Annotated in this window: 105 protein-coding genes, 7 tRNA genes and 2 pseudogenes (1 of these 114 cut by a window edge); 36 read left to right on the plus strand and 78 right to left on the minus strand. The window is 60.5% G+C overall.

Features of this window, described 5'->3' with window-relative positions:
• A pseudogene (locus tag ACWKWE_RS05995) lies at positions 1–126 on the plus strand (threonine dehydratase); the annotation flags it as partial.
• 279 nt (positions 127–405) lie between these two features.
• On the opposite strand, the gene ACWKWE_RS06000 reads toward ACWKWE_RS05995, so the two are convergent.
• The gene (locus ACWKWE_RS06000) at positions 406–1,251 is read right to left on the minus strand and encodes a DUF2242 domain-containing protein (RefSeq protein ID WP_483849994.1); all 846 of its coding nucleotides are present in this window, start codon (positions 1,249–1,251) and stop codon (positions 406–408) included.
• A gap of 375 nt (positions 1,252–1,626) precedes the next feature.
• Here ACWKWE_RS06000 and kdoO point away from each other — a divergent pair, with 375 nt between their 5' ends.
• Positions 1,627–2,502 carry a Kdo hydroxylase KdoO gene (kdoO, locus tag ACWKWE_RS06005; RefSeq protein ID WP_483849995.1) on the plus strand — a complete coding sequence of 292 codons (876 nt, stop codon included), beginning with the start codon at positions 1,627–1,629 and terminating at the stop codon, positions 2,500–2,502.
• A 31-nt stretch (positions 2,503–2,533) separates the two neighbouring features.
• Here the strand turns inward: kdoO and ACWKWE_RS06010 are convergent, their stop codons facing one another.
• The 33 genes and pseudogenes from ACWKWE_RS06010 to ACWKWE_RS06170 all read right to left on the minus strand — a co-directional run bounded on the left by ACWKWE_RS06010 (position 2,534) and on the right by ACWKWE_RS06170 (position 32,665).
• Positions 2,534–3,799: a 3-phosphoshikimate 1-carboxyvinyltransferase gene (locus tag ACWKWE_RS06010; RefSeq protein WP_166596787.1), complete on the minus strand. Its 1,266-nt coding sequence runs from the start codon at positions 3,797–3,799 to the stop codon at positions 2,534–2,536.
• Between the two features lie 116 nt (positions 3,800–3,915).
• The gene (locus ACWKWE_RS06015; RefSeq protein WP_483849996.1) at positions 3,916–4,869 is read right to left on the minus strand and encodes an NAD-dependent epimerase/dehydratase family protein; all 954 of its coding nucleotides are present in this window, start codon (positions 4,867–4,869) and stop codon (positions 3,916–3,918) included.
• A 133-nt stretch (positions 4,870–5,002) separates the two neighbouring features.
• Positions 5,003–5,079: transfer RNA gene (locus ACWKWE_RS06020), tRNA-Asp, on the minus strand.
• 155 nt (positions 5,080–5,234) lie between these two features.
• Positions 5,235–5,311 (minus strand) — tRNA-Asp (locus ACWKWE_RS06025).
• Between the two features lie 66 nt (positions 5,312–5,377).
• Positions 5,378–5,453, minus strand: a tRNA-Val gene (locus ACWKWE_RS06030).
• Between the two features lie 212 nt (positions 5,454–5,665).
• Positions 5,666–6,430, minus strand: coding sequence for an SDR family oxidoreductase (locus ACWKWE_RS06035; protein WP_371928576.1), 765 nt, complete (start codon positions 6,428–6,430; stop codon positions 5,666–5,668).
• Positions 6,431–6,454: 24 nt separating this feature from the next.
• Positions 6,455–7,666 carry an O-succinylhomoserine sulfhydrylase gene (locus tag ACWKWE_RS06040; RefSeq protein ID WP_166596784.1) on the minus strand — a complete coding sequence of 404 codons (1,212 nt, stop codon included), beginning with the start codon at positions 7,664–7,666 and terminating at the stop codon, positions 6,455–6,457.
• A gap of 21 nt (positions 7,667–7,687) precedes the next feature.
• Positions 7,688–9,196, minus strand: coding sequence for an amidophosphoribosyltransferase (purF, locus tag ACWKWE_RS06045; RefSeq protein WP_166596783.1), 1,509 nt, complete (start codon positions 9,194–9,196; stop codon positions 7,688–7,690).
• 12 nt (positions 9,197–9,208) lie between these two features.
• The gene (locus ACWKWE_RS06050) at positions 9,209–9,796 is read right to left on the minus strand and encodes a CvpA family protein (RefSeq protein WP_166596782.1); all 588 of its coding nucleotides are present in this window, start codon (positions 9,794–9,796) and stop codon (positions 9,209–9,211) included.
• A gap of 141 nt (positions 9,797–9,937) precedes the next feature.
• A complete protein-coding gene (locus ACWKWE_RS06055; RefSeq protein ID WP_483849997.1) occupies positions 9,938–10,621 on the minus strand; it encodes an SPOR domain-containing protein in 684 nt (227 codons plus the stop codon).
• A pseudogene (folC, locus tag ACWKWE_RS06060) lies at positions 10,605–11,911 on the minus strand (bifunctional tetrahydrofolate synthase/dihydrofolate synthase). The gene ACWKWE_RS06055 and the pseudogene folC overlap by 17 nt, the downstream one beginning before the upstream one ends.
• Positions 11,908–12,828 carry an acetyl-CoA carboxylase, carboxyltransferase subunit beta gene (accD, locus tag ACWKWE_RS06065; RefSeq protein WP_166596779.1) on the minus strand — a complete coding sequence of 307 codons (921 nt, stop codon included), beginning with the start codon at positions 12,826–12,828 and terminating at the stop codon, positions 11,908–11,910. Before accD ends, folC begins: the two are co-directional and overlap by 4 nt.
• 290 nt (positions 12,829–13,118) lie before the next feature.
• Complete coding sequence (locus tag ACWKWE_RS06070; protein ID WP_483849998.1) at positions 13,119–13,739, minus strand: phosphoribosylanthranilate isomerase; 621 nt, start codon at positions 13,737–13,739, stop codon at positions 13,119–13,121.
• Between the two features lie 59 nt (positions 13,740–13,798).
• Positions 13,799–14,623, minus strand: a complete 825-nt coding sequence (gene truA / locus ACWKWE_RS06075) for a tRNA pseudouridine(38-40) synthase TruA (RefSeq protein ID WP_483850459.1) — start codon at positions 14,621–14,623, stop codon at positions 13,799–13,801.
• A 303-nt stretch (positions 14,624–14,926) separates the two neighbouring features.
• Positions 14,927–17,725, minus strand: a complete 2,799-nt coding sequence (locus ACWKWE_RS06080) for a motility hub landmark protein FimV (protein ID WP_483849999.1) — start codon at positions 17,723–17,725, stop codon at positions 14,927–14,929.
• Positions 17,726–17,842: 117 nt separating this feature from the next.
• The gene (locus tag ACWKWE_RS06085; RefSeq protein WP_483850000.1) at positions 17,843–18,853 is read right to left on the minus strand and encodes an aspartate-semialdehyde dehydrogenase; all 1,011 of its coding nucleotides are present in this window, start codon (positions 18,851–18,853) and stop codon (positions 17,843–17,845) included.
• A gap of 87 nt (positions 18,854–18,940) precedes the next feature.
• Positions 18,941–19,504, minus strand: coding sequence for a DUF1285 domain-containing protein (locus ACWKWE_RS06090; protein WP_483850001.1), 564 nt, complete (start codon positions 19,502–19,504; stop codon positions 18,941–18,943).
• Positions 19,505–19,514: 10 nt separating this feature from the next.
• Positions 19,515–20,120 (minus strand): DUF4823 domain-containing protein, encoded by a 606-nt coding sequence (locus ACWKWE_RS06095; RefSeq protein ID WP_166596774.1) that lies wholly within the window; start codon positions 20,118–20,120, stop codon positions 19,515–19,517.
• 88 nt (positions 20,121–20,208) lie between these two features.
• Complete coding sequence (locus ACWKWE_RS06100; RefSeq protein WP_483850002.1) at positions 20,209–21,177, minus strand: GTP 3',8-cyclase MoaA; 969 nt, start codon at positions 21,175–21,177, stop codon at positions 20,209–20,211.
• Positions 21,178–21,319: 142 nt separating this feature from the next.
• Entirely contained in the window at positions 21,320–21,982 is a 663-nt protein-coding gene (locus tag ACWKWE_RS06105) for a TetR/AcrR family transcriptional regulator (RefSeq protein WP_341963330.1), read from the minus strand.
• Positions 21,983–22,386: 404 nt separating this feature from the next.
• Positions 22,387–23,175: a TatD family hydrolase gene (locus ACWKWE_RS06110; protein ID WP_483850003.1), complete on the minus strand. Its 789-nt coding sequence runs from the start codon at positions 23,173–23,175 to the stop codon at positions 22,387–22,389.
• Positions 23,176–23,190: 15 nt separating this feature from the next.
• Positions 23,191–23,547, minus strand: a complete 357-nt coding sequence (locus ACWKWE_RS06115) for a PilZ domain-containing protein (RefSeq protein WP_037011754.1) — start codon at positions 23,545–23,547, stop codon at positions 23,191–23,193.
• Between the two features lie 42 nt (positions 23,548–23,589).
• The gene (locus ACWKWE_RS06120; protein WP_483850004.1) at positions 23,590–24,576 is read right to left on the minus strand and encodes a DNA polymerase III subunit delta'; all 987 of its coding nucleotides are present in this window, start codon (positions 24,574–24,576) and stop codon (positions 23,590–23,592) included.
• Positions 24,569–25,213: a dTMP kinase gene (gene tmk, locus ACWKWE_RS06125; protein ID WP_401145169.1), complete on the minus strand. Its 645-nt coding sequence runs from the start codon at positions 25,211–25,213 to the stop codon at positions 24,569–24,571. Before tmk ends, ACWKWE_RS06120 begins: the two co-directional genes overlap by 8 nt.
• Before the next feature lie 19 nt (positions 25,214–25,232).
• Entirely contained in the window at positions 25,233–26,528 is a 1,296-nt protein-coding gene (gene mltG, locus ACWKWE_RS06130; protein ID WP_483850005.1) for an endolytic transglycosylase MltG, read from the minus strand.
• A 3-nt stretch (positions 26,529–26,531) separates the two neighbouring features.
• Positions 26,532–27,347: an aminodeoxychorismate lyase gene (gene pabC / locus ACWKWE_RS06135; protein WP_483850460.1), complete on the minus strand. Its 816-nt coding sequence runs from the start codon at positions 27,345–27,347 to the stop codon at positions 26,532–26,534.
• The gene (fabF, locus tag ACWKWE_RS06140; RefSeq protein WP_166596767.1) at positions 27,347–28,591 is read right to left on the minus strand and encodes a beta-ketoacyl-ACP synthase II; all 1,245 of its coding nucleotides are present in this window, start codon (positions 28,589–28,591) and stop codon (positions 27,347–27,349) included. The genes pabC and fabF overlap by 1 nt, the downstream gene beginning before the upstream one ends.
• A 107-nt stretch (positions 28,592–28,698) precedes the next feature.
• Positions 28,699–28,935 carry an acyl carrier protein gene (gene acpP, locus ACWKWE_RS06145; protein WP_483850006.1) on the minus strand — a complete coding sequence of 79 codons (237 nt, stop codon included), beginning with the start codon at positions 28,933–28,935 and terminating at the stop codon, positions 28,699–28,701.
• A gap of 186 nt (positions 28,936–29,121) precedes the next feature.
• Complete coding sequence (fabG, locus tag ACWKWE_RS06150; protein ID WP_166596766.1) at positions 29,122–29,859, minus strand: 3-oxoacyl-ACP reductase FabG; 738 nt, start codon at positions 29,857–29,859, stop codon at positions 29,122–29,124.
• Between the two features lie 13 nt (positions 29,860–29,872).
• The gene (fabD, locus tag ACWKWE_RS06155; RefSeq protein WP_483850007.1) at positions 29,873–30,811 is read right to left on the minus strand and encodes an ACP S-malonyltransferase; all 939 of its coding nucleotides are present in this window, start codon (positions 30,809–30,811) and stop codon (positions 29,873–29,875) included.
• Between the two features lie 118 nt (positions 30,812–30,929).
• The gene (plsX, locus tag ACWKWE_RS06160) at positions 30,930–31,937 is read right to left on the minus strand and encodes a phosphate acyltransferase PlsX (RefSeq protein WP_166596764.1); all 1,008 of its coding nucleotides are present in this window, start codon (positions 31,935–31,937) and stop codon (positions 30,930–30,932) included.
• Positions 31,938–31,941: 4 nt separating this feature from the next.
• Complete coding sequence (rpmF, locus tag ACWKWE_RS06165; protein WP_003179396.1) at positions 31,942–32,124, minus strand: 50S ribosomal protein L32; 183 nt, start codon at positions 32,122–32,124, stop codon at positions 31,942–31,944.
• Between the two features lie 13 nt (positions 32,125–32,137).
• On the minus strand, positions 32,138–32,665 hold the full coding sequence (locus tag ACWKWE_RS06170; RefSeq protein ID WP_166596763.1) for a YceD family protein: 528 nt from the start codon (positions 32,663–32,665) through the stop codon (positions 32,138–32,140).
• Between the two features lie 106 nt (positions 32,666–32,771).
• Between ACWKWE_RS06170 and ACWKWE_RS06175 the strand changes: the two genes are divergently transcribed.
• Positions 32,772–33,350, plus strand: coding sequence for a Maf family protein (locus tag ACWKWE_RS06175; protein WP_483850008.1), 579 nt, complete (start codon positions 32,772–32,774; stop codon positions 33,348–33,350).
• A gap of 61 nt (positions 33,351–33,411) precedes the next feature.
• On the opposite strand, the gene sppA is transcribed toward ACWKWE_RS06175, so the two are convergent.
• From sppA to rluC, 3 genes are read right to left on the minus strand one after another with little or no spacing between them, the layout of a single operon-like run.
• Positions 33,412–34,404 carry a signal peptide peptidase SppA gene (gene sppA, locus ACWKWE_RS06180; RefSeq protein ID WP_483850009.1) on the minus strand — a complete coding sequence of 331 codons (993 nt, stop codon included), beginning with the start codon at positions 34,402–34,404 and terminating at the stop codon, positions 33,412–33,414.
• Positions 34,405–34,410: 6 nt separating this feature from the next.
• The gene (locus ACWKWE_RS06185; RefSeq protein ID WP_483850010.1) at positions 34,411–35,088 is read right to left on the minus strand and encodes an HAD-IA family hydrolase; all 678 of its coding nucleotides are present in this window, start codon (positions 35,086–35,088) and stop codon (positions 34,411–34,413) included.
• The gene (gene rluC / locus ACWKWE_RS06190) at positions 35,078–36,037 is read right to left on the minus strand and encodes a 23S rRNA pseudouridine(955/2504/2580) synthase RluC (protein ID WP_341963203.1); all 960 of its coding nucleotides are present in this window, start codon (positions 36,035–36,037) and stop codon (positions 35,078–35,080) included. The genes ACWKWE_RS06185 and rluC overlap by 11 nt, the downstream gene beginning before the upstream one ends.
• Positions 36,038–36,752: 715 nt before the next feature.
• Here rluC and rne point away from each other — a divergent pair.
• Positions 36,753–39,998 (plus strand): ribonuclease E, encoded by a 3,246-nt coding sequence (rne, locus tag ACWKWE_RS06195; RefSeq protein WP_483850011.1) that lies wholly within the window; start codon positions 36,753–36,755, stop codon positions 39,996–39,998.
• A gap of 115 nt (positions 39,999–40,113) precedes the next feature.
• Here rne and ACWKWE_RS06200 read toward each other — a convergent pair whose 3' ends face one another.
• From ACWKWE_RS06200 to ACWKWE_RS06235, 8 genes are all read right to left on the minus strand, one after another.
• Positions 40,114–40,707: a nucleotidyltransferase family protein gene (locus ACWKWE_RS06200; protein WP_483850012.1), complete on the minus strand. Its 594-nt coding sequence runs from the start codon at positions 40,705–40,707 to the stop codon at positions 40,114–40,116.
• Between the two features lie 84 nt (positions 40,708–40,791).
• Positions 40,792–41,811 (minus strand): UDP-N-acetylmuramate dehydrogenase, encoded by a 1,020-nt coding sequence (gene murB, locus ACWKWE_RS06205; protein WP_483850013.1) that lies wholly within the window; start codon positions 41,809–41,811, stop codon positions 40,792–40,794.
• Between the two features lie 37 nt (positions 41,812–41,848).
• Positions 41,849–42,613 carry a 3-deoxy-manno-octulosonate cytidylyltransferase gene (gene kdsB, locus ACWKWE_RS06210; protein ID WP_483850014.1) on the minus strand — a complete coding sequence of 255 codons (765 nt, stop codon included), beginning with the start codon at positions 42,611–42,613 and terminating at the stop codon, positions 41,849–41,851.
• A complete protein-coding gene (locus ACWKWE_RS06215) occupies positions 42,610–42,795 on the minus strand; it encodes a Trm112 family protein (RefSeq protein ID WP_003174668.1) in 186 nt (61 codons plus the stop codon). Before ACWKWE_RS06215 ends, kdsB begins: the two co-directional genes overlap by 4 nt.
• Positions 42,796–42,812: 17 nt before the next feature.
• Positions 42,813–43,808, minus strand: a complete 996-nt coding sequence (lpxK, locus tag ACWKWE_RS06220; RefSeq protein ID WP_483850015.1) for a tetraacyldisaccharide 4'-kinase — start codon at positions 43,806–43,808, stop codon at positions 42,813–42,815.
• Positions 43,808–44,239, minus strand: a complete 432-nt coding sequence (locus ACWKWE_RS06225) for a biopolymer transporter ExbD (RefSeq protein WP_166596753.1) — start codon at positions 44,237–44,239, stop codon at positions 43,808–43,810. The genes lpxK and ACWKWE_RS06225 overlap by 1 nt, the downstream gene beginning before the upstream one ends.
• Positions 44,236–44,910 carry a MotA/TolQ/ExbB proton channel family protein gene (locus ACWKWE_RS06230; protein WP_483850016.1) on the minus strand — a complete coding sequence of 225 codons (675 nt, stop codon included), beginning with the start codon at positions 44,908–44,910 and terminating at the stop codon, positions 44,236–44,238. Before ACWKWE_RS06230 ends, ACWKWE_RS06225 begins: the two co-directional genes overlap by 4 nt.
• A gap of 93 nt (positions 44,911–45,003) precedes the next feature.
• Positions 45,004–47,220: a DNA internalization-related competence protein ComEC/Rec2 gene (locus ACWKWE_RS06235; RefSeq protein WP_483850017.1), complete on the minus strand. Its 2,217-nt coding sequence runs from the start codon at positions 47,218–47,220 to the stop codon at positions 45,004–45,006.
• Between the two features lie 155 nt (positions 47,221–47,375).
• Between ACWKWE_RS06235 and ACWKWE_RS06240 the strand changes: the two genes are divergently transcribed.
• Positions 47,376–47,891, plus strand: coding sequence for a DUF2062 domain-containing protein (locus ACWKWE_RS06240; RefSeq protein WP_483850018.1), 516 nt, complete (start codon positions 47,376–47,378; stop codon positions 47,889–47,891).
• A gap of 142 nt (positions 47,892–48,033) precedes the next feature.
• On the opposite strand, the gene ACWKWE_RS06245 is transcribed toward ACWKWE_RS06240, so the two are convergent.
• From ACWKWE_RS06245 to ACWKWE_RS06255, 3 genes are all read right to left on the minus strand, one after another.
• Complete coding sequence (locus tag ACWKWE_RS06245; RefSeq protein ID WP_166596749.1) at positions 48,034–48,813, minus strand: ABC transporter permease; 780 nt, start codon at positions 48,811–48,813, stop codon at positions 48,034–48,036.
• Complete coding sequence (locus ACWKWE_RS06250; protein ID WP_166596748.1) at positions 48,810–49,742, minus strand: ABC transporter ATP-binding protein; 933 nt, start codon at positions 49,740–49,742, stop codon at positions 48,810–48,812. The genes ACWKWE_RS06245 and ACWKWE_RS06250 overlap by 4 nt, the downstream gene beginning before the upstream one ends.
• Positions 49,743–49,941: 199 nt before the next feature.
• Positions 49,942–50,565: a glutathione S-transferase family protein gene (locus ACWKWE_RS06255; RefSeq protein ID WP_483850019.1), complete on the minus strand. Its 624-nt coding sequence runs from the start codon at positions 50,563–50,565 to the stop codon at positions 49,942–49,944.
• Positions 50,566–50,861: 296 nt separating this feature from the next.
• Between ACWKWE_RS06255 and ACWKWE_RS06260 the strand changes: the two genes are divergently transcribed.
• The 3 genes from ACWKWE_RS06260 (at position 50,862) to ACWKWE_RS06270 (ending at position 54,258) form a co-directional block, all read left to right on the plus strand.
• Positions 50,862–53,306 (plus strand): acyl-CoA dehydrogenase, encoded by a 2,445-nt coding sequence (locus ACWKWE_RS06260; protein ID WP_483850020.1) that lies wholly within the window; start codon positions 50,862–50,864, stop codon positions 53,304–53,306.
• A gap of 227 nt (positions 53,307–53,533) precedes the next feature.
• Positions 53,534–53,737 (plus strand): hypothetical protein, encoded by a 204-nt coding sequence (locus tag ACWKWE_RS06265; protein WP_166596745.1) that lies wholly within the window; start codon positions 53,534–53,536, stop codon positions 53,735–53,737.
• Positions 53,738–53,847: 110 nt separating this feature from the next.
• Positions 53,848–54,258 carry a PA2817 family protein gene (locus ACWKWE_RS06270; RefSeq protein WP_166596744.1) on the plus strand — a complete coding sequence of 137 codons (411 nt, stop codon included), beginning with the start codon at positions 53,848–53,850 and terminating at the stop codon, positions 54,256–54,258.
• A 154-nt stretch (positions 54,259–54,412) separates the two neighbouring features.
• On the opposite strand, the gene ACWKWE_RS06275 is transcribed toward ACWKWE_RS06270, so the two are convergent.
• Positions 54,413–55,429 carry an ABC transporter substrate-binding protein gene (locus ACWKWE_RS06275; protein WP_483850021.1) on the minus strand — a complete coding sequence of 339 codons (1,017 nt, stop codon included), beginning with the start codon at positions 55,427–55,429 and terminating at the stop codon, positions 54,413–54,415.
• A gap of 280 nt (positions 55,430–55,709) precedes the next feature.
• Here ACWKWE_RS06275 and ACWKWE_RS06280 point away from each other — a divergent pair, with 280 nt between their 5' ends.
• Positions 55,710–56,798 (plus strand): LLM class flavin-dependent oxidoreductase, encoded by a 1,089-nt coding sequence (locus ACWKWE_RS06280; RefSeq protein WP_483850022.1) that lies wholly within the window; start codon positions 55,710–55,712, stop codon positions 56,796–56,798.
• 137 nt (positions 56,799–56,935) lie between these two features.
• Here the strand turns inward: ACWKWE_RS06280 and ACWKWE_RS06285 are convergent, their stop codons facing one another.
• Both ACWKWE_RS06285 and ACWKWE_RS06290 read right to left on the minus strand, forming a co-directional pair.
• On the minus strand, positions 56,936–57,736 hold the full coding sequence (locus ACWKWE_RS06285) for a class II aldolase/adducin family protein (protein WP_166596741.1): 801 nt from the start codon (positions 57,734–57,736) through the stop codon (positions 56,936–56,938).
• A 124-nt stretch (positions 57,737–57,860) separates the two neighbouring features.
• A complete protein-coding gene (locus tag ACWKWE_RS06290; RefSeq protein ID WP_166596740.1) occupies positions 57,861–58,766 on the minus strand; it encodes a LysR family transcriptional regulator in 906 nt (301 codons plus the stop codon).
• 190 nt (positions 58,767–58,956) lie between these two features.
• On the opposite strand from ACWKWE_RS06290, the gene ACWKWE_RS06295 reads away from it, so the two are divergent.
• The 5 genes from ACWKWE_RS06295 (at position 58,957) to ACWKWE_RS06315 (ending at position 64,989) form a co-directional block, all read left to right on the plus strand.
• A complete protein-coding gene (locus tag ACWKWE_RS06295; RefSeq protein WP_166596739.1) occupies positions 58,957–59,565 on the plus strand; it encodes a cysteine dioxygenase family protein in 609 nt (202 codons plus the stop codon).
• Positions 59,562–61,142 (plus strand): rhodanese-related sulfurtransferase, encoded by a 1,581-nt coding sequence (locus tag ACWKWE_RS06300; protein ID WP_483850023.1) that lies wholly within the window; start codon positions 59,562–59,564, stop codon positions 61,140–61,142. Before ACWKWE_RS06295 ends, ACWKWE_RS06300 begins: the two co-directional genes overlap by 4 nt.
• A 259-nt stretch (positions 61,143–61,401) precedes the next feature.
• A complete protein-coding gene (locus ACWKWE_RS06305) occupies positions 61,402–62,412 on the plus strand; it encodes an ABC transporter substrate-binding protein (RefSeq protein ID WP_483850024.1) in 1,011 nt (336 codons plus the stop codon).
• 25 nt (positions 62,413–62,437) lie between these two features.
• Complete coding sequence (locus ACWKWE_RS06310; protein WP_483850025.1) at positions 62,438–63,805, plus strand: LLM class flavin-dependent oxidoreductase; 1,368 nt, start codon at positions 62,438–62,440, stop codon at positions 63,803–63,805.
• A complete protein-coding gene (locus tag ACWKWE_RS06315) occupies positions 63,802–64,989 on the plus strand; it encodes an acyl-CoA dehydrogenase family protein (RefSeq protein WP_483850026.1) in 1,188 nt (395 codons plus the stop codon). The genes ACWKWE_RS06310 and ACWKWE_RS06315 overlap by 4 nt, the downstream gene beginning before the upstream one ends.
• A gap of 85 nt (positions 64,990–65,074) precedes the next feature.
• Here ACWKWE_RS06315 and ACWKWE_RS06320 read toward each other — a convergent pair whose 3' ends face one another.
• Positions 65,075–67,363 carry a molybdopterin guanine dinucleotide-containing S/N-oxide reductase gene (locus ACWKWE_RS06320; RefSeq protein ID WP_483850027.1) on the minus strand — a complete coding sequence of 763 codons (2,289 nt, stop codon included), beginning with the start codon at positions 67,361–67,363 and terminating at the stop codon, positions 65,075–65,077.
• A gap of 49 nt (positions 67,364–67,412) precedes the next feature.
• Positions 67,413–68,390: an ABC transporter substrate-binding protein gene (locus ACWKWE_RS06325; RefSeq protein WP_483850028.1), complete on the minus strand. Its 978-nt coding sequence runs from the start codon at positions 68,388–68,390 to the stop codon at positions 67,413–67,415.
• Between the two features lie 329 nt (positions 68,391–68,719).
• On the opposite strand from ACWKWE_RS06325, the gene ACWKWE_RS06330 reads away from it, so the two are divergent.
• Positions 68,720–72,808, plus strand: a complete 4,089-nt coding sequence (locus ACWKWE_RS06330) for a DEAD/DEAH box helicase (RefSeq protein ID WP_483850029.1) — start codon at positions 68,720–68,722, stop codon at positions 72,806–72,808.
• Positions 72,809–72,927: 119 nt separating this feature from the next.
• Here ACWKWE_RS06330 and ACWKWE_RS06335 read toward each other — a convergent pair.
• The 4 genes from ACWKWE_RS06335 to ACWKWE_RS06350 form a co-directional block, all read right to left on the minus strand.
• Positions 72,928–73,003: transfer RNA gene (locus ACWKWE_RS06335), tRNA-Gly, on the minus strand.
• A gap of 2 nt (positions 73,004–73,005) precedes the next feature.
• Positions 73,006–73,081: transfer RNA gene (locus tag ACWKWE_RS06340), tRNA-Glu, on the minus strand.
• A gap of 102 nt (positions 73,082–73,183) precedes the next feature.
• Positions 73,184–73,259 (minus strand) — tRNA-Gly (locus ACWKWE_RS06345).
• Between the two features lie 2 nt (positions 73,260–73,261).
• Positions 73,262–73,337 (minus strand) — tRNA-Glu (locus ACWKWE_RS06350).
• A gap of 265 nt (positions 73,338–73,602) precedes the next feature.
• On the opposite strand from ACWKWE_RS06350, the gene ACWKWE_RS06355 reads away from it, so the two are divergent.
• Complete coding sequence (locus ACWKWE_RS06355; protein WP_166596731.1) at positions 73,603–74,376, plus strand: hypothetical protein; 774 nt, start codon at positions 73,603–73,605, stop codon at positions 74,374–74,376.
• Positions 74,377–74,598: 222 nt separating this feature from the next.
• Here ACWKWE_RS06355 and ACWKWE_RS06360 read toward each other — a convergent pair whose 3' ends face one another.
• Positions 74,599–75,081: a GAF domain-containing protein gene (locus tag ACWKWE_RS06360; protein ID WP_483850030.1), complete on the minus strand. Its 483-nt coding sequence runs from the start codon at positions 75,079–75,081 to the stop codon at positions 74,599–74,601.
• Entirely contained in the window at positions 75,078–75,971 is an 894-nt protein-coding gene (locus ACWKWE_RS06365; protein WP_166596729.1) for an ATP-binding protein, read from the minus strand. Before ACWKWE_RS06365 ends, ACWKWE_RS06360 begins: the two co-directional genes overlap by 4 nt.
• Positions 75,972–76,073: 102 nt before the next feature.
• Between ACWKWE_RS06365 and ACWKWE_RS06370 the strand changes: the two genes are divergently transcribed.
• Positions 76,074–78,398, plus strand: coding sequence for a hybrid sensor histidine kinase/response regulator (locus ACWKWE_RS06370; RefSeq protein WP_483850031.1), 2,325 nt, complete (start codon positions 76,074–76,076; stop codon positions 78,396–78,398).
• Positions 78,399–78,454: 56 nt separating this feature from the next.
• Here the strand turns inward: ACWKWE_RS06370 and ACWKWE_RS06375 are convergent, their stop codons facing one another.
• Positions 78,455–78,940, minus strand: a complete 486-nt coding sequence (locus ACWKWE_RS06375) for a glutathione peroxidase (protein ID WP_341963136.1) — start codon at positions 78,938–78,940, stop codon at positions 78,455–78,457.
• Positions 78,941–79,025: 85 nt separating this feature from the next.
• The gene (msrB, locus tag ACWKWE_RS06380) at positions 79,026–79,424 is read right to left on the minus strand and encodes a peptide-methionine (R)-S-oxide reductase MsrB (RefSeq protein WP_166596726.1); all 399 of its coding nucleotides are present in this window, start codon (positions 79,422–79,424) and stop codon (positions 79,026–79,028) included.
• 193 nt (positions 79,425–79,617) lie between these two features.
• Here msrB and ACWKWE_RS06385 point away from each other — a divergent pair, with 193 nt between their 5' ends.
• Both ACWKWE_RS06385 and htpX read left to right on the plus strand, forming a co-directional pair.
• The gene (locus ACWKWE_RS06385; protein ID WP_166596725.1) at positions 79,618–80,829 is read left to right on the plus strand and encodes a pyridoxal phosphate-dependent aminotransferase; all 1,212 of its coding nucleotides are present in this window, start codon (positions 79,618–79,620) and stop codon (positions 80,827–80,829) included.
• Positions 80,830–81,146: 317 nt separating this feature from the next.
• Positions 81,147–82,034 (plus strand): protease HtpX, encoded by an 888-nt coding sequence (htpX, locus tag ACWKWE_RS06390; protein WP_166596724.1) that lies wholly within the window; start codon positions 81,147–81,149, stop codon positions 82,032–82,034.
• A 92-nt stretch (positions 82,035–82,126) separates the two neighbouring features.
• On the opposite strand, the gene ACWKWE_RS06395 is transcribed toward htpX, so the two are convergent.
• A complete protein-coding gene (locus ACWKWE_RS06395) occupies positions 82,127–82,783 on the minus strand; it encodes a thiopurine S-methyltransferase (protein ID WP_166596723.1) in 657 nt (218 codons plus the stop codon).
• 106 nt (positions 82,784–82,889) lie between these two features.
• Here ACWKWE_RS06395 and ACWKWE_RS06400 point away from each other — a divergent pair, with 106 nt between their 5' ends.
• On the plus strand, positions 82,890–83,657 hold the full coding sequence (locus ACWKWE_RS06400) for a DODA-type extradiol aromatic ring-opening family dioxygenase (RefSeq protein ID WP_483850032.1): 768 nt from the start codon (positions 82,890–82,892) through the stop codon (positions 83,655–83,657).
• A gap of 103 nt (positions 83,658–83,760) precedes the next feature.
• On the opposite strand, the gene ACWKWE_RS06405 is transcribed toward ACWKWE_RS06400, so the two are convergent.
• Entirely contained in the window at positions 83,761–85,437 is a 1,677-nt protein-coding gene (locus ACWKWE_RS06405) for a DEAD/DEAH box helicase (RefSeq protein ID WP_166596721.1), read from the minus strand.
• A 416-nt stretch (positions 85,438–85,853) separates the two neighbouring features.
• Between ACWKWE_RS06405 and ACWKWE_RS06410 the strand changes: the two genes are divergently transcribed.
• Positions 85,854–86,645 (plus strand): crotonase/enoyl-CoA hydratase family protein, encoded by a 792-nt coding sequence (locus tag ACWKWE_RS06410; protein WP_483850033.1) that lies wholly within the window; start codon positions 85,854–85,856, stop codon positions 86,643–86,645.
• 9 nt (positions 86,646–86,654) lie between these two features.
• Here ACWKWE_RS06410 and ACWKWE_RS06415 read toward each other — a convergent pair whose 3' ends face one another.
• Entirely contained in the window at positions 86,655–87,410 is a 756-nt protein-coding gene (locus ACWKWE_RS06415) for a spermidine synthase (protein WP_483850034.1), read from the minus strand.
• A gap of 125 nt (positions 87,411–87,535) precedes the next feature.
• Between ACWKWE_RS06415 and ACWKWE_RS06420 the strand changes: the two genes are divergently transcribed.
• Entirely contained in the window at positions 87,536–88,882 is a 1,347-nt protein-coding gene (locus ACWKWE_RS06420) for a class II 3-deoxy-7-phosphoheptulonate synthase (protein ID WP_483850035.1), read from the plus strand.
• 87 nt (positions 88,883–88,969) lie between these two features.
• Here the strand turns inward: ACWKWE_RS06420 and ACWKWE_RS06425 are convergent, their stop codons facing one another.
• Entirely contained in the window at positions 88,970–90,217 is a 1,248-nt protein-coding gene (locus ACWKWE_RS06425) for a winged helix-turn-helix domain-containing protein (RefSeq protein ID WP_483850036.1), read from the minus strand.
• A gap of 50 nt (positions 90,218–90,267) precedes the next feature.
• On the minus strand, positions 90,268–90,501 hold the full coding sequence (locus ACWKWE_RS06430) for a DUF1127 domain-containing protein (protein WP_341963123.1): 234 nt from the start codon (positions 90,499–90,501) through the stop codon (positions 90,268–90,270).
• A 98-nt stretch (positions 90,502–90,599) separates the two neighbouring features.
• Between ACWKWE_RS06430 and ACWKWE_RS06435 the strand changes: the two genes are divergently transcribed.
• Positions 90,600–91,454: a LysR substrate-binding domain-containing protein gene (locus tag ACWKWE_RS06435; protein WP_401145325.1), complete on the plus strand. Its 855-nt coding sequence runs from the start codon at positions 90,600–90,602 to the stop codon at positions 91,452–91,454.
• A 9-nt stretch (positions 91,455–91,463) separates the two neighbouring features.
• On the opposite strand, the gene ACWKWE_RS06440 is transcribed toward ACWKWE_RS06435, so the two are convergent.
• Positions 91,464–92,210, minus strand: a complete 747-nt coding sequence (locus tag ACWKWE_RS06440) for a sulfite exporter TauE/SafE family protein (protein WP_483850461.1) — start codon at positions 92,208–92,210, stop codon at positions 91,464–91,466.
• Between the two features lie 240 nt (positions 92,211–92,450).
• Between ACWKWE_RS06440 and ACWKWE_RS06445 the strand changes: the two genes are divergently transcribed.
• The 3 genes from ACWKWE_RS06445 to ACWKWE_RS06455 all read left to right on the plus strand — a co-directional run bounded on the left by ACWKWE_RS06445 (position 92,451) and on the right by ACWKWE_RS06455 (position 94,735).
• Positions 92,451–92,924, plus strand: a complete 474-nt coding sequence (locus ACWKWE_RS06445) for a MarR family winged helix-turn-helix transcriptional regulator (RefSeq protein ID WP_166596714.1) — start codon at positions 92,451–92,453, stop codon at positions 92,922–92,924.
• A gap of 345 nt (positions 92,925–93,269) precedes the next feature.
• Positions 93,270–93,689 (plus strand): organic hydroperoxide resistance protein, encoded by a 420-nt coding sequence (locus tag ACWKWE_RS06450; protein WP_483850037.1) that lies wholly within the window; start codon positions 93,270–93,272, stop codon positions 93,687–93,689.
• A gap of 26 nt (positions 93,690–93,715) precedes the next feature.
• Positions 93,716–94,735, plus strand: a complete 1,020-nt coding sequence (locus ACWKWE_RS06455) for an alpha/beta hydrolase (RefSeq protein ID WP_483850038.1) — start codon at positions 93,716–93,718, stop codon at positions 94,733–94,735.
• Between the two features lie 230 nt (positions 94,736–94,965).
• Here the strand turns inward: ACWKWE_RS06455 and ACWKWE_RS06460 are convergent, their stop codons facing one another.
• Entirely contained in the window at positions 94,966–95,535 is a 570-nt protein-coding gene (locus ACWKWE_RS06460; protein WP_166596711.1) for an elongation factor P, read from the minus strand.
• A gap of 87 nt (positions 95,536–95,622) precedes the next feature.
• Positions 95,623–96,756, minus strand: a complete 1,134-nt coding sequence (earP, locus tag ACWKWE_RS06465) for an elongation factor P maturation arginine rhamnosyltransferase EarP (RefSeq protein ID WP_483850039.1) — start codon at positions 96,754–96,756, stop codon at positions 95,623–95,625.
• A 117-nt stretch (positions 96,757–96,873) separates the two neighbouring features.
• Here earP and ACWKWE_RS06470 point away from each other — a divergent pair, with 117 nt between their 5' ends.
• The 6 genes from ACWKWE_RS06470 to dkgB all read left to right on the plus strand — a co-directional run bounded on the left by ACWKWE_RS06470 (position 96,874) and on the right by dkgB (position 100,503).
• The gene (locus tag ACWKWE_RS06470; protein WP_483850040.1) at positions 96,874–97,269 is read left to right on the plus strand and encodes a hypothetical protein; all 396 of its coding nucleotides are present in this window, start codon (positions 96,874–96,876) and stop codon (positions 97,267–97,269) included.
• Positions 97,270–97,293: 24 nt separating this feature from the next.
• Positions 97,294–97,776, plus strand: a complete 483-nt coding sequence (locus tag ACWKWE_RS06475) for a GreA/GreB family elongation factor (RefSeq protein WP_483850041.1) — start codon at positions 97,294–97,296, stop codon at positions 97,774–97,776.
• Between the two features lie 122 nt (positions 97,777–97,898).
• Positions 97,899–98,105, plus strand: a complete 207-nt coding sequence (locus tag ACWKWE_RS06480) for a hypothetical protein (RefSeq protein ID WP_110950801.1) — start codon at positions 97,899–97,901, stop codon at positions 98,103–98,105.
• Between the two features lie 89 nt (positions 98,106–98,194).
• Positions 98,195–98,755: a DUF1003 domain-containing protein gene (locus ACWKWE_RS06485; protein ID WP_166596706.1), complete on the plus strand. Its 561-nt coding sequence runs from the start codon at positions 98,195–98,197 to the stop codon at positions 98,753–98,755.
• A 121-nt stretch (positions 98,756–98,876) separates the two neighbouring features.
• Complete coding sequence (locus ACWKWE_RS06490; protein ID WP_483850042.1) at positions 98,877–99,416, plus strand: PaaI family thioesterase; 540 nt, start codon at positions 98,877–98,879, stop codon at positions 99,414–99,416.
• Positions 99,417–99,699: 283 nt separating this feature from the next.
• Positions 99,700–100,503 (plus strand): 2,5-didehydrogluconate reductase DkgB, encoded by an 804-nt coding sequence (dkgB, locus tag ACWKWE_RS06495; protein ID WP_483850043.1) that lies wholly within the window; start codon positions 99,700–99,702, stop codon positions 100,501–100,503.
• A 57-nt stretch (positions 100,504–100,560) separates the two neighbouring features.
• Here the strand turns inward: dkgB and ACWKWE_RS06500 are convergent, their stop codons facing one another.
• Entirely contained in the window at positions 100,561–101,766 is a 1,206-nt protein-coding gene (locus ACWKWE_RS06500) for an NAD(P)/FAD-dependent oxidoreductase (protein WP_483850044.1), read from the minus strand.
• 364 nt (positions 101,767–102,130) lie between these two features.
• On the opposite strand from ACWKWE_RS06500, the gene ACWKWE_RS06505 reads away from it, so the two are divergent.
• Positions 102,131–102,688 carry an RrF2 family transcriptional regulator gene (locus tag ACWKWE_RS06505; protein ID WP_341963103.1) on the plus strand — a complete coding sequence of 186 codons (558 nt, stop codon included), beginning with the start codon at positions 102,131–102,133 and terminating at the stop codon, positions 102,686–102,688.
• Positions 102,689–102,703: 15 nt separating this feature from the next.
• Here ACWKWE_RS06505 and ACWKWE_RS06510 read toward each other — a convergent pair whose 3' ends face one another.
• Both ACWKWE_RS06510 and ACWKWE_RS06515 read right to left on the minus strand, forming a co-directional pair.
• Complete coding sequence (locus ACWKWE_RS06510) at positions 102,704–103,042, minus strand: DUF202 domain-containing protein (protein ID WP_483850045.1); 339 nt, start codon at positions 103,040–103,042, stop codon at positions 102,704–102,706.
• Entirely contained in the window at positions 103,039–103,443 is a 405-nt protein-coding gene (locus ACWKWE_RS06515; RefSeq protein ID WP_166596700.1) for a YidH family protein, read from the minus strand. Before ACWKWE_RS06515 ends, ACWKWE_RS06510 begins: the two co-directional genes overlap by 4 nt.
• Before the next feature lie 380 nt (positions 103,444–103,823).
• Here ACWKWE_RS06515 and ACWKWE_RS06520 point away from each other — a divergent pair, with 380 nt between their 5' ends.
• Positions 103,824–105,353 carry a sensor domain-containing diguanylate cyclase gene (locus tag ACWKWE_RS06520; protein ID WP_483850046.1) on the plus strand — a complete coding sequence of 510 codons (1,530 nt, stop codon included), beginning with the start codon at positions 103,824–103,826 and terminating at the stop codon, positions 105,351–105,353.
• 33 nt (positions 105,354–105,386) lie between these two features.
• Here the strand turns inward: ACWKWE_RS06520 and ACWKWE_RS06525 are convergent, their stop codons facing one another.
• Positions 105,387–106,166, minus strand: a complete 780-nt coding sequence (locus ACWKWE_RS06525; RefSeq protein ID WP_483850047.1) for a DeoR/GlpR family DNA-binding transcription regulator — start codon at positions 106,164–106,166, stop codon at positions 105,387–105,389.
• Between the two features lie 201 nt (positions 106,167–106,367).
• Here ACWKWE_RS06525 and ACWKWE_RS06530 point away from each other — a divergent pair, with 201 nt between their 5' ends.
• Positions 106,368–107,162, plus strand: coding sequence for an SDR family NAD(P)-dependent oxidoreductase (locus ACWKWE_RS06530; protein WP_483850048.1), 795 nt, complete (start codon positions 106,368–106,370; stop codon positions 107,160–107,162).
• A 73-nt stretch (positions 107,163–107,235) separates the two neighbouring features.
• Here ACWKWE_RS06530 and ACWKWE_RS06535 read toward each other — a convergent pair whose 3' ends face one another.
• The 3 genes from ACWKWE_RS06535 to ACWKWE_RS06545 form a co-directional block, all read right to left on the minus strand.
• Positions 107,236–107,412, minus strand: coding sequence for a hypothetical protein (locus tag ACWKWE_RS06535; RefSeq protein ID WP_483850049.1), 177 nt, complete (start codon positions 107,410–107,412; stop codon positions 107,236–107,238).
• 113 nt (positions 107,413–107,525) lie between these two features.
• A complete protein-coding gene (locus ACWKWE_RS06540; RefSeq protein ID WP_166596695.1) occupies positions 107,526–108,467 on the minus strand; it encodes a sensor domain-containing diguanylate cyclase in 942 nt (313 codons plus the stop codon).
• Positions 108,468–108,632: 165 nt separating this feature from the next.
• On the minus strand, positions 108,633–109,922 hold the full coding sequence (locus ACWKWE_RS06545) for a serine/threonine transporter (RefSeq protein ID WP_483850050.1): 1,290 nt from the start codon (positions 109,920–109,922) through the stop codon (positions 108,633–108,635).
• Positions 109,923–110,292: 370 nt separating this feature from the next.
• Between ACWKWE_RS06545 and ACWKWE_RS06550 the strand changes: the two genes are divergently transcribed.
• Positions 110,293–110,745 carry an SgcJ/EcaC family oxidoreductase gene (locus ACWKWE_RS06550; protein WP_166596693.1) on the plus strand — a complete coding sequence of 151 codons (453 nt, stop codon included), beginning with the start codon at positions 110,293–110,295 and terminating at the stop codon, positions 110,743–110,745.
• Between the two features lie 64 nt (positions 110,746–110,809).
• On the opposite strand, the gene ACWKWE_RS06555 is transcribed toward ACWKWE_RS06550, so the two are convergent.
• The gene (locus ACWKWE_RS06555) at positions 110,810–112,144 is read right to left on the minus strand and encodes an ATP-binding protein (RefSeq protein WP_483850051.1); all 1,335 of its coding nucleotides are present in this window, start codon (positions 112,142–112,144) and stop codon (positions 110,810–110,812) included.
• Positions 112,141–112,189: the 3' end of a response regulator gene (locus ACWKWE_RS06560; protein WP_166596691.1), read on the minus strand. 635 nt of this gene lie beyond the right edge of the window; the window shows 49 of its 684 coding nt (coding positions 636–684); its start codon lies beyond the right edge, outside the window — the gene reads right to left on this strand; it ends in the stop codon at positions 112,141–112,143. Before ACWKWE_RS06560 ends, ACWKWE_RS06555 begins: the two co-directional genes overlap by 4 nt.

Here is a 112,189-nt window from a genome sequence, read left to right on the forward strand (position 1 = left end):
CGGGTCGTGGCGGGGTTGGTGGTGCCGGAAGATGAGCGGCATCTGGTGCCGAAGGCGCTGGCGGAGATTGGGTATCCATATTGGGATGAGTCAAATAACCCGGCGTATCGGTTATTTCTCGGCTGATGGGATCGCCTGAAACGGGGGGTGTCGGATATGGACGTACCCTCTTGATTCTGCCCGAAGGGCGTAGGAGTGCCGGGGTGGCGCTCCACCTTGCCTGCGATCCATTGCGCAGCAATGGCAAATCCAGCACACACGGTGGGTCTGAAATACCGCGTCAGCCGGGTTTACGACTGCTGCGCAGCCGATCGCGAGCAAGCTCCTACGCCTTCGGCAGAAGCGGACCGATGCCAAGCACCAAACCGCCTTCGGCAGAACCAGAGGGGTGGCCGCCTCAGGCACTCACTGCGCTGGCGTAGCCTCTGGCGCGGTTGTCGGCGCGGCTTCTTCGGCTGGCGTCGGGGCTGGCTCTGCTGGCGCAACGGCTTCAGCCTTCACCGGCTCAGGCTCGGCAGGCGCAGGCATCGGCTCGCTGCTTTGCTCGGCGGCGGCTGCCGGTTGCGTCGTTGGCGTGGCCAATGGCGCAGGGGTGGCAGCCGGGGCCGTGGCGGGCGCTTCGGCCGGTTTCTGCTCGGTCAACGCAGCCGCCTTGGCAGGTGCAGGCTCTGGCATGCCCAGATCGGTCTTGGGCTTTTCTTCGATGTGCGCCGCTTTCTTCACCTCAGGCGGCAGGAAATTTTCCACCAACCCAAAGAAGCGGTCATAAAACTTGGAAGACGCCACCGTTTCACTGGCGACCTTGACCATCGAATCATCGGTCGAGCCAATCGGCATCGACACCGAACCCAACACGCCCACACCCAGGCTCGCCGAGTTGTTCACCTTTTTCAACGCATAGCGGTCTTGCAAGGCGTTGGCGAACATCGTGGCCTTGCCATCGGCGCCACCGTCAGCGGCACAGACCACGTTGAAGCTGATTTCCATGTGGGTTTCGCCGGTCTGCTGGAAGCTCTTGTGACCGGCAATCATCTTAGGATCACTGCTGGTAATGATGTACCCCTGACTCAACAGGGCGCGGCGGCCCGCTTCGCAGGTGGCGGCATCGGAAACGGGATAGGTGCGTGAGAACGTCCCGGCGTCATCGAAGTTTTCGTGCTCGTAAATGGCCTGTTTCTTGGACGAGCAGCCTGCGGCGGCCAGCAGGGCGAGCGCCCAGCATGCAGTACGAAAGCTCAGTAATTTAGACATCAAACATCCCGGGGAAAAAGGTCGACAGAACAGTGGACCGGAGAAAACGCGGGTAAGTCTGCAACAAGCACCGCGCAGGATCAACGCAGAGTTTGCACAGATGTCGATACATACCGGGTTTTCACCGGTAATCCAGACGTCCCGGCCCCATCGCACGGCGCTATGGGGCAAATCGCAGACGCCATTACTCCACACATTAAATTCGCTGGACGGTCCGGACAATCGACCGACGGCTGATTTTACCCGCCCTAGAACCCTCACCAGACGGTCCATTTGCGAAAGCGTCGAACCCGGCATATTGTCTTTGTAACATTTGGTAATAACTTGCGAGTCGAGCACAGGGCATGCCCCTGCGGCGTCCGAGGACCATGAACTATGTCGCACGTTGTAAACTTCGCCGTGTCGGAGTGGGCTCCCCGGCTGGACGCTGAAACCCAGGCAAGCATCATCGACGCACTTGAATCCGGTGATGTGGTGTTTCTGCCACAACTCGAATTCGTCCTCGAAGAAAAAGAACGCACCCTCTTTCAATCAGCCCTGCTGGGCCGCAGCAAAAACATCAGTTTCTTGCCCGCCAAAGGCGAACTCAAGGGCACAGACAGCATCGGCTCCGAACGGCAGGTGCTGCAGGCCATGATGGCCCGTTTCGCCCGCGCTACAGCAGACCTCACCTCTCACCTGCTCGGTCTCTATGCCGGCGAATTAAAGCAAGCACGTACCAGCTTTCGTCCCGTGGAAATCGTTGGTCGCCAGACGTCCTGGCGCAAGGACGACTCGCGCCTGCATGTGGATAACTTTCCCTCATCACCCTGCGGCACGCAGCGCATTCTTCGGGTGTTCAGCAATGTCGACCCTGGCAACCACCCGAGACACTGGCGAGTGGGCGAACCGTTCGAATCGGTGGCCCGGCATTACCTCAAGACGCTCAAGGCGCCGCTGCCTGGCTCAAGCCGCGTCTTGCAAACCTTGGGCATCACGAAAACCCGCCGCAGCGAATACGACCACTACATGCTGCAACTGCATGACCGGATGAAGGCTGACACCGCTTATCAACAACGTGCAGGCTACACGGACGTCTCGTTCCCGTCCGGCAGCAGCTGGATGGTCTTTACCGACCACGTCTCTCATGCCGCCATGGCCGGGCAATTCGCGCTGGAGCAGACCTTCATGCTGCCGGTGGACGCGATGCATACCCCGAGCCAGGCCCCACTCCGAATTCTGGAAGGGTTGATGCAGCGACGGCTGGCCTGATACGCCAGCCGGGAAACGCCTCAGCGCTGACTCAGATCTCACCGTGTTCCAGACGCACGCCGAGAAACTCCAGCGCGCGCCAGTAGCCCGGGTACGTCTTTGCGACGCAATCCGGGTCCTGGATACGCACGCCGGACACTTTCAGCCCTGCCAAGGCAAAGCACATGGCAATGCGGTGGTCGGAGTGGGTGTTGATCAGCGCGGTGCTGCTGGTACCCGCGAGACCCGGATCGGACGCCACCAACAGATCGTCACCTTCGACCGTCGCCAGCCCCGGACGTACCTGGTTGAGGCCGTCATACAGCGCCTGAACGCGGTCGCATTCCTTGACCCGAAGATTGGCCAGATCGACAAAACGCACGGGGGTATTGTTGAACGCCGCCAATACCGCCAGCGTCGGGATCGCGTCCTGCATCTGCGAGCCGTTGATCACCGGCTGCATGTTCGGGAACTGCGCAATCATTTCCATCGCTTTCGCGTCTGGCTGAGTGAACGCCTCGGCCGCCACACCCAGATCGATCTTGCCGCTGGTGAGGGCTTCGGCCGCCCACAGGTAAGTCGCCGCCGACGCGTCTGGCTCAATGTGGTAATCGCAGGCGGTGTAGCCGGTCGGCGACACGCGCCACAGGGCTTCATCCACCACCTCGACCTCAGCCCCGAAGGCGCGCATGCAGGCCAGGGTCAGATCGATGTAGCCACGAGCGCCAATCTCCTTGCCGGTCAGCGCCACTTCAATAGGGGCCTCACCGCAGGCCGCGACCATCAACAGGGCCGACACGTACTGGCTCGACAAACCGCCGTCGATTTCGAAGCGTGTGGCCTTGATCGCGCCCGTGCCATGGATCACGACCGGTGGGCAGCCCGTGGCACTTTCGGCGCTCAGGCCGCCTTTGCGCAACGACTCCAGCAAAGGGCCGATCGGGCGCTTCTGCATGTAATGGTCACCGTCGAGGGTGACGACCCCGTTGACGGTCGCGACGGCGGCCGTCAGGAAACGCACGGCGGTGCCTGCGTTCCCCAGAAACAGAGCAGCGTCAGGAACGTTCAGACGGCCACTGCTGGTGACCACAAAGCTGGTGTCGTCCGGCTCATCGATGGTCACGCCCATCTGCCGCAACGCGTTGGACATGTGCCGGGTGTCATCGCTCTTGAGCGCGCCGCGCAGGTGGCTGGTGCCCCTGGCCAAGGCCGCCAGCAGCAACGCACGGTTGGTAATCGACTTGGAGCCGGGGGGCGCGACATGTCCCGTCAACGGTACACCGGGTGGAATCACAGTGATGGTTTGGTTCATGCCCATGGTCCAGCTCTCCAAGTTCGAAATCAGCGCCGCTTTAAACAAGCCGCCAATCATGGCATTTATCGTGGTGATCTGCAGCAGCCCTATGCCACGAGCGCTGCAGGAAAAGTCTGCCGCTAGCGCGGGCTCTGTCGGTTGGCACGGTATTCACGCCCCACCTGCGCCAGCGAGGCTAGGGTGTCGTTGTGGGGCCGATACCCCAACACATCGCGGGCTTTGCTAGAGTCCACCGTCAGCGAACCGCACAGCTTCGTGTAGGTGTCTTCCTTGCCGATCAGCCTGAACAGAAACGCCAAGAGCGAGGGCGGTACGGGAATGGACCACAGCCGCTTTTGCATACCCTGCGCCAGCGCGACGAGGATCTGATGGGTGGACACGTCGGAGCCGTCGCTGGCGAGGAACAATTGGCCAGCGGCGTCAGGATGCTGAATAGCGAGCGCGATCAGATTCGCGAGGTTATCCACGGAGATCAGGCTACGGGCATTGCGCACCTGCGCAAGCGGGCTGGGAAGGCCTTTTTCGACCACTTTGAGCAGGGTTCGAAAATTGCCCAGCGCTTCAGCGCCGTAAACCAGCGGCGGGCGAATGATCACCCACTCCGTGGGCGTTCCGTCGAGCAGCGCACGCAAACCGTTCTCGGCATCGAGCTTGGAGCGGTCATAGGCCACCACCGGTTGCGGCGCCGACGCTTCGGTAAAACGCTGCTGCTCGGAGGCATTGCCATTGACCCGGATCGTACTGACGAAGATGAAGCGTTTAACCCCGGCTTCCAGAGCCAGCCGTGCAAGCCGAGCAGTGGCTTCGTGATTGACCTCCCGGTAGAGCTCCGGCGCGTCATTGCGTGGGTCCATCACATGCGCCCTGCCCGCCAGATGCACGATGCAGTCCGTGCCTTCGATGCAGTCCCGCAGCGACGACGTATCGATGAAATCCTTCGCACGATAATCGACACCGGCAACGGTCCCACTGCCTCGACGGGACAGTCCGATGACCGTGTGCCCTTGTTCGATCAACACCTGGCAAAGCCGCGTGCCAATGAACCCGGTGGCGCCTGTGACGAGAATCCGCATGATTCGCTCTCCATGGACTGGGCGGGATGATAAGCGCTGAAATGAGGGGCTGCTTTTCGCAGGCACAAAAAAAGCGACCCTGAGGTCGCTTTCTTTGTCGCTTCAAGGAGTTCAAGGGCCTTGAAGCTATGTATGGCGCAGCGGACGGGACTCGAACCCGCGACCCCCGGCGTGACAGGCCGGTATTCTAACCGACTGAACTACCGCTGCGTGTCGCACAGACTTTCATCTGTTTAACTCTTTTCACAGACTTTCGTCTGTTTAACACTTTCGAAACAAGTCTCGTGTACGTGTTTCGTATAACACTGATCGAAGGCCTTTGCTTTCAATCTCAAACCAGACTCGGAAGTCTGATCTGGAAAATATGGCGCAGCGGACGGGACTCGAACCCGCGACCCCCGGCGTGACAGGCCGGTATTCTAACCGACTGAACTACCGCTGCGCAGTGGTGGACTTTCGTCCTGCTGAATCTCAGTAGCCTTCAGCGTGCTTTAAAACTTCTCAACGATGGTGGGTGATGACGGGATCGAACCGCCGACCCTCTGCTTGTAAGGCAGATGCTCTCCCGGCTGAGCTAATCACCCTTTGCTTCGCTGAGGCCGCGAAATTTACGCAGGTGCCGAACCTAAGTCAATAGCCTGATTGAAGTTTTTTTAAAAAGCAGCAATTTCAGCTTCAAGCTTCGAGCCGCAAGCTTCAAGCAAAGAAGTCCTGCGCTCCCACAAAAAAGCGAGCCATCAGCTCGCTCTCGTTTCGGCTTTTACTTGCAGCTCGACGCTCAAAGCTCGCAGCTGCCTCACTCAACGTAGATCATCTTCTTGCTCATGCCACCGTCGACCACGAACTCCTGCCCTGTGACGAAACCGGCGTTCTTCGACAACAACCACGCCACGGTCGCGGCCACGTCTTCCACCGTCCCTACCCTGCCCGCCGGATGCTGCGCATGATCGGCGTCGGATAGCGGCTCGGCACGGCGCCTGGAAGGGTCACGGGCGTCGATCCAGCCGGGGCTCACGGCATTGACCCGTACCTGTGGGCCAAGACTCATCGCCAGCGCATGAGTCAGCGCCAGCAGACCGCCCTTGCTCGCGGCGTACGCCTCGGTGTCCGGCTCGGATTGTCGCGCCCGCGTTGAACTGAGGTTGACGATGCTGCCACCGTGGGCACGCAAGTAGGGCGCACAGTGCTTGGCGAGCAGCATAGGGCCGGTCAGGTTCACCGCCAGCACACGGTTCCAGTGGGCCAGATCGAGGCTTTCCAGCACCGTATTGCGAGGGTCGGCCACGGCCGCGTTGCAGACCAGCGCGTCCAGGCGACCAAACATGCCCAGTATTTCAGCGACGCCACTGGCGACCTGATCTTCACTGGACACATCCATGCCGATGAACGACGCGTTTTCACCCAGCACACCCGCCACCGCGTCGCCGCGCTGCCGATCAACATCCGTCAGCACGACCTGCCAACCCTCAGTGATCAGCCAGGCGGCGATGCCCAACCCGATTCCCCGCGCGGCGCCTGTCACCAAGGCAACGCGGCCGTTGTGCACACCGGCGGCTTCCACCACTAACTCATTCACAGGGATCACTCACAAGGCGGCCAGGCCACGCGCCAGATCGGCCTTGAGGTCGGCCACATCTTCCAGACCCACCGCCACGCGGATCAGGCTGTCGCGAATGCCCGCTGCTTCACGCTCCGCTGGCGACAAACGGCCGTGGGACGTGGTGCTCGGGTGAGTGATCGTGGTCTTGGTGTCGCCCAGGTTGGCCGTGATCGAAATCAGGCGTGTGGCATCAATGAAGCGCCAGGCGCCCTCTTTGCCGCCTTTGACTTCGAAGCTGACCACGGCGCCAAACGCCTTCTGCTGACGCTTGGCCAAGTCATGCTGCGGATGGCTTTCGAGACCGGCGTAATGCACCTTCTCGATACCGTCCTGCTGCTCCAGCCATTGCGCCAGCTCAAGGGCGCTCTGGCAGTGGGCACGCATGCGGATGTTCAGGGTTTCGAGACCCTTGAGAAACAGCCAGGCGTTGAACGGGCTCAGGCTCGGGCCGGCAGTGCGCAGAAAGCCGACGACTTCTTTCATCTGCTCGCTGCGACCGACGACCACGCCCCCCATCGCACGGCCCTGGCCGTCGATGAATTTAGTGGCCGAATGCACCACCACGTCCGCGCCCATGCGCAGCGGCTGCTGCAAGGCCGGGGTGCAGAAACAGTTGTCGACCACCAGCATCGCGCCTTTGGCATGCGCGATTTCAGCCAGTGCCGCGATGTCCACCAGCTCGGCAAGCGGGTTGGACGGCGACTCGACGAACAGCAATTTGGTGTTGGGCTTGATCGCCGCGTCCCAGCCGGACAATTCGGCCAGCGGGACGTAATCGACCTGAACACCAAAGCGTTTGAAATACTTCTCGAACAGGCTGATGGTCGAACCGAACACGCTCTTCGACACCAGCACGTGATCGCCTGCGCTGCACAGACTCATCACGGTCGCGAGGATCGCCGACATGCCAGTGGACGTCGCCACCGCCTGTTCCCCCCCTTCGAGCGCCGCGATGCGCTCTTCGAAGGAGTGCACCGTTGGGTTGGTGTAGCGCGAATAGACGTTACCCGGCTGCTCGCCCGCAAACGTCGCGGCCGCATCGGCTGCCGTGCGGAACACGTAGCTGGAAGTGAAAAACAGTGGATCGCTGTGTTCGCTCTCCGGCGTACGGTGCTGACCAGCGCGTACGGCGAGGGTGTCGAAACCCACGCCTTCCAGATCGCTGTCCAGTCGACCGGCATCCCATTGCTGAGTCATGCCGCCTACTCCTTGTCTGAATTAGTTGTTGTACAGATCGATGATCGCACTCACAGCCTGAGTCTTGACCTTCGAGGCGTCGTTACGCGCCTGTTCGATCTTGTTCAGGTAATGCTCGTCGATGTCACCGGTCACGTACTTGCCGTCAAAGACCGAGCAATCGAAGTTGTCGATCTTGATCTTTTTGCTGCCACTCACCGCCTCTATCAGGTCCGTCAGGTCCTGATAGACCAGCCAGTCGGCACCGATGAGGTCGGCCACGTCCTGGGTGGAACGGTTGTGAGCGATCAGCTCGTGGGCACTCGGCATGTCGATGCCGTAGACGTTAGGGAAGCGCACGGCCGGGGCTGCTGAACAGAAATACACGTTCTTGGCGCCGGCTTCACGGGCCATCTGGATGATCTGTTTGCAGGTAGTCCCGCGTACGATCGAGTCGTCGACCAGCATCACGTTCTTGCCCCGGAACTCCAGCTCGATGGCGTTGAGCTTCTGGCGTACGGATTTTTTCCGCGCCGCCTGACCCGGCATGATGAAGGTACGGCCGATGTAACGGTTCTTGACGAAGCCTTCGCGGAATTTCACGCCCAGGTGGTTCGCCAACTCCAGCGCGGCGGTGCGGCTGGTGTCCGGAATCGGGATGACCACGTCGATGTCGTGCTCGGGGCGCTCGCGCAGGATCTTGTCAGCCAGCTTCTCGCCCATGCGCAGACGCGCCTTGTAGACCGAGATGCCGTCGATGATCGAGTCCGGACGCGCCAGATAGACATGTTCGAAAATGCACGGCGCGTATTTCGGATTGGTCGCGCACTGACGGGTGTGCAGCTTGCCGTCTTCGGTGATGTACACGGCTTCGCCCGGAGCCAGATCACGGATCAGGGTGAAACCCAGCACGTCCAGCGCAACGCTTTCCGAGGCGATCATGTACTCGACGCCTTCATCGGTGTGACGCTGGCCGAACACGATCGGGCGGATGGCGTCCGGGTCGCGGAAACCGACGATGCCGTAACCGGTGATCATGGCCACGACCGCGTAGCCACCGCGGCAACGGTTATGCACGTCGGTGACGGCGGCGAAGATGTCTTCTTCGGTCGGCTGCAGCTTGCCGCGCACGGCCAGCTCGTGAGCGAAGACGTTGAGCAACACTTCCGAGTCGGAGTTGGTGTTGACGTGGCGCAGGTCGGATTCGTAAATCTCCTTGGCCAGTTGCTCGACGTTGGTCAGGTTACCGTTGTGCGCCAGGGTGATGCCGTACGGCGAGTTGACGTAGAACGGCTGGGCTTCGGCCGACGTCGAACTGCCCGCGGTTGGATAACGTACGTGACCAATGCCCATGTGCCCGACCAGGCGCTGCATATGGCGCTGATGGAACACATCACGAACCAGACCGTTGTCCTTGCGCAGGAACAACCGGCCATCATGGCTGGTCACGATACCGGCAGCGTCCTGGCCGCGGTGCTGGAGGACGGTGAGCGCGTCATACAGCGCCTGATTGACGTTCGACTTGCCGACGATACCGACGATGCCACACATGCGACACAACCCCTACTTAGTGGAACTGGATTTACCGATCACATCCTGCGGCGTTACCGACGGCAGGAGCTGATCCTTGAACGGGATATCAACAGGTACGCTGATCCCGCTGGCGAGCCACTTGCTGGACATCCCGAGAATCAGGTTTTTCGACCAGTCAGCGACCATTACGAACTGCGGCAGCAATCTGGACTGCTGCCACCATTGATCCTGTTGCACCGGGCCAAGGCTCAACAGCCCGACCGCAACCACAACCAGCAGGCCTCCGCGCGCGGCGCCGAAGACCATGCCCAGAAAACGATCGGTCCCGGACAGGCCGGTGACGCGAATCAGTTCCCCGATAAGAAAGTTGACCATGGCGCCGACCAAGAGTGTGGCGACGAAAAGAATGGTGCAGCCCGCAATCACGCGCGCCGAAGGTGTTTCGATGTAATTGACCAGATACTGGGCCAGCGAACCGCCAAACATCCAGGCTACGGCACCTGCGATGATCCAGGTCAGCAACGACAGTGCTTCTTTGACGAAGCCGCGCTTGAGACTGATCAAAGCGGAGATGGCGACAATCGCAATGATCGCCCAGTCAACCGGAGTAAATGACACGTTGCAGCCTACAGACTGATGAGGCGGCGCATTTTAGCAGAGCGCTCGCCCGGCGGTAAGCAGGGATTGTGGGTGGGCGGCAATTAAGACAAACGATGGGGTCTGAGCGCGAAGTCTGAGGCTTCGCGCGAAACCTGCCTCTTATTTATGCTCGGGCTGAAAGCGCACCACGATACCCTTGAGCTTCTGCTGCTTGTCGAGCTGGTCGCGCAGGCGGTCGGCTTCGGCGCGCTCGATCAACGGCCCGACGAAGACACGATTCACGCCATCCGACGTCCGGATGTACGCGTTGTAGCCTTGGGTGCGCAACGTTTTCTGCAATGCGTCGGCGTTCGCCCGGTTCGACAGGCTGGCCACTTGGACAGCCCAGGTGATGGAAAGACCGTTCGCGTCGACACGGTTCGTGTCCTGAGCCAGTGCAGGTGGCGCGGCAGGTGCTGGAGCAGTTGCTTTTGCGGGGGCTGGTGCAGGCGCCGGAGCAGCCGGTTTCGCAGCAGGCGCAGGCTTGGATTGCGGCGCAGGCTTGGTGGGCGCCGGAGCAATCGGCATCGAAGGCGGCTGCTGATTGACCGGTTGCGTGGGCTGAGCCAATTCTTCGTCGCTCGGCACCGGCTCCTGCGGCAGCGGCTGCTGCTCGGGCACCGCCACCGGGTCAACCTTAATCTGCGCAGCGGCAGGCGCTTGAGGTGCCGCCGGGGCGTCCACCTGTACATGGCGTGCTTCATCCTGACGCGAAAACAGCATCGGCAGAAAAATCACCGCAATGGCAATCAATACCAAGGCACCGACCATCCGCTGCTTGTACGCCTTATCCAGCAAAGCCATGTGTCACTTCCTCCGTGACGCGCCAGCAAGCCATTCCAGGGCCTCGGCTACGCAATAAAAAGACCCGAACAGAACGATTTCGTCGTCAGCCGTGGCGTGAGCGCACTGCGCTTCAAGCGCCTGCGCGACACTGGGGTAGGACGTCACGACCGCGCCAAGGTTCTGTAATGCCTCGGCAATCTCTTGTGCCGAGCGACTGCGCGGGGTTGGCAACGGCGCCACGGCCCAGCTTTCGAAACAGGCGGTCAGCTCGCTCAACACGCCGTCCAGGTCCTTGTCGCTGAGCAGGCCGAATACCGCCAGACGCTTGCCTTTGACCGGACGTTGATTCAAACGCTGGGCGAGGAACACCGCCGCGTGCGGGTTGTGACCCACATCAAGCAGGACGTGCAACGGCTTGCCTTGCCATTCGAATGAACGGCGATCCAGACGCCCGGTCACTTGCGTATTTGATAGCGCCTGGCGGATCGACGCCTCCTGCCACGGCAAGCCCAGCAGCAGGTAAGCCTGCAACGCCAGTGCCGCGTTCTGCATCGGCAGATCGAGCAGCGGCAGATCGCGCAATTCAACACGCTGGCCATCGGCACCCGTGCCGAACCAGTGCCAGCTCGATGCACCGAGAGTCAGATCGAAATCAGTGCCGCGCAGCGACAGCGGGCATTTCAAGGCGCTGGCTTGATCCAGCAATGGCTGAGGCGGGTCAATATCACCGCACAGCGCAGGACGACCTTCACGGAAAATGCCGGCCTTTTCGAACGCCACTGATTCACGGGTGTTACCGAGCCATTCGGCGTGATCGACGCCAATGCTGGTCACCAACGCCATGTCGGCGTCGATCAGGTTCACCGCATCCAGACGCCCGCCCAGGCCGACTTCCAGTACAACAGCGTCCAGCGCCGCCTGCTCGAACAGCCAGAACGCGGCGAGAGTGCCCATTTCGAAGTAAGTCAGGGATATATCGCCCCGCGCCTTCTCGATGACGTCGAATGCTTCGCACAGCTGTTCGTCGGTGGCTTCGACGCCCTGCACCTGGACCCGCTCGTTGTAACGAACCAGGTGTGGCGAGCTGTAGACGCCCACCTTGAGGCCTTGCGCCTGAAGCAACGATGCCACGAACGCGCACGTCGAGCCTTTGCCGTTGGTGCCTGTCACCGTGATGACACGCGGAGCGGGATGACGCAGGCCAATGTGCAGCGCCACCTGTCGCGACCGCTCCAGACCCATGTCGATGGCCGACGGATGCAGTTGCTCCAGGTAGCTGAGCCAGTCGCTCAGAGAGCGTGCGGTCATATGTTGGCCGGTGCAGGGGGCACCACGATCGGCTCAAGTTTCGGCGCCACGAATTTAGGCGTCGGCAAACCCATCATTTGCGCCAGCAAGTTACCCAGACGCTGACGCAGCTCCTGACGGTGAACAATCATGTCGATCGCACCGTGATCCAGGAGGAATTCGCTGCGCTGGAAGCCTTCCGGCAGTTTTTCACGCACGGTCTGCTCAATGACGCGTGGACCGGCAAAACCGATCAGGGCTTTCGGCTCGGCCACGATCACGTCGCCCAGCATCGCCAGACTAGCGGAAACGCCGCCGTAGACCGGGTCGGTCAGCACGGAAATGAACGGCAAGCCTTCTTCGCGCAGACGGGCCAGCACAGCAGAGGTCTTGGCCATCTGCATCAGGGAGATCAGCGCTTCCTGCATGCGGGCGCCACCGGACGCCGCGAAGCAGATCATCGGGCAGCGTTTTTCCAATGCGTAGTTGGCGGCCTGCACGAAGCGCTCACCGACGATGGCGCCCATGGAGCCACCCATGAATGAGAATTCGAAGGCACTGCACACGACCGGCATGCCCAACAGGGTGCCGCTCATGGAAATCAGCGCGTCTTTTTCACCGGTCTGCTTTTGTGCAGCGGTCAGGCGGTCTTTGTACTTCTTGCTGTCGCGAAACTTCAGGCGGTCGACCGGCTCCAGGTCGGCACCGATCTCCTGACGGCCTTCGACGTCGAGGAAGATGTTCAGGCGCGCGCGGGCGTCGATACGCATGTGGTGGTTGCATTTCGGACAGACGTCAAGGGTCTTTTCCAGCTCTGGACGATAAAGCACCGCCTCGCAAGACGGACACTTGTGCCAGAGGCCCTCAGGTACCGAGCTTTTCTTGACCTCGGAACGCATGATCGAAGGGATCAGTTTGTCTACCAACCAGTTGCTCATGCTTTCTTTCTCCAGTACCGGTGGCCAGAACGCAGTGGCATCGAAGCCACGCGCATGCCTTTAAACTAAATTCGTGTGCTGTGTCGCGAAGTGTCCTGCAACGATCGGCGCCAACGCCTGACCTGCTGCCACGACACATTCGTCGACACTGCCCTCAACTGCTTACAGCGAAACGCTTGCACGTCTTCGCCCGTTCAATTTTGGCGACCCGCGAACCGTGGTCGCAGGGTAGTGGACGGCGACCGCCTGCCTGCCGTCACATCGGTGGCCATCACCACCGGAAAAAACGTTCAGGCCCCGTGGACCGCACTCATGAAGGCCCGGATCTTGTCGTGATCCTTGAGCCCCTTGGACTTTTCTACCCCGCCGCTGACGTCTACCGCGTAGGGATGAACCTGAGCAATCGCCTGCGACACGTTGGCCGACGTCAATCCACCCGCCAGAATGATCGGTTTGCTCAACTGTTTTGGAATCAATGCCCAGTCGAAAGTTTCGCCCGTGCCACCCGGCACGCCAGCCACAAACGTGTCGAGGAGGATACCGCTCGCCTTGTCGTACAGCGCGCAACTGGCGGCGATGTCGTCGCCAGCCTGGACCCGCAGGGCCTTGATCCACGGACGGTGGTAGCCCTCGCATTGTTCGGGGGTTTCATCGCCATGGAATTGAATCAGGTCAAGCGGGACGGTATCGAGCAGCGCCTTAAGCGCCTCGCGTTCGGCATTGACGACCAGCCCGACGGTACTCACGAAGGGTGGCAATTGGGCGATGATCGCCTGCGCCTGCTCGGCCGTGACGGCCCGTGGACTCTTGGGGTAGAACACGAAGCCGATGGCATCGGCTCCCGCATCGACAGCGGCCAGCGCATCTTCTATGCAGGTAATCCCGCAGATCTTGCTGCGAACGGCTGACATGTAGTGAATACCTCAAGCCTTGCGAAAGTCACGGATGGTAGCAAATGCTGTTCCGGGCGTCAGCCGCCAAGTTCCGAGAAGCCTGTAAGAAAGTGCGGCCCGATGTAGCGTTCCGGCAACGGGAACTCGTCGCGGTATTCGACCTGAACCAGATAGAGGCCGAATGGGTGCGCCGTGACACCCCCCGTACGCCGAATGCGACTTTCCAGCACTTCGTTCGCCCACTCGATGGGCCGCTCCCCTGCCCCGATGGTCATCAGCACGCCCGCGATATTGCGCACCATGTGGTGCAAAAACGCGTTTGCTCGAATGTCGATGACAATCATCTTGCCGTGACGCGTGACGCGCAGGTGGTGGAGCTGCTTGATCGGCGATTTGGCCTGGCATTGGCCGGCACGAAACGCGCTGAAATCGTGGGCTCCCACGAGGTATTCCGCTGCCAGCGCCATGCGCTCGACGTCCAGCGGACGGTGGTTCCAGGTGATTTCCTGCCCCAGATGCGCGGGGCGAATCTGGTCGTTGTAGATCACGTAGCGATAGCGTCGGGCGATGGCTTTGAAGCGCGCGTGAAAGTGTGCAGGCATTTCCTTGGCCCACGTCACGCTGATGTCGTGGGGCAGGTTGATGTTCGCGCCCATGGTCCAGGCTTTCATCGTGCGCACCGCCTGGGTGTCGAAGTGCACGACCTGACCACAGGCGTGAACCCCGGCGTCGGTACGTCCGGCGCACATCAGGGAGACTGGCGAATCAGCGACTTTCGACAAGGCGTTTTCCAGGGTTTCCTGAACGGTCAGCACGCCGGTGGACTGGCGCTGCCAGCCGCTGTAGCGCGAACCTTTGTATTCCACGCCCAGTGCGATTCTGGAGAAACCTTCGTCGGCCATTTCGGAGGCCGCTGTTCCTGCCTCGGTGTCTGTAGTTGCCAAGTGCTTAAAGCCTGTCGATGTGCGCAAGGGCGGCCATTATACGGATGAAGGCAAAAGACGCCATTGGTGACCGACAAAGGCTGGGCAATCGCAGTCGTTGTAGGAGCGAATTCATTCGCGAGAGGCCCGTCTGGTCGACACATCTCTTTCGCCTGATAGATTTATCGCGAATGAATTCGCTCCCACAGGTTTCCTCTCCTTGTTTGGCCATAAACGAAAACGACCGCCGAAGCGGTCGTTGTCGATGCAGCGTGAAGGTTGTCAGACCAATCGCGACAGCATCTCGCGAGCTTCGGTCTTCTGGCCGTCGTCACCTTCAGCCACGACTTCATCGAGGATGTCACGAGCGCCATCAGCGTCGCCCATTTCGATGTAGGCGCGGGCCAGGTCCAGCTTGGTCGCCGCTTCATCGGTGCCTGACAGGAAATCGAACTCCGGCTCGTCGTCCGCCAGCAGCGCGTCATCCTCGGTAAAGGTCGGCGCATCGTCGAACGGCTTGGCGATTGGCGGCTGTTCGAGACTGCTGGAAAGACGCTCAAGTTCGGCGTTGACGTCGTCGATCTCGGAGGCAAACGCTTCAGAAGCCTGATCGGTTTCGATCTCGTCCGCCAACGACAGGTCGAAGTCCGCGGGCAATTCGAGTTCGTCATCATGGCCCGGCTTGCTGGCGCCCAGATCGGCGGTGTCCTCGAACGGCGGCAAGTCGCTCAGTTCGTTGTCGAGACCCAACAGATAATCATCTTCGGCTTTGAGGGCGGGTTGGTCTTCCGACAGGTTAAGGTCGAAATCCGCCAGGTCATCCGGCTCTGCCGCTTTCGCTTCAGTCTGTTCGCGAAGGATCGCGTCGAAATCCAGATCGTCCGCTGCCGCCCCACCAAACGGTGCGTCCAGGTCCAGATCATCAAGCCCGTTATCGGCATGAGGCGCGCCGTAATCTTTCACTTCGGTCGGAGAAGCGGCCTCCAAATCATCCAGACTGAGGTCGAACGCCGTGTCGAAATCGTCAGGCGGCTCAACGACAGGTGCAGGAGTAGGTTCAGGTGCAGGTGCAGGTGCAGGTGCAGGTGCAGGCTCCGCCTTATCGGTCAGCAAATCCTCAACATACTTGGCGTCCATTTCCGCTGCCAAAGCCGCCGCTGCTGCAACGCCTGCGGCCGCCGCAGCAGCCGCTGCCATGGCGGGGTAGCGGGTCTTGAGTTGCTCGACTTCAGCGTGGTTCTTTCCCGTGGCCACCAGCTGCCGCTCTTGAGCGACGAAACCGGCCTGATTGTCCTGCTGGGCGTAGATTTCCATCAGTTTAAGACGCAGTTCGCTGCGCTGGGGCTCTTCTTTTATAGCCTCTTCCAGCAGTGCGGCGGCCTGGTTCGTACGGCCATAAGCGATGTGGATTTCCGCCTGGACCAGCACATCAGCCGGGCGCTCACGGGTCGGCTCGATGATGACGGCCGACAGAGGTGCCGGCTTTACCGCAGGAGGAGGCACCTCCAGACCCTCAAAACTGCTTTCAGGCATGTTCATGTCAGACGCGAAGTCGGACTCTTCGGCCAGCGCACGCGCCATTTGACGGTGTCTTTCAGCCTCAAGGATGGCGTTACGACGACGCACCAGCAGCAGGACCAGCAGCAACAAGACCAGAATGGCAGCACCACCGATCAACCCCATCAGCATCGGACTGGCGAGAATCTTGTCCAGCGAACTCTGGTTGTCGGGATTGACGGCATCGGGCGGCACCACCAACGGCTGATCAGGCGTCGCGCCAGTGACCTTGGCGCCTTCGACCGGCAGCGCGTCTTCCGGCGCGATTTCATTCGGCGGCTTGCCAGCAGAATCCGGAGCAGCCGGTGGCGGCACGATCTGCGCAGGCATGGCCGGGTTCGCGGCGTTGTTCGGGTTGGTCACGCTGTTCGGGCTGACGGTGCCATTGGCATCGCTGGCCGCTGGCGGCGGAGGCACCGCAGCACCCGCCGCCTGCATCTTGGCCAGTTGATCGTTTTTCAGTTCGATCAAGCGCTGAAGCTTGTCGACCTGACTTTGCAGATCACCCATCCGGCTTTTCAGCTCGGCGTTGTCGCGACGGGTGCTGTCCAGATTCTCCTGGGTCACCGCGAGTTTGTTGCTCAGTTCGGCGTCGCCTGCCGCCCCTTTCGCGCCCGGTTTGTTGCCCGAGACCAGGCTGAGGTTGTCCTTGGCGTCGATCTGCGCAGGGGCTGCACCGGCGCGGTCGCGACGGGTCGCATCCACCTGGCGGGCGCCAGTCGGTAAACGACGGCCTTCGCGCCAGGCGCGGTTCTGTTCCGCGACTTCGGCCACGGCACGCGGTTGCGGCGTCGCGGTGGCTTCCTGCGGCGACGGCAGGCGCAAGACCTGACCTTTCTTCAGCCGGTTGATGTTACCCGCGATGAACGCATCGGGGTTCAACGCCTGAATCGCCAGCATGGTCTGTTGAACGGTGCCGCCATTACGCACGCGCTCGGCGATCTCCCACAACGTGTCGTTGTTGGCGGTGGTGTATTGGGTGTATTTCGGTTCTGGGGGCGCTGCCGGGGTCGGCGCTGGCGTCGGTGCAGGCGGCGTCTGGGCAACAGGGGTTTGAGCGGGGGCCGTCGCCGGAGCCGTAGACGGCAACTGAGCCGTGGCAGCGGCCGCCGCTTGCGGGGAGACCTTCGGCGGATCGAGCAACAAACTGTACTCGCGCAGCGCCCGGCCATTCGGCCAAAGCACTTGCACCAGGAATTTCACATAAGGGTCGCGGATAGGCTTGCTGGACGTGATGCGCAGAACGCTTTTGCCGCCAGGCGTCACGACGGGGGTGAACGTCAGGTCATCAAGCACTGCGGTTTTACCGACCCCCGCCTGGGCGAACTCGGCAGAGCTGGCCAGACTGGGCACCACCTGCGCGGAAGTGAGGTCCTGCACTTGCGTGAGTTCGATCTCGGCAAGCAGTGGCTGGTTCAGGCTCGACTTCACGGTCAAACCACCAAGGCCCAGCGCCTGCGCCATTCCGGATGACAACGCCGAGGCTGCAGCGATTGCTAAAACCAGTTTACGAACCTGAACCATAGCCCATCCCTTGTTTAAAATTTCCCCGGCGACCGAGAAGATAAAGCCTGCTAGGGCGTAGGGCGTTTCTACAACGCCACAGCTAGAATGATTCTTTGAATTGTTGGCAAGTATCTTTTACACAAGCTCTTTTATCAACAATTCAGCGACCTGCACAGCGTTCAGCGCTGCCCCCTTGCGCACATTGTCGGATGTAACCCAGAAGCTCAGCTCGCACGCATCGTCGATACCCGCCCGCAAACGTCCTACATAGACAGCGTCCTGCCCCACCGCATCGCCCACTGGCGTCGGGTAATCGCCCGCATCCACGAGATCGATTCCGTCCGCAGCATCCAGCGCAGCCGCGACCGCAGCCAGATCGAACGGGGAAGCGGTCTGCACCGACACACTCAGGCTGTCGCCAAAAAATACCGGCACTTGAATGCAGCTCGCGCCGACCTTGATTAAAGGCAGCGACAGCAGCTCACGCAACTCGTCGACCATACGTTTTTCCAGCGGGACGTGGCCTTGCGCATCCGGCACGCCGACCTGAGCGAGGACGTTGAAGGCCATTTGCCGGTCAAACACGCGGGGTTCCAACGGGCGCACATTGAGCAGCTCGGCGGTCTGTCGGGCCAGTTCGGTCACCCCTTCCCGCCCCAGACTGGACACTGCCATGCAGGCCGTCACGTTCACGCGACGGATGTCCAGGAGGTCCCGCAACGGCCCGAGCACCATCGCCAGCGCTGTTGCGCCGGGGCTTGGGCACGCCACTTGAAAGGGTTTGGCCAGCCCGCTCAGCAACGCCCCGTTCACCTCGGGAATGAGATTCGGTGCTTGATCGACGGACAGGCCGGCCGACAGGTCGATCACCGAACAACCCGCTGCGGTCGCCCGGGGAGCATAACTGCGAGTCACCGCAGGGCCCGCCGCAAAAAACACAAGATTCACTTTGCTGAAATCGAACGTGTCGACTTCGCGTACACGCACGTTCTTGCCTCGATACGCGACCGAACTGCCTGCCGACTCGACGCTGGCCAGCAAATGCAGATCGCCCACAGGAAAATCACGCTCTTCGAGAATCTGGACGATGGTTTCGCCGACAGTACCGGTGGCGCCGATCACGGCGATATCAAAGGACTGGCTCATGCAAAAACCTCAGAAAAATCGGGGGGCGGCACTTTAACCGCGAGAGGGACGCCAGGCAATTCGCCTGGCAAATACAACGCTGAACCGTCAGGGCTCCAGGCCGATCGTGAAGAACTCGCCATGGCTCCAGACACCCAACCAACGCTGTCCGTCAATGACGCGGGTAACCGCCAGGTCCACCAGTTGATAGAAGACATTGCGATGGATCAGCGCCTCAAGATTGCTACGCACATGCACATAAGGCGCAGGTTCTTGAGTGCCGGGGTCGATGCTGACCCGCAACGGGTGCTCGGCACTGGCGTCAATCACGTCATCGACCTGGGTGGTGAAACGCAAGATCTGTGACTCGCCCTCGCCTTCCACTTCCAGCAGGACAGCCACGAAGGGCGCATCGTCAACGGTGATACCGACTTTCTCTACGGGCGTGATCAGAAAGTAATCATCGCCGTCTCGCCGGATAATGGTGGAAAACAGCTTCACCATCGGCTTGCGGCCGATGGGCGTTCCCAGATAAAACCACGTGCCATCGCGGGCGATGCGCATGTCGATATCACCGCAAAAATCCGGGTTCCACAGGTGTACAGGTGGCAAGCCTTTGCCGGTCTTGGGCAATTGCGCCAACAGGTCGTTGGCTTTTCCCGAACCACTCATACGCGACTCCTCAGCGGGCTTCGACGCCCAATAAGCTGCGAGCGTAATCCTCCATGGGTGGGCCTAGCAAATCTTCGGGCTTGGTGTCGTGCAGGGTGAGCAGGCCGCCACGGCTGTGAATGCGGGCGCTGTCGATCAGGTAACGGGTGTTGGTTTCAATCAGCATCAGTTGAATGACGCCGCTGTCGATGCCCAGACGGTCGAGGGCTTCCTGGTCGGACCACTCGTCAAAATTGCCGATACGGTCGTCTGCCTTGGCGAAACGGGTGTAGAGCAGATAATGCGCGCCTGCCGCACGCGCTTCGTTCATGGCCTCGTCCAGCCCTTCAGGTGCGCGAGCGCGGCGGACCATCGGGAAGTATTCGATGAAGCCGTTGAACGCCTCTTCGGCGACGACGTTCGGGCGCGGGTACGCTCCACCCGGCGGGGCAAACGCACCTTGAGCGATATAGATGAAGGAGTCCGGTTGCAGGCGGAAATTGTTGATCCGCCGCGTCGAGCTGTGGTCCAGCAGACCCGCGTCGCTGAGCTCGTCATGGGCGCCCTGTGCCAGATCGCTGACGTGCATGCAGCCACTCAAGGCCAGGACGGCCAGCAGTAAAACCAGACTACGCATTGTTTCCTCCAAAGTCCGACGACGGAAAACCGGCGAATGGCCGGGTAATGCAGCTTTTGCGCCATGTCGAACAATTGGGAAGGGCCCGTCAGCCGCCAATAATCTTCATCACCGTCGCGCCACCCGAAAACGCCACGGCCTGCTTGTCATCCAGCGCCTTGATCAACAGACGTTGCAGCGCAGGCAAGGCTTGATGGCGCGGCTTGTCCAGCAGATCACCCACGTAGTGCCGATTGCTGGAAGACAAGCAGCCATGCAGCCAGCCCGTCGACGAGAGGCGCAAGCGCGAACACGTCCGACAGAACGGCAAGCTTTCGTTGGCGATCACGCCAAAATACCCCTTGCCCGGAATCCGATAGCGCACGGCGGTCGCATCCACCGGCGCGTCGGCCTGCTGGTAGTCGTGATGCGCGCCAATCAGCGACAGCAGCCGGTCCAGGCTGACGAATTGCCGATGGAAACCGTTGGCGTCGTTCGCCAGATGCCCCATGCGCATCAGTTCGATGAAGCGCAACTCGTAGCCGCGCTCAAGGCAGTAATCGAGCAGCGGGACGACCTGATCCAGATTACGGTCGAGCAAAGGGACCATGTTGACCTTGATCTGCAGCCCGGCCGCCCTCGCCTGCTCCATGCCCTCCAGCACGGTGGCCAGATCGCCGCCACGGGCAATGGCTCTGAACGCTGACGGATCTAGCGTATCAAGGGACACGTTGATCCGGCGGATGCCCGCATCCAGCAGGATCGGCAGTTTGCGGGACAGCAACTGCGCATTGGTGGTCAGGCTGATGTCGGCCAGCCCCATGCGCCCCACCTGGCTCATGAAACGTTCAAAGCGAGGACTCACCAGCGGCTCACCCCCGGTGATCCGCAACCGCTCGATGCCCGCCGCTTCGATCAGGTACTCCACGCCTCGGATCATCGCCTCGGCAGACAGCTCATTGCGCGCAGCCACCAACCGCTTACCGTCGGGCACACAGTAGGTGCAGGCGTAATTGCACGCAGACGTCAGACTGATTCGCAAATTGCGGAAACGTCGGCCTTGGCGATCAACAATCATGAAAGCTCCGGGAGGTTAGGCAGCGCGCAAAAGCTGACTCATAAATCAGCTTTTAGCAAGCGTCATTCCGGACAGAGACGGTCATGAAGCGAGCGAGCAACCGCACGATGCCCTCTGACCCGCTTCATCAAGGAAACATCGCTCAGTTGCCGGGGACTTCCGGCTTGGGGTCGTGGCCGATTTCAGGGTCACGCTTGCGCTTGTTGCCCATGCGCACACCAATGTCCATCAGGAACTGGAAGAAGCCTTCCTGATCTTCCAGCACATTGCTCCAGAACGGCGAGTGATACAGCGCCACAGCGCCGTGCACCAAAGCCCAAGCGGCGCAGTAGTGGAAATACGGCGGAACGTCTTCCAGTTTGCCTTCGGAAATCCGGCCTTTGATCAACAGCGTCAAACGTTCGAAGTTCGAGGCACGGATCTTGTGCAGCTGCTCGACCATCTCAGGCACTTGATTGCCCTTGACCACTTTCTCTTCCAGACGGTCGAACAGGCGATAGCGCTGCGGATCACGCATGCGAAATTCGAAATACGCGCGGGACAACGCTTCCTTGTCCTTGTCGACGTCGGCGGAGTGCAGCAGCTCGTTCAAATCGCGCTCGTAGTCGAGCATCAGGCGCAGGTAAATTTCCGCCTTCGATTTGAAATGCTTGTAGATGGTGCCTTTGCCGATACCCACGGCATCCGCGATCATCTCGACGGTAACGCTGTCTTCACCCTGTTCAAGAAACAGCTTTAACGCGATGTCGAGAATTTCCTGCTCACGGCGGCGAAACTCACGGACTTTACGAGGTTCTTTCTGCATAGGAAGAGACTGTCGGTTCAAAATCGAAGCCGCACATTATGCCTAATCAGTTTCAAATTGCACGGCTCATCCGACGATGTTCATGTTCAGGACCGATTAAGCCGCAATAGCTGCGTTTTTGACCCGCTACGCCGTGTCGGTCCACATTGCGAACGCCGGATGACGTGCTTTGCGGTATCAACAAACGCGTGGGTATTCCAAAACTGTTTAAAAAACGTACAGCCTTGCGCTGGACGCCTGCGGAATATGACCAATACTTAACACGTCGGTGCGGCATCTCCCCCAAGTGCTGGCACCGGTAAAGACACCAATGGATAGCGTGTCTTTGTTTACTCCTAATGGTCTTAACCCGGATTCACCCCCCAGAACCCGGGTTTTTTTTGCCCGTCATTTAACGCCGCGTCTCAGGCCGACTTCACCCGGGCCAGCGGGAACAGGCGCTTGAAATTGTCAGTGGTCTGCTCGGCGAAACGCTCGAAGCTCTCCCCTCTGAGCATCGCCAGGAACTCGGCCACTTCACGCACGTATTGCGGCAGGTTGGGCTTGCCACGGTAGGGAATCGGCGCCAGATACGGCGAATCCGTTTCCACCAGCAGGCGATCGGCCGGGACTTTGCTCGCCACATCCCGCAGCGCATCGGCATTGCGGAAGGTTACGATGCCTGACAGCGAAATGTAGAACCCCAGGTCCAGCGCGGCCTTCGCCATGTCCCAGTCTTCGGTGAAGCAATGCAGCACGCCCGCCTGAGGCAACGCGGCTTCACGCAACAGTTCAAGCGTGTCCGCCCGAGCGCCACGGGTGTGAACGATCACCGGTTTGCCTGTCCGGTTCGCAGCCTCTAAGTGCAAGCCGAAGGATGCTTGCTGCAGTTCGGCCGCTTCTGGCTCGTAGTGATAATCCAGGCCGGTTTCGCCAATCGCCACCACCCGGGGGTGATTCAACTCGCCGAGCAGCCACTCCAGCGCAGGGGCTTCGCCCGGTTTGACGTCCAGCGGGTGAATGCCCACCGAGCAGTCCACATCGTCGTAACGATCAGCCAGGGCTTTGACGTCGCTGGCGTTGTCGGCGCTGACACCGATACACAGAAAATGCCCGACACCCCGTCCGCGCGCCGCTTCCAGCGCATTATCGAGAGAGCCTGCGTGTTGGGTGAGATCGAGACGATCGAGGTGACAATGGGAATCTACGAGCATGGGAACCGGAACAATTTACATCGTGTGAGTGGGACGGTCGGATTTGAGGGCACCGGCCAAGTAGTTTTCGATCATGTTGCGGGCGGTGTTGTCGCCGTCGTTGAACTGCACGCCAACGCCCGCCGCGCGGTTGCCCTGGGCACCTTTGGGCGTGATCCAGGTAACCTTGCCCGCGACCGGGATTTTTTCAGGCTCGTCCATCAGGTTGAGCAGCATGAACACCTCATCTCCCAGCTTGTAGCTCTTGCTGGTGGGGATGAACAGGCCGCCATTCTTGATGAACGGCATGTAGGCGGCGTACAGGACCGACTTGTCCTTGATGGTCAGGGACAGGATGCCGTTACGTGGACCCGGGCTCAAGGGGACGCTCATCTCAACTTCCTCATGGGTACTGATGTCATGCAGATGGCCAGTCTACCCCTGTCCGGTCAGAGATGCCCACTGCACCAATAACGCTTCGAGCAACAAAACACGGTTGAGGTTCGCTTTCGACAACACTTTCTGGCGCTGAAGCAGCACCCAGTCCTGCATCGCGAGGACTTTACCCTGTGGGGACTTCTGCGCCAGGTACTGCAACACCTTGCGCATGTCGGCCAGTCCCAGCCCGGTTTCGTCTTCGGTGAGCTGATAGCGCAGGATCAGGTTCGACCAGTCGCAGAACCAGTCGAAGAGCAGCAACAGCGGGACGTCTTTCCAGCCCTCAGCCAATTGCGTCGGCGATTGCTGGCCTTTAAGAAGCTTCTTGACCCCATCGACCACCAGCGCACGCTGTTCACGCACGCCTTGGGCCTGAAGACTGACGGCAGCCAGCGGCGAACCTGCGGCCAGGGTCAGCAGTTCGACCCGTTCTTCGTCGGTGCAGTCCGGCAACGCATCAGCCAGCCACGCGACACTCATCGCTTCGCTCGGCAACGGACAGGCCTGTTGCACGCAGCGGCTCTTGATCGTCGGCAACAGACGGCTCGGTTGATGACTGACGAGCAACAGCACGGTATCGCCGGACGGCTCTTCAAGGCTTTTCAGCAACGCGTTGGCGGCGTTGATGTTCATCGACTCGACCGGCTCGATCAGCACCACCTTGCGCCCGCCCATCTGCGCGGTTTGCACCACGAAGCTGACCAGATCGCGCACCTGATCGACCTTGATCGCCTTGTCCGCTTCTTCCGGCTCCAATACGTAATTGTCCGGGTGGCTGCCGGCCGCGAGCAGCGAACAGGACTTACACTGCCCGCAGGCTTCAAGCCCCGAGGGACGCTGACACAACAACAGACGCATCAGGCGCTCAGCCAGCGCCCGCTTGCCGATTCCGGCTGGCCCATGCAGCAAATAGGCGTGGGCGTGTTGAGTGCGTCCGGCCAGTTGCTGCCAGAGGTTTTGTTGCCAGGGATAGGCATCAGCCATGCTGACGATCCGCCAGCCGCTTGAGCAGGTCCGGCACCAGTTCGTCGAGAGACGCCTGCACCTGATCCAGCGGCAGCGCGGCGTTCACCAGACGATAACGGTCAGGCGCTGCGGCAGCACGGTTCAGGTAGGTGCTGCGCACCGCGTCGAAAAACGCACGGCCTTCCTGCTCGAAACGATCCAGGCGACCACGGGCGGTGGCGCGGGCCAGACCGATTTCCACGGGCAGGTCGAACACCAGCGTCAGGTCCGGGCGCAACGCTCCCTGAACGAACGCTTCCAGCACAGCGATGCGTTCGACCGACAGGCCACGGCCGCCACCCTGATAGGCGTAGGTGGCATCGGTGAAACGATCGCACAGGACCACCGCGCCTCGGGCCAGCGCCGGACGAATCACGCCTGCCAGGTGCTGCGCACGAGCGGCAAAGACCAACAGCAGCTCAGTGTCGGCGTCCATGGTTTCATCGCTGGGGGCCAGCAACAGTTCCCGGATACGCTCGGCCAGCGGCGTGCCGCCGGGTTCACGGGTCAACACCACGTCAATACCGTGGCTGCGCAGGCGTTCGGCGAGGTGTTCACGGTTGGTGCTTTTGCCAGCACCCTCCGGGCCTTCCAGCGTAATAAACAAACCAGTCACAGGCAGTCCTTAATCAAAGTCATTGCGGGCGCGACTCGGCTTTATCGGCCTTGTCACTGGCCTCAGTCGGCGGCTGCGGTTTTTCAGCATTCGACGGTTCAGTCGTGGAAGGCTCAGCCCTCGACGACTCAGGCGTCGTGGTCTTTGAAGCGTCCTGCTCGGAAGGCTTCTCATCCGGAGCGGGCACCTGAGGCAAGGGAGCGGGCGCCGATTCCGCCGCAGGCTTTTCTGTGGTCGGCACAGGATCGACGTCCGACGTTGGCACAATAGCCGGTGGCGACGCAGGCGCCGGGCTGGAACGGTAGTCCGCCCGACGTTTGATCTGGTACTCCTTGACCGCCGCGTTATGGGCGTCGAGATCAGCCGAGAACACGTGACTGCCATCCCCTTTCGCAACGAAATACAGGCTGTTGCCAGCCACCGGGTTCATCGCGGCGTGAATGGCTTCACGCCCCACCATCGAAATAGGCGTCGGCGGCAGCCCGGACACCACGTAGGTGTTGTAAGGCGTCGCCTCTTTCAAGAACGCCCGCGTGATCTTGCCGTTGTAGCGTTCGCCCAGGCCGTAGATCACCGTAGGATCGGTCTGCAACAACATGCCCTGTTGCAAGCGACGCACGAACACCCCGGCGATCTGCCCGCGTTCCTGTGGCACGCCCGTTTCTTTTTCCACCAACGACGCCATGATCAACGCCTGATAAGGGTCGACATAAGGAACGTCGGCAGCGCGCTTGTCCCATTCCTCTTGCAGCACATCGTCGAGGCGGTTGTAGGCCTGCTTGAGCAACTCGACGTCGGTCATGCCGCGCACGTAGCGATAGGTATCAGGAAAAAACCGGCCTTCCGGGAAGACGTTCGGATGGCCGATCTTGGTCATCAGTTCGCTGTCGCTCAGGTTAACGAGGGTTTGTTCCAGCTTGGGCTGCTTGGCCAATGCCGCGCGCACCTGACGGAAATTCCAGCCCTCGACCAGCGTCAGGCTGTATTGCACCACTTCGCCCTTCTGCCACAGCCCCAGCAGCGACTTGGCGTTCATGCCCGGTGTCATGCGGTATTCGCCACTGTGCAGCGACTGGCTCGCGAGGTTGAAGCGCCAGTAAAGACGCAGCCAGAGCGCATCCTTGAGAATGCCTTCGCTTTCCAGACGGTTGAGCACGCCGGTGGGCGACGCACCCGATGGCACGTCGAGCAGGCGCTCTTGCGTCAAATTCAACGGTTGTTGCAGCGCGTTGTTCTGCTGCCAGAAGGCCAGACCCAACAACAGCCCTGCCAGAACCACACCCGTTTCCAGCAAGACGAATAATTTTCGGATCACGAATCAGATATCCAGAAGCCCGCGGACAAGGTTTTGCAGTTTACGGGTGACAGGGCCAACGGGCCAGTTCAGTTGCTCGAAGGCGCGCACTGGCCAGATGCCGTACACGCTGTTGCACACGAACACCTCATCAGCTTTTTGCAGGTCCGACAGGCTCAGGTCCAGGGCACGTGCAGGCAGGTTGTTCTGCTCAGCCAAGGCCAGCAACTCTGCTCGCATGACCCCGGCCACGCCGCAGCGGGTCAGATCCGGCGTCAGCAGCACGCCGCCCTTGATCATGAACAGGTTGCTGTAAACGGCCTCGACAACACGGCCGGAGGTATCACGCATCAGGCCTTCGGCGTGTTCGGCATCGTTCCACTCGGCGCGCGCCAGCACCTGCTCCAGACGATTGAGGTGCTTGAGCCCTGCCAACAGCGGTTGCTCAGCGAGGCGCGTGCGACAGGGAAATAACCGAATGCCGTGTTCTGCATGAGCCGCAGGGTAGGCAGGCAACGCGTTGGATTGAAGCAGCCGCCGAGGTTGGGCCCCCGAGGTCGGCGCATAGCCACGCAGACCGTCGCCACGGGTGACGATCAGCTTCATGACCCCTTCGTTCATCTGCGCCGCGAACGCCAGGCACTCGCGTTCGATCGGTGGAAGATCGAGCGTCATGGCCAGGCGTTTGCCACCCCGCGCAAGACGCTCCAGATGCCGTTCGAAGAGCAATGGCTGGCCCGCCTTGACCAGAATGGTCTCGAACAGGCCGTCGCCGTAGGCCAGGCCCCGATCCTTGACGGACAGGGCGTCGGCCGGTACGCCATCGATCCAGCTCGGGATCATTCCGCGAACCGACGGAACACCAGCGAGCCGTTGGTGCCGCCAAACCCGAAGGAGTTGGACACCACGACATCGATCGGCATGTTGCGGGGCTCGTGAGGCACGAAGTCCAGATCGCAACCTTCGCCCGGCTCATCGAGGTTGATGGTCGGAGGAGCCACCTGACCATTGATCGCCAGCACGCTGAAGATCGCTTCGATGGCACCGGCCGCGCCTAGCAGGTGACCCGTCATGGACTTGGTCGAACTGACGGCCAGCTTATAGGCATGCTCACCGAACACCGATTTGATCGCGTGAACTTCGGCCAGGTCGCCTGCCGGGGTCGAGGTGCCGTGGGCGTTGATGTACTGCACTTCGTCCGGACGCACTTTGGCATCGCGCAACGCATTGGTGATGCAGCGGGCCGCACCAGCACCGTCTTCCGGTGGCGACGTCATGTGAAACGCGTCGCCGCTCATGCCGAAACCGATTAGCTCGGCATAGATGGTCGCGCCGCGCGCCTTGGCGTGCTCCAGCTCTTCGAGCACCAGCGCACCGGCACCGTCGGACAGCACGAAACCGTCACGGCCCTTGTCCCACGGACGGCTGGCACGGGTTGGTTCATCATTGCGGGTCGACAGCGCGCGGGACGCGCCAAAACCGCCCATGCCCAGACCGCAGGCCGCCATTTCTGCGCCGCCGGCGATCATCACGTCGGCTTCGTCGTACGCAATGTTGCGCGCCGCCATGCCGATGCAATGGGTGCTGGTGGTGCACGCCGTGGCGATGGCGTAGTTCGGCCCCTGCGCGCCCAAGTGGATCGACAGGAAACCGGAAATCATGTTGATGATCGAGCCCGGCACGAAGAACGGGGAAATCTTGCCCGGCCCCTGGTCATGCAGCAAACGGCTGGTGTTCTCGATGTTGGTCAGGCCGCCGATACCGGAGCCCATGGCCACACCGATACGCTCGCGATTGGCGTCGGTGATTTCGATACCCGCGTTACGCACGGCCTGAAAGCTGGCCGCCAGACCGTATTGAATGAAGAGATCGAGACGCCGCGCTTCTTTGGGCGACAGGTAATCCTCGACCTTGAATCCTTTGACCGAACCGCCGAAGCGAGTCGTGTAAGCCGAAAGGTCCGTGTGTTCGATAAGGCCAATGCCACTCTGGCCAGCCAGAATGCCTTGCCAGGTACTGGGCACATCGTTGCCCAATGGCGTCAGCATACCCATACCGGTGACCACGACGCGTCTACGCGACACAGGACTCTCCTTTTTTCTATTGACGAAACGCTGCGCTGTTTAAAGAAAAAACCGCACGCCAAAGGCAGTGCGGTTTTTCCCTGACAGCGAGCAACGATTACAAAGTCTTAAGCCTGGTGGGCAGTGACGTAATCGATAGCAGCTTGAACAGTGGTGATCTTTTCGGCTTCTTCGTCAGGGATTTCGGTCTCGAATTCCTCTTCCAGAGCCATGACCAGCTCAACGGTGTCAAGGGAGTCGGCACCCAGGTCTTCAACGAAAGAAGCGTTGTTGGTGACTTCTTCTGCCTTGACGCCAAGTTGTTCGGCAACGATTTTCTTGACGCGCTCTTCGATGGTGCTCATACCGTGTGTTAACTCCTAGTGGACAAATTCGGGCAGCTGGCCGGTGGGTAAGTGTATAGAAGAGGTTTTGCGCATTTCAAGCTAAACGCAATTCCCGCTACGCCCATCGACCCTCTGCCCATTAATAGATTTCAGCTTTATAACGGATTTTAGACAGCCCGTATGACATTTTTTCGATACGGGAAGTCACATGTACATGCCGCCGTTAACGGGGATTGTAGCCCCGGTAACGTAGCCTGCACCTTCCGAGGCAAGAAAAGCGACCACGTGCGCGATCTCTTCGGCCTGCCCCAATCGACCCAGTGGAATCTGGGTCGTCAGGGAATCACGTTGTGCTTCCGGCAACTCACGGGTCATGTCGGTATCGATGAAACCCGGCGTCACCGAGTTCACGGTCACTGCCCGCGAACCGACTTCACGCGCCAATGCGCGGCTGAAACCTTCCAGACCCGCCTTCGCGGCGGCGTAGTTTACTTGACCGGCGTTGCCCATGGCACCTACAACCGAACCAATGCTGATGATACGCCCCCAACGCGCCTTGGTCATACCACGCAGGACGCCCTTGGTCAGGCGGTACAGGCTGGTCAGGTTGGTGTTGATGACGTCATGCCACTCGTCATCTTTCATCCGCATCATCAGGTTGTCACGGGTGATACCGGCGTTATTGACCAGGATCAACGGTGCGCCAACGCGCTCGGTGATCTGTGCCAGAACGGCGCTGACCGACTCATCGCTACCGACGTCCAGTGCCAGGCCGAAACCTTCGATACCGTTTTCCTTGAAGTAGGCGGTAATTTTCTCGGCACCGGCTTCGGACGTCGCAGTACCGACCACGATGGCACCATTACGGCCCAGTTCCAGAGCGATAGCCCGGCCAATGCCACGGCTCGCGCCGGTGACCAGTGCAACTTTACCCTGACTCATGCAATTCTCCTTATCAGGCCAGCGCCGCACGGGTGGCGGCGAAAGCATCGGGGGTATTGAGGTTGGAAGTGTTGACGCCCTCGGCGCAACGCTTGTTCAGACCGGCCAGCACTTTGCCCGGACCGCATTCCACCAGTTGCAGCGCGCCATTGGCGGCCAGGGCCTGGATCGACTCGACCCAGCGAACCGGTTTGTACAACTGTTGCAGCAAATCGGTTTTCAGCGTTTCAAGGTCCGAAACCACGCTGGCGCTGACGTTTTGCACGAGCGGGATCTGCGGCGCCTGCCAGTCGATGGCGGCGATGGACTCTGCGAAACGCTCAGCCGCTGGACGCATCAGTTCACAGTGCGAAGGGACGCTGACGGGCAACGGCAGTGCGCGCTTGGCGCCTTTGGCCTTGCACACGTCAATGGCGCGATCGACCGCAGCCTTGGCACCCGCGATCACCACCTGGCCCGGCGAGTTGAAATTCACGGCGCTGACCACATCCCCCTGGGCCGCTTCGGCACAGGCAGCGATGACGTCGGCGTCTTCAAGACCGAGAATGGCCGCCATGCCGCCCTGCCCCGCAGGCACGGCTTCCTGCATCAACTGACCACGACGTTCCACCAGCTTGACCGCGTCAGCCAACGACAGGCTGCCTGCAGCGACCAGGGCGCTGTATTCACCCAGGCTGTGACCGGCGACGAACACAGGACGCACGCCACCTTCGGCCAGCCACAGACGCCACAGGGCGATCGATGCGGTCAGGATGGCAGGCTGGGTTTTGTCGGTCTGATTGAGGCTTTCATCCGGACCTTGTTGGGTCAGTGCCCAGAGGTCATAGCCCAATGCGTCGGAGGCTTCTTTGAACGTGTCCAGCACCAACGGGTACTGCGCGCCCAGTTCGGCGAGCATGCCGAGGGACTGCGAGCCCTGGCCCGGAAAGACGAATGCGACGGAAGCAGACATTGAAAAGCCCCTGATTATTGTCGTCTGAAAAAACGCTCGACCTGGCCGAACGCGAGAAAATTCAAAGTGTTACGACTGGCCAGTAGGATGACCCGCCAGTCACGAGGGTCACATTCTACTACAGCAATTCTTCCAGGCGCCCATGGAGACGCTCCGGCAAATTCTCCTGAATTTCGATCAAGGCCCGCTGAATGGCGCTCTGGAAGCCCTGAACCCCTGCCGAGCCATGACTCTTCACCACAATGCCCTGCAAGCCAAGAAAACTGGCGCCGTTGTGCCGCGCTGGTGCCAGATCAGCCTTGAGCCGCTTGAGCAACGGCATCGCCAACGCACCCACGGCCTTCGACAGCACATTCTGTCGGAACAAGGTTTCAATTCGCTCACCGATCATGGTCGCCAGACCCTCGCTGGATTTCAGCAGGATATTGCCGACGAACCCGTCACAGACCACCACGTCCGCCTCCCCGCGATACAGGCCGTCGCCCTCAATGAAACCGATGTAATTGAGGCCCGGCGCGGCCTGTAACAGGCTCGACGCCAGCTTGACCTGCTGATTGCCCTTGATGTCTTCGGTGCCGACGTTGAGGAGTGCGACCTTTGGCCGCGCCACGCCCAACGCTTCAGCGGCCACCGAGCCCATCACGGCGAACTGATACAGATTCTCTGCGCTGCAATCGACGTTGGCGCCCAGATCGAGCAGTTGGCAGTAACCACGCTGCGTTGGAATGGCAGCGACCATGGCGGGACGATCGATGCCCGGCAGGGTCTTGAGGACAAAACGCGACAGCGCCATCAGGGCCCCGGTGTTGCCTGCGCTCACGCAGGCCTGCACCTTGTCCTCGGCCAACAGACGCAATGCGACACGCATGGAAGAATCAGGCTTGCCCCGCAACGCCAGAGACGGGCGATCATCCATGGTGATGACTTCGCTGGCGTTCACGACGAGCAGGCGAGACCGATCGACACCAGAGTGGCGGGCGATGAGTTCTTCAAGAAGGGATTCTTGACCGACGAGGGTCAGGTGAAGCGAGGGTGTAGCGAGCAGGCAGGCAATACTGGCCTGAACAATGCTGCGGGGACCGAAGTCCCCGCCCATTGCGTCGATCGCGATGACCGGAGCGGACAAGAAATTACTCGTCAGCGCCCTTGTCGATCACTTTACGGCCACGGTATACGCCTTCTGGCGATACGTGGTGACGCAGGTGAACTTCACCGGTGGTTTTTTCTACAGACAGGGTGCTAGCCTCGAGAGCGTCGTGCGAACGGCGCATGTCACGGGCAGAGCGGGATTTTTTGTTCTGCTGAACAGCCATAATTGATTAACTCCTAAACGTTTGGGTCACGCTTTAACTGCGCCAATACACTGAACGGGTTGGACCGCGTTACCTCGTCCACGCTCGGTTCGGGCTCATCGGCGCCCGCCGGCTGCTGGCATTCTTTCGGATCATGAAGAGGCACGATGGGCAAGGCGAGCAGAAGCTCCTCCTCGATCAAGGCCTTCAGATCCAATGGATCTTCGCCGAGTTCCAGCACGTCATAGCCTTGCGGCAACGACTGGGTGTTTGCACCCTCCTTCACCACGGCGTAACTGCATTCGCTGTGGATCGGCAAGGTGACCAGCTCAAGACAACGCTGGCAAACCATTTTGACTTCAACGTCGATTTCGCTGTGGATAACCACGGCGCGTCGCTCGTCTTTTTCAAAAACGAATTTCGCCTGCACTGTACCGAGATTGTCAGCAAGCGGGTCGCAGAGTCTCTCCAAATCAGCCAGCAGCACTTCGCCCTGAAGGGTAGTGCCACGATCAGCTAATTTGCGTGGGTCAACGTGAGGTGGAATCGGGTCATTCAACATAGGCGCAGCATTCTAGGGATGACCCCGACGACTGTCAAAGGAAATTCAGGGCTGTTCGCAACCTGACCTGCTGATTACACTCGACTTTCACGTTTCGGAGAACCCCATGCTGCCTCTGCTCCTTGCCTCCAGCTCGCCTTATCGCCGGGAAATGCTCGAACGCCTGCGCCTGCCGTTCGTCTGGGCGTCGCCAGACATTGATGAAAGCCACCGCCCGCTGGAGCCGGCCTCCGAACTGGTGAAGCGCCTGGCCGGGGAAAAAGCCATGGCCTTGGCCGCACAGTATCCGGATCACCTCATCATCGGCTCCGACCAGGTGGCCGTGCTGGACGAGCAGATACTGGGCAAACCTCACACCTTCGAACGCGCCCTGCAGCAGCTCAGCGACAGCAGCGGCAAAAGCGTGAGCTTTCTGACAGGCCTTGCGCTGTACAACAGCCAGACAGGCCAGTGCCAAGTCGATTGCGTACCGTTCACCGTGCACATGCGCGACCTTGATCACGACCGCATCAGCCGCTACCTCCACGCCGAGCAACCCTACGATTGCGCGGGCAGCTTCAAGGCCGAAGGACTGGGCGTGAGCCTGTTCCGCAGCACCGAAGGCCCCGACGCCACCAGCCTGATCGGCCTTCCTTTAATAAGGCTGGTGGACATGTTGATGGCCGAGGGCGTGGCGATCCCGTAATTCTTTTTTGATTGCCACAAAAAAACCCGACCAATGGCCGGGTTTCTCACACACAGCGAAATCAGCGCAGCGACGGGCCTGTGAAGCCTGCCCACATTGCTATCTGCTCGGCAACGCTGGAGCCCAGCTTCTTGGAGAAGCGGTCGAACGGTGATTCTTGAACGGTGTAATCCACCAGGTTTTTCTCGCCGATCACGTCGCGAGCGACTGAGCTGGCACTGCCCAGCCCATCGACCAACCCAAGACCCACCGCTTGTTCGCCAGTCCATACCAGGCCGGAAAACAGCTCGGGATGGTCTTTGTCTTTCAAGCGGTCACCCCGCCCTGCTTTCACGCTGGCAATGAACTGCTTGTGAGTGGTGTCCAGAACGGTCTGCCAGAACGCGGTTTCATCAGGCTTCGGCGCCTGGAACGGGTCGAGGAACGCCTTGTGCTCACCCGACGTGTACGTACGGCGGTCCACACCCAATTTCTCCATGGTGCCTACGAAACCGAAACCGGCCGCCGTCACACCAATGGAGCCCACGAGACTGGCCTTGTCCGCGTAAATCTGATCCGCCGCACTGGCGATGTAGTAAGCGCCCGAGGCGCCAAGGTCAGTGATCACCGCGTACACCTTGATGTCTGGCTTCTTGGCGCGCAGGCGGCGGATTTCGTCGTAAATGTAACCCGACTGCACCGGGCTACCGCCGGGACTGTTGATGCGCAGGATCACACCCTTGGTCTTCTCGTCGTCGAACGCGGAGCGCAGGCTGCCGACAATGTTGTCAGCACTGGCCGCTTCGGTGTCGGCGATCATGCCTTTCACTTCGATCAGCGCCGTGTGATTGCTACTGCGCGACGCGCTTTTGCCGAAGTCCATCAGCGGCGAGAACATGGCGAGCGCCACGAACAGATAAATAAAGGTCAGGGATTTGAAGAAGATCCCCCAGCGACGAGTGCGCCGATGCTCTTGAACATTCGCCAGCAGCGTCTTTTCCAGCAGTTTCCAGCTCTTTGCATCACCTGCCTCGTCCCGCTCTTGCGAAGACGGTGATTTCCATTCATCCGACATACAGCTTTACCCCAACGAAGACTCAACAACGCGCGCACCCAGCCAGGTACGCAACTCGGAAAAATGATTGATGGCCAGTCGCGGCTCGTATTGCAGCAGGGAATCCAGCGCCTGAGCGCCATACCCGACGGCGACCGAATCCATCCCGGCGTTGCGGGCCATCTGCAGGTCGAACGACGCATCGCCGACCATCAGCGCTTTTTCGGGCGCGACGCCACAGTGTTGCAGGATTTCGTTGAGCATCAGCGGGTCTGGCTTGCTGGCCGTTTCATCCGCCGCACGGGTGGCGTCGAAGTAGTCGAGCCAGCCATGGGCCTTGAGCACACGATCCAGCCCGCGTCGGGCCTTGCCGGTCGCGACTGCCATCCGGTAGCCCTCGGCCCGGAAGGCCTCAAGGGACTCACGCACACCCTCAAACAGCGTCGAAGGCTCAACGTCCATGGCCATGTAACAGTCGGCGTAGTGCTGACGAAAATCGATCAGATCGTTGCCGGAAATGTCCGGGTACAACGTACGAATCGCTTCCGGCAAGCCCAGGCCGATGATTCCCTTGACAGCCAGATCGTCCCGCACCGGGCGCCCTGCCCGCAATGCGGCTTCGCGCATGGCGTCGACGATACGGCCAACGGAGTCGGACAGCGTGCCGTCCCAGTCAAAAATCAGCAGTTCGTAATCACGGCGCACTCAACAATCGCTCCACGGTCTTGGCCCACATTTCATCGACGGGCGCTTGCAGCTCCAACTTGCCCCCATCGGGCAATGGCACGACCAACGCATAAGCATGCAAGAACAGACGCTTGCCGCCAAGGTCGCGAATCTCGCGGGTAAAATCCTCGTCGCCGTACTTACTGTCCCCAGCGATGCTATGTCCGGCGTGCAGCGTGTGCACACGAATCTGGTGGGTACGCCCGGTGATCGGACGCGCCTCGACCATGGTCGCAAAGTCGCCGAAACGGCGCAGCACCTTGAACAGCGTCAGAGCCTCTTTGCCCTCTTCGTTCACTTCGACCATACGCTCGCCGGAGCGCAGGTTGCTTTTAAGCAGCGGTGCACGCACCTGCTTCTGGGCCGTTGGCCAGTTGCCACGGACCAGCGCCATGTAGCGCTTATCCACACCATCCCCACGCAATTGCTCGTGCAAATGCCGCAACATGCTGCGTTTCTTCGCGATCATCAGCAAACCGGACGTGTCACGGTCCAGGCGGTGCACCAGCTCCAGCTCCTTGGCATCGGGACGCAACTGACGAAAGGCTTCGATGACCCCGAAACTCAGGCCACTGCCGCCATGGACCGCGATGCCAGCGGGCTTGTTGAGGACGATCAGGCCTTTGTCTTCATAAACGATGGCCGCTTCCAGGCGCTGTAACAGACCTTGCGCCACCGGCACAGGTTCGTCGCGCTCAGGCACCCGAACGGGTGGAACGCGCACAATGTCGCCCGCCTGAAGCTTGTACTCGGGCTTGATCCGCCCCTTGTTCACCCGCACTTCGCCTTTGCGCAATATGCGGTAAATCAAGGTCTTGGGAACGCCCTTGAGGTACGTGATCAGAAAATTGTCGATGCGTTGACCGGCGTATTCCGGCGCAACCTCTACCAGCTGGACGCCGGGGGTTGGGGGGGTGATATTCGTCATGGCGCAAATCATAACAATTTTTTATGGATTTGAAGCACTTAATGATTGCTGCTATAGTCGCGAACGCCGCCAAAAGCGGCCTGGACAGCGGACAAACGGTATGACAACCGGCCCTGACCAACGCAATTCACGAGGGCGCGAGGCCGTCCTACGAGGCTTTCGGTGACAACGGAAGATCAGTGAGCGTAACGAGCGCAGGTGACATGAGGCCTGAAACAAGCCGGATCGCAGAGTGAAACACTCGCCATCGAGGCCCACGTTCAAGGCCAGTTCACAAAGTGCAGTCGCTGGCGATCGCTCCGGGCGAATGTGTCGGAAACCACGCCTTAATTTGAGCCATGAGGCGCGGACTTCCCATCGAAGTCCGCGTAAATGCAAACCCGCTGCGGATTCAGCGCGCGGCAGCACCCGAATTATCAGGGATACGTGTGGGGTGGAGACGCACAACCGTCGGACTGTGTAGCAAAAGGCTTTATAAAGACGCTTCATATCGTCCGCTACCGATGGTTGATTCCTCCTCCTGACAAAGCTTTTGCTGACAGGGTGTCATTTGTCACCACAGCAAGCAGGAAACGTCGTCGCGACGATGGCCCCTTTGGCCGGACATCGCTAGACACTGGAGTGTCCAAGCACTCCTGACGCGCCCTGACACCGACCGTGAGAAGTCGTGTGTGCCGAACGCCGTTTCCGGCAGCCCGGAAACCGACGGTACTACATGAAAAGAATGCTGATTAACGCGACTCAACCTGAAGAGTTGCGTGTTGCGCTGGTAGACGGCCAGCGCCTATACGACCTGGACATCGAATCCGGGGCCCGCGAACAGAAGAAGGCCAACATCTATAAAGGCCGGATCACGCGTATCGAACCGAGCCTGGAAGCGGCCTTCGTCGACTTCGGCTCCGAGCGTCACGGCTTCCTGCCGCTGAAAGAAATCTCCCGCGAATACTTCAAGAAGTCCCCGGAAGGTCGCGTCAACATCAAGGACGTCCTGAGCGAAGGCCAGGAAGTCATCGTTCAGGTCGAGAAAGAAGAGCGTGGCAACAAGGGCGCAGCCCTGACCACCTTCATCAGCCTGGCCGGTCGCTACCTGGTACTGATGCCGAATAACCCGCGCGCCGGTGGCATCTCCCGCCGCATCGAAGGCGAAGAGCGCAACGAACTGCGTGAAGCGCTGAACGGCCTGGTCGCCCCTGCCGACATGGGCCTGATCGTTCGTACTGCCGGCCTGGGCCGCAGCAGCGAAGAAATGCAGTGGGACCTCGATTACCTGCTGCAACTGTGGACCGCCATCAAGGAAGCGTCCCTGGATCGCGCCGCGCCGTTCCTGATCTATCAGGAAAGCAACGTCATCATCCGCGCCATCCGCGACTACCTGCGCCAGGACATCGGTGAAGTCCTGATCGACAGCGTCGAAGCCCAGGAAGAGGCCCTGACCTTCATCCGCCAGGTGATGCCGCAGTACGCCAGCAAGATCAAGCTCTACGAAGACAGCGTCCCGCTGTTCAACCGTTTCCAGATCGAAAGCCAGATCGAGACCGCCTTCCAGCGCGTGGTCGAGCTGCCTTCCGGTGGCTCCATCGTCATCGATCCGACCGAAGCCCTGGTGTCCATCGACATCAACTCGGCGCGCGCCACCAAAGGCAGCGACATCGAAGAAACCGCCCTGCAGACCAACCTTGAAGCGGCTGAGGAAATCGCCCGTCAACTGCGTCTGCGCGACATCGGCGGCCTGATCGTCATCGACTTCATCGACATGACCCCGGCCAAGAACCAGCGCGCCGTGGAAGAGAAAGTCCGCGAAAGCCTGGAAGCCGACCGCGCCCGCGTTCAAGTGGGCCGTATCTCGCGCTTCGGCCTGCTGGAAATGTCCCGTCAACGCCTGCGTCCATCTCTGGGCGAAAGCAGCGGCATCGTTTGCCCGCGCTGCAACGGCACCGGCATCATCCGTGATGTTGAGTCCCTGTCGCTGGCGATTCTGCGCCTGATCGAAGAAGAAGCCCTGAAAGACCGCACTGCCGAAGTGCGCGCTCAGGTACCGATCCCGGTCGCCGCATTCCTGCTCAACGAAAAACGCAACTCGATCACCAAGATCGAACTGCGCACCCGCGCCCGCATCATCATTCTGCCGAACGATCATCTCGAAACGCCGCACTTCGAAGTGCAACGTCTGCGTGATGACAGCCCGGAAGCCCACAGCCTGCAATCCAGCTACGAGATCGCCGCGGCCGCTGCTGAAGTGGAAGAAGTGCAGCCTACCGCCGCGACCCGCACCCTGGTTCGCCAGGAAGCTGCGGTCAAGACCGCACCGGCTCGCGCCAACGCGCCTGTGCCCACCGAAGTCGCCGCACCGGTCGCGCCAGCACCGGTCGCTCACGAGCCAAGCCTGTTCAAAGGTCTGGTGAAATCCCTGGTCAGCCTGTTCGCGACCAAGGAAGAGCCTGCTGCGCCCGCCGCCGTGGTTGAAAAGCCTGCTGCCGAACGCCCTGCCCGCAACGAAGAGCGCCGCAACGGTCGTCAGCAGAGCCGCAGCCGTAACGGTCGTCGCGACGAAGAACGCAAGCCACGTGAAGAACGTGCACCGCGTGCCGAGCGTGAAGAACGTGCGCCGCGCGAAGAACGTGCCCCACGTGAAGAGCGTGCACCGCGTGAAGAACGCGCCCCTCGTGAAGCCCGTGAAGACAGCGCTCCACGTGAAGAACGCGCACCGCGTGCTCCGCGCGAAGAACGTCAGCCACGTGCCCCGCGTGAAGACCGCAAGCCTCGTGAAGAGCGCGTGCGTGAACTGCGCGAGCCTCTGGATGCTGCCCCGGCCGTCAACGTGCCTCGCGAAGAACGTCCTGAGCGCGCACCGCGTGAAGAGCGTCAGCCGCGCCCGCCGCGTGAAGAACGCAAGCCGCGTGAAGAGCAGACCGCTGCTGCCGAAGACGAAACCTTGCTGAACAATGAAGAGCAGCAGGACGACAACCAGGAACACGCCGAAGGCGATCGTCCTCGTCGTCGCTCCCGTGGCCAGCGTCGTCGCAGCAACCGTCGTGAGCGCCAACGTGATGCCAACGGCGATGTGATCGAAGGTTCGGAAGGCAACGAAGGCGAAGAAAATGCTGACGAAGCCTCGAACGAAGGCGTTCGTCACGAAGGTAACCGTGCAGAAATCGCTGCAGGTCTGGCAGTGACTGCGGCCGTCGCCGAAACCGCGATCAGCGCGCACGCCGAAGCCGACGCACACCGCCAGGCTGAGCGTGCAACCGCTGCCGTTGAAGCCCCGGCTGTTGAAGCAGCTCCGGTCGAGAAAGCCGACGTCGTCGAAGCACCTGCCGTTGAAGCGCCCGCCGTTGAAACACAGGCGTCGACCGCCAAGCGTTCGATCATGCCGGAAGTGGAAGTGGCTCAGTTCGATGCGTCCCTCAGCCCATTCGAGCGTCAGGTCAAAGCGGCAGCCGAACAGGTTGATGCACCTGTCGTAGCCGAAGCGCCTGCGGTCATTGAAGCGCCGACGCCTGCGCCTGTCGCAGAAGTGCAGGCACCGGTTGAAACGCCGAAGGCTGTTGAGCCGGTCGTAGAGAAGCCTGCTGTTGAAGCGCCCGTTGTCGAGGCTCCCGTAGCCGCGGCGCCTGTCGCGCCAGCACCGGTCGTCGAAGCACCCGCCGAAACGGCCGCGCCGGAAATCGTTGCCGCCCCTGTTGCTGCCGAGCCAGCGCCAGTTGCAGCCGAGAAGCCAGCACTGCCGCAAGCCAGCACGGGGCGCGCACCGAACGATCCTCGCGAAGTTCGCCGTCGTCGTCTGGAAGCCGAGCGTCTGCAAAAGGAAGCCGAGGCTAACGCCGCTGCTGCCCCGCAAGTCGCAGAACCCGCACCTGTCGAAGCGGCTGCTCCGACCGTCGAGCACGTTGCCTCCACTCAGGAAGCCGTGACCGAGCACGCTGAAGCCGACGAAAGCAAAGAGCCTAAACCGCTCTCGTAATCTTCACGAAACGAAAAAGCCCCACCTGTGAAAGCAGGTGGGGCTTTTTCATGCCTGCGGAATGCACAGGAACACGTTTGTCCGCGATGGCGAGCCGTGCCGCCACAGGGCGGTATTACCCTTTGAAAACCAGTGCCGAGGGTACGTCGATATCCCACAACACGCCGGGATCATCGACCGCAACCTCATTCACCTTCGCGGCTTTGAACAACCGCTTCGCCCCCTTCTCCCCCGCCAACCCCGTCAGCGATGACGCAAACCCGCGGCCGAACCCCACCGGGTGCCCGTATTGCCCTTGATAGACAGGCACACTGATCATGTCGGGTTGCAACGAGGCAGCCACACGTTTGAGGGTATCCGGATGGATGAACGGCATGTCACCGAGCACGATAAGCCAGCCGCGATGATCGGGTTCCGCTGACACCGCAGCCGCGATGCTGTCGCCCATGCCGGGGGATTCCAGCACCACGACTTCGCCGCCGTGGCGCAAACCCAACTCCGCCACGCAGGAATACTGAGGCCGGGTCAGCAGGACAATCTTGTCGACCACCCCGCTCAAATTTGAGAGCACATGCTCGACCACGCAACGCTCAACACCGTCGCGCCCCATGCACTGCGCCAGAAGCTTATTGCGATGGGCACCCGCCACCTCCCGATAGCGGGAGCCCTGACCGGCGGCAAGAACGATGGCGCACAGGGTTTCACTCATGCTCAGCCTCTGATCAGGGACGGTTCTGTGATCCGGGGTGCAAGGGCCACGCCAGAACGGCCAGCCCTTTTTACAACGGTTGGTTCAGTACAGGTTGGGTTCCATTTCCAGCGACACCCCAAACCGTTCAAGAATATCGGCTTGAATGCGTTGCGCCAGGTGCAGAATATCCAGACCCGTCGCCGCACCATGATTGACCAGCACCAGCGATTGCAGGGCATGCACGCCCGCGTCGCCCTCGCGAAACCCTTTCCACCCAGCCTGTTCAATCAGCCACCCTGCCGCCAGTTTGACCTGACCGTCAGCCTGTGGATAAGCCACCAGGCCAGGGTGCGTTTCGCGAATGCGTGCCGCCAGTTCGGCGGACACCAAAGGGTTCTTGAAGAAGCTGCCCGCGTTGCCGAGGGTTGCAGGGTCTGGCAGCTTCTCGCTGCGAATCGCGCTGATGGCTCGGCTGACGTGGATCGGCGTCGGGTTGGCGATGCCCTGCTCTTGCAAGCGCTGGCGCACCGGGCCGTAGTCCAGGTGCAGGCGAGCGGCGAAGCTGAGGCGGAAGCGCACCCGCAGGATCAGCCAACGGCCGACCTGATGCTTGAAAACGCTGTCGCGGTAGCCAAACGCACACTCCGACAGAGAAAACTCGCGGGTTTCGCCGGTTTCGCGATCCATGGCCACGAGGCTGTCGAAGACGTCTTTGAGCTCAACGCCATAGGCGCCGATGTTCTGCATGGGGGCTGCGCCGACGGTGCCAGGGATCAGACTGAGGTTTTCCAGCCCCGCCAGCCCTTGGGCCAGAGTCTCTTGCACGAAGGGGTGCCAAGGCTCCCCCGCCTCAGCCTCGACCGTCGCTCCGTCGCAATTTTCATGGGTGATGCGAATACCCCGAGTGGCCACGCGCAAGACCAGTGCATTGATATCGCCGGTCAGCAGCAGGTTGCTGCCGCCACCGATGACCAACAGTTCGACCTTGTGTTCTTTCGCATACGCCAGCGCTTCACGGATGTCAGCGTCGGAGTGGGCCTCGACGAACAGCCGGGCCTTGACGTCAACGCCGAAGGTGTTGAACGGCTTGAGCGACACATCGGATTGAATCAGCAAACCCATGAACGCACCTGCTCCTCATGACGGCGACTCATCACCCTCAACCCTCCAGCAAGCGCCGTACGCGCTCCAGATCTTCGGCGGTGTCAACGCCGGCTGGCGGTGCTTCCAGCGCATCGGCCACATGAATCCGCACGCCATGCCACAAGGCACGCAGTTGTTCGAGGTTTTCGGTGTTTTCCAGCCAGCACGGGCCCCAGCTCACGAAGTCGTGAAGGAAACCGGCGCGATAAGCGTAGATGCCGATATGACGGCGGAACGGCACGCCCTCGGGCAGCGCGTCGCGGGTTTTGGCCAGTGCGTCCCGGGCCCAGGGCAGCGGTGCGCGGCTGAACGTCAGGGCCAGGCCGTTGATGTCCGAACTGACCTTGACCACGTTGGTGTTGAACAAGGCAGTCACGTCGTCGATGGGTTCTGCAAGCGTCGACATGCGGGCTTCGGGGTGCGACGCCAGATTGTCCGCGACCTGGTCGATCACCGCTGGGGGGATCATCGGTTCGTCGCCCTGCACGTTCACCACGATCGCGTCATTGGCCAACCCCAACAGCGAGGCGACCTCGGCCAGACGGTCGGTGCCGGAATTGTGGTCATCGCGGGTCATCAGCACTTCAGCGCCGAACGCTTCACAGGCTTCGACGATGCGCTGATCGTCCGTGGCCACCACGACACGCTGGGCATTGCTTTTGCGCGCCTGTTCCCAGACGTGCTGGATCATCGGCTTGCCCGCGATGGTCTTCAGCGGCTTGCCGGGAAAACGGCTGGAGCTGTAACGCGCAGGGATGACAACGGTGAACGCTGCAGTCATTTGTCCAGACGCTCGTCAGTGGTCAGGGTGCGCGCTTCGCTTTCCAGCATCACCGGGATGCCGTCGCGGATCGGGTAGGCCAGACCGGCGCCTTTGCTGATCAGCTCGGTTTTGTCGGCGCTGAGCTTGAGCGGACCCTTGCAGATCGGGCAAGCGAGGATGTCGAGCAATTTGGTGTCCATAAGAAATCCTGAGCGAGTCATGGCAAAAGCCGGGTTAACTGCGTATCGAACCAACTGACGAAGGCCGGGGAAGGCACGGCTTCCACGGCCAGGTACCACCAGTCGGGCGCCGCGAAGGAAGCACACTTCACGGCGTCTTTCTCGGTCATGACCAGTGGCAGGGCTGGCGTGAATGCCAAGGTCTCTGCGCTGAACTCGGCATGATCGGCGAATGCATGGGGAACCGGCCGCCAGTGTAGTCCTTCGAGGGTGTTGAAGAAACGTTGCGGGTTGCCGATGCCGGCGACGGCGTGCATGGGCTGACCGGGGGCGAAATGATCGACCGGATGGGCGTCACCGGTCTTGAGGTTGACCAAAGCGGTGGGCTTCAAGGTAAAGGCGTAGCCGTCGTCACGGTCTACAAGCGCACCGTTGTACAGCAGCGCGTCGACGCTTTGCAGCCGCTCGACCGGCTCACGCAACGGGCCCGCAGGCAGGCACCGGCGATTGCCGAGCCCCCGTGCAGCGTCGATCAGTACCAGTTCGAGGCTCCGAGCGAGGCGGTAATGCTGGAGGCCGTCGTCGGACAGAATCAGGTCGAGGGGTTCGTCCGCCAGCAATGCACGCACGGCCTGCGAGCGGTCCGGGTCGATCATCAACGGCACGCCGGTGCGTTTGACGATCAGCAGCGGCTCGTCACCGGCCTGCGTAGCGTCTTGCCCGGCGCGAACCCGCCATGGAAAGCTCGGCGGTTTGGCGCCATAGCCGCGACTGACCACGCCCACGCGCAGCCCGCGCTGGCGACAGTGTTCGATCATCCACAGGATCAGCGGCGTCTTGCCGGTGCCACCCACAGTGATGTTGCCGACGACAATGACAGGCACTGGCGCTGTGTAGATGTCACCCTCGCCTGCCACGAAACGCGCACGCTTGCCGTTGACCACGCGCCGATACAAGGCTTCCAGCGGTCGCAGTAGCGTCAGGGCCGGATGGCCCTTGTACCAGGCGTCGAGCAAGCGGTCGGTCAATGCCATCAGTTAGCCGATGCGGCCTCGACAGTGGTCATGCGCAAATGGGCGAAACCCAGCTTGCCCGCCGCGTCCATGGCCGTGATGACCGCCTGGTGCGGGGTTTTGCCATCGGCGCTGATGGACAACGGCAGGCTGGTGTCGCCACCGGATTCCTTCTGTAATGCGTCGATCAGCGTGTCCAGCTTGCTGTCGGCCAGCAGGGTGTTGTTCACCGAATAGACGCCGTCGGCGTTGATGGTGATGTCCACGTGCTTTTTATCCACATCGTCCGCCGAGGCGCCGGTGACGGCTTGGGGCAGGTCCACGCGTAATTGGGTCTCGCGGGTAAACGTGGTGGTGACCACGAAGAACAGCAACAGGATGAACACCACGTCGATCAGCGACACCAGGTTGATGTCGATGGTCTCCCGGGGTTTGCGGCGACGGAATTTCACTTCTTGCGGCCCTCGCCACGAGCGGCGGCCTTGAGGTCAGGCTTGGCATCGGTCAGGTCAACGTCGCGGTCGCCCTGCACCACTTCCACCAATTTGATGGCTTCCTGTTCCATGCCGACCACCAGTTCGTCCACACGGCTTTGCAGGTAGCGGTGGAAGAAGATCGTCGGAATCGCGACGGTCAGGCCGGACGCAGTGCAGATCAACGCCTTGGCGATACCACCCGCGAGCATGCCCGCGTTTCCGGTCATGCCGGTGCTGGTGAACGAGCTGAAAATGTCGATCATGCCGAGCACGGTGCCCAACAGACCCAGCAGTGGCGCCATGGCGGCGATGGTGCCGAGGGTGGCCAAGTAGCGTTCGAGTTCGTGAATGACCCGAGCGGCGGCCTCCTCGATGCACTCTTTCATGATCTCGCGACCGTGACGGGAGTTGGCCAGGCCTGCGGCGAGGATTTCACCCAGTGGCGAATCGGCGCGCAGCTCCTTGAGCTTTTCGCTGCTCAGCTGTGTGTCCTGGATCCAGCGCCATACCTGACCGAGCAGATGCGGTGGCGTGATGCGGCTGGCGCGCAAGGTCCAAAGACGCTCAATGATAATTCCGACGGCGGCAATGGAACTCAAAATGATCGGTAGCATCATCCAGCCACCAGATTTGACCAGCTCCCACACAGCGACCACCCCCTGAAAAAAAGTGGCGCTACTCTAACATACGGTCGGCACATCGCATCGCTGACTGATCCTGTCCGATGAATAACCGGCTGATCACTCTCGCCAGAAACGTCGGACAGCCCGCTCGAAGTCCACCTCGCCGAAGGTTCCCAATTGCAGCGTCAGAGCACCGCGCTCCGCACTGTCATGGGTGTCGATCTTCAGCCAGCGGTAGCGCGACATCACCAACGGATGAGGATGGCCGAACGCGTTGTTGCGGCCTCGGGAAATCAGCACACCGCGAGGCGAAACCGCCTGCAGAAAGCGTTTCGACGAAGACGTGCGGCTGCCGTGATGAGGCGCTTGCAGCCAGTCGGCGCGAACGTCGAAACCGTGCTCCAGCATGGCGCGCTCGGCAGGGACGTCGATGTCACCGGTCAATAACAGCCGCTCGCCGTTCGCTTCGACGCTCAGGACGCAAGAACCCTGGTTGCCCTCCCCGGCCTGTTCCCAGATCCAGGTGGCGAACGTCACGTTGTCCCACGTCCAGCTCTCGCCGCTCTGACATCGCTCGACAGACAATCCGGGGGGCATGCGTTCGATGTCGCCGCCAAGCACTCTCGACACTGGCATGGCTTGATGGATGGCGGGCGCCCCACCCGCGTGATCGGCGTCGGCGTGGCTGAGGAGCATCAGGTCCAACTCGGTGATCCCGGCACGTCGAATGGCCGGAAGGACCACACGCTGACCGATGTCGAACTCGCCAAACCGTGGCCCGGCGTCATACAGCAGCGCATGGTTTTGCGTGCGCAGCAGGATCGCCAGGCCTTGCCCGACGTCCAGTTGCGTCACTTCGACTTCGCCCAGCGGGACGCTTTTCTGCGGTGCGAACACGCACAGCAGCAACATCGGCCAACCCAGCGGGCGCAACGGCACGCCATTGGGCAGCAACAGCAGCAACGCGCCCAACAGACTGAAGGGCCAGACCCAGATCGGCACGGCAGGACCGGTCCAAGCGGGTATGAGGTCGGCCATCGGGCTGAGCACCCGGAAGAGCCCCTCCATCGCGCCGCCCGCCAGCCAGAGCAAGCGCTCGCCAATCGGCGGAATCACCAGCAGAAACGTGCCGAACAGTGCCAAGGGCAGGATCAAAACACTGACCCACGGGACCGCGACCAGATTGACCAGCGGCCCGCTCAGGCTGACCGGCAGGTTCAGCGCCAGCAGCACCGGCAGCAGACCGAGCGCGATCAGCCACTGGGCGCGAGACCAACTGCGCAGCCAGTGCCAGGCGCCGAGGCGTCCACCGAAGATCAGGAGGAGAATGCCGACCGCCGTGAACGACAGCCAGAAACCGGGGCGCAGACTGATCAGCGGCTCGGCGATCAACACGCCGTTGAGCGCGATCAGCATTGGCCAGACCACGCCGAGATGCCGAAACCGCAGGCGCCACAGCAGGACGAGTCCGAGCATGATGCAGGCCCGCTGCACCGGCACATCGAACCCGGCGAGAAAGCCGTAAATCAACGCACCACTCAAAGCGAGCGCGCAGGCTGAGGGCAACCAAGGGATGAACCGTGGCCACAGCCCCCAACGTGCAAGGCCCGCCACCAGACCGTAAAGCAATCCCGCCAGAAGCCCGATGTGAGTACCCGAGATCACCAGCAGGTGCACGGTGCCTGTGTCTTGCAGCACCTGCCACTGTGCCGCGCTGAGGCCCGAATCGTCCCCCAACACCAGCGCCGCGAGACCGCCCTCATGCCCTTGGGCATCGACTGCCATCAGACGCTGACGAATGCGATCCCGCCAGGGCTCTGCCGTGGCCGCGATCAACTCGCCGTCAACCACCGTGCCCGTCGCCCCGATACGCTGGGCCAACAGCCAGGCCTCGTAATCGAAGGCGCCAGGGTTGGCCAGACCGCCGGGACGTTTGAGTTTGACGGCCAACCGCCAGCGCTCGCCGCTGCGCACTTCGGCACCGCCGTACCAGGCGACGCGCATGCGATCCGGCAATCGAGTGCGCCGTGAAACAGGGTCTTCGAGCTGAAAACGCACCACGCCGTCGGCGCTCTGAGGCAAACCGACAACAGTGCCTTCGAGCCACAACGTCTGGCCGTCGAGCCGCTCGGGCAATCGATCGTCCAAGGCGGATTGCGCGGAAACGCTGGCCCACGTCAGTCCAAACAGAAAAAAAGCCAACGGGTAGGTGCGAAACGGCAACAGCATCAGCGCGAACACCGGCATCGCCAGCATCAACCAGACCGGCGGTAATGCCGGTAAAAAACGCAGGACCAACAGTCCCAGTGCAAGCGCCACCATCCCTGTGCGCATGAGGCTTTCCCCTGTCGACCGATGAAATTCACCTTCATGACTTAGCGCACAGGGGGAAGCGCGCTTTTATTAATTGTCACAATGTCTGAATTTCCATGCGTCACTATCCATGCATACTGGCCCGAATTTCTCGGCCAAGCCCCCGGATTTCCTGTATGCCACGCCACCTGATCAAGCGGTACATGCCCGATCCGAACAGCATCCGGGAACATAAATCCTTACGCTTTCTCGGCACCCTCCTTCATGACCCCAACCTCTGGCACCTCAATCGGCATTCCGTGGCGAGGGCGATGGGGATTGGTTTGTTTGCGGCGTTGATGCCGATGCCGTTGCAGATGCTGTTGGCGGCGTTTTTGGCAATCTGGCTACGCGCGAACATGCCGATTGCGGTGAGCCTGTGCTGGCTGACCAACCCGCTGACGATGCCGCTGGTGTTCTATGTCACCTACAAGATCGGCGCTCTGTTGCTGGGGCTGCCGCCGAGGCACTTTCCGGACGAGATGAGCTGGGACTGGATCAGCGGGCAGCTCACGACGCTGTGGCAACCGTTTCTGTTGGGATCGCTCGTGGCGGGCGTGGTGCTGGGGCTGGTGGGGTATTTCGGGACGATGGGGTATTGGCGGTGGTGGGTGGGACGGCAGTGGAAGCGGCGCGGGGCCAGGCGCGGATAATGCGGGCGGCGCAGAATCTGTGGGAGCGAATTCATTCGCGAAAGGGCGATACATTCAATACATCCGTGTCGAATGTACCGCCGCATCGCGAATGAATTCGCTCCCACAGGTAAGCCCGCTGGCAGGCAGAGCTGCCGAAGGGTTACTGCCGCATACCGCGCCCGCTCACCAGCAGGCGTGCGCAGCCGAGGTACAGGACGATGGTCGCCACGACCATGAACGCCAGCGCAACGCTGATCTTGATGTCCGATACACCGAGAATCCCGAAGCGGAAGGCGTTAACCATGTGCAGCACAGGGTTGGCGAGCGACACGGTCTGCCAGAACGGCGGCAGCAGATTGATCGAATAGAACACTCCGCCCAGATAGGTCAGCGGCGTCAGCACGAACGTCGGGATGATCGAGATGTCATCGAAGTTGCGCGCAAACACCGCGTTGATGAAGCCCAACAACGAGAAGATCGTCGCCGTCAGCACCACCACAATGATGGTCACGCCCAGGTGATGCACCTGCAGGTCGGTGAAGAACATCGAGAGGATCGTGACGATCACGCCCACCATCAACCCGCGCAACATACCGCCGAGGGTGTAACCGATCAGAATGGTGTGCGGCGAGACCGGCGACACCATCAGCTCTTCCACCGAGCGCTGGAATTTCGCGCCGAAGAAGCTCGACACCACGTTGCCGTAGGAGTTGGTGATCACCGACATCATGATCAGGCCCGGCACGATATATTGCATGTAGGTGAAGCCGCCCATGTCACCGATCTGTCGACCAATCAAATTGCCGAAGATCACGAAGTACAGAACCATGGTGATCGCTGGCGGCAGCAGGGTTTGCGGCCAGATCCGCATGAAACGGCGGACCTCGCGGTACACGATGGTGTTCATGGCGATCAGGTTGGGGCGCAGCTCTGAACTCATACCGCCACCTTCGACAGATTTTTCTCGACCAGGCCCACGAACAGCTCCTCAAGGCGGTTGGTTTTATTGCGCAGGCTCAGCACCTGAACGTTTTGCAGCGCCAGTTGACCGAACAGCGCAGTGATGCCGACGGTTTTATCCACCTGCACTTCCAGCGTGCGTTCATCCACCAGCCGCGACGGATAGCCCGCCAGCTGCGGTGCTACGGCCATCGGGTCTTTGAGGTCCAGCAGGAACGTCTCGGCATGCAACGTATTGAGCAGGGTTTTCATCCCGGTGTTTTCGATGATGGTGCCGTGATCGATGATGCCGATGTTGCGGCACAGCTGCTCAGCCTCTTCCAGGTAGTGCGTGGTGAGGATGATGGTGATGCCCTTCTCGTTCAGTTCGGTGAGAAAGGTCCACATCGAACGGCGCAGCTCGATGTCCACGCCCGCGGTCGGCTCGTCGAGAATCAGCAGGCGCGGTTCGTGAATCAGCGCGCGGGCGATCATCAGGCGACGCTTCATGCCGCCGGACAATGAACGCGACGGCACGTTGCGCTTGTCCCACAGCCCTAATTGGGTCAGGTACTGCTCGGCGCGTTCCTTGGCGATCTTCGGCGGAATCCCGTAGTAACCCGCCTGGGTTACGACGATGTCGAAAGTCTTCTCGAACTGGTTGAAGTTGAATTCCTGAGGCACCACGCCGATCGAGCGCTTGAGCTGCGCTGGATTGCGATCCAGGTCGTGGCCGAAGATGTTCACCGTGCCCGTGGTCTTGTTGACCAGGGTCGAGATGATTCCGATGGTGGTGGATTTGCCGGCACCGTTAGGGCCGAGCAATGCGAAGAAATCACCCTCGGCGACGTCCAGATCGATACCCTTGAGGGCCTGGAAACCGTTGCCGTAGGTCTTGGTTAGCTGCCGGATGGACAGAGCTGAACTCATGACTGAAAACACACCAATAAAAGGAAAGAAAAGGAATAAGCGATGACAAAAGCCTGGCTGTTGGATCGTTCCGGGCCGCTGATACTGGGTCGCCGAAACAATCCGTTGCAAAGTGGAACGAGCGTCAATGTTGCTTGCCCACGCCGCGCAAGTACAGCGAGATCTATTGATAGTCGTTATTAATCTAACGCGGTAACGCTCACGTCAGCGCTGTCATCACAGCCTTACGGAACGCGGGGCGCTGCTGCAAACGCTCGTACCAGGCTTTGAGGTGAGGCAGCTCTGCGCGTTCAATCGGCATTTCGAACCAGGCATAAATAAAGCTGCCCAGCGGAATGTCGCCCATACCAAACGCGTCGCCCGACAGCCAGGGTTGGCGAGCGAGGGTTTCATCGACAATGCGCAGCAGGCCTTCGACGGTGCCTTTCGCAAGGTTGATCTGCGTCCAGTCCTGTTGATCGGCGGGCGTGCGCAATACACCCCAGAACACGGTGCGGAATGGTCCGGCGAACGTCGACGTGGTCCAGTCCATCCATTTGTCCGCCTGGGCGCGAGCCTTGGGATCGCTGGGGTGCAGCGCTGAATCCGGGGCGTATTGCGCAGTCAGGTAACGAACGATGGCGTTGGATTCCCACAGCACAAAGTCACCGTCTTCGATCATGGGCACCACGCCGTTGGGGTTCTTCGCCAGGTAGTCCGGCTGATCATTGAGGCCGAACGCGCCGCCCGCACTGATCGCCTCGTACGCCAGCCCCAGTTCTTCCGCGGCCCACAGGGCTTTGCGGACGTTGGACGAATTCTTCCGGCCCCAGATTTTCAGCATGATTGTTGTTCTCCTGAGTGCTAAGTGGGTGACGTTAGTGGCATATGCCTGCGGGCCGCCAGTCTAAACCATCGGGCGGGGCGGGACGTTGATTTGGCTTTACCCCACGGTACAGAGTCCGAAATCCAGACCAGGGAAATGGCCCCGCCAAGGGGGTATTCGAGCCACACCCTCACGCGCATCGGCCATGGCTCGAACTCCCCCGACGGCGCGGGGTCACTATCGATGCGCGGGCCAGAGCGGCTGCCCGCGATGTCGATGGCGCCCGATTGCGCCGTCATTTCGGAGGGATTCTTATGCTGTTGTTGTGGATCGTGGTGCTGGTGATCGGCGTGGCCTGGCTGGCCCATCGGCGTGTCGCCCCCTTCCCCGCCCTGGGCATCGTGGCGATTTATCTGCTGGTGATGGGCTCGTTCAGTCATGCCCACGGCTGGATGATCATTCCATGGCTGCTGTGGCTGGCCGTTGCAGTGCCCTTGGCCCTGCCTGACCTGCGCCGCCAATACTTCAGCGCGCCGATGTTCGCCTGGTTTCAGAAAGTGCTGCCACCGATGTCAGAAACCGAACGCGATGCCATCGACGCGGGCACAGTCTGGTGGGACGGCGAATTGTTCAGCGGCCGTCCCAATTGGGACACGCTGCTGGCTTACCCGAAAAGCCAGCTGACCGAAGAAGAGCAGGCGTTCATCGACGGTCCCACCAACGAACTCTGCGCCATGGTCACTGACTGGGAAATCGGTCAGGCGATGGACCTGCCACCTGAAGCCTGGGCCCACATCAAAGAACACGGCTTCTTTGCGCTGATCATCCCCAAGGAATACGGCGGCAAAGGCTTCTCGGCGTACGCCCACTCACAAGTCGCGATGAAACTGGCGACCCGCAGCGGCGACCTGGCGTCCACCGTCATGGTCCCCAACTCCCTCGGCCCGGCCGAACTGCTGTTGCATTACGGCACCGACGAACAACGTAACCATTACCTGCCGCGTCTGGCCCGGGGCGATGACATCCCTTGCTTTGCGCTGACCGGCCCGTTGGCGGGTTCCGACGCGGGTGCGATGCCCGACACCGGCATTATCTGCAAGGGCCAGTGGCAGGGCGAAGAAGTCATTGGCCTGCGCCTGAACTGGGAAAAACGCTACATCACCCTCGGCCCCGTCGCGACCTTGCTCGGCTTGGCGTTCAAGGCGTTCGACCCTGAACACCTGCTCGGCGAAGAAGAGGATCTGGGCATCAGCCTGGCGTTGATCCCCACCGACACTCCGGGCGTGGAAATCGGTCGTCGCCACTTGCCGCTGGGCGCTGCCTTCATGAACGGCCCCAATTCAGGCAAGGACGTGTTCATCCCGCTTGAATACCTCATTGGCGGTCAAGACATGCTCGGCAAAGGCTGGATGATGCTGATGAATTGCCTGTCTGTGGGCCGTTCGATTTCCCTGCCTGCGGTCGGCACCGGTGCCGCGAAATACACCAGCCTGGTCACCGGCCAATACACGCAGATCCGCGAGCAGTTCAACGTGCCCCTCGCCGCTTTTGAGGGTATTCAGGAAGCCCTGGCGCGCATCGGCGGCAACGCATGGCTGATGGACAGCGCGCGGATGCTGACGGCCAACGCCGTGGACTTGGGTGAGAAACCGTCGGTGTTGTCGGCGATCCTCAAATACCACCTGACCGAACGGGGTCGCGAGTGCATTACCCACGCCATGGACGTGCACGGCGGCAAGGGCATCATCATGGGCCCGAACAATTACCTGGGCCGGTCGTGGCAAGGCGCGCCGATCTTCATCACCGTGGAGGGCGCGAACATTCTGTCACGCAACCTGATGATCTTCGGCCAGGGCGCCATTCGTTGCCATCCGTTCGTGTTGAAGGAAATGGCCCTCGCCGGATGTGAGGATCATGATCAAGCGGTGAAGGAGTTCGACGGCCTGTTGATGCAACACATCGGCTTCGCCGTGCGCAACGCGGCCAGCACGCTGGTGCTTAATCTGGGTGTCGGCCATTTCGAAAGCATGCCGGGCGATCGCTTGAGTCAGGGCTATTTCCGCGCCCTCAATCGCCAGGCGGCTGCATTCGCGATGTTGGCCGACCTGAGCATGATGCTGCTGGGCGGCGAACTGAAACGCCGGGAGCGGCTGTCGGCGCGACTCGGCGACGTGCTCAGCCACATGTACTTGGCTTCGGCGGCCCTCAAGCGCTACCACGATCTGGATTACCCGGAAGCGCTGGCGCCCCTGTTTCGCTGGTCGATGGAAGAGGCGTTGGGCGAATCGGAGCGTGCGCTGGACGAACTGCTGAGCAACTTCCCGAACCGGATTCTGGGCGCATTGTTGCGCGTGATCGTGTTCCCGTTCGGGCGCCGTCATAAAGGCCCATCGGACGTGCTGGATGCGGAAGTCGCAGAGATTATCGGGCGCGCCAAAGGCGATCCGGCGCTGGAATCGGTGCTCGCCGGTTGTTATCGCCCGACTTCGGAGAGTGATCCAGTGGGGGCGCTGCAACATGCGGCGGACCTGCTGACTGGCGCGAAATCGCTGCATGGCAAACTGCATCACGGCCTCAAGAGCGGGCAGGTGACACCGGCGGGCGGTGAGCATGCGATCGATGCGGCACTGAACGCGGGCGTGTTGCAACCGGCAGAAGCCGAGAAGTTGCGGGCGGCGGAAGCGGCGCGCAGAAAGGTCATTGATGTGGATGATTTTGATAAGGAAGAACTGAAGGCTTCCGAAGGAAAAATCCGCTAACCCCGGATGAGCCCTCCCCTGTAGGAGTGAGCTTGCTCGCGATGCTGTTTGTAAGGCTCCATTAGTGGAGCTGACCCACCGTCATCGCGAGCAAGCTCACTCCTACAGCTCATCCTTAGCAGGCAGGCCCCATTCCAAATCATCTAATCCACCGCTCTAGCCTGCATATCTTCAATCCCTGTCCTACACTCCCCGGTAACAACAAGAAAACACCAAGGGGACGCATCATGATCGACCATCGCATGACTCATCGCTGCCTGCTTGCTGAAATCGCCTCGGGGGAGGACCTTCACAGCGGCAAACCCACCCAGACCCTGCAAACCCTTCTGCTCATCGGCTTCGTCACGCGCCAACCCAGCCCTGATCACACCTACGCCCATCTGGCCTTGACCGAGGCCGGGCATCGCTATCTCGCCGGTTTATGGCATTGAGGTAACCCCACCTTTACGCGTCGACCACTGACCACCAGTCCTCCGGGGTATCGGTCACGGGTTCGGGGAACTATACTCCCGCGCCTGTTTTTGTCTCTGAGGACTTCATCATGGCCGACGCCAATCTCGACCGCACTCTCAACCTGCTGACGCACCTGCGCGGCATTCTGGTCGCGCTCGGTGAAGCCGAACAAGTGCCCGAAGAAAGTCATGCACTGTTCATCGAACGCTATGACGAATTGCTCGGCCTGCTGCCGGTTGAGCCGATCGAAAGCCAATACCTGGGCCAAGACCTGCTGTGCCAGGTGATCCAGCGCTACCCGCAAATCGCCCATCTGGTGCCTCGCGACCTGCTCTGGTACTTCGGCGGCGACTGCCTGCACTTCATGCCCGACGACGAAATCGACCTGTACACCGCGCTGGAAGAACGCCGTTTCGAGGCCGAGGAGAACGAAGAACCGTTCGACTGGGATCAGGAAAAGCAACTGCTGGCGATGGGGCAGGAAGGGTCGCGGCACTGATCTGAGTGTTGGGTCGGCGCTGCTCTTTCAGGAAACGCCGATCTTTACTGTGAGCGAATTCATTCGCGAGAGGCCGGTACATCCGATGGAAATGCATCGTCTGGAAAACCGATTCGCAAATGAATTCGCTCCTACAGAGCTGAGCATCGAACACCTATTTCAGCAAGACGCCATGGGCATTCGGAAACACCTCCCGGTCCACCAGCCCTGACACTTGCACCGCCTGCGGAAAGATCTTCTTCGCAACGAACAGATCATCGACGCCCTGCAGGGCCGTCACATCCGACGCCTCCACCGGCTGCAACGACTCGACGCCCCAACTCTGCAAACGCTGCGACACCGGCAACGGCACATTGTTGGCGGTCGAGAACACCTGCGCATACTGCTCAGGATTCGCCTTGGCCCATTCGAACGCCTTGGCCAGTCGCTGGAGCACGTCATTGAGGGCCTGGCGCTTCACCTTGTCCGCCAGCGCCTTATCCGACGCGGTGATAAACGTCAGTCCGGTGTTGATACCCTCCCCGCTCAGCAACAGCCGCGCACCGTTTTCTTCCGCGAAGGCCTGATAGATGCCGAACGTCGCCCACGCGTCGATCTTGCCCGCATGAAAGGCCGACAACGCGTCGGTGGGCATCACGAACCCGACGTTCACGTCCGATTCCTTGACCCCGGCGTTTTCAAGCGCACGAATCAGCAAGTATTGAGAAATGCTGCCCCGCGCCGATGAAATCGACACGTTGCGACCTTTCAGGTCGGCCACGGTTTTAATGTCCGAATCCGGCGGAACCAGAATCCCGATGCTACGCGATTGGCCTCGACGCACGGCGACGATGCGCAGTGGCGTACCCCCTGTTGCGGCGGCCAGCACGGGCGTGTCGCCAGCGGGTGCGAGGTCCACGGCCCCGGCGCGCAAGGCTTCGAACAGCGGCGCGGCGCCCTGGAAGTTGGCCCATTCCACTTGATACGGAACGCCGTCGAACGCCTTCGACGCCTCGACCACCGTGCGCAGCCCCTTGGCCTGATCCCCCAGAATCAGTTTGACCTTCGACCAATCCACCGCATCCGACACCGCCGCCGGTTTGTTTCCTCCGTCACCACATCCCGCCAGCACGGCACACGACAACAATAACGCGAGCCCTCGACGGCCCAGACTCCAGCGGTTAAACCCCATTGAACGACATCCTTGCACGGCAGCTTCAAAAGAAAGCGGACCCAATAAGTCCGCCCGATAAGGATCATCGTAAGCGCATAAAAAACCGGGGTGAAATGTCGATTGGAAATAAGCTAATGCTCAGCTTTTTTGATTTTTATAAAATGAGTGATGCATTATTTTTATAATTAGCTTAGCGCCAAATCGAATTTCACAGGGCCCTCGGCTCCCCCTATGTTGCTGACTGGCCTCGCGCGATTGCACGCGCGCCCGTCTTTTCTACAAGGATAAGGAATCGCCCATGAGCGTCGAATTCATCGGTTACATCGCCACCCAGCCGTTCTCGGAAATTCACCCACGCAGCGGTCAGACCGTTCAGCCGGAGTACGTCGAAAAAGTCGCGCGCGCCCATGAAGACGCCGGGTTTGACCGAGCGCTCGTGGCCTATCACTCCAACAGCCCGGACAGCGCGTTCATTGCGTCCTACGCCGCCAGCGTGACCACGAAACTGAAATTTCTCATCGCCCACCGGCCAGGCTTCATCTCCCCCACCGTGGCAGCCCGACAATTCGCGACGCTGGACGTGTTCAACGGTGGCCGCACGGCGGTGCACATCATCACCGGTGGCGACGACAAGGAGCTGCGCGCCGATGGCAGCTTCATTGGCAAGGATGAGCGTTACGCCCGCACTGACGAATATTTGAGTGTCGTGCGTCAGGAGTGGACAGCGGAAAAGCCCTTCGACCATCACGGTACGTATTACCAGTTCGAGGGGGCGCATTCGCTGGTCAAGTCGCCACAACAGCCACACATCCCGCTGTATTTCGGCGGCGCATCCCAGGCGGCGATCAAAGTCGCGGGCAAGCACGCCGACGTGTACGCGCTGTGGGGCGAAACCTATGAGCAGGTCAGGGATATCGTCAGACAGGTCCGGGTCGAGGCGGCGAAGCACGGGCGGACGGTGCGTTTCAGCCTCTCGCTGAGGCCGATTCTGGCCGAGACCGAGGAAAAGGCCTGGGCACGTGCGGACAGCATTCTGGAACGCGCAAAAGCGCAGGCTCAGGCGGCAGGGATTCAGCGCCGCGAACCGGCGAACGAAGGCTCGAAGCGCTTGTTGGCGGCGGCTGCGCAAGGGGCGCGATTGGACAAACGCCTGTGGACCGGGATTGCCGGGCTGCTGGGCGCCAAGGGCAACTCGACCTCGCTGGTGGGCACGGCCGAACAGGTCGCTGAGGCGCTGCTCGATTATTACGACCTGGGGATTACCACCTTCCTGATTCGCGGGTTTGATCCGCTGGAAGACGCGATTGATTACGGCAAGAAGCTCATCCCGCTGACCCGGGAGTTGGTGGCCAAGCGGGAGCAGGAGAAGCAGGAAAAGGTGGCGTAGGTTCCACATCGCATACCCCTCTGTGGGAGCGAATTCATTCGCGAGGGGGTTGTACATTCGGCACATATCCATCGGCCGTACGACCTTTTCGCGAATGAATTCGCTCCCACAGGAGGACCCTTTGCGCTGAACCCTTCTTATTCCTTATAGGCCGTCCCGTGCCGATCCAGCTCGCGGATCAACGCATTCCAATGCCGGGCCACGCCGGGCCCGTTCCCGTCCTGGAATACCCTGGCCTGCTCCTCGACCTTCTTCACCACCTCTTCTGGCGGAAAAATCAGCTCGGCGTTGCCCGCAGCCTGCGCCGCCATCTGAATATTGCAGGCGTATTCCAGATTGTGCAGTTGCTTGAACGCGTGCTCGACGCTGATACCCGCCGTGAGCAAGCCGTGATTTCTCAGGATCATCACGCTCTTGTCGCCCAGATCCGCCACCAGCCGCTCACGCTCGCCCAGGTCCTGAGCGATGCCCTCGTAGCCGTGATAGGCCACACGCCCGGAGAACGACAAGGCATGCTGAGAGATCAGCAACAAGCCATTTTTTTGCGCTGATACCGCAATGCCGTCACGGGTGTGGGTATGCAACACCGCTTGCAGGTCCGGGCGCGCGGCGTGAATGGCGCTGTGGATCACGTAGCCTGCGTGGTTGATGCCGAGGCCTGTTGGGTCATCGACAATGGTGCCGTCGATGTCGACTTTTACCAGATTCGACGCGGTGATTTCGTCGAACAGCAAGCCGAAGGGATTGATCAGAAAGTGCTCGTCAGGCCCTGGCACCCGTGCTGAGAAATGCGTGTAGATGTGATCGGTCCAGCGCTTGAGCGCCGCGATGCGATAGGCCGCTGCGAGTTTGACCCGCACCTCCCACTCTTCGGGACTGACCCGATCCCGTACGCTGCTGGCGTTGGCTGGAACGGGCAAAGAACTGACATTGCTCATGCATGACTCCCTGTGGGTCTTGAATAGACGTATCAAGGGAGCCTAAGCGCGTTGGAAAATGTTTAAAAAGCACATTTTCTTCTAAGCTAATTATCAAGTTTTTTTATTTCTTATCGTGAAGAGGTCAGGCCGCTTCACGCGCCTCCTTCAAGGCTTCGGCCACCAGACTTCCGAACGAGGCCACCGGTGCCTGTAGATTCCCGAGGAAGCGCGGGTACATCAACCACAGGTCCATCACCGGTTTGAAGTCCTTGAGCGGCACGACCGCCAATTGATCGTGATGGGCGCTGCGTTCGAACAAAGGACGCGGCACGAGCCCCAATCCCATTCCATCGGCCACCAGCCCCAATTGCAGCTCAGTGCCGAACGTCTCCAGATTGACCTTGAGACCCAACCCCTGATCGGCCAGCGTGCGCTGCAACCCCGCACGAAAACCGCAACCGTCCGGATTGAGCACAAAGCCTTGGTCATAACATTCGGCCAGTTTGATCGGCTTTTTCGGCTGACGCTCCCTGGCGCAGACCACCACCAGCTCCATCTTGCCGATGGATTCGCCGATGATGCCTTCCGGGAAAATCTTGCCGGCCGGGAACAGCGCGGCGGCGGCATCCAGCTCACCGTTTTCGATCTTGCCGATCAGATGGCTGCCCCAACCGGTGACGACCTGGGCGCGCAAGTCGGGAAACTGTCCGCGCAAGTGTTTGAGGGCATCGAGCAGGACGACATCGCCAATGGTCTGCGGCACACCCAGCCGCAACAGGCCGCTGGGCGGGGTGTCGCTGGCGACGAGTTCACGCAACGAATCCATTTCCCGCAGGATCGCCAGGCATTTCTGATACACCTGCAAACCCATGGCCGTCGGCTTGAGTGGCTTGGTGTTACGGTCAAACAGCTCGACCCCCAGCGCCTGCTCGAAATTCTGCACCCGGCGCGTGATCGCGGGTTGCGTCAGGTCCAGCGACTCAGCTGCGTGGCTGATCGACTGGCAGCGAATCACCGCCACGAAGGCGTCGATATCATCAATTTTCATTCGGTTCGCACATGAAAAAAAGGGACAAGATAGGCAAAAAGCATAATTCCAAACGCAACACATGGATAGCCCGACAACCTGCCCGGGGGTTATCAAATGCTTTTTCGTTATAACCTAATCATCAATAAATAGCATATTACACCGCAGCATTATGCTTATATTGGCTGACCAAATCTGTTCTGGAGCGCACATGACTCAACCCCGACACCCCGAACGCCTGCGGGAATTCATTGGCGCTCTGGCCGAACTGATCGACAGCAATCCCCGCGAGGGCGATCTGCTGCATCGTGGCGGAAAACTGCTGGGCCAACTCGTGCGCCACGACGACTGGTTGCCGGACGAATACGCGATTCCCGATCCGACCCGCTACCAACAGTTTTTGCTGCACGCCGACTCACGCCAGCGCTTTTCCATCGTCAGTTTTGTCTGGGGACCGGGTCAGACCACGCCCATTCACGACCATCGTGTCTGGGGCCTGATCGGCATGTTGCGCGGCGCAGAGTTCTCACAAGGGTTCGCCCGCAGCGCCGAAGGCCGACTGGAACAGGAAGGCCCGGCCATTCGCCTTGAACCCGGCCACGTCGAAGCGCTGTCTCCGCGCAGCAATGACATTCATCAGGTCAGTAACGCCTTCGACGATCAAGTGTCGATCAGCATTCACGTGTACGGCGCCAACATCGGCGCGGTGAAGCGTGCCGTCTATCAACCGGACGGCAGCGAAAAACTGTTCATTTCCGGCTATTCGAATGCCTATCTCCCGAACATCTGGGACCTGTCCAAAGAGAACCACGCCCAATGACTCAAAACACCCGATCATTTGCCGACATTCGCAACGCACTGCTGAATAAGGAAGAAGTCGCTCTGGTGGACGTGCGCGAAGAAGCGCCTTTTGCCGAAGCTCACCCCCTGTTTGCGGCGAACATCCCGCTGTCGAAACTGGAGCTGGAGGTGCTGTCGCGCATCCCGCGCCGCGACACCGCAATCACCCTGTATGACAACGGCGAGGGCCTGGTTCAGCCTGCCCTCACCCGGCTGTGGGATCTTGGCTACACCGACGTAAGGCTGCTCGAAGGTGGTTTGCAAGGCTGGCGCGACGCGGGCGGCGAACTGTTCATCGACGTTAACGTGCCGAGCAAAGCGTTTGGCGAACTGGTCGAGCACCATCGTCATACGCCGTCGCTCGCCGCCGAGGAAGTGAAAGCCCTGCTCGACAGCAAAGCCGACGTGGTGGTGCTCGATGCCCGCCGCTATGACGAATACCAGACCATGAGCATTCCCACCGGCGTCAGCGTTCCGGGTGCCGAGCTGGTGTTGCGCGCCCGCGAACTGGCGCCGGACCCGAAGACCCGCATCATCGTGAACTGCGCCGGGCGCACGCGCAGCATCATCGGCACGCAATCGCTGGTGAATGCAGGCTTGCCAAACCCGGTTTCAGCCCTGCGCAACGGCACTATCGGCTGGTTACTGGCGGGGCAAACTCTGGATCACGGTCAGTCGCGCCGCTTTGCCGAGGTCAGTGACAACACGCTGTCCGCCGCTCGCGAGGATGCCCGCAAAGTGGCCGACAAAGCGGGTGTGAAGCGCGGCAAACGCTCTGACCTGAACGCCTGGCAAACCGAAGCAGCTCGCACAACGTACCTGTTCGACGTGCGCACCCCAGAAGAATACGAGGCCGGGCACTTGCCGGGCGCACGCTCGACGCCGGGTGGCCAGTTGGTGCAGGAAACCGATCATTACGCCAGCGTGCGGGGCGCAAGGATCGTGCTGGTCGACGACGACGGCGTCAGGGCCAACATGTCGGCGTCGTGGCTGGCTCAGCTGGGTTGGGAAGTGTTCGTGCTCGACGATCTGCGCCCTCAGGACTTCAGCGAGAAAGGCCCTTGGAACGCGCCGATCCCGACGCCGTGGCAGGTCGAGGAGATCAGCCCCGACACCCTGCGCCAATGGCAGGCACACGGCAGCGTCGCCGTGCTGGATTTCACCGCCAGCGCCAATTACGTGAAGCAGCACATTCCGGGCGCTTGGTGGACCTTGCGCGCCGACCTGTCCAATGCCCTGCGCAAAATCCCTGCGGCCGAGCAATACGTGCTGACCTGTGGCAGCAGCAAGCTGGCGCGCCTGGCCGTGCCGGAAGTCGAAGCGCTGACCGGCAAGCCCGTGTTCCTGCTCAAGGACGGCACGGCCAGCTGGGTGAAGGCCGGCTTCGAGCTGGAGAGCGGTGAAACCCACCTCGCCTCCCCCCGCATCGACCGCTATCGCCGCCCCTATGAAGGCACCGACGCGCCGCGTGAAGCGATGCAAGCCTATCTGGATTGGGAATTCGGACTGGTGGAGCAGTTGGGTCGGGATGGGACGCATGGGTTTAATGTGATTTAAACCGAGCTTCCCGATTTAAGACGCCTTGACGATCGTACCCACGCAGTGCGTGGGTACGATCATGAGGCCGTATGTCCTTCAAGCCACTAAATGCAATAAATTAATATTAAAAACCACCAAAATTAACCAGATACATAATTAGCATATAACCAAAAAATACTTCTAATGCGTTTCTTATAGGATTAAGGTCATAACCCTGAAAGCCGACCCCTTTCCAGGCGGAGGCCCAAACCTTTTTCCAAGCCTGGAGACACGCTTCATGTCCGCCCCCATTCTCAAATCGCTGCGCGTCAAAAAGCTCCTGTTGGGCGCCCTGCTGACGCTGTCGTTCGGCCAATACACCCAGGCGGCCGAAACCCTGCAACCGCTCTTGGTCGCCAATCAGAAATCGGCATTGAAGGTGCTACTGGAGGTCTCCGGCGAGCTGAAGGACGTGCCCTACGAAATCAAATTCTCCGAATTCCCGTCCGCCTCGCCATTGGGTGAAGCGCTGAATGCGGGCGCGGTGGACGTGGGTGCGCTGGGCGATGCGCCGTATGTCTTCGCACTCGGCGCAGGGGGTCCGGTGAAGGTGATCAGCATTACCCACGTCGACGGGCGCTACACCACGGCGCTGATCGTCCGTAACGACTCGCCGGTCAAATCCGTCGCCGACCTCAAGGGCAAGCGCATCGTCACCGGGCGCGGTTCGATCGGGCATTACCTGGCGATTCGCGCGCTCAACGAAGCGGGCCTGAAAACCAGCGACGTCAAATTTGTCTTCCTGTTGCCAAGCGAGTCGCGGCTGATCCTCGACAACGGCGACGCTGATGCATGGGCCACCTGGGCGCCGTACACCACGGTCGCCACCCAGAGCGGTGCGCGCATCCTGCCCAATGGCCCGGACCTGCTGACCAACCATTCCTACCTCGCCGCCACCAGCAAGGCGATCACCGAGAAACGTGAACAACTGGACGATTTCGTCGTGCGCCTGGACCGCGCCTACCGCTGGGTCAACGCCCATCCGAAGGAATACGCAGCCGCCCAGACCAAGGTCACCGGCCTGCCCGTCGAAGTGCATCTGGCCGTCAACCAGGACACCAAGATGGAGCGTGTCAGCATTGATGACAGCGTGATCAAGGGCCTGCAAAACACCGCCAACATCTATGAGCGCGAAGGCATTCTGAATAAACACGTCGATGTCTCCAACGGCTTCGATCCTGGCTTCAACGCCATCCGCCTCGCCGCCGAGCAGGCTGCCGAGAAAACCGATTCCCAGGCTGCGCGCTAAGCGACCGACTCCAGGAGAGCACCTCATGAGCACACCCCGTCAACTCAAATTCGGCGCGATGGTCCACGGCGTCGGTCATGGCTGGGGCGAATGGCGCCACCCGGATGCGCAGGCCGACGCGAGCACCAACTTCCAGTGGTACAAGGGGCAGGCGCAACTGGCCGAAGACGCGAAATTCGACTTCGTGTTCATCGCCGACAGCCTGCACATTCACGAGAAATCCAGCCCCCATTACCTCAACCGTTTCGAGCCGCTGACCATCCTCTCAGCGCTGGCAGCGACCACCTCGAAAATCGGCCTGGTGGCAACCGTCACTGTCAGCTACACCGAGCCGTTTCAGGTGGCGCGGCAGGTCTCGTCGCTGGACCACATCAGCGGCGGCCGTGCAGGCTGGAACATCGTCACGTCGTGGCTCAGTGGCACGGCGGAAAACTTCAGCAAAAGCGAACACCCTCCTCACGCCGTGCGCTACCGCATCGCCAAGGAACACGTCTCGACGGTCAAGGGGCTGTGGGACTCGTGGGAGGACGACGCCTTCACCCGCGACAAACAAACGGGCGAATTCTTCGACCGCGACAAGCTGCACCCGCTGAACCACCAGGGTGAGTTTTTCCAGGTCAAAGGCCCGCTGAATATCGCTCGCTCACGCCAAGGTCAGCCGGTGCTGTTTCAGGCGGGAACCTCGGAGGATGGCCGTAACTTCGCAGCGGAATATTCCGACGCAATCTTCGTCCATGCCGAGTCGTTCGAAGAATCAAAAGCCTACTACGCCGACCTCAAGCGTCGCGCCAAAGGCTTCGGTCGCAACCCCGATGACCTGTCGATCCTGCCCGGCATTCGCCCGATCGTTGGCCGCGATGCCGACGAGGTGGAGCGCCGCTATCAACAGGCCGTGGAACTGGTGAGCATCGAAGACGCCATCGTTGCGCTGGGTCGCCCGTTCAACGATCACGACTTCACGCAATACCCCTTGGACGCGCCGTTTCCCGACCTGGGCGACTTGGGCGCCAACAGCCAGAAAGGCGGTTCGGATCGCATCAAGCAACAGGCGCGGGATCACAACCTGACATTGCGCCAAGTGGCGCTGGATTTCTCCCGGCCGCGTCGTGAGTTCGTCGGCACGCCGGAACAGGTCGGCGATCAGATTCAGCATTGGTTCGAGAATGGCGCCAGCGACGGTTTCATCATTAATTCGCTGCTGCCAGACGGCCTGAAATATTTCACGGAGCTGGTGATCCCCGTGCTGCAACAACGAGGCCTGCAACGCACCGAGTACACAGGCTCAACCCTGCGCGAACATTTCGGGCTTGAGTTCCCGGTGAACCGCTACACGGCGGCGCGGGAAGACGCCTCGCAGCCCGTCTCGCAAGCAACCGCGCAGGCATCGGCATGAACGCGGGGGTGAATCGCCAAGCCATCGTGACAGAGGTCGAGTCCGATGAAGCGTTCGTTGAACGCTTGCGCGGCATCACTCAGCGTCTGGCCGAAACCGCTGAGCATTACGACGACAGTGGTGAGTTTCCCCATGACAATTTTCGCCTGCTGCATGAGCACAAGCTGCTCGGCCTGACCGTTCCCCAATCGCTGGGCGGCGGTGGCGCGGACCTCAAGCAGGCGCAACAGGTCATCAGTGCCGTGGCCCGCGGTGAACCGTCCACCGCGCTGATTCTGGTGATGCAATACCTGCAACATGCGCGACTGCAACTGACGCCCAACTGGCCGGAGCACCTGCGTCGGCACGTGGGGCTGGACGCGGTGAAAAACGGCGCGCTGCTCAACGCGCTGCGTGTCGAACCGGACCTCGGCTCACCCTCGCGAGGCGGTCTTCCCGCCACGACGGCTCACCGTACGGCGGAAGGCTGGCGGCTCAACGGGCGGAAGATTTACTCGACCGGCAGTCACGGCCTGACCTGGTTCAACGTCTGGGCGCGCAGTGACGACGACGATCCGCTGGTGGGCGTCTGGCTGGTGCGCAAGGACAGCCCCGGCGTGCGCATCGTCGAGGATTGGGACCATCTGGGCATGCGTGCCACGTGCAGTCATGAAGTGGTGTTCGAGGACGTGCTGGTGCCGTTGGATCAAGCGGTCAATGTGAGCCCTGCGCGCCTGGCGCAACCGGAACTGGACGCCTCGGGTCTGCTGTGGATGTCGGTGCTGTTGTCGTCGGTTTACGACGGCATTGCGCAATCGGCACGGGACTGGCTGGTGGATTTTCTGGAGACCCGCACGCCGTCGAACCTCGGCGCTTCATTGTCGACCCTGCCCCGATTTCAGGAAGCCGTGGGCCACATCGACACGCTTCTGTTCGCCAACCGAACCCTGATTGACGCCGCAACCCATGGCTTGACACCTGCCAGCCATGCGCCTCAGATCAAATACCTGGTCACCGCCAACGCCATCCGCGCGGTGGAACTGGCCATCGAAGCCACCGGCAATCCCGGCCTGTCCCGCAGCAACCCGCTGCAACGGCACTACCGCAATGTCGTGTGCGGCCGGGTGCACACGCCACAGAATGATGTGGTGTTGCAGGGGGTCGGGAAGGCGGTGTTTGCGGGGCGGTTGAATCAGCGGACTTGAAGCCTCCCGGTACCAGCCCGGCGTGCTGGCAATAGCGGCGGTCACACTGCCGACACGCCGGGCTGCTATGGAGGCTCCCAACCCTCTACACCACCATCACCGGCGGCTCGAAAGCTGTGATTTCCGGTACCGCCCCCACCCATTTTTCAATCTCTACCGAGGCGGTCTGCGCTGCGCAGCCTTGCGACAGGCTCGACGACCCGATGTCTTCGGTCACGACATTGGGGTTGCCGTGTTTTTCCAGGCATCGGGGCTGGGCCTTGCTCAGCGGGTCGTACCAGGCCCCCGTGGCGATTTGCACCACGCCGGTTCGAATGTCGTCGGACACAATCACCCCCGCCAGAAACGCCCCACGCTCATTCCAGACCTTGACCACATCACCCTCGGAAATGCCGCGCGCCCGGGCATCCTGGCGGTTGAGGGTCAGCGGTTCCCGCCCCTGCACTTTCGACGCCTGACTGTACGCGCCATGGTCGTACTGGCTGTGCAGGCGGGTTTTCGGCTGGTTCGACAACAGGTGCAACGGGAACGTCTTGAGCGGGGTGTCGAGCCAGACCGGGTGGCCGGGGCAGTCGGCGTAGCCAAAGCCTGCAATCCGCTCGCTGAAGATTTCGATCCTGCCCGATGGCGTCGGCAATCGATTGGCCACCGGGTCCTCACGAAACGCCTGAAGCAGCACGGTATCGCTGGGTGGGTAGTCGATCTCGAACAGCCCGTCGCGCCAGAACTGATCGTAATCCGGGAGCGCGATGCCAAAGCTGTTGGCCCGCTGGTGGGATTCGTCGTAGATAAAGCGCAGCCATTGACCCGCATCGCGCCCTTCGGTGAAGACGCTCTCGAAATCCAGACGTCGGGAGAGGTCCGCCAGAATCGAATAATCGTCCCGCGACTCGCCCACCGGCTCGATGGCTTGCTTCATGGCAATCATGTAGCGGTCAGATGCCGCGCTGCCAATGTCATCGCGCTCCAGCGCCGTCGTGGCGGGCAGCACGATGTCAGCGTATTTGGCCTGAGCGGTCCAGTACTGTTCGTGGACGATGATGGTTTCCGGACGCTCCCAGGCTTCCAGCAACCGGTTCAAATCCTGATGGTGATGGAAGATATTGCCCCCGGCCCAGTACACCAGCCGAATATCGGGGTAGTGCAACCGCTGGCCGTTGTAGTCGAAGGGCGCGCCGGGGTTGAGCAGCATGTCAGTGACCCGCGCCACGGGAATGAAATCCTTCACCGGGTTCACGCCTTGAGAAAAGCGCGGGCCGGAAAACGCCTTGCGCCCGCTGCCGGTGTTGTTCATGCAGCCGTAACCCAACCCGAATCCGCCGCCCGGCAGGCCGATCTGCCCCAGCATCGCGGCAAGGGTCACGGTCATCCAGAAGGGCTGCTCGCCGTGCACCGAACGTTGCAGCGAATAGGCGATGTTGATCATCGTGCGTTTGCTGGCCATCTCTCGTGCCAGCGTGGTGATGCGCGACGCGGGAATGTCAGTCAGCGCGGCCGCCCACTCCGGGGTTTTGGCGATGCCGTCCACGCGGCCTTGGAGGTACTCGATGAAGCGTTCGCGCCCCACGGTGTAACGCTGTAAAAAGTCTTCGTGGTGCAGACCCTCGTCGACCAGCACCCAGCACAGCGCCATCATCAGCGCCGTGTCACTCCCTGGCCGAACAGCCAGCCACTCGTTGTGTTGAGGGCCGACCAGATCGTCTCGCAGCGGGCTGACGTTCACGAACCTCACCCCGGCCTCGGACATCCGCTGAATCCCGCCCTCGACCAAATGATCGCTGGCGCCACCGGGGCTGCATTGGGCGTTCTTGACCGGCAGCCCGCCAAAAGCCACGAACAGCTCGCAATGCTGCGCCAGGTTCTGCCAGGAGGTGTGCGCCGCCAGCAGCCAGTCCATGTTGCCGACGATGTGAGGCATCAGCACGCGACCGGCGCCGAGGCTGTAGCTGTCAACGCTGTACACGTAGCCGCCAAACCCATTGAGGAAGCGGTGCAGCTGGCTTTGCGCATGATGAAAACGTCCGGCGCTGCCCCAACCGTAGCTGCCACCGAAAATCGCCCGGTTGCCGTGCTCGCCCTTGACCCGGGAGAGCTCGCTGGCGACCAGCTCCAGCGCCGTTTCCCACGGCACTTCGACGAACCCTTCCTGCCCTCGCAAATGCGGACTGCGCAATGCCGGGTGATCGCCGAAGCGCTCCAGAAAACTGCGGCGTATCGCCGGGCGACGAATCCGTGTGGGCGAATCGATGGCCCCCGGAATCGAATCGCCGATGGGCGACGGATCGGCATCCCACGACACCGGCTCCATCGCGTCGAGCCGTCCATTCACAACACGCGGGCGATAAGCGCCCCAATGCAAGGATGTGAAACTCATGCCCCGAACACTCCCCCATCCTGCTCATCGAAAACCGCGTATGGTGCCCTTAACGCTGCGCCTGTGTCGCTCCGCTCTCCGGCGTCGCCAGCACGGCACTGAACGAATCGTCGAATACATTGGCAGCCGGATAGGATTTCGTCAGCCCCTCTTTGTTGAAGAAGTCGATAGTCTGCTGGGCCTGAGCGATGGATTGCGGCGAAATGGGCACCACGGTGGTCGCCGAACGCTCGAACCAGCCCCGCGCCACATCAGGATCGGCCTTGCTCAACGCCGCCCAGGCCGTGGCATACGCATCGGTGTTCTGCTTGTTGGCCACCGACCAGGCGCGCGCTTTCTGCAAGCGCTGAATGAAGTCGGTGATCTGCGCACGTTTGTCCTTGATGGCTTTGTCATTGGCGACGATGAAACTCTGCGCCGGGATCAACGTATTGGCCGTTGCCAGCACGTGAGCGCCTTGTCGCTCCTGCTGAATGACGTAGGGGTCCCACGTGGCGATGGCGTCCACGGAACCGCCGTCCAGCGCATGGGATGCGTCGAGCGCGCTCAGATAGCGATACTCCACGGCATCGCGCGCCACGCCGGCTTTGTCCAACGCGGTGAGCATCAACTGCTGGCTCCATGAACCTTTCCAGATCGCCAGACGCTTGCCTTTGAGGTCTGCCACCGATTTGATCGGCGAATCCTTGCCCACTACGATCGCCACGCCTTCCAGATTCTGCCGGGAAATGCCGATGACCTTGATCGGCGCCCCCAACGCGCCGAGAAACAGAACGGGAGCGTCGCCCAACAGGCCCACGTCCAGCGCGCCGACGTTCAAGGCCTCGGCCACCGGAGAACCGGCCGTGAATTGCTTCCACTCCAGCGAATACGGCAGGTCTTTCAGCACACCGGCTGCCTCCATGACGGTGCGGGCGCCGTAGCTCTGATCGCCAACGGTCAAGTCGGCGGCATGGGTAGACGCTATAAAAGCGGAGAAGCAAAAGGCAGATAACGCGTTGCGCAGCAGACGGGATTTGATCGACACGAGTGGTCTCCACAGGGGTTCCATCGGAACCGGTTCATGAACATGAATACCGGTCCGCCTGTGCGGTCGCCGACTGATCGCCTCGGGCCAAGCGCGAAGCTCAGTGCGGCGGGATAGAACCATAACATCGCCATCAACATTAAATAAATTCATTATTGTTATAAGCAAATATGCCAATTCATCAATACACCCGCAGCACGCATGGAGACTTCCCTGAGCACGCCTCAATGGATTGCTGATCGACAAGACTCTGCCAGTGATGAAAAATGTCGCTTTTGTCTCGGGACACGCTCTTCTCCCCGATGACCCATCGCGTCACGAGGTCTTGCATGCCCACGCCCGTCATCACCCAGGAACACCTACCCGATTACTGCATGGCGATCCTCTTCGGGTTGGTGACGGCGTTTCCCGGCAAAGGCAGAACGTCGCTGCTCAAACTGGTGCGCGCAGTGGGCGTCCGCGATGCCGATGGCCATCTGATCGACGCCGACAGCCTGCTGCCAATACTGGAATCCCTGGAGGATGCGGGTTGGGTCATTCTGGAGGAGCGGCACGAAGGACGCTATTACGCCGTTACCGCAGAGAAACGAAACCGGGTGTTGAGGAGCTTCCTGGAATCGCCGGACTACGGTCTCTGGATGCAGGAGATTTTCGACAGCCTGCCGCAGCTCAGTGCGTGGCAGACCCCCACCCGGTCACGAATCCTGCAAGATCTTTGGTTTCACCTGCTGGGCCACAACCTCGGAGGGCTGGCGGACTCACTGTCCTTGGCATCCCCCCTCTTCACCCTCGCCCAATCCCCGGCTGAACACCCGATGTATGCGCTGCAACGCGATCCGGACGGACTGCATGTGTTTGCTGAGTTCAGCGACGACATGCGACGCCTGCTGTTGGAGGATCACCTCAGCCTGCTCAACTTCTACCTCGCCCCAGCGGGGCAAAGCTATTCGCTGGCACTGCGCGAGATGGAAGCCCGCCCCCATCCGTCATTGGGGGTCGAGTTGGCATTGCAGGCGCTGTGGCGCGGCGATTGGGACACCCTTGAATACGTCGAGATGGAAGAGACAGCGCTCCTGCAACAGGTGATTCACCTGACGCTGCGAGGCCAGGTCAGCGACACGCTGCTTCTGCTGCGCGCCTGGCTGGCGGAAATGCGCAAAATCACCAAAAAGCGCAAGATTGATCTGCCGCCTATCCTCAACGCGTTCTACTGCCTGACGCTCTTTGCAGAAAACGATCCCAAGCAACGCGCCTCGCTCAAGCAGGCCGTGGCGCTGGGCAACAAGGAACGATACGGTGAGGCCTACGAGGTTTTTCCCTACCTGATGGCCCAGCTCGCGGGAGAAAAATCTCCCCCACTCCCGTCCTTCGCCCACATCACATTAAATGGGCTGGATGGCCTGCTGGTGGCCATCACGCTGTACTGGCTCGACTCGCCCCATGCGCGCACCGACGCCTGGCGCATCAAGCTGGAAGACTGCCGCGACGAGCTGCAACGCGATCAGTATCTGTGGCTCGCCGCTGAGTTCGACGCGTTGATCGCCGTGCAATTCGGCACGCCCCGGCAATTCGCCGAACTGCATCAGGCCGCCGGTCTTCGCCCGCTCGTCACGCTTCTGCATCGCCAGGAAGCCTGGGAGCACGCCCTGAGTGCCCTCAGCCAGCTTCGCCCCGGCAAGACAACCGCAACACCTGCCGCCGATGAAAAAAACACGCGCCTGGCCTGGCACGTGCTTCTCGACGGCTATTGGGAAAAAGTCGAACCCCGTGAACAGAAGCGCAATGCCAAAGGGCAATGGAGCAGCGGGCGTGCTGTCTCGCTTAAACGTCTGGTGGAAGATGGCCCGGCCATGGATTTCCTGTCCGAGCAGGACCGTCAGACCATCGGCGTGATTCAGGTGAGCTATCAGTACAGCAACCCCGAATACGAACTCCCCGCGTCCAAGGCCCTGCCGCGACTGGTCGGCCACCCAGCGGTGTTCTGGCGAGACGCCCCCGACGTGCGCATCGACTTGCAGGCAGGCCAGGCGTCACTGCACCTGCACGCCAGCGCCGAGAAGATTCGCGTGCACCTTGAACCCTTGGGTCTGCTTGAAGCGAGTGAAACCTTCGTCCAGAAGGAAACTACCACGCGCCTGCTGATTTACCCGATCAGCCGCGAGTTGCGGAAAATCGCTGAAATCGTCGGCGAAGGGCTGGTCGTGCCCGCGTCGGCCAAAGAACAGTTGATCGAAGTGGTGAGCGCCATCGCCCCGCTGCTGCCGATCCATTCGGACATGCCAGAGCTGACCGGGCACCTGGACCGCGAGCCCGCCGACACACGGCTTTATGCCCATCTGCTGCCATTGGCCGAAGGCTTGCGTCTGCAGTTGTTGGTACGCCCGCAGGCCGATGGCAGCTGGTTCCGCCCTGGCCAGGGTGCCGAAAATCTGCTCGCCGAACGGGATGGCAAGCCGCTGCAAATCTGCCGGGATCTGGCGGCTGAGCGACGCGCTCTGGAGCAGGTGCTGCTCGCATGCCCGGGCCTCGCCAACGCCGACAGCGACGGCCAGGAATGGCAGCTGGATCAGCCGCAACACGCCCTGCAATTGTTGAGCGAGCTGCACGCGCTGGACGGCGAACACCTGCACTGCATCTGGCCGGAAGGCGAGCGGATGCGGATCAAGGCTCGATCAGGCCTGAAAAACCTCAATATCGGTCTGCGCCAGCAGGGTGACTGGTTCGTGGTACAGGGCAACATCACCCTTGATGACGGCCGCGTGCTTGAACTTCGTGAGCTGCTCAAGCTGATGGAAGCCAGCCCCGGCCGCTTCCTCAAGCTCAACGAGCGCGACTGGCTGGCCCTTGATGACAGCCTGCGAAAACGCCTCGACGAACTGGCGCACCTGGCTGACCGGGTCACCGATCAGGGCTTGCGCCTCAGCGCGCTGACCTCGCCCCTGTTGGCCGATCTGGCGCAGGAGGTCGGCCAGTTCGAGGCGGATGCAAGCTGGCAATCGCACCTTGAGCGGCTGCAATCCTTGCGCGAGTACCAGCCGCAAGTGCCTGGCACGCTGCAAGCCGAATTGCGCGACTATCAACACGACGGGTTCGTCTGGCTTTCACGTCTCGCCCACTGGGGCGTCGGCGCGTGTCTGGCGGACGACATGGGGTTGGGCAAAACCGTGCAGACCCTTGCGCTGTTGTTGCAGCGCGCCAGCCTCGGCCCCCAATTGGTCGTGGCGCCGACGTCGGTCACGCTCAACTGGCAGGCAGAAAGCCTGCGTTTCGCACCCAGCCTCAACGTGCGGGTGTATCAACAGCAGCGCAGCCTAGCTGACTTGAGGCCGGGGGACCTGGTCATCGTCAGCTACGGATTGCTGCAACTCGACGCGGAACTGTTCACGGCTCAACGCTGGAGCAGTGTCGTGCTGGACGAAGCGCAAGCGATCAAGAACGCTCAAACCAAGCGTTCGCAATCCGTCATGACGCTGGAGTCCGATTTCCGCATGGTCGCCACCGGCACCCCATTGGAAAACCACCTCGGCGAGCTGTGGAACCTGTTCCGCTTCATCAATCCGGGGTTGCTCGGCAGCCAGGACAGCTTCGCCGCCCGCTTCGCCACCCCCATCGAACAGGGTGACGTCGGTGCGCGTCGGGCACTCAAGGCGCTGATCCAGCCGTTCATCCTCCGTCGTCTGAAAAGCCAGGTGCTCGAAGAGCTTCCGGCCCGCACCGAGATCACCTACAAGGTGCCGCTGTCCGACGAAGAAGCCCATCAATACGAAGCGTTGCGTCGACAGGCGGTGGATCATCTGTCCCGCCTTGATCCAAAGGCCGGTAAATCCATGCAGGTGCTGGCGGAAATCACCCGCCTGCGCCGCTTCTGCTGTCACCCGTCGCTGGTCCTGCCGGGCTCAACCTTGCAAAGCAGCAAGCTGGAAGCCTTCAAGGAAATCGTCGATGAGTTATTGGAGAACCGCCACAAGGCGCTGGTGTTCAGCCAGTTCGTCGACCACCTGAGCATCGTCCGCGCCTGGCTCGATCAGCAGGGCATCGCGTATCAATACCTCGACGGCTCCACCCCGCCCAAGGAACGGCAAAGCCGAGTCAACGCTTTTCAGGCAGGCGTCGGCGACATCTTTCTGATCAGCCTGAAAGCGGGCGGCAGCGGTTTGAACCTGACTGCGGCGGATTATGTGATCCACCTCGATCCGTGGTGGAACCCTGCTGTGGAAGACCAGGCCAGCGACCGCGCCCACCGCATGGGCCAACAACGCCCCGTGACGATCTACCGCCTGGTGACTGAAAACAGCATCGAAGAACAGATCGTCGGGCTGCACGGGCACAAGCGCGATCTGGCTGACAGTTTGCTGGACGGCGGGGAAATCAGCGCGAAGCTGGATGCAGATGCGCTGTTGGAATTGCTGAAAGGCTAGATGCAAAGGTGAGGGCTTCGGCTAGGCCCTCACCTTTTCAACGATCAGGGCTGACGACACAGCGCCCCAAAAAACGCGCATAAAAAACGCCGCTCTGTTGAGCGGCGTTTTTTTGAATTTGGAGCGGGAAACGAGACTCGAACTCGCGACCCCGACCTTGGCAAGGTCGTGCTCTACCAACTGAGCTATTCCCGCATTGGCGTCCCCTAGGGGACTCGAACCCCTGTTACCGCCGTGAAAGGGCGGTGTCCTAGGCCACTAGACGAAGGGGACACTGCCTGAAACACCATGGTGTTGTGTTTCAGTTCCAGACTCACATCCGAAGATGCGTTCTGGTTTCACTCAACCCTGCCCTTAGGCAAAGCTGCTTAAAATTGGAGCGGGAAACGAGACTCGAACTCGCGACCCCGACCTTGGCAAGGTCGTGCTCTACCAACTGAGCTATTCCCGCATTGGCGTCCCCTAGGGGACTCGAACCCCTGTTACCGCCGTGAAAGGGCGGTGTCCTAGGCCACTAGACGAAGGGGACACGCTACAACATTCACTCCCTGCTGCGCTTCGCTGTGTGCTTTACGCTGCAAGTGGCGCGCATTCTATGGATGGTTGGAAGGGTCGTCAACCCCTCTATGAAAATTTATTCAAATCAATGACTTCGCCCTCTATTTCAGTCAACCATGGCCGATAGCGGTGTAGGCGAAAGCGCTTCTATATAGAGTGGCGCGACCAGCGCCCTTTCCGTGCCAGTGCATAGTCACTACACTCGGCGCAAAATCAATTAGATCGAGGTTTGTACGGTGACACCACTGATTATCACCCTGATGGTTGTAGCAGGCATCGTACTCCTGGTCGCAATCGGCTATCTGAATCACGTCGCCGAGCAGAAAAAGGTCGAGCGCGCTCGCACTCTCGTCGAACTCAATGATCGTCTGCGCCGTTGCAGCGAGTTGTCCGAAACCTTCCCCGGTCAACTGATGAGCCCTGCGCTCAAGCTGCTGCTGGTGCGGCTGGAATTGAACGTGGTCAAGCGCCTGATTGCGCTGGAGCGACGCAATAACCCTGGCATTCAAGAGCACGAAAAAGAGCTGGAAGCGCTGATCGCCCAAGGCGACAACATCAAGATCAGCAATCCGACCAGCCCGATTCAGACCGAAGCCAAGGCCAAGGACGTGCGCTTTCTGCTGGAAGCGATGCACGGCCAAGTCACTCGCGCCGCCCACGACGGGTTCCTGCAGACCGCTGAAGCCAAGCACTGGGTTCGCGAGATTCGCAGCATGCTGGTGCTGCTGCACATCGAGTTCTTCAACAACCTGGGGCAGCAGGCACTGAATCAGGATCAGCCGGGTCAGGCGCGTCTGGCGTTCGAGCGTGGTGTGCAGTATCTGAAGAATCAGCCGGAACCGGCTCCGTGGAAAACCCACCTGCAAGCGATGGAGCGCCAATTGGCGCGGGTCAACGCGATGGTGCTGGACCAGATCGCACCGACCGAAGACGACAACAACGAGCTGACGGCAGGTTTGAAAGCGGACGAGGTCGATGCCGAATGGAAGAAGAAGGCCATCTACGACTGATGGCGTGACCCGATCCATCGCATCGCGAATGAATTCGCTCCTACAGATGAATCCGCGTCAGACCCTGCACCTCAGGCGACCCGGCACCTCCGTAGGAGCGAATTCATTCTGGGCGGCATTCCGACGAGAGGCCGGTACAGCCACTACAGACTCGTCGCCTGAAACACCCCATCGCGAATGAATTCGCTCCTACAGATTTCCTAGACACGCATCCGCGTCGCTTCAGCAATCCGTCAATCTCAGAAAAATCGCCGCCAACGCTTCGATCCCTGCCTGATCTGCTTCGCTGAATCGCGCCAGGCTCGGACTGTCCAGGTCCAATACCCCGATCAAACGCCCTTCCTTGACCAATGGCACGACCAGTTCGCTGTTGGACGCGCTGTCACACGCGATGTGGCCGGGGAATTCGTGCACGTCGAGCACGCGTTGGGTCTCGCGAGTCGCTGCCGCAGTGCCGCATACGCCCTTGCCGAACGGAATGCGCACGCAGGCGATTTGCCCTTGAAATGGCCCCAACACCAGTTCTTCGTTGCGGTTGAGGTAGAAACCGGCCCAGTTCAAATCTTCCAGCTGGGTATACAGAAACGCTGAAAACTGCGCGGCATTGGCGATGAAGTCGCGCTCGTCCGCAAGCAGGGATTCCAGTTGTGCCGTGAGCAGGCGATAGCCGTCGAGACCCTCGCCCGTTGCGTTCAAATCGATCATGGATGTTGCTCCAGCATTTTCAAACCCACCCAATAACGGGCGAACTGATAGGCGCAGCGGCCGTTGCGGTTGCCGCGACCGGTTGCCCAGCGCACGGCCAGAATGTCGAGTTCGTGATCGCGCTGCCACTGCAACCCGGCCTTGGCCGCCAGTTCACCGACCCAATGTTCCACCACGTTCAGGAAGTGCTCCTGAGTGAACGGGTAGAACGACAGCCACAGCCCGAAACGGTCGGACAGGGCAATCTTGTCTTCCACGGCTTCGCTCGGATGGATTTCGCCGTCCTCGCCGCGCTGCCAGTGGGCGTTGTCGCTCTCTTTTTCCGGTACCAGATGGCGGCGGTTGGAGGTGGCGTAGAGCAGGACGTTATCGGGCGCCTGCTCCAACGAACCATCCAGTACGCTTTTGAGCACGCGATAATCGCCCTCGCCGGACTCGAACGACAGATCGTCGCAAAACAGCACGAAACGCTGCGGCAGCTTCTGTAATTGCTCGACCACTCGCGGCAAATCCCCGAGATGATCCCGCTCGATCTCGATCAGTCGCAGACCGACCTTGGCGTGTTCGGCGAGCAAGGCGCGCACCAGCGACGATTTGCCTGTGCCCCGCGAACCCCACAACAAAGCGTGGTTGGCAGGCAGGCCGTCGATGAACTGCTGGGTATTGCGGCCCAGTTGCTCGCGCTGCTGATCGACGCCGATAAGGTCGGACAGGCGCATGTCCAGCGTCACGTCCAGTGGCATCAGATAACCGCTGCGCCCTTCGCGCACCCAACGTGCTGCAAGGGATGTTTCCCAATCCACCGGCTCACGAACGGCTGGCAAGAGCGGTTCAAGTCGCGCCAGAACCGATTCGGCGCGCTCCAGAAATGCGTTCAATCGAGAATCCACGATTTCTCCTTGATTTAACGGGTTAAAGGCGTTGTGCGATCAGCTATGCTTGGCCCGCAATGGACACAAGAAGTGCACGTGCCCCATGGATCAAGCGCCCCTATGGATATTCGACTTACCCACCGACTGTCGTACAAACAGGTCCGTTTGACCGTTCTGCTCGGCTTTCTATTGGGAACGCTGTTCAGCCTGATACAAATTGCAATCGATTATGCCAGCGAAGACGCTTCTATCGATCGTGAAATTCGCTCGTTGCTGCAAATCAGCCACAACCCGGCGTCGCGCGTCGCCTACAACATCGACGCCGAGCTCGCGCAAGAGCTGACCCTTGGCTTGCTTCGCTCACCGGCCGTGATCGGTGCTCGGCTAATGGACAACAATAATGTGTTGCTGGCGTCCGTCACACGGCCGCCAGCAGAAAGCCCCTATCGCCTGATCAGCGACGGCCTGTTCGGCCAGAGCCGTGAGTTCGTGGATGTCCTGCACTTGGATCACATGCCGAACGAAGCCATCGGCGCCCTGTACCTGGATGTCGACACCTACGCGTTCGGCAGCCATTTTCTGCAACGGGCGGTGATCACGTTGCTTGGCGGCTTTGTCCGCAGCCTGGTGTTTGCCGGGATTCTATTGGGATTGTATTACCTGACCCTGACCAAACCGCTGACCGGGGTCATCCGCGCCCTGTCCAGCCGCGACTCCCGCAGCCCCACACAAACGCCACTGCCCTGCCCGCCCGGCCATGAAAACGACGAAATCGGCGTGCTGGTGCAAGTGGCGAATCAGCAGTTCGAAAACGTGGCGAGTGAGTTCTGCCGTCGTCGAGACGCTGAGAACCGCTTGACCGAGCACCTCAACGAGCTGGAAAACGTGGTCTCCGCCCGCACCCTAGAGCTCAAGTCCAGCAACGCGCGCCTCAGCCAGTCCAACGAAGAGCTACAGCTTGCCCGCAGCACGGCACTGGACATGGCCCACGCCCGCTCGGCCTTTCTGGCGCACATGAGCCATGAGATCCGCACCCCGCTCAACGGTCTGCTGGGCATGCTGGCGTTGTCACTGGACGGCCCGCTCAGCGCGGAACAACGTCAGCAACTGTCCATCGCCCATGACTCGGGCAAGGTGCTGGTGGAGCTGCTCAACGACATCCTCGACCTGTCGAAATTCGACGCGGGCCAGTTAGAGCTGGAGCGCATCCCGTTCGACCTCGGCACCCTGATCGAAGACACCGCCAATCTGCTCTCGCAAAACGCCGCGCCCAGCGTTGAGCTGACATGCCTGATCGATCCCCGCTTCCCGGCGTTGGTCATGGGCGACCCAACGCGTGTACGGCAAGTCGTCAGCAACCTGCTGTCGAATGCGCTGAAGTTCACCCGTGCCGGGCGTGTGGACGTGCGCCTCAGTCAGCAGGGCAGCAAAGTGCGCATCGAAGTGTGCGACACCGGCATCGGCATCCCTCAGGACGCACAGGCGAAGATTTTCGAGCCATTCACCCAGGCCGAAGCCGCCATCACCCGCCAGTACGGCGGCACTGGGCTGGGGCTGACCCTGACCCACAATTTGTGTAAAGCGATGGACGGGCAACTGAATATCGAATCCACCCCCGGCGTCGGAAGCCGCTTCTACGCCGATCTGCCGCTACCGGCCCACACGCCAGCCCCCGTGTGGCCCGCGCTCAAAGGCCATGTGGTGGTGGTCAGCGCCAAGGGCAGCGGCCTGACGGAGCTGCTCAGCCGCTTGCTGCCAGAATGGGGCATTGATTACCGGCACTTTTCGGCGAACCACTCACAACCCAATGTACAGCCTGATCTGCTGATCACTGATTGCCCGGAATGCTTGGTGGGGATGCGCCCTGGAACGGGCATTCCGATTCTGCTGGTGACGGCGTATGGCAATTTCATGCCAGCTGATCAGGTCATCGCCCTAGCGCCACTGCATCAACAGGCGCGCCCCCTGTCGCGGCAGATCTTGCATCAAGCGTTGCGGCAAAGCCTGCACGTCGAGGACGTTTTGAACGGCGATCGCCTGCCCAGCCCGAAACCAGTGGCCCACCGTGCGCGCATTCTGTTGGTCGAAGACAACCCGGTGAACCAATTGGTCGCCAAGGGCATGTTGAGCAAGTTGGGGTGTGACGTGGTGGTCACCAGCCACGGCGGCGAAGCGATACAACAACTTGAGCGCAATCACTTCGATCTGGTGCTGATGGACTGCAACATGCCGGTGCTGGATGGCTACGAAGCAACACGCCTGATTCGCCAGAGCGGCAAATGGCCCGACCTGCCTATCATCGCCCTGACCGCCAACGCCATGCCCGAAGAGCGAGAGCATTGCCGGAACGCGGGGATGAATGACTATCTGGCGAAGCCGTTTCACAAGGAAGAGCTGGTGAACATGCTGGATCAGTGGACAGCAGCTTCGAGCGTCAAGCTTTAAGCGACAGGTTGATCAGCGCCAGGCTTGCAGCTTGACGCTTGAGGCTCGCGGCGGCTTTATCTGAGCAGCGCTTCAATATCCGACTTCAGCTCTTCCGGCTTGGTCAGCGGCGCGTAACGCTTGACCAGCTTGCCGTCGCGACCCACGAGAAATTTGGTGAAGTTCCACTTGATGCGCTCGGAGCCCAGCAGCCCGGGCGCCTGTTTCTTCAACTGCACGAACAACGGATGAGCGTCGCTGCCGTTGACGTCGATCTTCTTGAACAGCGGAAAACTGACCCCGTAATTCAGCTCGCAAAACTCGGAAATCGCGCCTTCGTTGCCGGGTTCCTGTTTCCCGAACTGGTTGCAGGGGAAGCCCAGCACCACCAGCCCACGATCTTTATAGGTCTGCCACAGCTCTTCGAGCCCCTTGTATTGCGGAGTGAAGCCGCACTTGCTGGCGGTGTTCACGACCAGCACCGCCTTGCCTGCGTAATCGGCAAGGGTCTTTTGCTCGCCCTTGATCGTCTGCACCGGGATGTTCAGCAACTGTTCGCTCATGGCCGCGTCTCGAAAGGATCAAACCGCCAAATTAGCGCGCCAGTGGTTGGCGCGCCATTCAATTGTTCAGCGTGATATCACGGCATCAGGCAGCGCGGGGCACCAGATCCAGGCACACCGAGTTGATGCAGTAGCGCAGTCCGGTCGGCGGCGGGCCGTCAGGAAAGACATGGCCCAAGTGGGCGTCGCACTTGGCACACACCACTTCGGTGCGAATCATGCCGTGGCTCACGTCGCGCACTTCCACCACCGCGCTGCCTTCGAGCGGCGCGTAAAAACTCGGCCAGCCGCAGCCTGAATCGAACTTGGTGGTTGAGTCGAACAACGCTTCGTTGCAGCACACGCAGTGATAAACACCATCGGTCTTGGTGCTGTTGTATTTGCCGGTGAAGGGTCGCTCGGTGGCCTTCAGACGGCAGACCTGGTACTGCTCTGGGTCGAGCATCTGTTTCCATTCTTCGAGGGATTTTTCCAGCTTGTCCACGGGTACACCTCCACCATTCAAAAAGCCCGATCTGTGTCTTTTCCACGGGTCGGGTGGCACGTATGATTGCGCCTTCGTTGGACGCCAGTCTGTCACCGGCCTTCAAGGCATACAAATTCATTTTGATGGCGTCGTGCTCAGCGGTTCGCGCTCCTCTCTCACGGCGAACCCTTTTATTGTCGGGATCAATCACATGCAGTTCAGCAAATCGAACAAGCTTGCCAACGTCTGCTACGACATTCGCGGGCCCGTGCTCAAGCACGCCAAACGCCTGGAAGAGGAAGGCCATCGCATCCTCAAGCTGAACATCGGCAACCCGGCGCCGTTTGGTTTCGAGGCGCCGGACGAAATCCTGCAGGACGTGATCCGCAACCTGCCGACCGCACAGGGCTACAGCGACTCCAAGGGCCTGTTCAGCGCGCGCAAGGCCGTGATGCAGTACTACCAGCAAAAGCAGGTCGAGGGTGTCGGTATCGAAGACATCTACCTGGGCAACGGCGTGTCCGAGCTGATCGTGATGTCGATGCAGGCGCTGCTGAACAACGGTGACGAAGTGCTGGTGCCGGCCCCTGACTACCCGCTGTGGACCGCTGCGGTGGCGCTGTCCGGTGGCAGCCCCGTCCATTACCTCTGTGACGAGCAGGCCAACTGGTGGCCTGATCTGGACGACATCAAGGCCAAGATCACGCCGAACACCAAGGCGATGGTGATCATTAACCCGAACAACCCGACCGGCGCCGTCTATTCGAAAGAAGTGTTGCTGGGCATGCTGGAAATCGCTCGCCAGCACAACCTGGTGGTGTTCTCTGACGAAATCTACGACAAGATTCTGTACGACGACGCCGTGCACATCTGCACCGCGTCGCTGGCGCCGGATTTGCTGTGCCTGACCTTCAACGGTCTGTCGAAGTCCTATCGCGTGGCCGGTTTCCGCTCCGGCTGGATCGCCATTTCCGGTCCGAAGCACAACGCCCAGAGCTACATCGAAGGCATCGACATCCTGGCCAATATGCGCCTGTGCGCCAACGTGCCGAGCCAGCATGCGATCCAGACCGCGTTGGGGGGCTATCAGAGCATCAACGACCTGATTCTGCCGCCAGGCCGCCTGCTGGAACAGCGCAACCGGACCTGGGAACTGCTCAATGACATTCCCGGCGTCAGCTGCGTGAAGCCGATGGGCGCGCTGTACGCGTTCCCGCGCATCGACCCGAAAGTCTGCCCGATCCACAACGACGAGAAGTTCGCGCTGGACCTGCTGCTGTCCGAGAAGCTGCTGATCGTTCAAGGCACGGCATTCAACTGGCCATGGCCGGACCACTTCCGCGTAGTGACCTTGCCACGTGTGGATGACCTGGAAGCGGCGATTGGCCGTATCGGTAACTTCCTCAAGACGTACAAGCAATAACGGTGCATTTGTGCCGAGCATGCCCACGCCCTGCGTGGGCATGCATCCACTGACGTTCCGCTTCACCCCGGCAACGGACGCAGAGCGTCCTACGCGGCGTTACCACACAGAGCGTGTGAATGATCGGACAACGATCAGGCAATGCAGCCCCCGATTCAAACAATGGCGTTACCGCCACCCTCCCGCTCAGGGTCCATAATGACCCGGGCGATGCAAACGACACAGTTTGAAATAGTCGCCCGGTTGAATACCCACCGACATCACCTTATATACCCCGCAACGCGTTACACATTCTTCACGAGGAGAAATTCCACACCATGATGCGCATCTTGCTGTTCTTGGCCACTAACCTTGCGGTCGTGCTGATTGCCAGCATCACCTTGAGCCTGTTTGGCTTCAATGGGTTCATGGCGGCCAACGGGGTTGACCTCAACCTCAATCAGCTGCTGATTTTCTGCGCCGTTTTTGGTTTCGCTGGCTCGCTGTTCTCGCTGTTCATCTCCAAGTGGATGGCGAAGATGAGCACCGGGACCGAAATCATCACCCAACCCCGCACCCGCCATGAACAATGGCTGCTGCAAACCGTTGAACAACTGTCCCGCGACGCTGGCATCAAGATGCCGGAAGTCGGGATTTTTCCGGCCTACGAAGCGAACGCCTTCGCCACCGGCTGGAACAAGAACGATGCACTGGTCGCTGTCAGCCAGGGCTTGCTGGAGCGCTTTTCGCCCGACGAAGTGAAAGCCGTGCTGGCCCACGAAATCGGCCACGTCGCCAACGGTGACATGGTGACACTGGCGCTGGTTCAAGGCGTGGTGAACACCTTCGTGATGTTCTTCGCGCGGATCATCGGCAACTTCGTCGATAAAGTGATCTTCAAGAACGAAGAAGGCCGTGGCATGGCGTTCTACATCGCGACCATCTTCGCCGAGATCGTCCTGGGCTTCCTGGCCAGCGCCATCGTCATGTGGTTCTCGCGCAAACGCGAATACCGCGCAGACGACGCCGGTGCCCGCCTCGCCGGTACAGGCGCGATGATCAGCGCCTTGCAGCGCCTGCGTTCGGAACAAGGCGTGCCAGTGCAGATGCCCGACAGCCTGACGGCGTTCGGCATCAACGGCGGCTTGAAGCATGGCCTGGCGGGTCTGTTCATGAGCCACCCAGCGCTGGAAGACCGCATCGAGGCGTTGCGTCGTCGGGGTTGATACGGCGCACCGCAGGTACAAGAAAGGGCGACTTCGGTCGCCCTTTTCTTTTGCCATGAAAACCGTCCTACGGCCGAGGCAGGCCTCCGTTGTTACCGCCGAAACAGCCGATACGCATACTCCATCAAACGCGTCGCGCCCGCCTGTTTGAACTTGGGGCTTTGCTCCAACACGTCGCCCTCGCCGACCATTTTCACTCGCCATTCCGGCGACAGCAGTTGCTGCACTTCATCTTCATCCACCGAAAACGGCGGGCCGTCGACCTGAGACTGATCGTAGTCCAGGGTGATCAGCAGACCGCGAGAGTCTTGGGCCATGAGGCGATTGATCTGCTCGACGTAACGCCAGCGCATGTCTGACGGCAGCGCAATGATTGCGGCTCGGTCGTACCACGCGGTGCAATGCCCGACGTCCTTCGGTTTGAGCGCAAAGAAATCACCGCACCAGATTTCGACGTTCTTGTGGGCGTAAACCTTGAACGCACCGCGGGTTTCGATCTCAGGTAAAAACCCGTTTTCGCTGAACCAGGCCTGGACCGCCTTCTCGGAAAGCTCGGCGCCGAGCACCTGCAGTCCTTGATCGGCCAGCCAATTGATGTCGACGGTCTTTCCGCACAGCGGCACCAGAACGCGCTCACCGGGCTTTACGTTCAATTCAGGCCACAGCTTCACAAGATACGGATTCACCTCTGACTGATTGAAGCCAATCTGATTGATCGCCCAACGCTCATGCCAAAACTGCGGCTCCATAAATGCTCCTGATATTTCGATCAAACGGCACTAAAACTTATATTAGATTTAGATCAATGATCTGCCTGATCATGGCCACTATCTTATACGCTCAGGACGCCCGCACATGTTCCCTAGCCTGTTCATTTCTCATGGCTCCCCAATGCTTACGCTGGAACCCGGCGAGAGTGGCCCGGCGTTGCGGCGTCTGGCGGCTTCCATGCCTCGGCCAAAGGCTATTGTGATCGTCTCCGCGCACTGGGAAAGCAATGACTTGCGCGTCAATGGCAATCCGCAACCGGAAACCTGGCATGACTTCGGCGGTTTCCCCGCTGCGTTGTTTGCCGTCCAATACCCCGCGTCCGGCCATCCCGAGACGACGCAACGGGTGGTGGATTTATTGGCAGCCGCTGATTTGCCTGCCGTTGTGGACAGCCGCCGCCCCTTTGACCACGGCGTCTGGGTGCCGTTGTCGTTGATGTACCCTCAGGCCGACATCCCGGTCGTGCAGGTGTCGCTGCCAACGCGCATGGGGCCTGAGCTGCAGACTCGCGTCGGCAAAGCGCTTAGCCAATTGCGCGAAGAAGATGTGTTGGTGATCGGCTCGGGCAGCATTACCCACAATCTGCGTGAGCTGGACTGGCACGCCGGACCGGAAAGCGTCGAGCCATGGGCATTGACCTTCCGTGACTGGATGGTGGAAAAGCTGGCCGCCAATGATGAAAACGCCCTGCACGACTACCGCCGCCAGGCGCCGAATGCTGTGCGTAATCATCCGAGCGATGAGCATCTGCTGCCGCTGTATTTCGCACGGGGTGCCGGAGGTGAGTTCAGCGCCGCGTATCAGGGCTTCACCATGGGCGCGTTGGGGATGGATATTTACCGGTTTGGGTAATTGATTGCCCGCTCCTCATTGATCACGTCGCACCAAAACGCAGACAAAAAAATCCCCGAACCAGTCGGGGATTTTTTCGTTCAGACGATCAGCTCAACGCCAATCAGTCTTCGCGATAGCGACGCAGCTTCAGCTGTTTGCCTGCAACGCGGGTGTCTTTCAGCTTGGCCAGCAGACGCTCAAGGCCGTCTTCCGGCAGCTCGACGAGGCTGAAGCTGTCACGCACCTGGATGCGGCCGATGGCTTCGCGAGCCAGACCGCCTTCGTTGAGGATGGCGCCCAGCAGGTTTTTGGCAGCGATACCGTCACGCGCACCCAGCGCGGTACGGCAACGTGCACGGCCTTCAGCCAGTGGCATCGGCGCACGACGCTCGCGGTCGCCACGATCAGGACGGTCGCCCGACGGACGATCGGCACGGTCGCCACGCGGTGCATTGTTCGGCACCAATGGACGCTCTTTCTCGATGGCAGCGAGGGTCAGCGCCTGGCCGTTGGTGGCCTTGCGCAGCAGTGCGGCAGCCAGGGCACGCGGGGTGCAACCGATGTCAGCAGTCAGACGGTCCAGCAGCTCGCCATGGCTGGCTTCGGCATCGGCCACCAGTGGCGCGAGGCTGTTGGTCAGTTTCTTGATGCGGGCATCGAGAACGGCTTGCGAGTCTGGCAGGCGAACTTCGGCGACTTTCTGACCGGTCACACGCTCGATCACTTGCAGCATGCGACGCTCACGCGGGGTCACCAGCAGCAGCGCACGGCCTTCGCGACCGGCACGGCCAGTACGGCCGATACGGTGAACGTAGGATTCCGGATCGTACGGCATGTCGACGTTGAATACGTGAGTGATGCGCGGAACGTCCAGACCACGGGCAGCGACGTCGGTCGCGACAACGATGTCCAGGCGACCATCTTTCAGCGAGTCTATGACGCGCTCACGCTGGTTCTGGGCGATGTCGCCGTTCAGCGCGGCAGCCTTGTAGCCTTTGGCTTCCAGAGCGCTCGCCAGGTCCAGAGTGGCCTGCTTGGTGCGAACGAACATGATCAGGGCGTCGAAATCTTCGACTTCCAGCAGGCTCAGCACGGCAGAGGTCTTCTGGTCAGCGTGAACCAGCAGGTGAGCCTGCTCGATCGCGGTGACGGTCTGGGTCTTGCTCTGGATCTTGACGTGTTTCGGGTCTTTCAGGTGACGCTCGGCGATCGCACGGATCGACTGCGGCAGGGTCGCCGAGAACAGCACGGTCTGGCGAGTTTCAGGCATGGCCTTGAAGATGACTTCGAGGTCGTCCATGAAGCCCAGCTTCAGCATTTCGTCAGCTTCGTCGAGCACCAGGTGGTTCACGGTCGCCAGGACTTTTTCGTCACGACGCAGGTGATCGCACAGGCGGCCCGGGGTAGCGACGACGATTTGCGCGCCGTTGCGGATGGCTTTCAGCTGTGGGCCCATCGGCGCACCGCCGTAGACCGCCACGACGGTCACGCCCGGCATTTGCTTGGCGTAGGTTTCGAACGCGGTGGCGACTTGCAGGGCGAGTTCGCGGGTCGGCGCGAGGATCAGCGCTTGCGGCTCGCGTTTTGCCGGGTCGATGCGGTTCAGGATAGGCAGTGCGAAGGCCGCGGTTTTACCGGTACCTGTCTGCGCCTGACCGATCATGTCGTGACCGGCAAGAATAATCGGGATCGATTGCTGCTGAATCGCCGAGGGCTCTTCGTAGCCGGTAGCGATAACGGCTGCAACAATATTCGGATGAAGGTCGAGAGCGGCGAAGCCGCCGGTTTCCTGGGTCATGGGTCTGCCTCTGAGTGCATCCGCAAAGACCCATGCTTCAAAGCTGCGCGTGCCGTGTAAGACCCTAGAGTCACCCTGGCTGCTTTGTCGGCGGGGATTTGCGAAAACGTATTGATGAATGGATCGTCAAGGATAGTTCGTGTTGGAACCAGCCTGCGAAGAAGGCTTCGCAAACCCATACCGTGACGAGGGCCCTATGAAAGGCCGGCGCGCACTATACCGGAAATGCCAAAAAAAGTGAGTATTTTTTTCACACAGAGAAGTGCTTGCGTCTAACTGTCACAGGCTTTGCGCAAACCTGTGTCAGTGTCTATTTTTTTAAAGCCCGGTATTACTGGCGGCGGGGGCTTAAACGATTCACCTCATCAGTCAGGCAGCCCACCCTCCTCTTCTCCTCAGCCTGCAGGAATAGCGACATGACCTCTTCGATCAAAGGCCACGTCAGCCGGGAACAACGCGGCGCCATCATGCTCATCGGGCTCGACCGGGTGGCCAAGCGCAACGCCTTCGACATGGACATGCTCAATCATCTCAGCCTGGCCTACGGTGAGTTCGAACGTAACGATCAGGCGCGGGTCGCCGTGGTGTTTGCCCATGGCGAGCACTTCACGGGCGGGCTGGACCTGGCGGACACCGGCGAAACACTGATGAACGGCTGGCAGTTGCCGGAAGGCGGCTACGACCCTTGGGGCGTTTTCGCAGGGCCGCGCGTCACAAAACCGGTGATCGTCGCGGCGCAGGGCTACTGTTTAACGCTCGGCATCGAACTGATGCTGGCCGCCGACATCAACCTGTGCGCCAGCAACACCCGCTTTTCGCAGCTCGAAGTGCAACGCGGCTTGTTCGCATTTGGCGGCGCAACCTTGCGCATGCACCAGATCGCCGGGTGGGGCAATGCCATGCGCTGGCTGCTGACCGGCGATGAGTTCGACGCCCATGAAGCGTTGCGCATGGGGCTGGTGCAGGAAATCATGGCGTACGAGGATTTGCTGCCGTGTGCGCTGCATCTCGCAGGTCGCATCGCCGAACGCGCACCGCTGGGGGTTCGTGCGACGTTGGCGTCGGCCCGTCAGGCGGTGTGTGAAGGGGAAGACGCGGCAGCCCGACAGCTGCCAGCGCTGATGAAACAGGTGATGTCCAGCGAGGACGCCAAGGAGGGCCTGCGCGCTTTGATCGAGCGCAGGCCGGGGTATTTCACCGGGCACTGAACGCCTCGGTCAGGTCGCAGGGCGCACGGTCTTGATCAACGGCAACAGCGAGTAACCCAGTTGCGGCGCGAGGGTTTCGGCACGCTCGATCAGCGCGTCCATGTCCAGCGTCTGGTCCAGATCAGAAGGCACGATGAGGATGACGTTGCCTTCTTTGACCGGCAGCTCCCAGTAATGGCGGTGATACAGCCCGCGCAGCAACGCCGCCCCCAGCGGTTTGCCATCGTCCGAGGCCCATTGGTTGATGATCAGCCAGCCGCCCGGATTGAGCCGCTGTTGGCATTTTTCCAGAAAGCCCCACGCCAGATGCCCCACCGCCGGCCCTGTGTCGGTGTAGAGGTCGACGAAGATCAGGTCGGCGCTTTCAGCAGTGGGCAGCAATTCCAGCGCATCGCCAATGCGGATATAGAGGCGCGGATCGTCCGCCAGCCCCATGTATTCCATGGCGAGGCGCGGTACGTCCGGACGCAACTCGATGGCCTCGACGTCGTCCAGCGGCAGAAACTTGAGGCACGCCTGGGTCAGCGTACCCGCGCCGAGGCCCATGAATAGCGCACTCTCTGGCGCTTCGTGGCACAACGCGCCGATCAGCATCGCGCGGGTGTAGTCGTATTCCAGCCACGCAGGATCAGCCGTGAACGTGCAGCTTTGCTCGATGGCGTCGCCGAACTCCAGGAAGCGGTAATCCTCCACTTCCAGCACGCGAATCTTGCCGAAGTCATCGTGGACTTCAGCCAGCACGCGCTCAACACGCTCCTCGGTCATTGCTGTTCTCTCGGTCAATCGAATTTGGCGCGCGGATTGTCGGCCAAGCGCACCCCGCAGGTCACGCAAATTATCGGGGCGAACTGCTAACATGACCGTCCGATTGCACTGACTTCGAGTTCACCATGAGCCAACCCTGGAGCCCCGACAGCTGGCGGAGCCTGCCCATCCAGCAACAACCCCAGTACCCCGACGCCGACCATGTTCGACGTGTCGAGCAGTCGCTGGCCAGTTTTCCGCCGCTGGTGTTCGCCGGTGAAGCCCGCGAGTTGCGCCGTCAGTTTGCCGAGGTGACCCAAGGCCGTGCGTTTCTGTTGCAGGGTGGCGATTGCGCCGAGAGTTTCTTCGAATTCTCAGCGGCGAAGATCCGCGACACCTTCAAGGTGCTGCTGCAAATGGCGATCGTCATGACCTTCGCGGCCGGCTGCCCGGTGGTCAAGGTCGGGCGCATGGCGGGGCAATTCGCCAAGCCGCGTTCGTCAAATGACGAGACTGTCGATGGCGTGACACTGCCGGCGTACCGCGGCGATATCGTCAATGGCATCGGCTTTGACGAGAAGAGCCGCGTGCCGGACCCGGATCGTCTGTTGCAGGCCTATCACCAGTCCACCGCGACGCTGAACCTGCTGCGGGCGTTTGCTCAAGGTGGCTTCGCGGACTTGCACCAGGTGCACCAGTGGAACCTCGATTTCATCGCAGGCTCGGCGCTCTCTGAAAAATACAGCCAGCTCGCCGACCGCATCGACGAGACCTTGGCGTTCATGCGCGCCTGTGGCATGGACACCTCCCCGCAACTGCGCGAAACCAGCTTCTTCACCGCCCACGAAGCGTTGCTGCTCAATTACGAAGAAGCCTTCGTTCGCCGTGACAGCCTGACCAACGACTTCTACGACTGCTCCGCGCACATGCTGTGGATCGGCGATCGCACGCGTCAGCTCGACGGCGCGCACGTGGAGTTTCTGCGCGGGGTGAAGAACCCGATTGGCGTGAAAGTCGGTCCGAGCATGAACACCGACGACCTGATCCGCCTGATCGACATCCTCAACCCGGACAACGACCCGGGTCGCTTGAACCTGATCGCGCGCATGGGCGCCAACAAGGTCGGCGATCACTTGCCAGGGCTGATCCGGGCCGTCGAGCGTGAAGGCAAGCAGGTGCTGTGGAGCTCGGACCCGATGCACGGCAATACGATCAAGGCCAGCAGCGGTTACAAGACCCGCGACTTCGCGCAGATTCTGGGCGAGGTGAAGCAGTTCTTCCAGGTGCATCAGGCCGAGGGGACGTACGCGGGCGGGATTCACATCGAAATGACCGGGCAGAACGTTACCGAGTGCATCGGCGGCGCGCGTCCGATTACCGAGGATGGCTTGTCGGACCGTTACCACACCCATTGCGACCCGCGGATGAATGCGGATCAGTCGCTGGAGCTGGCGTTCTTGATTGCCGAGACATTGAAGCAGGTTCGGCGGTAAATCGACCCGAGTGCCCTGCGCGCAGATTTGGCTGAGCGCAGAGTCATTGCGGGAGCCGGCGTCCGCCGCCGACATGGCGTCAATCCGTCAGACGCGTCGCAATCCCACGTCGACAAACGCCACCCGCAACCGCGCCGCACTGGCGCGGGGGCAGTTGATCAGCACTTCCGGCAGCCCCAGCCAGTCGGCCAGTCGTCGCAGGTTAACGGCTAACGCGTGCATCCCCTCCTCGTCCAGCCCCGGTTCCTCCTCGTGAACGGCGTGCACGGCCAGCCTTCCTGCCGCCCGTTCCGCACGCAAATCGATGCGAGCCGCGATGCGCTCATCGTACAGGAAGGGCAGCACGTAATAGCCGTACACCCGCTTGTGGGCCGGGGTGTAGATTTCCAGCCGATAGTGAAAATCGAACAGGCGCTCGGTCCTGGCCCGCTCCCAGATCAGGGAATCGAAGGGTGACAGCAGCGCACTCGCCGTGATTTTTCGGGGAATGCTGAAATCCGGCAGGGCATAGGCAGGCTGTTTCCATCCTTTGACCTGAACCCGTTGAATCGCGCCCGCCTCCACCAGCTCGGCCAAGCCCTGCCTCGCCGGTAAGGGGTCTTGGCGGAAGTAATCGCGAACGTCTTTCTCAGTGCCCACACCCAACGCCTGAACCGCGTGCAGCAGCAAATCGCGCTGCGCGTCCGTTTCGGCCAGTTCGGGGTGGTTGATGATGGCTTCGGGCAATACCCGCTCCGGCAGATCGTAGAGACGCTCGAACCCTCGACGCCCGGCCACGGTGACTTCGCCCGCCGCGAACAGCCATTCCAGCGCAAGCTTTTCGGCGCTCCAGTCCCACCAGGGACCAGCGCGCTCCTGACGGGTATTGAGCGTGCCCGCTCCCAGCGCGCCCTGTTCGCGAACAGCCTGCAACACGCGGGCGATGGTCGACTGCTCCTCCCGTCCGAACTTGGCCATGTGCTGGTAGATGCCCTCGCCTTGCGACGCCCGTTGCATGCGCCAGCGCATCAGCGGGTACAACTCGACCGGCAACAACGACGCCTCATGCCCCCAGTATTCGAACAGCTTTCGGTGTCGGCCCTGACTCCACGCGGCCTGATCCAGCAGTTTCTGCGGATAGTTGCCCAAGCGGGAATACAGCGGCAGGTAGTGCGAGCGCACCAGCGCGTTGACTGAATCGATCTGCAGCACCCCAAGGCGCTCGATCAATCGGGTAACGTGGCGAGCCGTAATCGTCGCGGGCGGCTGACGGCTATTGAAGCCTTGGGCTGCCAGTGCCAGACGACGGGCTTGTTTGATGGACAGGTGTTGCGAGATCGGCAGTTCTGCAGGCATTCAGGACCTCCTGGACGATCTGCAAAACTACCCGATCCCGCCCTGCTCTGTCAGTGCTTAAGTGGATCGTCCCAGAACGGTCTTTCGATTTCGACAAGGACATCGGCGCGCGACAGCCCAATGTCCTTGAGCGCGTCATCGCTCAAACTCGCCAGTTGCACCCGCTCATGATGCAGCTTGCGCCAGCGGGCGACGCGGGCCGCCACCGCATGCCAGGCGCGGTCCATCGCGGAGTCGTGGGACAGGGTTTTGAGCACCAGTACATAACCTTTTTGACCTTTCATCGTCTTGCCCTCCAAGTGGGGATGGCGAGATTGTCTGCCCGGGCTTAAGATCAATCCAACGAATGTTTCTGATGCAGTGCATCTGGGAGATTGATGCAATGGCCACGTACCCGAGTATCGACAGCGAGCTGCTACGCACCTTTGTGGCTATCGCCGATCAGGGCGGTTTCACTAAGGCTGGTGAGGTCGTGAACCGCACGCAGTCGGCGGTCAGCATGCAAATGAAACGACTTGAAGATGACGTGGTTCAACGCCCCCTGTTCCAGAAAGACGGACGCGTGTTGAACCTCACGGCAGAAGGGCAAGTGCTGCTGGGCTACGCGCGACGCATCCTCAAACTGCACAGCGAGGTGTTCAACACACTGCGCGAACCGCATATGGTCGGCACCGTGAAAATCGGCACGCCCGACGATTACGTGATGCGGTTTTTGCCCGGCATTTTGTCACGGTTCGCACAGGCGTATCCGCTGATTCAGGTGGAAGTGCATTGCGAGTCATCGGCACAACTGCTGCAACGTCAGGACCTTGACCTGAGCATCGTCACGCGCGAGCCGGGGAAGGAAATCGGCCAGATTCTGCGTCAGGAGCGTTTTGTCTGGGCCGAAGCTGCGGGATTCTGCCCACACGAACGGTCGCCGATTCCCCTGGCGATGTTCAACAGCGACTGCTTCTGCCGGTTGTGGGCCTGTAACGCGCTGGATACGGTTGGCCGCGAATACCGGGTGGCGTACACCAGCGCCAGCCTCGCGGCGATCATGGCCGTGGTCAGCGCCGGGCTGGCAGTGACGGCTCAGCTGGAAAGCCTGATCACCTCGGACTTGCGCGTGCTCGGCGAGGCCGAAGGGCTGCCGCAGTTGCCCTCGGCAAGCATCGTCCTGTTACGCAATCCGAGCAATCCTTCGCCCATCACCGAATGCCTCGCCGATCACATCGCCGAGGGCTTCAAGCTGTGAGTTTCGCGGCTACACCCGGAAGCACAGCATGATGGCGCAGATCACCAGGAACACGCAGAACAGCGAACGCAACAGACGCTCCGGCATGCTGTGCGCAAGGGCGACACCCCAACTGATGCTGGCCAGACCGCCAATCGCCAGCGGTATCCCCATCAGCCAGTTCACATGACCGTGCAAGGCATAGGTGGTCATGGTGATCAGCGTCGCCGGGGCCGCCAGCGCCAGTGCCAAGCCTTGAGCAGCGACTTGTGTCGCGCCAAAGATACCGGTGAGGATGGGCGTTGCGATGACTCCGCCACCGACACCGAACATGCCCGCCGTCACACCCGAACCTACACCTAGCACCCACAACCATTTGCTGTGACGCAACTCGGCACCGGCGTCGCCTTTGCGCCAATACATCTGGATCAAGTTGAACAGGGTCAGCACGATGAGAAACCCAACAAAACCGACCCGCATGCTTTGGGCATCAATCTGCACGGCCCACAGCGACGTCAGCCAGGAAACCGTGAAGCTCGGGACGATCAGCATCATCGCGTTGCGCACCGAAATCCGGTTGCGCTGGTTATAGCGCCACAACGCCAACAGCACGTTGGGCAGCACCATCAACAGCGCCGTGCCTTGGGCCAGCTGTTGATCGAGGCCAAACAACACCCCCAAGGCAGGAATCGCCACCAGCCCGCCGCCGATCCCGAACAGACCGCCCAATGTGCCCATGGCCGCGCCCAACAACAGATACCACACCACATCAACGATCACACCCGGTCCTCTTTTCAGTCCTGCGCGCATGCTACGCAGTCAGGGGAATGGAGGAAATCCACAGACCGGCATTGACGTCAACGAATCGTGATGAGTCGATTCACGAATCGTGTTTTATACATGTCAACGGCGACCCTGATAGACAAAGGCCTGATCAACGATTAGCCAATTTATCTGGTGCATTAAAGATCATGGCACTAAATTAGTGGGCATTGACGATCAAATGAGGACGTATCCATGAATGCCGACGATAGCGCCACCAAGGCGGGCGCTGGCAGTTGCGACGAGTTGCTGCTGGACAATCAGCTGTGTTTTGCCCTGTATTCCACATCGTTGATGATGACCAAGGTGTACAAACCACTGCTTCAGGAACTGAATCTCACTTATCCCCAGTACTTGGCGATGTTGGTGCTGTGGGAAAAGGACGGATTGACGGTCGGAGAAGTCAGCACGCGTCTGTTGACTGACCCCGGCTCATTGACGCCGCTGCTCAAACGCCTGGAAGTCGAAGGTCTGATCAGCCGTACCCGCAGCAAGGAGGACGAACGCGTCGTGCTCTTGCACCTGACTGAACAGGGCAAAGCCTTGCACCAAAAAGCCCAGCGCATTCCTCACTGTATTCTTGCCGCAAGCGGCATCTCCGTGGAACAGCTGCAAGCATTGCAGCGAGATTTGCTGGGGTTGCGAGGGAATCTGCATCAGAGCCTCTGATCCCTCCTCATCCTCAAAGGTCAGCCCGTGCTGGCCTTTTTCATTTCTGGGCATGGGGATGATGTGCCGAGCCTGGCTTTACGACCGCCGCTCCTCCCTTGACTCATTGCCTCGCGCAATCCGGTGAATGCCCAGGCGCCCGCATAAAAGACAGCTCACACCCGAAAATAAATTTCCTTTTGAATCAGTGAGTTGATCGAATTTTCGTCAATCATAAAAATTTCTTTGGAAATTTATCTTGCGCACTAAACATTGGCGCAGTACATTTCATCTCACTTGCTTAGCGCACAAACATTTAGCGCAAAGCTAAACGACATAACCCAACGTCATCAGTGAGGAATCATCATGCAAACTCTCTATACCGCAGTCGCAACCGCAACCGGTGGCCGTGATGGCCGTGCTGTTTCCAGCGACAAGATTCTCGACGTGAAACTGGCCACCCCGAAAGAACTCGGCGGTGCTGGCGGTGAAGCCACCAACCCTGAACAACTGTTTGCTGCTGGCTACTCGGCCTGCTTCATCGGCGCGCTGAAATTCGTCGCCGGCCAAAGCAAGCGCAGCATTCCAGCTGACGCCTCGATCACTGCTCATGTCGGCATCGGCCAGATTCCTGGCGGCTTCGGTCTGGACATCGACCTGCACATCAGCCTGCCGGGTCTGGAGCAAGCGGACGCCCAAGCGCTGGCCGACGCCGCTCACCAGGTCTGCCCTTACTCCAACGCCACCCGCGGCAACGTTGACGTCCGTCTGCACGTGACTGTCTAACTCATCCGCTCGCCAAGGAGAAAAACATGAACACGTTCGGCAAGATTCTGGCTGGCTCACTCCTCGCGCTGTCCATCGGTAACGCCTTCGCCGCCACCGACACCGGCGTCGAGCACAGCACCCAAGCGTTTCTCGATGCCCTGAATGCGGGGACGGGCAAACCGATGGAGCAACTGTCGCCCAAAGACGCCCGCGCTGTACTGACCGGTGCGCAGGCAGGGGTCAAGCTGACCCTGCCCAACGCCGATGTCAGCCAGAAGACCATCACGGTTGACGGCCAGACCATCAGCCTGACCATCGTGCGTCCGGCAGGCGTCAAGGGGACCTTGCCTGTGTTCATGTACTTCCACGGCGGTGGCTGGGTGCTGGGCGACTACCCGACCCACGAGCGGTTGGTGCGCGACCTGGTCGAGGGTTCCGGTGCGGTGGCGGTGTTCGTCAACTACACCCCTTCGCCTGAAGCGCACTACCCGACGGCGATCAACCAGGCCTATGCGGCGACGAAATGGGTGGCCGAGCATGGCAAGGAGATCAACGTCGATGGCAAGCGTCTGGCCGTGGCAGGCAACAGCGTCGGTGGCAACATGGCGGCAGTCGTCAGTTTGATGGCGAAGGACAAGGGCACACCGGCGATTCGTTACCAAGTGCTGCTATGGCCTGTGACCGACGCCAACTTCGATACCGGCTCTTATGAACAATTCGCCGAAGGCCACTTTCTTACCCGCAACATGATGAAGTGGTTCTGGGACAACTACACCACCGATCCGAAGCAACGCGCCGAGATCTACGCCTCACCGCTGCGCGCCACGACTGATCAGCTCAAAGGCCTGCCGCCAGCATTGGTGCAGACCGCTGGGGCCGACGTGCTGCGTGACGAAGGCGAAGCCTATGCTCGCAAGCTGGATCAGGCAGGGGTGCCCGTCACGGCGGTGCGCTACAACGGCATGATTCACGACTACGGGTTGTTGAACGTCATCAGCCAAGTGCCGGAAGTGCGGTCTGCGATGTTGCAGGCGTCGCAGGAATTGAAGGTTCACCTGAAGTAAAACGACGCAGGCCGGATAGATCCTTGGGGTTTTATCCGGCCTCATCGCGAGCAAGCTCACTCCTACAGAGTCACGCGTCGTCTGTAGGAGTGAGCTTGCTCGCGATGAGGCCGGTGCATTCAAACCCTATCAACGCATAGGTGATTCTCATGAACTGGTAACAAGACGCCCACAAAAAAGCCCGACTCGATGGTCGGGCTTTTTCGTGTCCAGCGTTACAAACGCAATGCTTATTTAGCACGGCCTTTGTAGGAACCGCCTTCACGGGTATCGATCTCGATCTTGTCACCGATTTCGATGAAGTCAGCCACTTGCAGCTCAGTGCCGTTGGCCAGCTTGGCAGGCTTCATGACCTTGCCGGAAGTGTCGCCGCGAGCGGAGCCTTCGGTGTAGTCAACGACGCGCACGATAGTGGTCGGCAGTTCTACGGAAACCAGACGCTCTTCGAAGAAGATCGCTTCGCAGACATCGGTCATGCCTTCTTCAACGAATGGCAGAACGGCTTCGATGTCTTCGGCGTTCAGCTCGTACATGGTGTAGTCAGTGGTGTCCATGAACGTGAAAGTGTCACCGCTGATGAAAGACAGGGTGGCTTCTTTACGGTCCAGGATCACGTCGTCCAGCTTGTCGTCGGCGCTGTAGACGGTTTCAGTCTTGTAGCCGGTCAGCAGGTTTTTCAGCTTGGTCTTCATGATCGCGCTGTTACGGCCCGACTTGGTGAATTCAGCTTTCTGAACCAGCCAAGGATCGTTGTCGATACGGATCACGGTGCCGGGTTTAAGCTCTTTGCCAGTTTTCATTACGTATATCCGAATTTGGATTGAAGTTCTTTCTAAGCCCTGTACGAAAAGCCACTTTTCGTACAGGGCTTACTACAAGGGCGCGTATCATAGCCAATTTAGATAAAACCTTACCAGCGCAGTCGTCAGATCGTCCTGCAAGGCCCGTTCCAGACACCAGCGCTCGGCATGCGCCGCCAGCTCACTCCGGTGTTTTTCCAGCGCGGCCCAACTGTGCGTCATGTCCTGTCCGGCACTCCAGTTGCGCCATACTTCGGTCAGCGCCTGCCCCGCTGCGTCGGACAACCCTGCCAGGTACAACTCCAGAAACGCATCGAGCTTGGCCCAATGGGCATCATCGTCCTGTTCATAGATGTGCCAGATAAAGGGCCGCCCCGCCCACTGCGCCCGGACGAACGAATCCTCGCCGCGTACCACGTTGAAAGCGCAGCACCATAACAGCCGGTCGTAATCCTCCTGACGCACGAAGGGCAAGACCTGAATCGTCAGTTGATCGCGAACATGCAGCGCGCCCGCCCTGAGGCCCTCGACCCCCAACCAACCCTCGACGTCGCTGATGATCCGCCCTTCCGGCACCAGCAGATGCGTCGGCTGCCGATCCTGAGCCAGGCAGGTCAACCACGATCCCAACCCCGCATGCTCATAGGCAAACAGCGACATCAGCCGCGCGCCGGGTTGTGGATAAACGCCCAGATCGGCCAGAAACGCCTGTTGCGCCGTCGGGTTCTGCTCGAAGGCGTGGCGCCGTTCGATCAGTCCCGCCTCACGCAACAGGCCTCCTGTGCTCTCCCTGAATCCGGGAAAGAAGAAGAACTTCTGAACGCCGCTCGATTGCAGCGACGGCAGGCCGTGACAGCCAGTGACCCATTCTTCGGCGCTGAGGTAGTCGAGGTTCAGCCACAGGGGACGCGGCTCGCGGGCTTTCATCGCCTCGATCTGCGCAGGTGGCAGATGACAGCCGAAGGCTTCGATGACGACATCGGCCGGTTCGACCGACTGCCAGTCCTTGGGCCAGACATGCACGCTGACCCCGTCCCGCCATTGCTGGGGCACCTCGGCATCGGCACCCGGGCACAGGCGTGCGAAGGCTGACAGGTCGTCGATCCACAGGCGCACTTCCATGTCGTGTTCCGCGGCCAGCTGCCGCGCCAGGCGAAACGTCACGCCGACGTCGCCAAAGTTATCCACAACGGTACAGAAAATATCCCAAGAGGCTTTCATCCCGGCTCCCTGAGGATGTTCAAAAAAACGAATTGTCCTTTATAACGGTGCAGAATCGCCAGCCTTGGTCGTGCGACAATCGGCGGCATCGACCGTGTGCAAGTGGGGAAGTCTGCCATGTACGTCAATCACCGCGAACTGTCTGTCACGCTCCGCCCGTTGAAGCTCATCGTGTCCATCGCTGTTGGCATCTGGCTGGGTTTTCTGGCCGTTGCTCTCACGGCCTGGCTGATCTACAAGTCCCTGCCCGCCGAACAGACACAGGCCGTCAACAATGCCGCTGCGCAACTGACGAGCCCGCCTGCGGCCAAGCCCCAACCGCCAAGCGACAACCCGATGTTCGATCAATACCGACAGATCCTCCGCGACAGCGAAGCCCGCCAAGCCCAGGAAGCCGAACAGGCCGATCGGAAGCGCAGTTTCAACGGTCCCAAATGCCAGTTCTGGATGCAGCAAAACCAGACCGCCCCGAGCGAAAAGAGCCGCGCGGCGATTTATCAGTTCTGCGGCTGACACCTGACGAGACACAGCAACGACATGAACAAGGAAAAGGTCCTACATGGGATCATCGAGAAACTGACCGTTGATCTGGACGTCGCGATTCGTGCCGCACAAACCGCCTACGAAACCGCGACCCACGAAGAAAACATCGCCGAGAACAAGTACGACACGCTGGGCCTCGAAGCCTCGTACCTGGCCGCCGGGCAGGCGCGTCGGGTCGAAGAGATTCGCCAGGCGCTGGTCGCCTATCAAAAGCTGACGCTCAAGCCATTCGATGAAGAACGCGGGATTCAATCGGGCGACGTCGTCACCCTCGAATCGGCCAGCGGCGTCGAGCAGCACCTGTTTCTGGGGCCAGATGCGGCGGGCCTGAAGGTTCACGTCGAAGGCACACTGATCACCGTCATCACCCATCGTGCGCCTCTGGGGCAGAACCTGCTGGGCAAATTCGACGGCGACGATCTCGACATCATCGTCAATGGAAGTCGTCAATCCTTTGAGATCACCCGCGTACTGTGATCCGTTGATCATTTGCAGGGTTGAAGGGTCTGACGTGTTGTGGGTATGGTGCGTTGTCGCACGACAAACGGTAAACCCGGAATATGGAACCGGGCACAAGGATTTAACCAAGGAGATATTTCATGACGAACGTCATTACCTTCCCTGACGCCCATGAACGTGATCGCCTCAAGTCCAGTGACCACAAAGGGTTGAGATACCTGAACAAGAAAGAGCGACAACTGATCGACTGCCTGCGCATGACCAGCCACGCGGGCCGTCAATATGTGTACGACTACGCGAACATCATGCACCGGTCCAAGCCGTTGTATCCCGATCAGGAGGATTGAAGGGTCAGGGCGTTCAGCGCAGGTTCAGTACAAAGCCCGCGGGCGCGGGCCTATAGTGGGCCTCTCTTTTTTGCCTGCGAGAACACCCCATGCCTGTCGACGTGCCTGAACCCGCTGCTTCCAGCCCCGCCACCGAACCCACGCCTGTGAAGGTCGATCATCTGCGCTTTCACAAAGCCCACGCGCATCTCGGGCCGACCTTTGGCAATGACGCCTTCGCGTTGAAAGCCGAGGCGTTCGCTCGGTTCTTCGGCACGCCGACGTTTCTGGGTGCGCAAACCCTCCTGGTCCTGTTGTGGGTGGGGGCCAACCTGAGCGGGCTGGTGAAATTCGACGTTTACCCGTTCATCCTCCTCAACCTCGCTTTCAGCCTTCAGTCGGCCTACGCCGCGCCTCTCATTTTGCTGGCTCAGACCCGCCAGGCTGCCCGTGACAAAGCCAGCGCCGACGCGGATGCCCAGCACCGTGAAGCCTTGGCCGTGGCCAATGAAGAACGCATGGCCCGCGCCACTCAAAACACCGCGCAACTGCTGGAGTTGATGGAGCAGAACACCCGCCTGACCGAGATGACCAAGGCACTGACCGAGCGGGTCGAAGCCCTGACCGCCGACATGCACAAGCACTTCGTGAAGCGGGACGGCACTGTCTGACTGGCAGTTTCGGGCAGTCTCTGGACATTTATGATATTGCGGTCGTCATGGATGCGCGGGATTATGGTCGTAATTTTCCATCATCCGACAATTTGTCGGATGCCTCCCGGAGCGTACGCCCATGCACAGCACCTCTCGCGAAGAAACCTTGGCCCTCTGGCACAATCAGGAAGCCGCCATCCGCGCCCGCCTGGGCAAATCCGGCAGCATGAATCTCGCGGAGGTCGCGCAGCTTACGCCTCAGGAATTTTTCGACGGCATCGGCAACGGCGTTTACCCGCACCCACCCATCGGTGAGTTGATGGATTTCGTGCCCATCGAGTGGACACCCGGCACGTTCATTTTTCAGGGCACGCCCGGCCCCCAGCACTACAACCCGCTGGGCATCGTCCACGGCGGTTATGCCGCGACGCTGCTCGACTCTTGCATGGGTTGCTCGATTCACACGCAATTGAAAAAGGGCCAGGGCTATACGACGCTGGACCTGCGCATCAGTTACATCCGGGCGCTGACCAACAAGACCGGCCCGATTCGGGCGGAAGGCACGGTGGTGCATCTGGGCCGTTCGACGGCATTGGCCGAGGGCAAGATTTACGACGCTGACGGTCGCCTCTTCGCCACCGGGACCACCACCTGTTTGATCATGGACATGAATCGGTAGATCAGCGGCGCCGAAGCCATTTTTCGCGAATAGATTCGCTCCCACAGAGATCGGAAACCCCTGCACATGTGCAGTTGAACCAGACCTCTGGGAGCGATTTCATTCGCGATGACGATTTTTCATTCACCTGTATTTGACTGAACCATCCCCCTCCGCGCCCGCTCTACCCTTCCAGCGCATTCATGCCGCCCACTCAAAACTCCCTTGCTCCGCCCCCGGTTTTTCCGCCGGGCCCGGACCGGGATACTGGCCTCACTTTTCACCTTCGCACTGGAGACTTTTCATGACTGTTCCTGCATTTGGCCTCGGCACGTTTCGTTTAAAAGACCAGGTCGTCATCGACTCAGTGAGCAACGGCCTGGACCTGGGCTACCGCGTCATCGACACCGCGCAGATCTACGGCAACGAAGCCGAGGTCGGGACGGCCATTGCGCAAAGCGGCGTGCCCCGCGACGAGCTGTTCATCACCACCAAGATCTGGACCGACAACTACCCCGCCGACAAGCTGATTCCTAGCCTGAAAGAAAGCCTCGTCAAGCTGAAGACCGACCACGTTGACCTGACCCTGATCCACTGGCCTTCGCCGGGCGGCAAGGTGTCGGTCGCAGAATTCATGGGGGCGTTGCTGGAAGCCAAGAAACAAGGTCTGACCCGCGAGATCGGCGTGTCCAATTTCACCGTGGCGCTGATGGAAGAAGCCATCGCAGCGGTCGGTGCCGAGCACATCGCCACCAACCAGGTCGAACTGCACCCGTACCTGCAAAACCGCATCGTGGCGGACTTCGCCAAACAGCACGGCATCAAGATCACGTCGTACATGACCCTGGCTTACGGAGAAGTGCTGAAAGACCCGGTCATCGGAGCGATTGCCAAGCGCAATAACGCCACGCCCGCTCAGGTGACGCTGGCGTGGGCCATGCAGTTGGGTTACGCGGTGATTCCCTCGTCGACCAAACGCGCCAATCTGGAGAGCAACCTGAAAGCGGTTGATCTGAAACTCAGCGATGAAGACATGGCCGAGATCGCCAAGCTGGATCGCGGCCATCGCCTGACCAGCCCGGGCAGCCTCGCGCCGCAGTGGGATTGACGCCCCTGCAACACAGAAAAAAGGCGCCCAAGGCGCCTTTTTTTCGGATCGGTTTTCTTACGCCACGACAGGAATCAAAGGGTCCGCCGCCGCCAGCGCAGCTTCACGATCGGCAACAGGCGGGTAGATCCACACTGAGTTGATCTGCTGCTTCAGCGTCTTGCCTTCCTGCTTCGTCAGTTTCACCTGACGATCCCAGCCCTCAGTGAAGACCGCGCCCCAGGCGCCGAGGTCCAGACAGGTGACGTATTTGACCTGGCTGTACGGGATCGGCGCCTCACCCAGCAGGTCCGCCGCGACGTTGTTGCCGGCCGAGCGCCCCAGCGCAATGGCATGCTGACAGGTCATCAGCGCGAAATTTCCCGCGTCGTCCGTGGCGGCATAGGCGGTGTCGCCCGTGGCAAAAATGTCTGACTGACCGATCACCTTGAGATTGCGGTCCACGTGCAGGCGGCCGGAAGCGTCGCGCTCGCCCGGAATCTGTTCGGTCAACGAACTGGCGCGCACACCAACCGTCCAGATCACGGTGCTGGCGTCGATACGACGACCGTCCGCCAAGGTCACGCCGCTGCTATCGACGGCTGCCACCGACGCATTCACCACCCACTCCACGCCCAGTGTCTCCGTCGCCTCGACGATGGACGGGCTGATATTCTCACCCAAGGCCGCGCCCACCTTCACCCCGCGATCAACGATGATGACGCGAACGTCGGCATCGGCACCGAGCGCGGCGCGTAAACGGGCGGGCATTTCGGTGGCGGTTTCGATGCCGGTGAAGCCGCCTCCCGCCACCACCACGGTATTGCGCGTGGCCGACTCAGGCTGTTTGGCCAGTGCCTTGATGTGTTGCTCAAGACGAATCGCTTCGGCCATCGCATCGACGTCGAACGCGTGTTCAATGCCAGGAATCGACGCCGGACGCACGACACGGCTGCCCGCGGCCAGAACCAGTTTGTCGTAGTTGATCGAAGTTCTATCGCCGTTGGCACCGGTGTAGCTGACCGATTTGCCATTCACATCAAGGGTGTCGGCCTTGCCTTTGATGAACGTCACGCCCACTGCATCGAACAACGGCCCCAGCGGCGACTGCATCTGATGCACGTCCTGCTCGTAAAAACGGGGGCGCACACCGAGTACCGCTTCCGGCGCCAATACGGTCACTTCCACGTCGTTGCGGTCGTGCTTGTCCAGCAAACGCGTGGCGCTCAGCGCACTCCACATGCCACCAAAACCCGCGCCGATAATCAGAATTCGCTTTTTCATTGTGTGCTCCAAAAAAAGTAACAAGCCGCTTTCAAGGTGGGTCGCAGTGGCCATGGCAGGCAATCGCTCCACGCAGACCTGTGAAGGTTCGGATGAGTCGGAGTTTGCAGCCGCCTCAAAACAACTACGACTCTATTGATCGTAGTTATTTTGAGCAAGCGGTATTTCAAGATCGAGGGACGTTGCCTTGCCAAAATATTCAATAAAAACGTTATAAATTAGTAATTTAACGAAGATTACCGGCCGTCCACTTTGTCACGACCGAGCGAATATCGCCTGCCACCGGTCATCTGGAAGCGCTGTTTCTTGCAGTAATCCACGCAAATTGTTAGCTTCTGCACGATCAATTCAGTCGGAGATTCGAATGTCTCTTTACAGCGCCGGTGTCGAGTACGGTATTCATTGCCTGCTGTATCTGGTGGACGAGCGTGGCGACAGCCGTGAGGCGAGCGTGCGTGACCTCGCCGAGTTGCAGGGCGTGCCTCAGGAATACCTGGCGAAAGTGTTCACCAAACTGGCGAAGGCCAAGTTGGTCGTCGCGACCGAGGGCGTGCGCGGAGGCTTCAAGCTGGGCCGCCCTTCAGACGAGATCACCCTGCTGGACATCGTGACGGCCATCGATGGGCGCAAGCTGATCTTCGATTGCCGAGACATCCGGGGACGCTGCGCGGTGTTCGACGGCTGTGCGCCGAGTTGGGCAACAGAAGGCGTTTGCGGGATCAACGCAGCCATGCTGACGGCGCAAAAACGCATGGAGGAAGCGCTGGCGCAACAGACCATTCTCGACCTCGCGCGCCGCACAGGGCGCAAGGCGCCGCCGGAGTTTGGCGGTCAGATCAACGATTGGCTCAGCGAGCGCAAGGAAAGTCGTGCATCGGGCAATGACAATCAGAACATTCCGGTGGTCGCGGTCGAAAAGTGATGCCCGGTCTAAACCTCATGCAAACCCGACCGCGTACAGCCCCATCGCACTGAGCACGATCACCGTGCCGCCCAGCACCACCACTTCTCGCAATGGCGCGGGGATGCGCTCTTGTTTCAGGCCTTTGGCACTTTTGCGATAGCGGGCGTTGAGGGCGATCTGAATGAGCAGCGCCGCCATCAGCGAGAAGACAATGGGCATCAGCGCGATCAGCCCGAAACGCGGTATCCAGCGCAGAAAAATCGTACACACCACCAACAGGGTCATCAGCGTGCGTCGCCACGCCAGCAATGTTCGCTCCGGTTGCAACCCCGGATCGTCATGCCCCAGCGTCTGCTGCCCGCGACGGCTCACGGCGCGCCATAAATGAGAAAGACGATCAGCCCCGTCGCCACCAGCGCGCCCCCCAGCGAGAGGATCGGCACCAGCACCGGCAACGGCAGTGGTTTGCGCAGACGCATGGCCCGCTCAACCTTCAACCAGCGCAGGCACGCACTGGCACTGACCAGCAACGCCAACACCAGCAGCGACAACGCCACCGCACGGCGCAGGCCCGGCGTGAAAACCTCCCCGGTGAACGCTTCCACGGCGATACCACCGGCAAGAAACGCCAGCGCGGTGCGTATCCACGCCAGAAAGGTGCGTTCGTTGGCCAGGGTGAAACGTGGATCGGGTTCGCAACCACCGCCCAGCAAGGATGCAGACAGGCGATCGCGATCAGGAGAAGGGGCTTTGCCGGAGTCCGGAGAATTCATGTCGCACCGTGGTCGGGTAGATGCCGATGATCATACCGGTCATGACCCGCAAACGCCCGCATTGGCAGCGACATGAGGATGTCTGTAGCCGCAAGCGCAGCCGCGCGGAGGTAGCGGATTTATCAAGCTGATATCAGGCTGAAAACAGACGCGCCGTGAGGGTGTGTCCAAAGGAGGAGACACTTACGAATGACTTCGCTGCTACAAGAGGCTTACTTTCCAGATAAATGATCTGGGCCTTACGATTTTTCCCTTCAAAATCCCTGACTTGTCCTACGCTTCGTGTCAGACGGTCGCAGTTGCGAAACCGGGTGCGGCGAATAATGGAGCATTCGTCACCGCGGTTTGTCTTAAATCGTAGACGTCAGCGAGGGCGGGGCTTGAGACAAGTAGAAGGAACGGACTTCGACGCCAGGAATCGGCGTCTGAAGCGTATGCCTGTGCTGTGGCTGGCGGGATTTTTTACCGTACTGGTGTGTTTTTCCATCACCAGCATCACGTTGTGGCAGTTGCGCCAGACCCGTAATCATGAACTGGAAATCGCGGACACCACGGCCGCCAACCTCTCACGCTCGATGGCGCAGCAGGCGGACGACACCTTCGACCAAGCCGACATTCCCGTGGCTGGCATCGTCGAACGCCTCAACTACGACGGTTTTGCGACCGCCAAAAGCCCCCGCATGCATGACTACCTGCGCGCCACTGCGGCCAGCGTCGAGCAGATTCAGGGCTTGTTCATCTACGACAAAGACGGCAACTGGGACGCGACGTCGCTGAATCACATGCCCGCCAACGCCAATAACGCCGACCGCGAGTATTTTCAGTTTCACAAATCCATCGACAGCAACCTGCCGCACATCGGGCAGGCCATCCGCAGCCGTACCACCGGCGACTGGATCATCCCGGTGTCCCGCCGCGTCAACGATGCGCAAGGTCAGTTCGCGGGCGTCGTGCTGGCCACCATTGAGCTGGCTTACTTCGAGCGCTTCTTTGATCGCTTCGACATCGGTAAACACGGCGTCATCACCTTGACCACCGCTGACGGCACGGTGCTGGCCCGCCGCCCGACGCTGGGGAATATTGGCAGCGTGTCGATTGCCGACGGCGAGCTGTTTCGCAAGTACCTGAAAGAACACTACGAAGGCACCGCGACGGTCCGCTCGATCATTGACCATGAGCTGCGCCTGTACGGCTACAAGCGTCTGGACCGTTATCCATTGGTGGTGCTGGCGGGACTTTCGGAACAAGAGGTGCTAGAGGAATGGCGGCAGTACGCCTGGCGCTCATTGGCGATCATCATCTGTGTCGTGATCGCCAACCTGCTGTTCGGCGTGCTGCTGTTTCAACAGATTCGCTTCGGCCTCAACGCCGAATCCCAGCTGCGCATCGCCAGCCACTCATTGGAAAAGTTGGCCCTGCAAGACGGTCTGACCGGTCTGGCCAACCGCCGCCACTTTCAGGAAATCCTCGGTCTGGAGTTCGTCGCCGGTCAGGCGAACCTGCACCCATTGAGCCTGATCATGATCGATATCGACTACTTCAAGAGCTACAACGACAACTATGGGCACGTGGCTGGCGACAAATGCATTGTCGCGGTGGCCGAATGCATACGCAGCAACCTGAACCGCACAGGGGACCTGGCGGTGCGCTACGGCGGTGAAGAAATGGCCGTGTTCCTGCCGTACAGCGATGCCCAAGGCGCCTTTGCACTGGCGGAAAAAATTCGTCTGAGCGTGCTGGCCCGTGCCATCGAGCACAAAGGCAATCCCGATGGGGTCGTCAGTATTAGCCTCGGCGTCTACGGCTGCGCGGCCCATCAGTGCCCGACCATGGAAGCGTTCGTCGAACGTGCTGACATCGCGCTTTACACTGCCAAGCATGAAGGCCGCAACCGGACCGTGATGGGCTGAAACCGTTAACGTTTCGATCAGTCTCCAAGGTCGTCAGCTTACCTGTGCGATCACGATCTGCGCGACCTTCCCGCGAAACAGCTGCAAACGGTCTTCCGGCGCATCCGCTTCGACCACCAATGCGCCGACGTCTTCGCAAGACGCCACCTGGTAATGCGCAATGCTCGCCAGCTTCGTGTTGATCACCGCCACCGCGACCTGACCGCTGCGCGCCACCACGGCCCGCTTGAACTCCGCCACCTCCATGTCAAACGCCGTCACGCCCTTCACCGCATCCAGCGCGCAGGCCCCGAGGAAGCACAGGTCAAAATTGAAATGGCTCAATTGCTGAATCGTGGTGAAGCCATACGCACTCCCCGCCACCGGACTCAAGCGCCCGCCCAGGAGGATCACCTCGACCTTCGGCAGCTTCATCAACTCGACGGCGATCAGCGGCGCGTTGGTGGTGATCGTCAGGGCCATGTTCGGGTCGATGGCCCGGGCAATGGCGAGATTAGTCGAACCGCCGTCGATGAACACATGCTGTCCAACACCGATGAGGTTCGCAGCGGCGATGCCGAGTGCGCGCTTACGATTAGGCTCATGCTCGATCCGCGCCGTGATCGGTCCATCAGAAGCCAGCGAAATCGCCCCGCCGTAAACCCGTTTGCACAACCCCGCCGCTGCCAGAGCCCCCAGGTCCCGGCGAATCGAATGCTCGGAAACGTTGAACTCCGTCGCAAGGTCTGCGGCAATCACACGCCCTTGTGCAGCCAGGCGTTCAGTGATCTGACGCTGACGCTCGCCGGGGAAAACTTCGGGACTGGCAGACATAAAGGCCTCGACATCAAGCGGAATCGGTCATGAACGAGCAGGATCATGATTGCGGTTGGGGGTGGTGTCAAACCAGAGGTTGCCTATGCTCACAGGCCTGAGGACGGCGTCAACGAAAACGCGACTGCCCGCGTGATCCCCCTGAACCCCTCTCGGTTTCAGCACTCCATCTTTCTTTCGACCTTAACGGAGACATCCCACATGAAAATCGATTTGACCGGCAAGACAGCCCTGGTAACCGGTTCGACGTTGGGCATCGGTTACGCCATTGCCAAGGGCCTGGCGGAGACAGGCGCCGAGGTGATCGTCAACGGACGCAAGAAGGACGTGGTCGATGCGACCGTGGCTCGCATCCAGAGCGAAGTGCCGGGTGCGAAATTGCGCGGGGTGGCGACGGACGTGGGCACGGCGGAGGGCTGCGAGGCCTTGGTGAAGGCGGTGCCGAAGGTGGACATTTTGATCAACAACGTCGGCATCTACGGTCCGCAGGATTTCTTCGACACCCCGGACGACGTGTGGCAACGCTTCTTCGATGTCAACGTGATGTCGGGGGTCCGTCTGTCCCGCGCCTATGCCGATGACATGGCAAAAAACGGCTGGGGCCGGATCGTGTTCATCTCCTCGGAGTCGGGCCTGAACATTCCGGCGGACATGATTCACTACGGTTTTACCAAAACCTCCAATCTGTCGATTTCACGCGGGCTGGCCAAGCGTCTGGCAGGCACGGGCGTCACGGTCAATGCCGTTTTGCCGGGTCCGACCCTCTCCGAAGGCGTTGCTGACATGCTGAAAGACGAGGTGAAAAAATCCGGCAAATCCCTGGAAGATTGCGCAGCGGATTTTGTGATGGCCCATCGTCCCAGCTCGATCATTCAGCGGGCGGCGACCATCGAAGAAGTGGCAAACATGGTGGTGTACGTGTCGTCGAAACAGGCGTCGGCCACCAGTGGCGCGGCCTTGCGTGTGGACGGGGGCGTGGTGGATACCATCGCCTGATCAGCGCTGAAACGTCGGTGACCAGGGGGCACAACCGTGACACCCCTGGCCTTTCTCGGCGGTATCAAGGTGTCTATTCCTCCTCTTCTTCCTCGTCGTCCACTAACGTGAACCAGGGTTTCAGTTCGCTGAGCTCGAAGGTGTCTGACGCCGCTCTGGCTCGCCCGATGCGGGGAAAGTCAGTGGGTTTGAATGAAACGGACGAGTCCAGAAATTCCGCGCTCGCCGATACTACGGATTTGTCAGCCATGTTTGAGCCTCCCTGTCCAAAGATGCGCGTAAGAACGCCGGGAGACTATAGACCAGCCTTGCGAACCACTCGTCGATTCGCGACCCGCCGGTCATAAAACACCGTCAGTTCCCTCAAAACTCGCCGTATTCAGCGCGCATCCGACCGTTGCGCTTGACGTGGTACAGCAGCCCATCCACCTGTTCGATGAAGGACACCGCGCTGGCTTCAGCACCCGGCACCGTGGTGCCCACGCCCAGGCTCAGCGTCAGCAATGGCGAAACCTCGGATTTCTCATGGGCGATCTGCTGCTGACGGACTAATTGCATGCACTTGTCCGCCACCTTGCGCGCGGCCTCCTGATCGGTGTTCGGCAACAGCCAGACGAACTCTTCACCGCCGATGCGGGCAATGAAATCGCCGGGATTGTTGGCCGCCAGCGATAGCGTCTTGGCCACCGTGCGCAGGGCTTCATCACCCTTGATGTGCCCGTAACGGTCGTTGTACTGCTTGAAGTAATCGATATCCAGAATGATCAACGACAGTGGCTGACCGGTCTCTTGAGCACTGGCCCACTCGCGCTCCAGCACCGTGTCGAACATGCGTCGATTGGCGATGCCGGTCAGGCCGTCTTGATAGGAAAACGCTTCCAGTTGCTTTTGCAGGCGCACCAGGTGCTCCTCGGTTTTCTTGCGCTCGCTGATGTCGAACATGAAGCCCACCAACGCCTCGACTTCGCCATGCTTGCGCACCACATGGACCACGTCGCGAATCCACACGTACTCGCCATCCTTGGTCAGCGCGCGGTAATCGGCCTCATGATCGACGCCCGCCTTGGACTGCGAGACGCAGAAGTTCACCACGTAATCGCGATCATCCGGGTGCATGCGTTCCACCCAATCATTGATACCCACCCAACTGCCCTGCTCCCAGCCCAGCAATTGCTCGATCTGCGGGCCGATGTAGCTGAAGGTCATGCTCTGCCAGTCGATTCGCCACGGAATCGCCTTCGTCGACTCAAGCAGGGTTTTATAGACATCGCTCTCAGTGCCAGACGGCGGAATGGAATCGCTCATGATCGGTCACGTTTTCAGGCTGAAAAATGTGGTGAGAGCATGTTGCCACTACGCCGTGTGCGCAATAGCCGACACAGGTGAGCGTCGGGATTTCGGATCATCGGCAGCGGGCGGTCCACCAGCGGCGCCCGATGGGCCACCCGGACGCCGGTAAACAGACAAAACCTAAGGCATCAACGAATAGACCAGCGCCGAAATCGACACCAGCCCCACCACCACGACAAACACGTTGGACAGCTTGCCCGCGTATTGACGCATCGCTGGCACCTTGCGCACGGCGTACATGGGCATCAGGAACAGCAACGCCGCGATGACCGGCCCGCCCAGGGTTTCGATCATCCCGAGAATGCTCGGGTTGAGGGTTGCCACCAGCCAGCAGACCACCAACATGAAACCGGCGGTCAGACGGTCCAGCGTCCGTGGCGAAGGACGACGGCCGCTTTTGATCACCAGCCCCTTTAGGCCTTCACTGGCGCCGATGTAATGGCCGAGGAACGACTTGGTGATCGCCACGAACGCAATCAGCGGCGCAGCGAACGCGATGGTCGGGTTGCTGAAATGGTTGGCCAGGTAGGACAGGATCGACAGGTTCTGCGCCTTCGCCTCGCTCAATTGCTCGGGCGACAGGGTCAAGACGCAACTGAACACGAAGAACAGCACCATGACCACCATCAGCCCGTGGGCGCGAGCGAGGATCTGCGAACTGCGCTGCTCGGCCTGTTCGCCGTATTGGCGCTTCTGATCCACGGCGAAGGCGGAAATGATCGGTGAATGGTTGAACGAGAACACCATCACCGGGATCGCCAGCCACAGCGTGTGCAGCAAAGCAGACGGCGCAGGCACGTTGGTCGCGGTGGTGAGGATGCCGCCGGTCCAGTGAGGAATCAGAAACACGGCAAGAAACAGCAGCGCGACGATGAACGGATAGACCATCAGGCTCATGGCCTTGACGATCAGTTGCTCGCCGCAACGCACCACGGCCAGCAGGCCGATGATCAGCACGAACGCCAGGATGGCCCGAGGCGGCGGTTGAACGTGCAATTGGTGTTCGAGAAAGCTGGTCACGGTGTTGGTCAGCGCCACGCTGTAGATCAGCAGGATCGGGAACACCGCGAAGAAATACAGCAGCGTGATCAGTGCACCGGCCTTCTTGCCGAAATGCTGCTCGACCACCTCGGTGATGTCAGCGCCTTCACGACCGGACAACACGAAACGGGTCAGGCCGCGGTGCGCGTAGAACGTCATGGGGAACGCCAGCAACGCCAGGATCAGCAAGGGCCAGAAGCCGCCGATGCCTGCGTTGATCGGCAAAAACAGCGTGCCTGCACCGATGGCGGTGCCAAACAGCCCGAGCATCCAGGTGGTGTCCTGACGCGCCCATTTGGTCATGCCCGTGGTCGCGCCAGCGGGCGCGGCGTCGAGGGTTCGCTCGACGCTGTTGGCCTGATCGTTCATCCGGTCGATTTCTCCGTTGCCGGTGATAGCTACAAGGTCAAAAGCGCGTCGAAAAGCTCGGCAGTCAGCGCCCCTGACCGGTTCTCTACAGGGAAAGGGGCGCGATTGTCCGGGATTAGGGAACAGAATCAAAGGGTTGTCGGAGGGATGGTCGTGCTTTCAGAGATTTCTGACGGGTCACGGTGACACGTTTACCTTCGACACCCTGCCCGTCCTGTGGACATGACAGGGATTTTGCACGACAGCACATTCTGGATCCGTTCCTGGATCGAAACCGCTTGAAACTCATCTCCATCATCCCGCGCTATCTGAACCACGCGCCCTTGGTTAGGCTCTAGTCCTTCAATCAATCGCCAACGGAAGGCAATGTATGCTCAACGCTTCGACTCTATTCACGGTATTCGTTCTGTCAGCCTCTACGGCGGTGCAAGCCGCCCCGGAACCCTGCCATTTTCTGGACAAGCCACTCGCAATGGCGCTATTCGACCGATGGAATCAATCCCTGCAAAGCGGAGACGCTGAAAAGGTGGCAGCCCTCTACACGGCCGACGCTGTCTTGCTTCCAACCGTTTCCAATACACCAAGAACCGACCACGACGGGAAAGTCGACTACTTCAAACACTTCATTGCGAACAAACCAGTAGGACGCATCGACAGCAGCACACTTATTGCGAGTTGCAACGGTGCAATCGATACCGGGACTTACACCTTCCGCTTCCAGGACAACTCGACCATTCAGGCCCGCTACACCTTCAGCTATGCGTGGGTCGATGACCAGTGGCTCATCACCTCGCATCATTCATCAGCCGTGCCCGAGGCATGACGACAGAGGTCGAATGGCCTCCCAGACCTGCCAAAGTTGACCGAAAAAATAAGAACCGTCACATTTAGTCTGTTGAACCACCCCGCCGCAACGGCACGCTGAGCTCCACGCGCAATCCGTCACTGCGGCTGTCGAATTTCAGCGAACAATCGCAGCGCTGAACGATGGCCTGCACGATGGCCAATCCGAGCCCTGCACCTGGGCTTTTGCCGTTGCGCCAGAAGCGCTGGGTGAGCTTGTCGAGGTCCGGCTCGGGAATGCCCGGCCCGTAATCCCTTACGCGGAAATGCGCATGACCGTTGAATGTTTCCACGCTCAATTCGACCCGTGCGCCTGCCTGTGTGTGGCGCAGGGCGTTATCCAACAAGTTGCGCAATGCCGCCACGGCCAGTGCAGCCGGCATTTCGACCGGCGCTGTAGATAACTGCGACGGCAGGATCAGCTCGATGCGCGAGTCATCGCCATGGTTGGCGTCATGAATGGCCAGCCGTGCGACCTTTTCGGCGTCGCACTGCACGCCATCGTCGAACGACAGGCTGCCCTCGACCCGCGCCAGCAACAACAGTTGCTCAAGGGTCCGGTGCATGCGGTCGGCGCCCTCTTCCGCGTGGGCCAATGACCGGTCGCGTTTCTCACCCTCGGTCATACGCGCCACTTGCAGGTGGGTCTTGATGGCGGTCAGGGGGCTGCGCAGTTCGTGAGCCGCGTCCCCTGTCAGCCGACGTTCGCGCTCAAGGGTCTGTGCGATCCGCTGAAACAGCTGATTCTGGCTGATCAGCAGGGGCTGCAATTCGCTGGGCAGATTGGGCACGTCCAGCGGCTCGACGGAATCGGCGCTGTGGCGGTTCAGCGCGTCACGCATCCGGTTCAACGGCGCCAGCCCTCGCCCGATGCCGAACCAGACCAGAATCAGGCTGCCGAAAAGCGCCACCAGCACCGGTACTGAAGCCGCCAGTAGCACCGAATGGCCGAGGACGTCCCGCTCGATCTGCCGGTCTGCCGTACTGACTCGCACGTTGCCGTGCATCATCGTGTACACGCGCCAGTGCTCGCCGTTGATCATCTGATCGACGAAGCCGCTGGAATCGGCTTTCAGCGGTTCCGCAGGCGAACTTTCGGTGCGCGCCAGCACCTGGCCGCGCAACGAACTCAGCTGGCAGGCCATGCCATTGGGAATGCTCAACTCCCCGGCGCGCAGGGTTTTGCCATCGCCGTCGGTGGGCATCTGCATCTGTTCGAGCAGCCCGGCGACCATGCGCGCCGAGGCTTCTAGCCGCTGGTCGAGGGATTCCATCATCTGCATGCGCAAGTCGCGCAGCATCCACGCCGCCGCCAGCACCCAAATGACGATGAACGCCGAACCCAACGTCAGGCTCAGGCGGGTTCTCAGGCTCATCATCGCTGCGGCTCCGGCAAGTCTCCGGCAGGCCCCAGCCGATAGCCG

This window comes from Pseudomonas salicis (assembly GCF_057128705.1).

What these genes read in the sequence shown, in the direction of transcription:
- ACWKWE_RS06000 (WP_483849994.1), bottom strand. Translation starts at nt 1,251, where the DNA reads ATGTCTAAATTACTGAGCTTTCGTACTGCATGCTGGGCGCTCGCCCTG.
- kdoO (WP_483849995.1), top strand. Translation starts at nt 1,627, where the DNA reads ATGTCGCACGTTGTAAACTTCGCCGTGTCGGAGTGGGCTCCCCGGCTG.
- ACWKWE_RS06010 (WP_166596787.1), bottom strand. Translation starts at nt 3,799, where the DNA reads ATGGGCATGAACCAAACCATCACTGTGATTCCACCCGGTGTACCGTTG.
- ACWKWE_RS06015 (WP_483849996.1), bottom strand. Translation starts at nt 4,869, where the DNA reads ATGCGGATTCTCGTCACAGGCGCCACCGGGTTCATTGGCACGCGGCTT.
- ACWKWE_RS06040 (WP_166596784.1), bottom strand. Translation starts at nt 7,666, where the DNA reads ATGACTCAGCAATGGGATGCCGGTCGACTGGACAGCGATCTGGAAGGC.
- purF (WP_166596783.1), bottom strand. Translation starts at nt 9,196, where the DNA reads ATGTGTGGCATCGTCGGTATCGTCGGCAAGTCGAACGTCAATCAGGCG.
- ACWKWE_RS06055 (WP_483849997.1), bottom strand. Translation starts at nt 10,621, where the DNA reads ATGGCTTTGCTGGATAAGGCGTACAAGCAGCGGATGGTCGGTGCCTTG.
- accD (WP_166596779.1), bottom strand. Translation starts at nt 12,828, where the DNA reads ATGAGCAACTGGTTGGTAGACAAACTGATCCCTTCGATCATGCGTTCC.
- ACWKWE_RS06070 (WP_483849998.1), bottom strand. Translation starts at nt 13,739, where the DNA reads ATGTCAGCCGTTCGCAGCAAGATCTGCGGGATTACCTGCATAGAAGAT.
- truA (WP_483850459.1), bottom strand. Translation starts at nt 14,623, where the DNA reads ATGGCCGACGAAGGTTTCTCCAGAATCGCACTGGGCGTGGAATACAAA.
- ACWKWE_RS06080 (WP_483849999.1), bottom strand. Translation starts at nt 17,725, where the DNA reads ATGGTTCAGGTTCGTAAACTGGTTTTAGCAATCGCTGCAGCCTCGGCG.
- ACWKWE_RS06085 (WP_483850000.1), bottom strand. Translation starts at nt 18,853, where the DNA reads ATGAGCCAGTCCTTTGATATCGCCGTGATCGGCGCCACCGGTACTGTC.
- ACWKWE_RS06090 (WP_483850001.1), bottom strand. Translation starts at nt 19,504, where the DNA reads ATGAGTGGTTCGGGAAAAGCCAACGACCTGTTGGCGCAATTGCCCAAG.
- ACWKWE_RS06095 (WP_166596774.1), bottom strand. Translation starts at nt 20,120, where the DNA reads ATGCGTAGTCTGGTTTTACTGCTGGCCGTCCTGGCCTTGAGTGGCTGC.
- ACWKWE_RS06100 (WP_483850002.1), bottom strand. Translation starts at nt 21,177, where the DNA reads ATGATTGTTGATCGCCAAGGCCGACGTTTCCGCAATTTGCGAATCAGT.
- ACWKWE_RS06105 (WP_341963330.1), bottom strand. Translation starts at nt 21,982, where the DNA reads ATGCAGAAAGAACCTCGTAAAGTCCGTGAGTTTCGCCGCCGTGAGCAG.
- ACWKWE_RS06110 (WP_483850003.1), bottom strand. Translation starts at nt 23,175, where the DNA reads ATGCTCGTAGATTCCCATTGTCACCTCGATCGTCTCGATCTCACCCAA.
- ACWKWE_RS06115 (WP_037011754.1), bottom strand. Translation starts at nt 23,547, where the DNA reads ATGAGCGTCCCCTTGAGCCCGGGTCCACGTAACGGCATCCTGTCCCTG.
- ACWKWE_RS06120 (WP_483850004.1), bottom strand. Translation starts at nt 24,576, where the DNA reads ATGGCTGATGCCTATCCCTGGCAACAAAACCTCTGGCAGCAACTGGCC.
- acpP (WP_483850006.1), bottom strand. Translation starts at nt 28,935, where the DNA reads ATGAGCACCATCGAAGAGCGCGTCAAGAAAATCGTTGCCGAACAACTT.
- fabG (WP_166596766.1), bottom strand. Translation starts at nt 29,859, where the DNA reads ATGAGTCAGGGTAAAGTTGCACTGGTCACCGGCGCGAGCCGTGGCATT.
- fabD (WP_483850007.1), bottom strand. Translation starts at nt 30,811, where the DNA reads ATGTCTGCTTCCGTCGCATTCGTCTTTCCGGGCCAGGGCTCGCAGTCC.
- rpmF (WP_003179396.1), bottom strand. Translation starts at nt 32,124, where the DNA reads ATGGCTGTTCAGCAGAACAAAAAATCCCGCTCTGCCCGTGACATGCGC.
- ACWKWE_RS06170 (WP_166596763.1), bottom strand. Translation starts at nt 32,665, where the DNA reads ATGTTGAATGACCCGATTCCACCTCACGTTGACCCACGCAAATTAGCT.
- ACWKWE_RS06175 (WP_483850008.1), top strand. Translation starts at nt 32,772, where the DNA reads ATGCTGCCTCTGCTCCTTGCCTCCAGCTCGCCTTATCGCCGGGAAATG.
- sppA (WP_483850009.1), bottom strand. Translation starts at nt 34,404, where the DNA reads ATGTCGGATGAATGGAAATCACCGTCTTCGCAAGAGCGGGACGAGGCA.
- rluC (WP_341963203.1), bottom strand. Translation starts at nt 36,037, where the DNA reads ATGACGAATATCACCCCCCCAACCCCCGGCGTCCAGCTGGTAGAGGTT.
- rne (WP_483850011.1), top strand. Translation starts at nt 36,753, where the DNA reads ATGAAAAGAATGCTGATTAACGCGACTCAACCTGAAGAGTTGCGTGTT.
- ACWKWE_RS06200 (WP_483850012.1), bottom strand. Translation starts at nt 40,707, where the DNA reads ATGAGTGAAACCCTGTGCGCCATCGTTCTTGCCGCCGGTCAGGGCTCC.
- murB (WP_483850013.1), bottom strand. Translation starts at nt 41,811, where the DNA reads ATGGGTTTGCTGATTCAATCCGATGTGTCGCTCAAGCCGTTCAACACC.
- kdsB (WP_483850014.1), bottom strand. Translation starts at nt 42,613, where the DNA reads ATGACTGCAGCGTTCACCGTTGTCATCCCTGCGCGTTACAGCTCCAGC.
- ACWKWE_RS06215 (WP_003174668.1), bottom strand. Translation starts at nt 42,795, where the DNA reads ATGGACACCAAATTGCTCGACATCCTCGCTTGCCCGATCTGCAAGGGT.
- lpxK (WP_483850015.1), bottom strand. Translation starts at nt 43,808, where the DNA reads ATGGCATTGACCGACCGCTTGCTCGACGCCTGGTACAAGGGCCATCCG.
- ACWKWE_RS06235 (WP_483850017.1), bottom strand. Translation starts at nt 47,220, where the DNA reads ATGCGCACAGGGATGGTGGCGCTTGCACTGGGACTGTTGGTCCTGCGT.
- ACWKWE_RS06240 (WP_483850018.1), top strand. Translation starts at nt 47,376, where the DNA reads ATGCCACGCCACCTGATCAAGCGGTACATGCCCGATCCGAACAGCATC.
- ACWKWE_RS06245 (WP_166596749.1), bottom strand. Translation starts at nt 48,813, where the DNA reads ATGAGTTCAGAGCTGCGCCCCAACCTGATCGCCATGAACACCATCGTG.
- ACWKWE_RS06250 (WP_166596748.1), bottom strand. Translation starts at nt 49,742, where the DNA reads ATGAGTTCAGCTCTGTCCATCCGGCAGCTAACCAAGACCTACGGCAAC.
- ACWKWE_RS06255 (WP_483850019.1), bottom strand. Translation starts at nt 50,565, where the DNA reads ATGCTGAAAATCTGGGGCCGGAAGAATTCGTCCAACGTCCGCAAAGCC.
- ACWKWE_RS06260 (WP_483850020.1), top strand. Translation starts at nt 50,862, where the DNA reads ATGCTGTTGTTGTGGATCGTGGTGCTGGTGATCGGCGTGGCCTGGCTG.
- ACWKWE_RS06265 (WP_166596745.1), top strand. Translation starts at nt 53,534, where the DNA reads ATGATCGACCATCGCATGACTCATCGCTGCCTGCTTGCTGAAATCGCC.
- ACWKWE_RS06270 (WP_166596744.1), top strand. Translation starts at nt 53,848, where the DNA reads ATGGCCGACGCCAATCTCGACCGCACTCTCAACCTGCTGACGCACCTG.
- ACWKWE_RS06275 (WP_483850021.1), bottom strand. Translation starts at nt 55,429, where the DNA reads ATGGGGTTTAACCGCTGGAGTCTGGGCCGTCGAGGGCTCGCGTTATTG.
- ACWKWE_RS06280 (WP_483850022.1), top strand. Translation starts at nt 55,710, where the DNA reads ATGAGCGTCGAATTCATCGGTTACATCGCCACCCAGCCGTTCTCGGAA.
- ACWKWE_RS06285 (WP_166596741.1), bottom strand. Translation starts at nt 57,736, where the DNA reads ATGAGCAATGTCAGTTCTTTGCCCGTTCCAGCCAACGCCAGCAGCGTA.
- ACWKWE_RS06290 (WP_166596740.1), bottom strand. Translation starts at nt 58,766, where the DNA reads ATGAAAATTGATGATATCGACGCCTTCGTGGCGGTGATTCGCTGCCAG.
- ACWKWE_RS06295 (WP_166596739.1), top strand. Translation starts at nt 58,957, where the DNA reads ATGACTCAACCCCGACACCCCGAACGCCTGCGGGAATTCATTGGCGCT.
- ACWKWE_RS06300 (WP_483850023.1), top strand. Translation starts at nt 59,562, where the DNA reads ATGACTCAAAACACCCGATCATTTGCCGACATTCGCAACGCACTGCTG.
- ACWKWE_RS06305 (WP_483850024.1), top strand. Translation starts at nt 61,402, where the DNA reads ATGTCCGCCCCCATTCTCAAATCGCTGCGCGTCAAAAAGCTCCTGTTG.
- ACWKWE_RS06310 (WP_483850025.1), top strand. Translation starts at nt 62,438, where the DNA reads ATGAGCACACCCCGTCAACTCAAATTCGGCGCGATGGTCCACGGCGTC.
- ACWKWE_RS06315 (WP_483850026.1), top strand. Translation starts at nt 63,802, where the DNA reads ATGAACGCGGGGGTGAATCGCCAAGCCATCGTGACAGAGGTCGAGTCC.
- ACWKWE_RS06320 (WP_483850027.1), bottom strand. Translation starts at nt 67,363, where the DNA reads ATGAGTTTCACATCCTTGCATTGGGGCGCTTATCGCCCGCGTGTTGTG.
- ACWKWE_RS06330 (WP_483850029.1), top strand. Translation starts at nt 68,720, where the DNA reads ATGCCCACGCCCGTCATCACCCAGGAACACCTACCCGATTACTGCATG.
- ACWKWE_RS06360 (WP_483850030.1), bottom strand. Translation starts at nt 75,081, where the DNA reads ATGATCGATTTGAACGCAACGGGCGAGGGTCTCGACGGCTATCGCCTG.
- ACWKWE_RS06370 (WP_483850031.1), top strand. Translation starts at nt 76,074, where the DNA reads ATGGATATTCGACTTACCCACCGACTGTCGTACAAACAGGTCCGTTTG.
- ACWKWE_RS06375 (WP_341963136.1), bottom strand. Translation starts at nt 78,940, where the DNA reads ATGAGCGAACAGTTGCTGAACATCCCGGTGCAGACGATCAAGGGCGAG.
- ACWKWE_RS06385 (WP_166596725.1), top strand. Translation starts at nt 79,618, where the DNA reads ATGCAGTTCAGCAAATCGAACAAGCTTGCCAACGTCTGCTACGACATT.
- htpX (WP_166596724.1), top strand. Translation starts at nt 81,147, where the DNA reads ATGATGCGCATCTTGCTGTTCTTGGCCACTAACCTTGCGGTCGTGCTG.
- ACWKWE_RS06395 (WP_166596723.1), bottom strand. Translation starts at nt 82,783, where the DNA reads ATGGAGCCGCAGTTTTGGCATGAGCGTTGGGCGATCAATCAGATTGGC.
- ACWKWE_RS06400 (WP_483850032.1), top strand. Translation starts at nt 82,890, where the DNA reads ATGTTCCCTAGCCTGTTCATTTCTCATGGCTCCCCAATGCTTACGCTG.
- ACWKWE_RS06405 (WP_166596721.1), bottom strand. Translation starts at nt 85,437, where the DNA reads ATGACCCAGGAAACCGGCGGCTTCGCCGCTCTCGACCTTCATCCGAAT.
- ACWKWE_RS06410 (WP_483850033.1), top strand. Translation starts at nt 85,854, where the DNA reads ATGACCTCTTCGATCAAAGGCCACGTCAGCCGGGAACAACGCGGCGCC.
- ACWKWE_RS06415 (WP_483850034.1), bottom strand. Translation starts at nt 87,410, where the DNA reads ATGACCGAGGAGCGTGTTGAGCGCGTGCTGGCTGAAGTCCACGATGAC.
- ACWKWE_RS06420 (WP_483850035.1), top strand. Translation starts at nt 87,536, where the DNA reads ATGAGCCAACCCTGGAGCCCCGACAGCTGGCGGAGCCTGCCCATCCAG.
- ACWKWE_RS06425 (WP_483850036.1), bottom strand. Translation starts at nt 90,217, where the DNA reads ATGCCTGCAGAACTGCCGATCTCGCAACACCTGTCCATCAAACAAGCC.
- ACWKWE_RS06430 (WP_341963123.1), bottom strand. Translation starts at nt 90,501, where the DNA reads ATGAAAGGTCAAAAAGGTTATGTACTGGTGCTCAAAACCCTGTCCCAC.
- ACWKWE_RS06435 (WP_401145325.1), top strand. Translation starts at nt 90,600, where the DNA reads ATGGCCACGTACCCGAGTATCGACAGCGAGCTGCTACGCACCTTTGTG.
- ACWKWE_RS06445 (WP_166596714.1), top strand. Translation starts at nt 92,451, where the DNA reads ATGAATGCCGACGATAGCGCCACCAAGGCGGGCGCTGGCAGTTGCGAC.
- ACWKWE_RS06450 (WP_483850037.1), top strand. Translation starts at nt 93,270, where the DNA reads ATGCAAACTCTCTATACCGCAGTCGCAACCGCAACCGGTGGCCGTGAT.
- ACWKWE_RS06455 (WP_483850038.1), top strand. Translation starts at nt 93,716, where the DNA reads ATGAACACGTTCGGCAAGATTCTGGCTGGCTCACTCCTCGCGCTGTCC.
- ACWKWE_RS06460 (WP_166596711.1), bottom strand. Translation starts at nt 95,535, where the DNA reads ATGAAAACTGGCAAAGAGCTTAAACCCGGCACCGTGATCCGTATCGAC.
- earP (WP_483850039.1), bottom strand. Translation starts at nt 96,756, where the DNA reads ATGAAAGCCTCTTGGGATATTTTCTGTACCGTTGTGGATAACTTTGGC.
- ACWKWE_RS06470 (WP_483850040.1), top strand. Translation starts at nt 96,874, where the DNA reads ATGTACGTCAATCACCGCGAACTGTCTGTCACGCTCCGCCCGTTGAAG.
- ACWKWE_RS06475 (WP_483850041.1), top strand. Translation starts at nt 97,294, where the DNA reads ATGAACAAGGAAAAGGTCCTACATGGGATCATCGAGAAACTGACCGTT.
- ACWKWE_RS06480 (WP_110950801.1), top strand. Translation starts at nt 97,899, where the DNA reads ATGACGAACGTCATTACCTTCCCTGACGCCCATGAACGTGATCGCCTC.
- ACWKWE_RS06485 (WP_166596706.1), top strand. Translation starts at nt 98,195, where the DNA reads ATGCCTGTCGACGTGCCTGAACCCGCTGCTTCCAGCCCCGCCACCGAA.
- ACWKWE_RS06490 (WP_483850042.1), top strand. Translation starts at nt 98,877, where the DNA reads ATGCACAGCACCTCTCGCGAAGAAACCTTGGCCCTCTGGCACAATCAG.
- dkgB (WP_483850043.1), top strand. Translation starts at nt 99,700, where the DNA reads ATGACTGTTCCTGCATTTGGCCTCGGCACGTTTCGTTTAAAAGACCAG.
- ACWKWE_RS06500 (WP_483850044.1), bottom strand. Translation starts at nt 101,766, where the DNA reads ATGAAAAAGCGAATTCTGATTATCGGCGCGGGTTTTGGTGGCATGTGG.
- ACWKWE_RS06505 (WP_341963103.1), top strand. Translation starts at nt 102,131, where the DNA reads ATGTCTCTTTACAGCGCCGGTGTCGAGTACGGTATTCATTGCCTGCTG.
- ACWKWE_RS06515 (WP_166596700.1), bottom strand. Translation starts at nt 103,443, where the DNA reads ATGAATTCTCCGGACTCCGGCAAAGCCCCTTCTCCTGATCGCGATCGC.
- ACWKWE_RS06525 (WP_483850047.1), bottom strand. Translation starts at nt 106,166, where the DNA reads ATGTCTGCCAGTCCCGAAGTTTTCCCCGGCGAGCGTCAGCGTCAGATC.
- ACWKWE_RS06530 (WP_483850048.1), top strand. Translation starts at nt 106,368, where the DNA reads ATGAAAATCGATTTGACCGGCAAGACAGCCCTGGTAACCGGTTCGACG.
- ACWKWE_RS06535 (WP_483850049.1), bottom strand. Translation starts at nt 107,412, where the DNA reads ATGGCTGACAAATCCGTAGTATCGGCGAGCGCGGAATTTCTGGACTCG.
- ACWKWE_RS06540 (WP_166596695.1), bottom strand. Translation starts at nt 108,467, where the DNA reads ATGAGCGATTCCATTCCGCCGTCTGGCACTGAGAGCGATGTCTATAAA.
- ACWKWE_RS06545 (WP_483850050.1), bottom strand. Translation starts at nt 109,922, where the DNA reads ATGAACGATCAGGCCAACAGCGTCGAGCGAACCCTCGACGCCGCGCCC.
- ACWKWE_RS06550 (WP_166596693.1), top strand. Translation starts at nt 110,293, where the DNA reads ATGCTCAACGCTTCGACTCTATTCACGGTATTCGTTCTGTCAGCCTCT.
- ACWKWE_RS06555 (WP_483850051.1), bottom strand. Translation starts at nt 112,144, where the DNA reads ATGATGAGCCTGAGAACCCGCCTGAGCCTGACGTTGGGTTCGGCGTTC.